107 protein-coding genes (1 of these 107 cut by a window edge) are annotated in these 112,162 nt (G+C 76.0%); 50 read left to right on the top strand and 57 right to left on the bottom strand.

Features of this window, described 5'->3' with window-relative positions; genetic code table 11:
* Positions 1 to 523: the beginning of a globin domain-containing protein gene (locus G339_RS0122750; protein ID WP_019633373.1), read on the bottom strand. 626 nt of this gene lie to the left of the window's left edge; the window shows 523 of its 1,149 coding nt (coding positions 1-523); the start codon lies at positions 521 to 523; its stop codon lies off the left edge, out of view.
* 484 nt (positions 524 to 1,007) lie between these two features.
* Between G339_RS0122750 and G339_RS0122745 the strand changes: the two genes are divergently transcribed.
* On the top strand, positions 1,008 to 1,949 hold the full coding sequence (locus G339_RS0122745; RefSeq protein WP_019633372.1) for an alpha/beta hydrolase: 942 nt from the start codon (positions 1,008 to 1,010) through the stop codon (positions 1,947 to 1,949).
* 6 nt (positions 1,950 to 1,955) lie between these two features.
* On the opposite strand, the gene G339_RS0122740 is transcribed toward G339_RS0122745, so the two are convergent.
* From G339_RS0122740 to G339_RS0122720, 5 genes are all read right to left on the bottom strand, one after another.
* Positions 1,956 to 2,384, bottom strand: coding sequence for an SRPBCC family protein (locus tag G339_RS0122740; RefSeq protein ID WP_019633371.1), 429 nt, complete (start codon positions 2,382 to 2,384; stop codon positions 1,956 to 1,958).
* A 92-nt stretch (positions 2,385 to 2,476) separates the two neighbouring features.
* Positions 2,477 to 3,658 (bottom strand): acyl-CoA dehydrogenase family protein, encoded by a 1,182-nt coding sequence (locus tag G339_RS0122735; RefSeq protein WP_019633370.1) that lies wholly within the window; start codon positions 3,656 to 3,658, stop codon positions 2,477 to 2,479.
* Positions 3,659 to 3,712: 54 nt separating this feature from the next.
* Positions 3,713 to 4,294: a TetR/AcrR family transcriptional regulator gene (locus G339_RS0122730; RefSeq protein ID WP_019633369.1), complete on the bottom strand. Its 582-nt coding sequence runs from the start codon at positions 4,292 to 4,294 to the stop codon at positions 3,713 to 3,715.
* 78 nt (positions 4,295 to 4,372) lie between these two features.
* Entirely contained in the window at positions 4,373 to 5,170 is a 798-nt protein-coding gene (locus G339_RS0122725; RefSeq protein WP_019633368.1) for an ATP-binding cassette domain-containing protein, read from the bottom strand.
* Positions 5,157 to 6,026, bottom strand: a complete 870-nt coding sequence (locus tag G339_RS0122720) for a hypothetical protein (protein ID WP_019633367.1) — start codon at positions 6,024 to 6,026, stop codon at positions 5,157 to 5,159. The genes G339_RS0122725 and G339_RS0122720 overlap by 14 nt, the downstream gene beginning before the upstream one ends.
* A gap of 159 nt (positions 6,027 to 6,185) precedes the next feature.
* Between G339_RS0122720 and G339_RS0122715 the strand changes: the two genes are divergently transcribed.
* From G339_RS0122715 to G339_RS0122700, 4 genes are all read left to right on the top strand, one after another.
* Entirely contained in the window at positions 6,186 to 8,264 is a 2,079-nt protein-coding gene (locus G339_RS0122715; RefSeq protein WP_019633366.1) for a HelD family protein, read from the top strand.
* A 73-nt stretch (positions 8,265 to 8,337) separates the two neighbouring features.
* Complete coding sequence (locus tag G339_RS0122710) at positions 8,338 to 9,555, top strand: acyl-CoA dehydrogenase family protein (protein ID WP_205625614.1); 1,218 nt, start codon at positions 8,338 to 8,340, stop codon at positions 9,553 to 9,555.
* The gene (locus G339_RS0122705; RefSeq protein ID WP_019633364.1) at positions 9,552 to 10,610 is read left to right on the top strand and encodes an acyl-CoA dehydrogenase family protein; all 1,059 of its coding nucleotides are present in this window, start codon (positions 9,552 to 9,554) and stop codon (positions 10,608 to 10,610) included. The genes G339_RS0122710 and G339_RS0122705 overlap by 4 nt, the downstream gene beginning before the upstream one ends.
* Before the next feature lie 124 nt (positions 10,611 to 10,734).
* Positions 10,735 to 12,069, top strand: a complete 1,335-nt coding sequence (locus G339_RS0122700; protein WP_019633363.1) for an amidohydrolase family protein — start codon at positions 10,735 to 10,737, stop codon at positions 12,067 to 12,069.
* A gap of 35 nt (positions 12,070 to 12,104) precedes the next feature.
* Here G339_RS0122700 and G339_RS37045 read toward each other — a convergent pair whose 3' ends face one another.
* Positions 12,105 to 12,635, bottom strand: a complete 531-nt coding sequence (locus tag G339_RS37045) for a universal stress protein (RefSeq protein WP_169514774.1) — start codon at positions 12,633 to 12,635, stop codon at positions 12,105 to 12,107.
* Between the two features lie 203 nt (positions 12,636 to 12,838).
* On the opposite strand from G339_RS37045, the gene G339_RS0122690 reads away from it, so the two are divergent.
* The 5 genes from G339_RS0122690 (at position 12,839) to G339_RS0122670 (ending at position 19,303) form a co-directional block, all read left to right on the top strand.
* Complete coding sequence (locus G339_RS0122690) at positions 12,839 to 13,843, top strand: sigma-70 family RNA polymerase sigma factor (protein WP_019633361.1); 1,005 nt, start codon at positions 12,839 to 12,841, stop codon at positions 13,841 to 13,843.
* A 73-nt stretch (positions 13,844 to 13,916) separates the two neighbouring features.
* A complete protein-coding gene (locus G339_RS0122685) occupies positions 13,917 to 14,543 on the top strand; it encodes an acyl-CoA-like ligand-binding transcription factor (protein WP_019633360.1) in 627 nt (208 codons plus the stop codon).
* Positions 14,544 to 14,724: 181 nt separating this feature from the next.
* Complete coding sequence (locus G339_RS0122680; protein ID WP_019633359.1) at positions 14,725 to 16,944, top strand: MMPL family transporter; 2,220 nt, start codon at positions 14,725 to 14,727, stop codon at positions 16,942 to 16,944.
* 113 nt (positions 16,945 to 17,057) lie between these two features.
* Entirely contained in the window at positions 17,058 to 17,924 is an 867-nt protein-coding gene (locus G339_RS34905; protein WP_019633358.1) for a phosphatase PAP2 family protein, read from the top strand.
* 44 nt (positions 17,925 to 17,968) lie between these two features.
* Positions 17,969 to 19,303, top strand: coding sequence for an AarF/UbiB family protein (locus G339_RS0122670; RefSeq protein ID WP_019633357.1), 1,335 nt, complete (start codon positions 17,969 to 17,971; stop codon positions 19,301 to 19,303).
* Positions 19,304 to 19,325: 22 nt separating this feature from the next.
* Here G339_RS0122670 and G339_RS0122665 read toward each other — a convergent pair whose 3' ends face one another.
* Positions 19,326 to 20,171, bottom strand: a complete 846-nt coding sequence (locus G339_RS0122665) for a siderophore-interacting protein (protein ID WP_019633356.1) — start codon at positions 20,169 to 20,171, stop codon at positions 19,326 to 19,328.
* 127 nt (positions 20,172 to 20,298) lie between these two features.
* Here G339_RS0122665 and G339_RS0122660 point away from each other — a divergent pair, with 127 nt between their 5' ends.
* Genes G339_RS0122660 through narI form a run of 4 tightly spaced genes read left to right on the top strand, consistent with a single transcriptional unit; the run spans position 20,299 to position 26,883 of the window.
* On the top strand, positions 20,299 to 23,907 hold the full coding sequence (locus tag G339_RS0122660; RefSeq protein ID WP_019633355.1) for a nitrate reductase subunit alpha: 3,609 nt from the start codon (positions 20,299 to 20,301) through the stop codon (positions 23,905 to 23,907).
* Entirely contained in the window at positions 23,907 to 25,565 is a 1,659-nt protein-coding gene (gene narH, locus G339_RS0122655; protein WP_019633354.1) for a nitrate reductase subunit beta, read from the top strand. The genes G339_RS0122660 and narH overlap by 1 nt, the downstream gene beginning before the upstream one ends.
* Complete coding sequence (narJ, locus tag G339_RS0122650; protein ID WP_019633353.1) at positions 25,562 to 26,167, top strand: nitrate reductase molybdenum cofactor assembly chaperone; 606 nt, start codon at positions 25,562 to 25,564, stop codon at positions 26,165 to 26,167. Before narH ends, narJ begins: the two co-directional genes overlap by 4 nt.
* The gene (gene narI / locus G339_RS0122645; RefSeq protein ID WP_026341692.1) at positions 26,164 to 26,883 is read left to right on the top strand and encodes a respiratory nitrate reductase subunit gamma; all 720 of its coding nucleotides are present in this window, start codon (positions 26,164 to 26,166) and stop codon (positions 26,881 to 26,883) included. The genes narJ and narI overlap by 4 nt, the downstream gene beginning before the upstream one ends.
* Before the next feature lie 7 nt (positions 26,884 to 26,890).
* On the opposite strand, the gene G339_RS0122640 is transcribed toward narI, so the two are convergent.
* On the bottom strand, positions 26,891 to 27,832 hold the full coding sequence (locus tag G339_RS0122640; protein WP_019633351.1) for a tellurite resistance/C4-dicarboxylate transporter family protein: 942 nt from the start codon (positions 27,830 to 27,832) through the stop codon (positions 26,891 to 26,893).
* A gap of 134 nt (positions 27,833 to 27,966) precedes the next feature.
* Here G339_RS0122640 and glpK (G339_RS0122635) point away from each other — a divergent pair, with 134 nt between their 5' ends.
* Positions 27,967 to 29,478: a glycerol kinase GlpK gene (gene glpK, locus G339_RS0122635; protein WP_019633350.1), complete on the top strand. Its 1,512-nt coding sequence runs from the start codon at positions 27,967 to 27,969 to the stop codon at positions 29,476 to 29,478.
* A gap of 112 nt (positions 29,479 to 29,590) precedes the next feature.
* The gene (locus G339_RS0122630; RefSeq protein WP_019633349.1) at positions 29,591 to 30,736 is read left to right on the top strand and encodes an alpha/beta hydrolase; all 1,146 of its coding nucleotides are present in this window, start codon (positions 29,591 to 29,593) and stop codon (positions 30,734 to 30,736) included.
* A gap of 40 nt (positions 30,737 to 30,776) precedes the next feature.
* Here G339_RS0122630 and G339_RS0122625 read toward each other — a convergent pair whose 3' ends face one another.
* Complete coding sequence (locus G339_RS0122625) at positions 30,777 to 31,610, bottom strand: patatin-like phospholipase family protein (RefSeq protein ID WP_019633348.1); 834 nt, start codon at positions 31,608 to 31,610, stop codon at positions 30,777 to 30,779.
* A 62-nt stretch (positions 31,611 to 31,672) separates the two neighbouring features.
* Positions 31,673 to 32,086: a pyridoxamine 5'-phosphate oxidase family protein gene (locus G339_RS0122620; RefSeq protein WP_019633347.1), complete on the bottom strand. Its 414-nt coding sequence runs from the start codon at positions 32,084 to 32,086 to the stop codon at positions 31,673 to 31,675.
* Between the two features lie 169 nt (positions 32,087 to 32,255).
* Here G339_RS0122620 and G339_RS0122615 point away from each other — a divergent pair, with 169 nt between their 5' ends.
* Positions 32,256 to 33,251: an Acg family FMN-binding oxidoreductase gene (locus tag G339_RS0122615; protein ID WP_019633346.1), complete on the top strand. Its 996-nt coding sequence runs from the start codon at positions 32,256 to 32,258 to the stop codon at positions 33,249 to 33,251.
* Here the strand turns inward: G339_RS0122615 and G339_RS34900 are convergent.
* Complete coding sequence (locus G339_RS34900; RefSeq protein ID WP_019633345.1) at positions 33,235 to 34,941, bottom strand: CoA-binding protein; 1,707 nt, start codon at positions 34,939 to 34,941, stop codon at positions 33,235 to 33,237. The two genes, G339_RS0122615 and G339_RS34900, sit on opposite strands and share 17 nt — an antisense overlap.
* Positions 34,942 to 35,040: 99 nt before the next feature.
* Positions 35,041 to 36,738, bottom strand: coding sequence for a GAF domain-containing sensor histidine kinase (locus G339_RS0122605; protein WP_019633344.1), 1,698 nt, complete (start codon positions 36,736 to 36,738; stop codon positions 35,041 to 35,043).
* 151 nt (positions 36,739 to 36,889) lie between these two features.
* On the opposite strand from G339_RS0122605, the gene G339_RS0122600 reads away from it, so the two are divergent.
* Complete coding sequence (locus G339_RS0122600; RefSeq protein ID WP_019633343.1) at positions 36,890 to 37,558, top strand: response regulator transcription factor; 669 nt, start codon at positions 36,890 to 36,892, stop codon at positions 37,556 to 37,558.
* Positions 37,559 to 37,607: 49 nt separating this feature from the next.
* Here the strand turns inward: G339_RS0122600 and G339_RS0122595 are convergent, their stop codons facing one another.
* The gene (locus G339_RS0122595) at positions 37,608 to 38,150 is read right to left on the bottom strand and encodes a DoxX family membrane protein (RefSeq protein WP_051107933.1); all 543 of its coding nucleotides are present in this window, start codon (positions 38,148 to 38,150) and stop codon (positions 37,608 to 37,610) included.
* A 137-nt stretch (positions 38,151 to 38,287) separates the two neighbouring features.
* Between G339_RS0122595 and G339_RS39070 the strand changes: the two genes are divergently transcribed.
* The 3 genes from G339_RS39070 (at position 38,288) to G339_RS0122585 (ending at position 39,890) form a co-directional block, all read left to right on the top strand.
* Positions 38,288 to 38,515, top strand: a complete 228-nt coding sequence (locus G339_RS39070) for a hypothetical protein (RefSeq protein ID WP_157407951.1) — start codon at positions 38,288 to 38,290, stop codon at positions 38,513 to 38,515.
* A 62-nt stretch (positions 38,516 to 38,577) separates the two neighbouring features.
* Positions 38,578 to 39,237 carry a hypothetical protein gene (locus tag G339_RS0122590; protein ID WP_157407950.1) on the top strand — a complete coding sequence of 220 codons (660 nt, stop codon included), beginning with the start codon at positions 38,578 to 38,580 and terminating at the stop codon, positions 39,235 to 39,237.
* Positions 39,238 to 39,422: 185 nt separating this feature from the next.
* Positions 39,423 to 39,890: a nitroreductase family deazaflavin-dependent oxidoreductase gene (locus G339_RS0122585; RefSeq protein ID WP_019633340.1), complete on the top strand. Its 468-nt coding sequence runs from the start codon at positions 39,423 to 39,425 to the stop codon at positions 39,888 to 39,890.
* A gap of 17 nt (positions 39,891 to 39,907) precedes the next feature.
* Here the strand turns inward: G339_RS0122585 and G339_RS0122580 are convergent, their stop codons facing one another.
* From G339_RS0122580 to G339_RS0122545, 8 genes are all read right to left on the bottom strand, one after another.
* A complete protein-coding gene (locus G339_RS0122580) occupies positions 39,908 to 40,756 on the bottom strand; it encodes a class I SAM-dependent methyltransferase (protein ID WP_019633339.1) in 849 nt (282 codons plus the stop codon).
* Positions 40,757 to 40,844: 88 nt separating this feature from the next.
* On the bottom strand, positions 40,845 to 41,504 hold the full coding sequence (locus G339_RS0122575; RefSeq protein ID WP_019633338.1) for an SGNH/GDSL hydrolase family protein: 660 nt from the start codon (positions 41,502 to 41,504) through the stop codon (positions 40,845 to 40,847).
* 86 nt (positions 41,505 to 41,590) lie between these two features.
* Positions 41,591 to 42,496, bottom strand: coding sequence for an alpha/beta hydrolase family protein (locus G339_RS0122570; protein ID WP_019633337.1), 906 nt, complete (start codon positions 42,494 to 42,496; stop codon positions 41,591 to 41,593).
* 114 nt (positions 42,497 to 42,610) lie between these two features.
* A complete protein-coding gene (locus G339_RS0122565; protein WP_033323996.1) occupies positions 42,611 to 43,348 on the bottom strand; it encodes an ABC transporter ATP-binding protein in 738 nt (245 codons plus the stop codon).
* 1 nt (position 43,349) lies between these two features.
* Positions 43,350 to 44,063 (bottom strand): ABC transporter ATP-binding protein, encoded by a 714-nt coding sequence (locus G339_RS0122560; protein WP_019633335.1) that lies wholly within the window; start codon positions 44,061 to 44,063, stop codon positions 43,350 to 43,352.
* Complete coding sequence (locus G339_RS0122555; RefSeq protein WP_019633334.1) at positions 44,060 to 45,052, bottom strand: branched-chain amino acid ABC transporter permease; 993 nt, start codon at positions 45,050 to 45,052, stop codon at positions 44,060 to 44,062. Before G339_RS0122555 ends, G339_RS0122560 begins: the two co-directional genes overlap by 4 nt.
* Before the next feature lies 1 nt (position 45,053).
* On the bottom strand, positions 45,054 to 45,914 hold the full coding sequence (locus tag G339_RS0122550; protein WP_019633333.1) for a branched-chain amino acid ABC transporter permease: 861 nt from the start codon (positions 45,912 to 45,914) through the stop codon (positions 45,054 to 45,056).
* Positions 45,911 to 47,155: an ABC transporter substrate-binding protein gene (locus tag G339_RS0122545; protein WP_019633332.1), complete on the bottom strand. Its 1,245-nt coding sequence runs from the start codon at positions 47,153 to 47,155 to the stop codon at positions 45,911 to 45,913. Before G339_RS0122545 ends, G339_RS0122550 begins: the two co-directional genes overlap by 4 nt.
* 114 nt (positions 47,156 to 47,269) lie before the next feature.
* On the opposite strand from G339_RS0122545, the gene G339_RS0122540 reads away from it, so the two are divergent.
* The 4 genes from G339_RS0122540 (at position 47,270) to G339_RS0122525 (ending at position 52,038) form a co-directional block, all read left to right on the top strand.
* The gene (locus G339_RS0122540) at positions 47,270 to 48,034 is read left to right on the top strand and encodes an IclR family transcriptional regulator (protein WP_019633331.1); all 765 of its coding nucleotides are present in this window, start codon (positions 47,270 to 47,272) and stop codon (positions 48,032 to 48,034) included.
* A 96-nt stretch (positions 48,035 to 48,130) separates the two neighbouring features.
* Positions 48,131 to 49,663 carry a glycerol kinase GlpK gene (glpK, locus tag G339_RS0122535; RefSeq protein WP_019633330.1) on the top strand — a complete coding sequence of 511 codons (1,533 nt, stop codon included), beginning with the start codon at positions 48,131 to 48,133 and terminating at the stop codon, positions 49,661 to 49,663.
* Complete coding sequence (locus G339_RS0122530; protein WP_019633329.1) at positions 49,660 to 51,165, top strand: glycerol-3-phosphate dehydrogenase/oxidase; 1,506 nt, start codon at positions 49,660 to 49,662, stop codon at positions 51,163 to 51,165. The genes glpK (G339_RS0122535) and G339_RS0122530 overlap by 4 nt, the downstream gene beginning before the upstream one ends.
* Positions 51,166 to 51,177: 12 nt before the next feature.
* Positions 51,178 to 52,038 (top strand): alpha/beta fold hydrolase, encoded by an 861-nt coding sequence (locus tag G339_RS0122525; RefSeq protein WP_019633328.1) that lies wholly within the window; start codon positions 51,178 to 51,180, stop codon positions 52,036 to 52,038.
* A 72-nt stretch (positions 52,039 to 52,110) separates the two neighbouring features.
* On the opposite strand, the gene G339_RS0122520 is transcribed toward G339_RS0122525, so the two are convergent.
* Both G339_RS0122520 and G339_RS0122515 read right to left on the bottom strand, forming a co-directional pair.
* Complete coding sequence (locus tag G339_RS0122520) at positions 52,111 to 53,613, bottom strand: MFS transporter (RefSeq protein WP_019633327.1); 1,503 nt, start codon at positions 53,611 to 53,613, stop codon at positions 52,111 to 52,113.
* 85 nt (positions 53,614 to 53,698) lie between these two features.
* A complete protein-coding gene (locus tag G339_RS0122515; RefSeq protein ID WP_019633326.1) occupies positions 53,699 to 55,033 on the bottom strand; it encodes a helix-turn-helix domain-containing protein in 1,335 nt (444 codons plus the stop codon).
* A 118-nt stretch (positions 55,034 to 55,151) separates the two neighbouring features.
* Between G339_RS0122515 and G339_RS0122510 the strand changes: the two genes are divergently transcribed.
* The 10 genes from G339_RS0122510 (at position 55,152) to G339_RS0122465 (ending at position 67,396) form a co-directional block, all read left to right on the top strand.
* Positions 55,152 to 56,048, top strand: a complete 897-nt coding sequence (locus tag G339_RS0122510) for an SGNH/GDSL hydrolase family protein (RefSeq protein WP_019633325.1) — start codon at positions 55,152 to 55,154, stop codon at positions 56,046 to 56,048.
* Between the two features lie 24 nt (positions 56,049 to 56,072).
* Positions 56,073 to 56,597 carry a tyrosine-protein phosphatase gene (locus G339_RS40575; RefSeq protein ID WP_019633324.1) on the top strand — a complete coding sequence of 175 codons (525 nt, stop codon included), beginning with the start codon at positions 56,073 to 56,075 and terminating at the stop codon, positions 56,595 to 56,597.
* The gene (locus G339_RS40570; protein ID WP_240489876.1) at positions 56,489 to 56,806 is read left to right on the top strand and encodes a tyrosine-protein phosphatase; all 318 of its coding nucleotides are present in this window, start codon (positions 56,489 to 56,491) and stop codon (positions 56,804 to 56,806) included. Before G339_RS40575 ends, G339_RS40570 begins: the two co-directional genes overlap by 109 nt.
* Positions 56,807 to 57,170: 364 nt before the next feature.
* On the top strand, positions 57,171 to 57,260 hold the full coding sequence (gene kdpF, locus G339_RS39065) for a K(+)-transporting ATPase subunit F (RefSeq protein ID WP_019633322.1): 90 nt from the start codon (positions 57,171 to 57,173) through the stop codon (positions 57,258 to 57,260).
* Position 57,261: 1 nt separating this feature from the next.
* Entirely contained in the window at positions 57,262 to 58,929 is a 1,668-nt protein-coding gene (kdpA, locus tag G339_RS0122490; RefSeq protein ID WP_019633321.1) for a potassium-transporting ATPase subunit KdpA, read from the top strand.
* On the top strand, positions 58,929 to 61,100 hold the full coding sequence (kdpB, locus tag G339_RS0122485; protein WP_019633320.1) for a potassium-transporting ATPase subunit KdpB: 2,172 nt from the start codon (positions 58,929 to 58,931) through the stop codon (positions 61,098 to 61,100). The genes kdpA and kdpB overlap by 1 nt, the downstream gene beginning before the upstream one ends.
* 1 nt (position 61,101) lies before the next feature.
* On the top strand, positions 61,102 to 62,025 hold the full coding sequence (locus G339_RS0122480; RefSeq protein ID WP_026341688.1) for a potassium-transporting ATPase subunit C: 924 nt from the start codon (positions 61,102 to 61,104) through the stop codon (positions 62,023 to 62,025).
* 28 nt (positions 62,026 to 62,053) lie between these two features.
* Complete coding sequence (locus tag G339_RS0122475; protein ID WP_019633318.1) at positions 62,054 to 64,627, top strand: sensor histidine kinase; 2,574 nt, start codon at positions 62,054 to 62,056, stop codon at positions 64,625 to 64,627.
* 106 nt (positions 64,628 to 64,733) lie between these two features.
* Positions 64,734 to 66,701: a DUF4118 domain-containing protein gene (locus G339_RS34885; protein WP_019633317.1), complete on the top strand. Its 1,968-nt coding sequence runs from the start codon at positions 64,734 to 64,736 to the stop codon at positions 66,699 to 66,701.
* Entirely contained in the window at positions 66,698 to 67,396 is a 699-nt protein-coding gene (locus G339_RS0122465; protein ID WP_019633316.1) for a response regulator, read from the top strand. Before G339_RS34885 ends, G339_RS0122465 begins: the two co-directional genes overlap by 4 nt.
* Before the next feature lie 10 nt (positions 67,397 to 67,406).
* Here the strand turns inward: G339_RS0122465 and nhaA are convergent, their stop codons facing one another.
* The 7 genes from nhaA to G339_RS0122430 form a co-directional block, all read right to left on the bottom strand.
* A complete protein-coding gene (nhaA, locus tag G339_RS0122460) occupies positions 67,407 to 68,729 on the bottom strand; it encodes a Na+/H+ antiporter NhaA (RefSeq protein ID WP_019633315.1) in 1,323 nt (440 codons plus the stop codon).
* A gap of 81 nt (positions 68,730 to 68,810) precedes the next feature.
* Positions 68,811 to 69,152 carry a DUF190 domain-containing protein gene (locus G339_RS0122455; protein ID WP_019633314.1) on the bottom strand — a complete coding sequence of 114 codons (342 nt, stop codon included), beginning with the start codon at positions 69,150 to 69,152 and terminating at the stop codon, positions 68,811 to 68,813.
* Positions 69,153 to 69,368: 216 nt separating this feature from the next.
* Positions 69,369 to 70,025 carry a TMEM175 family protein gene (locus G339_RS0122450; RefSeq protein ID WP_019633313.1) on the bottom strand — a complete coding sequence of 219 codons (657 nt, stop codon included), beginning with the start codon at positions 70,023 to 70,025 and terminating at the stop codon, positions 69,369 to 69,371.
* 51 nt (positions 70,026 to 70,076) lie between these two features.
* On the bottom strand, positions 70,077 to 71,285 hold the full coding sequence (locus G339_RS0122445) for an acyl-CoA dehydrogenase family protein (RefSeq protein WP_019633312.1): 1,209 nt from the start codon (positions 71,283 to 71,285) through the stop codon (positions 70,077 to 70,079).
* Between the two features lie 75 nt (positions 71,286 to 71,360).
* The gene (locus G339_RS0122440; RefSeq protein ID WP_019633311.1) at positions 71,361 to 72,434 is read right to left on the bottom strand and encodes a DUF3616 domain-containing protein; all 1,074 of its coding nucleotides are present in this window, start codon (positions 72,432 to 72,434) and stop codon (positions 71,361 to 71,363) included.
* Positions 72,435 to 72,578: 144 nt separating this feature from the next.
* Positions 72,579 to 73,316: an iron-containing redox enzyme family protein gene (locus G339_RS0122435; RefSeq protein ID WP_019633310.1), complete on the bottom strand. Its 738-nt coding sequence runs from the start codon at positions 73,314 to 73,316 to the stop codon at positions 72,579 to 72,581.
* Positions 73,317 to 73,436: 120 nt separating this feature from the next.
* Positions 73,437 to 74,645, bottom strand: coding sequence for a cytochrome P450 (locus G339_RS0122430; RefSeq protein WP_019633309.1), 1,209 nt, complete (start codon positions 74,643 to 74,645; stop codon positions 73,437 to 73,439).
* A gap of 180 nt (positions 74,646 to 74,825) precedes the next feature.
* Here G339_RS0122430 and G339_RS0122425 point away from each other — a divergent pair, with 180 nt between their 5' ends.
* A complete protein-coding gene (locus tag G339_RS0122425) occupies positions 74,826 to 76,157 on the top strand; it encodes a DUF2252 domain-containing protein (protein WP_019633308.1) in 1,332 nt (443 codons plus the stop codon).
* Positions 76,158 to 76,196: 39 nt separating this feature from the next.
* On the opposite strand, the gene G339_RS39990 is transcribed toward G339_RS0122425, so the two are convergent.
* Together G339_RS39990 and G339_RS0122415 are read right to left on the bottom strand one after the other, a co-directional pair.
* The gene (locus tag G339_RS39990) at positions 76,197 to 76,898 is read right to left on the bottom strand and encodes a hypothetical protein (protein WP_051107928.1); all 702 of its coding nucleotides are present in this window, start codon (positions 76,896 to 76,898) and stop codon (positions 76,197 to 76,199) included.
* Positions 76,899 to 76,902: 4 nt separating this feature from the next.
* Positions 76,903 to 77,670, bottom strand: coding sequence for a bestrophin-like domain (locus G339_RS0122415; RefSeq protein ID WP_019633307.1), 768 nt, complete (start codon positions 77,668 to 77,670; stop codon positions 76,903 to 76,905).
* A gap of 617 nt (positions 77,671 to 78,287) precedes the next feature.
* Here G339_RS0122415 and lnt point away from each other — a divergent pair.
* The 3 genes from lnt (at position 78,288) to G339_RS0122400 (ending at position 81,351) form a co-directional block, all read left to right on the top strand.
* Positions 78,288 to 79,934: an apolipoprotein N-acyltransferase gene (gene lnt / locus G339_RS0122410; RefSeq protein ID WP_019633306.1), complete on the top strand. Its 1,647-nt coding sequence runs from the start codon at positions 78,288 to 78,290 to the stop codon at positions 79,932 to 79,934.
* 5 nt (positions 79,935 to 79,939) lie between these two features.
* Entirely contained in the window at positions 79,940 to 80,692 is a 753-nt protein-coding gene (locus tag G339_RS0122405; protein ID WP_019633305.1) for a polyprenol monophosphomannose synthase, read from the top strand.
* A gap of 119 nt (positions 80,693 to 80,811) precedes the next feature.
* On the top strand, positions 80,812 to 81,351 hold the full coding sequence (locus G339_RS0122400; protein ID WP_019633304.1) for an FxsA family protein: 540 nt from the start codon (positions 80,812 to 80,814) through the stop codon (positions 81,349 to 81,351).
* A gap of 194 nt (positions 81,352 to 81,545) precedes the next feature.
* On the opposite strand, the gene G339_RS0122395 is transcribed toward G339_RS0122400, so the two are convergent.
* The 3 genes from G339_RS0122395 to G339_RS0122385 all read right to left on the bottom strand — a co-directional run bounded on the left by G339_RS0122395 (position 81,546) and on the right by G339_RS0122385 (position 83,345).
* Positions 81,546 to 81,890, bottom strand: coding sequence for an RNA polymerase-binding protein RbpA (locus G339_RS0122395; protein WP_026341685.1), 345 nt, complete (start codon positions 81,888 to 81,890; stop codon positions 81,546 to 81,548).
* 178 nt (positions 81,891 to 82,068) lie between these two features.
* On the bottom strand, positions 82,069 to 82,689 hold the full coding sequence (locus G339_RS0122390; protein ID WP_019633302.1) for an ATP-dependent Clp protease proteolytic subunit: 621 nt from the start codon (positions 82,687 to 82,689) through the stop codon (positions 82,069 to 82,071).
* Positions 82,686 to 83,345, bottom strand: coding sequence for a ClpP family protease (locus G339_RS0122385; RefSeq protein WP_019633301.1), 660 nt, complete (start codon positions 83,343 to 83,345; stop codon positions 82,686 to 82,688). Before G339_RS0122385 ends, G339_RS0122390 begins: the two co-directional genes overlap by 4 nt.
* 102 nt (positions 83,346 to 83,447) lie before the next feature.
* On the opposite strand from G339_RS0122385, the gene G339_RS0122380 reads away from it, so the two are divergent.
* On the top strand, positions 83,448 to 83,753 hold the full coding sequence (locus G339_RS0122380; RefSeq protein ID WP_019633300.1) for a type II toxin-antitoxin system Phd/YefM family antitoxin: 306 nt from the start codon (positions 83,448 to 83,450) through the stop codon (positions 83,751 to 83,753).
* Positions 83,754 to 83,907: 154 nt separating this feature from the next.
* Here G339_RS0122380 and G339_RS0122375 read toward each other — a convergent pair whose 3' ends face one another.
* The 3 genes from G339_RS0122375 to G339_RS0122365 all read right to left on the bottom strand — a co-directional run bounded on the left by G339_RS0122375 (position 83,908) and on the right by G339_RS0122365 (position 86,532).
* Positions 83,908 to 84,759: a glycerophosphodiester phosphodiesterase family protein gene (locus tag G339_RS0122375; protein ID WP_019633299.1), complete on the bottom strand. Its 852-nt coding sequence runs from the start codon at positions 84,757 to 84,759 to the stop codon at positions 83,908 to 83,910.
* Between the two features lie 79 nt (positions 84,760 to 84,838).
* On the bottom strand, positions 84,839 to 85,447 hold the full coding sequence (locus G339_RS0122370; RefSeq protein ID WP_019633298.1) for an isochorismatase family protein: 609 nt from the start codon (positions 85,445 to 85,447) through the stop codon (positions 84,839 to 84,841).
* Between the two features lie 92 nt (positions 85,448 to 85,539).
* Positions 85,540 to 86,532 (bottom strand): GlxA family transcriptional regulator, encoded by a 993-nt coding sequence (locus tag G339_RS0122365; RefSeq protein ID WP_019633297.1) that lies wholly within the window; start codon positions 86,530 to 86,532, stop codon positions 85,540 to 85,542.
* Positions 86,533 to 86,634: 102 nt separating this feature from the next.
* On the opposite strand from G339_RS0122365, the gene G339_RS0122360 reads away from it, so the two are divergent.
* Positions 86,635 to 86,874, top strand: a complete 240-nt coding sequence (locus G339_RS0122360) for an EF-hand domain-containing protein (RefSeq protein ID WP_019633296.1) — start codon at positions 86,635 to 86,637, stop codon at positions 86,872 to 86,874.
* A gap of 10 nt (positions 86,875 to 86,884) precedes the next feature.
* Here the strand turns inward: G339_RS0122360 and G339_RS34875 are convergent, their stop codons facing one another.
* Together G339_RS34875 and G339_RS0122350 are read right to left on the bottom strand one after the other, a co-directional pair.
* On the bottom strand, positions 86,885 to 87,475 hold the full coding sequence (locus G339_RS34875; protein ID WP_019633295.1) for a TrmH family RNA methyltransferase: 591 nt from the start codon (positions 87,473 to 87,475) through the stop codon (positions 86,885 to 86,887).
* Positions 87,472 to 88,095 (bottom strand): class I SAM-dependent methyltransferase, encoded by a 624-nt coding sequence (locus G339_RS0122350; RefSeq protein WP_019633294.1) that lies wholly within the window; start codon positions 88,093 to 88,095, stop codon positions 87,472 to 87,474. The genes G339_RS34875 and G339_RS0122350 overlap by 4 nt, the downstream gene beginning before the upstream one ends.
* A 128-nt stretch (positions 88,096 to 88,223) precedes the next feature.
* Between G339_RS0122350 and G339_RS0122345 the strand changes: the two genes are divergently transcribed.
* Positions 88,224 to 89,027: a rhomboid-like protein gene (locus G339_RS0122345; RefSeq protein WP_033324037.1), complete on the top strand. Its 804-nt coding sequence runs from the start codon at positions 88,224 to 88,226 to the stop codon at positions 89,025 to 89,027.
* 21 nt (positions 89,028 to 89,048) lie between these two features.
* On the opposite strand, the gene G339_RS0122340 is transcribed toward G339_RS0122345, so the two are convergent.
* From G339_RS0122340 to G339_RS0122330, 3 genes are read right to left on the bottom strand one after another with little or no spacing between them, the layout of a single operon-like run.
* Complete coding sequence (locus G339_RS0122340) at positions 89,049 to 89,996, bottom strand: VWA domain-containing protein (RefSeq protein WP_019633292.1); 948 nt, start codon at positions 89,994 to 89,996, stop codon at positions 89,049 to 89,051.
* Positions 89,993 to 90,976 (bottom strand): DUF58 domain-containing protein, encoded by a 984-nt coding sequence (locus G339_RS0122335; protein ID WP_019633291.1) that lies wholly within the window; start codon positions 90,974 to 90,976, stop codon positions 89,993 to 89,995. The genes G339_RS0122340 and G339_RS0122335 overlap by 4 nt, the downstream gene beginning before the upstream one ends.
* Complete coding sequence (locus G339_RS0122330; protein ID WP_019633290.1) at positions 90,973 to 91,986, bottom strand: AAA family ATPase; 1,014 nt, start codon at positions 91,984 to 91,986, stop codon at positions 90,973 to 90,975. Before G339_RS0122330 ends, G339_RS0122335 begins: the two co-directional genes overlap by 4 nt.
* Before the next feature lie 137 nt (positions 91,987 to 92,123).
* Here G339_RS0122330 and G339_RS0122325 point away from each other — a divergent pair, with 137 nt between their 5' ends.
* A complete protein-coding gene (locus tag G339_RS0122325) occupies positions 92,124 to 92,846 on the top strand; it encodes a hypothetical protein (protein WP_033323990.1) in 723 nt (240 codons plus the stop codon).
* A gap of 3 nt (positions 92,847 to 92,849) precedes the next feature.
* On the opposite strand, the gene G339_RS34870 is transcribed toward G339_RS0122325, so the two are convergent.
* Together G339_RS34870 and G339_RS0122315 are read right to left on the bottom strand one after the other, a co-directional pair.
* On the bottom strand, positions 92,850 to 93,758 hold the full coding sequence (locus tag G339_RS34870; protein WP_019633288.1) for an alpha/beta hydrolase: 909 nt from the start codon (positions 93,756 to 93,758) through the stop codon (positions 92,850 to 92,852).
* Entirely contained in the window at positions 93,755 to 94,390 is a 636-nt protein-coding gene (locus tag G339_RS0122315; protein WP_019633287.1) for an alpha/beta hydrolase, read from the bottom strand. The genes G339_RS34870 and G339_RS0122315 overlap by 4 nt, the downstream gene beginning before the upstream one ends.
* A 158-nt stretch (positions 94,391 to 94,548) precedes the next feature.
* Here G339_RS0122315 and G339_RS0122310 point away from each other — a divergent pair, with 158 nt between their 5' ends.
* Positions 94,549 to 95,022: a hypothetical protein gene (locus G339_RS0122310; protein ID WP_019633286.1), complete on the top strand. Its 474-nt coding sequence runs from the start codon at positions 94,549 to 94,551 to the stop codon at positions 95,020 to 95,022.
* Positions 95,023 to 95,264: 242 nt separating this feature from the next.
* Here G339_RS0122310 and G339_RS0122305 read toward each other — a convergent pair whose 3' ends face one another.
* A complete protein-coding gene (locus tag G339_RS0122305) occupies positions 95,265 to 95,849 on the bottom strand; it encodes a TetR/AcrR family transcriptional regulator (protein ID WP_019633285.1) in 585 nt (194 codons plus the stop codon).
* 472 nt (positions 95,850 to 96,321) lie between these two features.
* Here G339_RS0122305 and G339_RS0122300 point away from each other — a divergent pair, with 472 nt between their 5' ends.
* From G339_RS0122300 to G339_RS34865, 3 genes are all read left to right on the top strand, one after another.
* Entirely contained in the window at positions 96,322 to 96,540 is a 219-nt protein-coding gene (locus G339_RS0122300) for a hypothetical protein (protein ID WP_019633284.1), read from the top strand.
* A gap of 118 nt (positions 96,541 to 96,658) precedes the next feature.
* On the top strand, positions 96,659 to 97,735 hold the full coding sequence (locus tag G339_RS0122295) for a tyrosine-type recombinase/integrase (protein ID WP_019633283.1): 1,077 nt from the start codon (positions 96,659 to 96,661) through the stop codon (positions 97,733 to 97,735).
* 379 nt (positions 97,736 to 98,114) lie between these two features.
* Entirely contained in the window at positions 98,115 to 98,900 is a 786-nt protein-coding gene (locus tag G339_RS34865; RefSeq protein WP_019633282.1) for a phosphatase PAP2 family protein, read from the top strand.
* Positions 98,901 to 99,021: 121 nt separating this feature from the next.
* Here the strand turns inward: G339_RS34865 and G339_RS0122285 are convergent, their stop codons facing one another.
* Positions 99,022 to 99,342, bottom strand: a complete 321-nt coding sequence (locus G339_RS0122285; protein WP_019633281.1) for a TraR/DksA family transcriptional regulator — start codon at positions 99,340 to 99,342, stop codon at positions 99,022 to 99,024.
* A 59-nt stretch (positions 99,343 to 99,401) separates the two neighbouring features.
* A complete protein-coding gene (locus tag G339_RS0122280; RefSeq protein ID WP_019633280.1) occupies positions 99,402 to 100,019 on the bottom strand; it encodes an IMPACT family protein in 618 nt (205 codons plus the stop codon).
* 78 nt (positions 100,020 to 100,097) lie between these two features.
* On the opposite strand from G339_RS0122280, the gene G339_RS0122275 reads away from it, so the two are divergent.
* A complete protein-coding gene (locus G339_RS0122275) occupies positions 100,098 to 100,736 on the top strand; it encodes a TetR/AcrR family transcriptional regulator (RefSeq protein ID WP_019633279.1) in 639 nt (212 codons plus the stop codon).
* On the opposite strand, the gene G339_RS38090 is transcribed toward G339_RS0122275, so the two are convergent.
* The 5 genes from G339_RS38090 to G339_RS0122250 all read right to left on the bottom strand — a co-directional run bounded on the left by G339_RS38090 (position 100,687) and on the right by G339_RS0122250 (position 106,557).
* On the bottom strand, positions 100,687 to 101,745 hold the full coding sequence (locus G339_RS38090; RefSeq protein ID WP_084693375.1) for a DUF3152 domain-containing protein: 1,059 nt from the start codon (positions 101,743 to 101,745) through the stop codon (positions 100,687 to 100,689). The genes G339_RS0122275 and G339_RS38090 overlap by 50 nt on opposite strands.
* A gap of 273 nt (positions 101,746 to 102,018) precedes the next feature.
* A complete protein-coding gene (locus tag G339_RS0122265) occupies positions 102,019 to 102,831 on the bottom strand; it encodes an HAD-IIA family hydrolase (protein ID WP_019633276.1) in 813 nt (270 codons plus the stop codon).
* A 104-nt stretch (positions 102,832 to 102,935) separates the two neighbouring features.
* A complete protein-coding gene (locus G339_RS0122260; protein ID WP_019633275.1) occupies positions 102,936 to 103,511 on the bottom strand; it encodes a TerD family protein in 576 nt (191 codons plus the stop codon).
* Positions 103,512 to 103,605: 94 nt separating this feature from the next.
* A complete protein-coding gene (locus G339_RS0122255; RefSeq protein WP_019633274.1) occupies positions 103,606 to 105,489 on the bottom strand; it encodes an acyl-CoA dehydrogenase in 1,884 nt (627 codons plus the stop codon).
* A gap of 51 nt (positions 105,490 to 105,540) precedes the next feature.
* The gene (locus tag G339_RS0122250) at positions 105,541 to 106,557 is read right to left on the bottom strand and encodes an acyltransferase domain-containing protein (RefSeq protein WP_019633273.1); all 1,017 of its coding nucleotides are present in this window, start codon (positions 106,555 to 106,557) and stop codon (positions 105,541 to 105,543) included.
* A gap of 213 nt (positions 106,558 to 106,770) precedes the next feature.
* On the opposite strand from G339_RS0122250, the gene G339_RS0122245 reads away from it, so the two are divergent.
* Together G339_RS0122245 and G339_RS0122240 are read left to right on the top strand one after the other, a co-directional pair.
* The gene (locus G339_RS0122245; RefSeq protein ID WP_019633272.1) at positions 106,771 to 107,790 is read left to right on the top strand and encodes a 3-oxoacyl-ACP synthase III family protein; all 1,020 of its coding nucleotides are present in this window, start codon (positions 106,771 to 106,773) and stop codon (positions 107,788 to 107,790) included.
* 88 nt (positions 107,791 to 107,878) lie between these two features.
* A complete protein-coding gene (locus tag G339_RS0122240) occupies positions 107,879 to 109,018 on the top strand; it encodes an LLM class flavin-dependent oxidoreductase (protein ID WP_019633271.1) in 1,140 nt (379 codons plus the stop codon).
* A 4-nt stretch (positions 109,019 to 109,022) separates the two neighbouring features.
* Here the strand turns inward: G339_RS0122240 and G339_RS0122235 are convergent, their stop codons facing one another.
* The 3 genes from G339_RS0122235 to G339_RS0122225 form a co-directional block, all read right to left on the bottom strand.
* Positions 109,023 to 110,396 carry a PucR family transcriptional regulator gene (locus tag G339_RS0122235; protein ID WP_240489873.1) on the bottom strand — a complete coding sequence of 458 codons (1,374 nt, stop codon included), beginning with the start codon at positions 110,394 to 110,396 and terminating at the stop codon, positions 109,023 to 109,025.
* Positions 110,397 to 110,619: 223 nt separating this feature from the next.
* Complete coding sequence (locus G339_RS0122230; RefSeq protein WP_019633269.1) at positions 110,620 to 111,723, bottom strand: aminotransferase class V-fold PLP-dependent enzyme; 1,104 nt, start codon at positions 111,721 to 111,723, stop codon at positions 110,620 to 110,622.
* A 99-nt stretch (positions 111,724 to 111,822) separates the two neighbouring features.
* The gene (locus G339_RS0122225; RefSeq protein WP_019633268.1) at positions 111,823 to 112,122 is read right to left on the bottom strand and encodes a 4a-hydroxytetrahydrobiopterin dehydratase; all 300 of its coding nucleotides are present in this window, start codon (positions 112,120 to 112,122) and stop codon (positions 111,823 to 111,825) included.
* Positions 112,123 to 112,162 lie beyond the last annotated feature (40 nt).

Below are 112,162 nucleotides of genomic sequence, written 5' to 3'. Positions count from 1 at the left end.
GCTGTCCGGCGGCGAAGGGGTAGGGGCGCTCGGGCGCGAGGGTGAGGACGGCGAGGTCGGCGCGGCGGCGGTCGTGGGCGACGACCTCGGCGACCCACCAGGGCGGGCTGGTGCGGGCGTCCTCGGCGGCGGCCTCGATCATGGTCTCGGCGGCGCGGGCGTAGGCGGCGGTCCAGGCGGCCTCGGCGGCGGGGCTCCAGGCGGGGCCGGCGAAGCGGCGCAGGGTGGCGACGAGCGCGGCGCCGAACGCGGGGTAGTGCTCGGGCAGGACGCCGTACTTGCGGTGGGCGCGGCCGAGCGGGGCGAGGCGGTCGGTGAGCGCCGCGGGGTCGTCGGCGTGGAAGACGATCTGGGTGAGGGTGCGGAAGAGGCGGTCGCGCGTGACGTCCATCGCGGGCGGGAACAGCGTGCGCAGGCGCGGTTCCGCGGCGAAGAGGCGGCCGTAGAAATATGCGGCGGCCTTGTCCTCCGACTCGTCGCCGGGCAGGAATGTCGCTTTGAGTATTTCGGGTTCCACGGACATTTACCGGTCACGCCCCCCAAGGCTTCGTCCACGGCCGATCGGTGTTCCCCGGCACCCCTTGTGCCCCCGGTCGTCCGACTCGGTGAGATTCTCGCACCGATCGTCGCAGGTACTCAACCGATTCCCGGCAAGACACGCAGGCCGCTTCGAAGAGTAATCGGATCAGGATTTCCAGTAATGGGAGCATTGCTGGCCGGGAGGAAGGATACTGATCGGTATTTGTCGAGTCGGTGCGGGTTGCGGTAAATGTGATCACATGATCTTGCTGGGCGATCCTTCGGGAAAGTGGTGGAAGATCCTTGTTCCGGGTGGTGATTCCTCCACCGGGGCCGCGGCGCGGCGCGGCGTGTCCCGCGTCACGGCGCGCGGGCCGGTGGCACGGCAGGATGCGCGGGGAGTCACCGGGATGTCGGGCGGGCCACGATTGGACGCGGCCACGCGGGGAACCGCACCGGTGCCCGAGCCCTAGCCGAGGAGGACGTCGATGGCGTTGCACCCCCAGACCGCGCGCTTCCTGGAGCAGTTGGCGGGGATGCGGGCGCTCGCCGCGGAGCCGCCCTCGATCGAGGAGTCCCGGCGCGTCCTGAACCTGGAGTACCCGGTCGAGCGCCGCCCGCTGCCGCGCGTCGCCGACCTCGCGGTGGACGGTCCGGACGGGCCGGTGCCCGTCCGGCTGTACCGGCCGGAGCCCGCGGGCGCGCCGCTGCCCGCGCTGGTGTACCTGCACGGCGGCGGCTGGGTGCTCGGGGGACTGGAGAACGTGGACGTCTCGTGCCGCGACCTGGCGGCGGAGGCGGGCTGCGCGGTGCTGTCGGTCGACTACCGGCTCGCGCCCGAGCACCCGTTCCCGGCGGCGGTGCGGGACGCGTGGGCGGTGACCGAGGCGGTCGCCGCCGACCCGGGCCGGTTCGGGGCCGACCCGGCGCGGCTGGCGGTCGGCGGGGACAGCGCGGGCGGGAACCTGGCGGCCGTCGTCGCGCTGCTCGCCCGCGACCGGGGCGTGGACCTGGCGCACCAGCTCCTCGTCTACCCGGTGACCGACACCGCGCGCGACACGCCGAGCTGGCGGGACTACGGGTCCGGGTACGGGCTGGACGGCGAGGAGATGGCGCGGTTCATGGAGCTGTACCGGGCGGGCGCGGACCCGGCCGACCCGCTGCTCGCGCCGCTGCGCGCCCCGGACCTGTCGGGCGTCGCGCCCGCGACGGTCGTCACCGCCGAGTACGACATCCTGCGCGACGAGGGCGACGCCTACGCGCGGCGGCTCGCGGCGGCCGGGGTGCCGGTCGCGCACCGCTGCTTCCCGGGCGTCGTCCACTCGTTCTTCCTGCTGCCGGAGCTGTTCGACACCGGCGCGGCGGCGCGGGAGTGGGCCGTGGGGCGGCTGCGCGCGGCGTTCGGGACGCGGGACGTCGCGCCGGCCTGAGCGGCGTCAGGCGAAGCGGCGGGCGAGGGATTCCAGGCCGCCGCCGTAGAGGCCGCCCGCGAACGTCTTCTCCATCGCCTCCTCGTCGGCGGGGTCGGCGGTGATGACGCCCTGCCACTCGACGAACGCCTGCCCGGTCCCGGTGACGGGCGCGACGCGCAGCCGCGCGCGGCCGGCGCGGATCGGCAGCGGGCACTCCAGGATCTCGTAGGACAGGGAGCGGGCGGCGTCGTCGAGGGCGGTGAGGCGCTCGCGGAACACCGAGCCGGGGCCGATGAGCCGCCGGACGCAGCCGACGCGGTCGGCGGGGCCGCCGTCCTCGATGACGCCGGTGTCCAGGCCGGGCAGCCATTCGGCGTTGCCGAAGTCGCGGACGTAGGCCCACACCTCGTCGGCGGTGGCGTTGAGGACGGCGCTGGCGTACGGCGTCGGCATCGGGGGCTCCTCGGCGCGGGCGGGGATTTCTCCCATGCTGCGCCGTGGATGTGATCCGGGCAACACCCCGATGCCGACGTTTCGGCGGCGGTTCAGTACGAGCGGGGGAGGTTCAGCTCGTGCTGGGCGATGTGCGCGAGGACGAGTTCCTCGGCGACCGGGATGTTCTTGGCGATGCGGGCGTCCCGGAACATGCGGGCGATCGGGTACTCCAGGGAGTAGGCCATGCCGCCGAAGGTCTGGAAGGCGCGGTCGGCGGCCTGCCAGCCCGCGTCGGCGGCGGTGAGCTTGGCGATGTTGGCCTCCGAGCCGCAGGGCCGTCCCCGGTCCCACAGCCAGGCGGCCTTGTACGCCATGAGCCGGGCGAGTTCGACCTGCGCCTTGATCTTGGCGAGGGGGAACGCGACGGCCTGGTTCGCGCCGATGGGGGTGCCGAAGGGGGCGCGCTCGCGGGCGTAGGCGGCGGCGATCTCCAGGATCAGCTCGGCGGAGCCGACGCCGCCCGCGGCGGCGAGGACGCGTTCGGGGTTGAGGATGTCCCACAGGACGGCGAAGCCCCGGTCGGGTTCGCCGAGGACGCGGTCGGCGGGGACGCGGACGTCGTCGAGGAACACCATGTTCGACGCGACGGTGTTGGTGCCGAGCTTGGGGATGGGCCGGTAGCTGAGCGTCCCGGCGGCGACGGCCTCCCTGACGTCCACGAGCAGCACCGTGAAGCCGTTGGTGCGGGGGCGGGCCTCGGCGGCGGGGATCGTCCGGGCGACCAGGACGAGGAAGTCGGCGCGCTCGACGCCGGAGATCCAGATCTTCTGCCCGCTGACCAGGTAGTCGCCGCCGTCGCGCCGGGCGTGGGTGGTGATGTTCATGGCGTTGCTGCCCGCGTCGGGCTCGGTGACGGCGAAGCACGTCTCCAGCTCGCCCGCCGCGATGGCGGGCAGGAACTCGCGCTTCTGCGCGTCGGTGCCGTGCCGGGCGACGGTCAGGCCGCCGAACGCGGGCGTCAGCAGGTAGAGGAAGGACGCGGCCCCGCCCGCGCCGCCCGCCGCCAGGCTCTCCAGCGCGACGGCCAGCTCCAGCAGGCCCTGGCCCGCGCCGCCGTGCTCCTCGGGGATCGCCAGGCTGTGCCAGCCGCCCGCGACGAGCTCGGCCCAGACCTCCTCGGGCCAGCGCTTGTCGGCGTCGCAGCGGTCCCAGTACGCCTGGTCGTACTTCGCGGCGATGGCGCGGACGCCCTCGCGGACCGCGAGCGCGCTCTCCGGCAGGTCGAAGTCCACCCGAAACCTCCTCCGAACGTCGTTCGGTCCACCGTAGCGCACGGCGGTAAGTGGTCACTGACCCGGCGGGGCGGGCAGGTCCAGGTAGCGGACGACCAGGCGCGCGATCAGCCGCGCGGTGCGGTCCGGCGGCGACGACGGCAGCACGATGTGGCTCATCACCAGCCGGACGGCCGCGTCGGCCGCGTCGGCGAACCCCGGCCGGTCCAGCTCCGGCCAGCGCGCCAGCGCGTGCTCCACGATGCGGGCGCGCGCGGCGAACAGCACCGGCTCGGCGCGCGTCGTCAGCAGCGGCAGCAGCTCGTCGCCGCCCGCGCCGGTCAGCACGACCTTCTTGATGGGGTCGTCCGCCGACAGCTCCAGCGTGAACTCCACCGCCGCGACGACCGCCGCGTACAGGTCGCCGTGCTCGGCCAGGATGCGGTCGATGCCGTCGAGGTAGCGGTCATTGTCGCGCATCACCACGGCGCTCGCCAGGCCCCACTTGTCGCCGAACTCGTTGTAGACGGTCTGCCGGCTGACGCCCGCCGCGGCCGCCACGTCCTGCATGCGCACCCCCCGGTACCCGCGCCGGACGAGCAGGTCGGCGGCGGCGTCCAGCAGCGCGTCGCGCACCGGGCGCGGCGGGGAACCCATGTGAAACCTCCGGAGGACGACTGCGGAAACCGTGCCCGCGTCCCGATTATCGCCCGCGGGCGGACCCGTGCGGGCTGGTCAGCCGGGCATGGCGAGCGCGGCGCGGGCCGCCGGGTCCGCGCGGACGCGCGCGGGCGGGCCCGCCGCCACGACCCGGCCCCGGTCCAGGACGTACAGGGTGTCGCAGACGCCGAGGACGCGCTCCAGCTCCCGGTCGGCCAGCACGACCGCGAGGCCGTCGGCGGCCAGGTCGCGCAGCAGCACCTCCAGCGCCCGCGCCCCGGCGGCGGGCAGCCCCGCCGACGGGTCGTCCAGCAGCAGCACGCGCGGCCGCGTCGCGAGGGCGCGGGCGATGTCCAGCAGCCGCGCCGCGTCGGCCGGGACGGCGGCGGCGCGGACGCCCGCCCACGCGGCGATCCCGGCGCGGTCCAGCAGCGCGTCGGCGGTCGCGGCCGCCGCGCGGCGCAGCGCGCGCCGCCGGGCGCGCCGGTCCGCCGGGCCCCGCCCGGCGACCGGCCGGGTCCGGGCGTGGATCTCCACCGCGGCGCGCACGTTGTCGCGGACGGTCAGCGACCCGAACGGCGCGGGCTCGGCGAACGTGCGGGCCAGGCCGCGCCGCGCCCGCGCGCGGGGCGGGGCGGCGGTGACGTCGGCCCCGGCGAGGCGGACGGTCCCCGCGGCGGGGCGCAGCAGGCCGGTGAGGGCGTCCGACAGCGCGGTCTTGCCCGCGCCGGGCGCGCCGACCAGGCCGGTCACCTCGCCGGGGTGGGCGACCAGGTCGACGGCGTCGACGGCGGTGACCGCGCCGAACCGGACCGTCAGGCCGTCCGCGCGCAGTTCCGCGGACTCCGCGGGTTCTGGGTCAGCGCCGCGCATCGGCCGCCGTCCGGAGCCGGGGCGCGCGGCGCGCCGCGACGAGCGCGACGCCCGCGCCGAGCGCCAGCGCGACCGCGCCCGGCAGCGCGCCGGGCGGCACGCCGGGCAGGGCCGGGCCGGTGCGGGCGGCGGCGGCCAGCGGCGGCCCGGCCGCCCCGGCGATCCCCGCCGAGCACGCGCCGAGCGCGGCGCGGACCGCGCCCGCGCGGACGCCGAGCAGCGCCGCCGCGTCCGCGCGGTCCAGCACGGCCACCGCCAGCCGTCCGCGCCCGCCCGCGCGCGCGACGCCGACGAGCGCCGCGACCGCGGCCGCCAGCGCGACGGCGGCCGCCGCGAGCCCGCCGGACGGCGGCCGCGGCGCGGCGGGCAGCGCGAACACGGCGCCGACCAGCACGGCACTCATCACCACGGGACTCATCGGCCCGGGGCTCATCCCCACCGGCCTCATCCCCACGGGACTCGGGTTTACGGGTCTCATCCCCAAAGGGCTCATCTGAACGGGACTCGTCCCCGCGTTGCGGCGTGCCCGGGGTCCGCGCGGGACGCGTGCGAGCAGCGCCCCGGCGGCGGCCGCGCCGGGCCCGGCGGTCCACCAGGTCGCGGGGGAGGCCCCGCACGCCCCGCACACCGCCGCGCTCGCCCCGGCGACCGCGAGCGGCGCGAAGGTGACCGGCCCGTCCGGCCCGGTGAGCGGGACGAGCGCCAGCAGCGCGAGCGCCGCGCCCGCCGCGCCCGTCGCCAGGCCCGGCAGGACCTCGGCGCGGGGGAGTCCGGCGGCGGCCAGGAGCGCGAGGGCGGCGAGCGCGGCCGCGAGCAGCGCGGGGACGGCGGGCGGCGGACGGTGTCGGGCACGCACGGGTCGCATCGCACCTCCGGGAGCCGCCGGTCATGTGATGTGGGTCACTGCGGACTCCCACGATAGTGACGCCGCCGCGACCGGGCAACGCCCTGCGCCGACTCCGCTAGGCTGGTCCGTTCCGCCTTCTTCCACACCCTCGTCCGGAGGTCCGTCCGCATGCCCGGGGAGAAACCCGACGAACCCGACCCCGCCCGTCCCACCGACAACCCGGCCGGGGAAACGGCGGTGCTCGAGGCCGAGCGCGCCTACCTCGCCGAGGCCCGCGCCGCGCTGCGCGCGATGCGCGAGAGCGCCGCGTCCCTGACGGCCGACACCGCCGCCGACTGGGTGTCGCGCCAGTTCCTGGAGTCGCTGCTGGACCAGCGCGTCGCCGCCCTCGCCGACCACCCCGACACCCCGCTGTTCTTCGGCCGCCTCGACCGCGCCCCCGCCACGGCGGACGCGGCGCCGGGGGCGGACGACGACCTGCCCGCCGCCCTCCACATCGGCCGCCGCCACGTCCACGACGGCGACGCCGGCCGCCCCCTCGTGCTGGACTGGCGCGCCCCCGTCTCCCGCGCCTTCTACCAGGCGGGCCCCGCCGACCCGATGGGCTGGGCGCGCCGCCGCCGCTTCGGGTTCCGGGGCGGGGCGCTGACCGCGTTCGAGGACGAGCCGCTGGACGGCCGCGCGCTCGGCACGTCCGCGCTGCTCACCGCCGAGATCGAGCGCCCGCGCACCGGCCCGATGCGCGACATCGTCGCCACGATCCAGCCCGAGCAGGACGTCCTGGTCCGCGCCGAGCTGCCGACCACGCTGTGCGTCCAGGGCGCGCCGGGCACCGGCAAGACCGCCGTCGGCCTGCACCGCGCCGCGTACCTGCTGTTCACCCACCGCGAGCGGCTGGCCCGGTCCGGCGTGCTGATCGTCGGGCCGAACCGGGCGTTCCTGGCCTACATCGCGGCGGTGCTGCCCGCGCTCGGCGAGGTCCGCGTCGAGCAGGCCACCGTGGACGACCTGCTCGGCGCGCCGACCGCCGAGGAAGCCGCGCCGGTCGCCGCGCTCAAGGGCGACGCGCGGCTGGCCGGCGTGCTGCGCCGCGCGCTGTGGCTGCACATCGCCAAGCCGACCGAGGGCCTGCTGGTCACCCGGGGCATCGCCCGGTACCGGCTGGACGAGCACGAGGTCCGCGAGACGGCCGCCGCGCTGCGCGGCACCGTCCGCTACGCGGCCGGGCGGGCGATGTTCGCGCAGCGCCTCGCCCACCAGATCCTGGTCCGGATGGAGCGGCGCGGCGAGGCCCCCGACGACCGCGTCCAGGACCAGGTCGCCCGGTCCAAGCCCGTCAAGGAACTGCTGGAACGCGTCTGGCCGAAGCTGACGCCCGAGCAGGTGCTGTACCGGCTCTGGTCGGACGCGGAGTTCCTGCGCACCGCCGCGCGCGGCGCGCTCGACGACGACGAGCGGGCCGCCCTGCTGTGGGCCAAGCCCTACCGGTCGCACCGGTCGGCGCGCTGGACCCGCGCCGACCGCGCCCTGCTGGACGAGCTGGCCGACCTCATGGAGCGCACCCCCGCGCTCGGCCACCTGGTCGCCGACGAGGCGCAGGACCTGTCCCCGATGCAGCTCCGCGCCCTCGGCCGCCGCTGCGCGGGCGGGTCCGCGACCGTCCTCGGGGACCTGGCGCAGGGCACGACGCCGTGGTCGGCGCGGTCGTGGCGGGAGGTCCTGGAGCACCTGGGCCTGGACGGCGAAGTCACCGAGCTGGCCACCGGGTTCCGGGTGCCGGGGGAGGTGCTGGACTTCGCCGCGCGGCTGCTGCCGGGCATCGCGCCGGGGCTGGCCGCGCCGCGCTCGCTGCGGCCCGGCGCGGGGTCGCTGGCGGTGCGGCGCGTCCCCGACCCGGTCGGCGCGGTCCCGGACGCGGCGCGCGCGGCGCTGGAGCGGCCCGGCTCGGTCGCGGTGATCGCGCCGGACGCGGCGGTGGCGGCCTGCGCGGCGGCGCTCGAAGACGCGGGCGTCCCGCACGGGACGCTGGGCGCGGACGGGACCGCGACGCCCGGCGACGAGCGGCTGTGGGTCGTCCCCGCGACCGTCGCCAAGGGCCTGGAGTACGACCACGTCGTCGTCGCCGACCCCGCCGGGATCGCCGCCGCCGAGGAGCGCGGCGCGGCGCGGCTGTACGTGGTGCTGACCAGGGCCGTCACGTCCCTGACCGTCCTGCACGCGGGCGACCTCCCGGCCGGGCTGGCCTGACGCCGCCCGACCCGGAGCGTTGACGGGCCCCCGCCCCGGTTCCTAGGGTGGAGGCACATACCGACCGGTTGGTATGTCCTGTTCTGGAGGTCCGTCCGTGAGCACAGCACCGCCCGATGCCGCCGAGCTCGACCGGCGCGTCGCAGCGTTCCTGGCCGGCCACGACCCCGCCGAGACCGAGCCGCGCGAGTTCCTGCGCGCCCGGTTCGACGCGGGGCTGGCCTGGGTCCACTACCCCGAGGGGCTGGGCGGGCTCGGCGCGCCCCGCGCGCTGCAGCCCGCCGTGGACCGGCGGTTCGCCGAGGCGGGCGCGCCGACGAACCACCCCGAGCGCAACGGCATCGGCCTCGGCATGGCCGCCCCGACGATCCTGGCGTTCGGCACGCCCGAGCAGCGCGCCCGGTTCCTGCGCCCGCTGTGGACCGGCGAGGAGATCTGGTGCCAGCTCTTCTCCGAGCCCGGCGCGGGCTCGGACCTGGCCGCGCTCGGCACCCGCGCCGTCCGCGACGGCGACGGCTGGGTCGTGGACGGCCAGAAGGTCTGGACGTCGATGGCGCACGAGGCCCGCTACGCCATCCTCGTCGCCCGCACCGACCCCGGCGTCCCCAAGCACCGCGGCATGACCTACTTCGTCTGCGACATGACCGCGCCCGGCGTCGAGGTCCGCCCGCTGCGGCAGCTCACCGGCGAGGCCGAGTTCAACGAGGTGTTCCTCACCGGCGTCCGCGTCCCCGACGAGCACCGCCTCGGCGAGGTCGGGGACGGCTGGCGCGTCGCCACCACCACCCTGATGAACGAGCGCGTCGCGATCGGCGGCCAGGCCGCCCCGCGCGAGGGCGGCATGATCGGGGTCGTCGCCAAGCTGTGGCGGGACCGGCCGGACCTGCGCACCCCCGGCCTGCACGAGACGCTGCTGCGGCTGTGGGCGGAGGCGGAGGCCGCGCGGCTCACCGGCGAGCGGCTGCGCCGCCAGCTCGCCGCGGGCGGCCCCGGCCCCGAGGGGTCGGCCGCCAAGCTCGCGTTCGCCCGCCTCAACCAGGAGATCTCCGGCCTGGAGCTGGAGCTGCTCGGCGAGGACGGCCTGCGCCACGACGACTGGACGATGCGCCGTCCCGCCGAGGTCGACTTCACCCGCCGCTCGCCCGGCTACCGCTACCTGCGGGCCAAGGGCAACTCCATCGAGGGCGGCACCTCGGAGATCCTGCGCAACATCATCGCCGAACGGGTCCTCGGGCTGCCCGCCGAGATCCGCGTCGACAAGGACGTGCCCTGGAAGGACCTGCCCAAGTGAGCGACCTGCTGTACTCCGAGATCGAGGACGACCTGCGCGCCGGGGTCCGCTCGCTGCTCGACGACACCTGCCCCTGGACCGACGTCCTCGCCGGGACCGAGCGGGACGCCCCCTACGACGCCGCGCTGTGGAAGCGCCTCGGCGACATGGGCGTCACCGCGCTGCCCGTGCCCGAGGCGGCCGGGGGAGCGGGCGCGTCCTGGCGGGAGACCTCGGTGGTGCTGGAGGAACTGGGCCGCGCCGTCGCGCCCGTCCCGTTCCTCGGCTCCGCCGTCCTCGGCACCGCCGCGCTGCTCGCGGCGGGCGCGCCCGACCTCGCCGCCGACGCCGCCGCCGTGCTTGCCGTGCCGCTCAGCACCGCGCCCGGCGCGCGCCCCGGCGGCGTCCGCGCCGACGGCGGCGCGCTGACCGGCGTCGTCACCGCCGTCGCGGACGCGGCGGTCGCGACCGCGTTCGTCGTCCCCGCCGACGACGGCGGCCTCTACACGGTGGACGCGTCCGCGCCCGGCGTCCGCGCCACCGAGGTCACCGCGCTGGACATGACGCGGCGGCTGTCGGACGTCGCGTTCTCCGGCGCGCCCGCCGTCCGCGTCGGCGGCGCGGACGCGCTGGACGCCGCCCTCACCACCGGCGCGGCGCTGCTGGCCGCCGAGCAGCTCGGCGTCGCCGAACGCTGCCTGGCGATGACCGTCGAGTACGTCAGGACCCGCTACCAGTTCGGCCGCCCGGTCGGGTCCTACCAGGCGCTCAAACACCGGCTCGCGGACCTGTGGGCGTCGGTCACCCAGGGCCGCGCCGTCGTCCGGTACGCCGCCGGGTGCGCGGCGCGCGGCGACGCCGACCTCCCGGTCGCCGCCGCCGTCGCGCAGGCGCACTGCTCGCCGCTGGCCGTCCGCGCCGCCGAGGAATGCGTCCAGATGCACGGCGGCATCGGGTTCACCTGGGAGCACCCCGCGCACCTGTACCTCAAGCGCGCCAAGGCCGCGTCCATCGCGCTCGGCACCGCCGACCGCCACCGGGCCGCCCTCGCCGGGCTGGTGGACCTGCCCGCCTGACGGGCGGGACGATCCGACGAATCCGGGCCGCCGAGCGCGCCCGGATTCGTCGGGACGTCCGTTGGCCGCCCGCGCGCCGCCCGCTTGACTGGGCCGGACCCCGCAGAGAGGACCGCCCGTGAGCATGCCCGACGTGATCAGCGACGTGACCGTGTGGTCGCAGGGCCGGTGGCTCGCCGGGCAGGACGTCCGGCTGCGCGGCGGCCGCGTCGCCGCCGTCGAGCCGCACGGGCTGCGGCCCGCCGCCGGGACCGTCCTGCCCGGCGCGGGCGGCCACCTCGTCCCCGGCCTGGTCAACACCCACACCCACCTGCACCAGGCCGTCATGCGGGGCCTCGCCGAGGGCGAACCGCTCATCCGCTGGCTCCGGCACGTCGCCGAGGGCACCGTCGCGCTCACCCCCGAGCAGGCGTACGCGGCGGCCGCCGCCGCGTCCGTCGAGGCGCTGCGCAGCGGCACGACCGCGCTGGTCGAGCACATGTGGCCGCACCCGTCGCGCGCCGTCCACGACGCGGTCCTCGCCGCGCTCGCCGACACCGGCGTCCGCGCGCTCGTCTGCCGGGGCGTCGCGGACCGACCCGACGCCACACGCCGCTGGGGCTTCGAACCCCGCCTCATGGAACCCCTCGACGACGCCTTCGGCCACATCGACGACCTCGCCGCCGCCGTCCGCGGCACCCGCGTGGGGATCGGCGTCGCGCTGCCCAACCCGCGCTCGGTCACCGCCGACGGGCTGCGCGCCGTCCGCGCGTTCGCCGAGGAACGCGGCATGACCGCCACCCTGCACCTGCTGGAGACGCCCACCGACGACGAGATGTGCCGCGAGCACGCGGGCGTCGGCGCCGTCCGCTACCTGGCCGACGCCGGGTTCCTGTGGGACCGGCTGCTGGCCGTCCACTGCGTCGCGCTGGACGCCGAGGGGCGGCGCGTCCTGGCCGAGCACCGCGTCGGCGTCTCCTACAACCCGCTCAGCAACATGCGGCTCGGCAGCGGCGTCGCGCCCGTCCCGGAGATGCTGGCGGCGGGACTGCGCGTCGGCCTCGGCGTGGACGGCGCCGCCAGCAACGACACCCAGGACGCGCTGGAGACGCTGCGGATCGGCGCGTACCTGCAGCGCGCCGCGCACCGCCGCTCCGACCTGCTCGGGTTCGCGCAGATGATGGGGCTGGCGACGAACGGCGCGAACGCCGTCCTCGGCATGGAGGAGCGGCCCGAGGGCGTCGTCCCCGGCATCCAGGCCGACCTCGTGCTCCTGCGGTTCGACCGGGACCTGGCGTGCGTGCCCGTCCACGACCCCGGCGCGACGCTGCTCACCACCGGCAGCGCGCGGGCCGTCGACACCGTCCTGGTCGGCGGCGAGACGGTGATCAGCGGCGGCTACAGCACCCGCGTGGACGAACGCGACCTCGTCGCCCGCGCCGTCGCCGCCGCCCCCGAGTTCACCGCCCCCGCCCGCTGAGCCCGCCCGTGGAGCCCGCGCGGCCGAAGCGGGGGTCAGCCCGCCGTGCGCCGCCCGAACCGGCGGCCCCGCGACCGCCCCGCCGGACGGTCCCCGGCCGTCAGCGACTCCAGCAGCGCGTCCAGCGCGGGCGGCCGCACGCACACCAGCGTCGCGCGGGCCCGCCGCGCGCAGTGCAGCCGCACCGAGGGCCGCAGCAGCCGCGACAGCGCGCCCCGGTCGCCGCGCCCGACGACCAGGATGTCGTCCTCGCGCGTCAGCCGGACCAGCACCGAGCCCGGCTCCCCGACGAGCGCCAGCGCGTCGTGCCGGACGTCCTCGGCCGCGACCTCCGCCAGCAGCCGGTCGATCAGCTCCGCGCCCGCCGCCCGCAGCGCCTCGGTCACGCCCCCGCCGAGCTGGCCCGCCGCCGACACGTGCGGCGGCAGCGGCGCGGCGTGGACCACCAGCAGCGGCAGCCGCCGCAGCCGAGCCTCGCCCACCGCCCACGCCAGGGCGCAGCGCGCCCCCGCGGAGTCGTCCACGCCCACGACCACCCGCGGTCCGCCCTCGGGCCTCACGATCACCTTTCCTCCCGGACGACGGCGCTCCGGCCTGCCTCGCTCGACGCGGCTTCCAGGGTGCAGCCTGGACCGCCCGCGCGAAAGGGTTTTCCGTTTCCCGGCCGAGGTTTTACCGCGTCCCGGCCCGGCGCGCCGCCCCGGCCGGTCCTGTCGGTGGCCGCGCGTAGCGTCGGGGGCGAACCCGCCGCCGAGCGAGAGCGACCGCCATGCCCACCACCGCGACCCGTCCCGACGGCGCGCAGTCCGACTTCGAGCGGGCCGCCGCGCCGTACCGCCGCGAGCTCCTCGCGCACTGCTACCGGATGCTGGGCTCCCTGCACGACGCCGAGGACCAGGTGCAGGAGACCTACCTGCGGGCCTGGCGGTCCTACGGCGCGTTCGAGGGCCGCTCGTCGCTGCGGTCCTGGCTGTACCGGATCGCCACGAACGCGTGCCTGACCGCGCTGGAGCAGCGCGCCCGCCGCCCGCTCCCAGCCGACTTCGGCGACCCCGCCGACCCCGAGCGGCCCGTCGTCGCCGCGCGCGAGGTGCCGTGGCTGGAGCCCGCGCCCGACGCGCTGCTCGCCCCGGCCCCCGGCGCGGACCCGGCCGCCGTCGTCGCGTCCCGCGAGGCCAGCCGGCTCGCGTTCGTCGCGGCGCTGCAGCACCTGCCGCCCCGGCAGCGGGCCGTGCTGCTGCTGCGCGACGTCCTGCGCTGGCGCGCCGCCGAGGTCGCGGAGCTGATCGGCGCGTCCACGGCCGCCGTCAACAGCGCCCTGCAGCGCGCCCGCGCCCGGCTCGCGGAGGTCGCGCCCGACCGCGACGCCCTCGCCGAGCCCGGCGACCCCGCCGCCCGCGCGCTGCTGGACCGCTACGCCCGCGCCTTCGAGGACGCCGACGTCGCCGCGCTCGTCGAGCTGTTCCGGCGCGACGCCGTCTGGGACATGCCGCCCTACCCCGAGTGGTTCGCCGGGCCGGAGGCCATCGGACGGCTCGTCGCCGCGCAGTGCGCGCCCGAGCCGGGGGAGCTGCGGCCCGTCGCGACCGCCGCCAACGGGCAGCCCGCCGTCGCCCTGTACCGGCGGGGCGCGGACGGCGTCCACCGGGCGTTCCAGCTCCAGGTGGTGAGCGTCACAGCGGGCGGGATCAGCCGGGTCACCGCGTTCTTCGACCCGGCCCTGTTCGACGCCTTCGGGCTTCCCGCGCACCTCGCACCGGGTGTTCCCGGATGACGTGAGACACACGTCACAATCTGGCAGTGTCTGTAATTTTGCGTATTGCGCAACTTCATCCTACGGTGAGGGCATGACCGTGGAGCTGGGACTGCGCGAGCGCAAGAAGGCCGCGACGCGGGCCGCGCTGGGCCGCGCCGCGGCGCTGCTCGCCGTCCGGCACGGCACCGAGGGCGTCACCGTCGAGGCCGTCGCGGCCGAGGCGGGCGTCTCGCCGCGCACCTTCCACAACTACTTCGCCGGGAAGGAGGAGGCGATCGTCTCCGTCCTGACCGACGGGGCCCGGGCGATCGTCGACGGCCTGCGCGCGCGGCCCGCCGGGGAGGACGTCCGGGAGTCGCTGCGGCAGGCCGTCCGCGGCGTCCTGCTCCCCGCGGGGCGGGAACCCGACGACCTGGCCCTCACCCTCGCGCTGCTGCGCGTGGTGAAGGCCGACCCCGCGCTCGTGGCCGGCCAGCTCGGCGGCCTCGTGCAGACCCAGCGGGAGATCGCCGAGATCATCGCGGCGCGGACCGGCACCGACGCCGCCCGAGATCCGTACCCGCACCTGCTCGGCGGCGCCGCGGCGCTCGCCATGCGCACCGTCGTCGACCTGTGGTCCGACCGGCCGCACCGCGACCTGGGCGGACTGCTCGACGAGGCGTTCGCGCTGCTGTGGGCGGGGCTCCCCGCGCCCGCGGCGCCCCCGCCCGAACCCTGACCGCACCTCCGCAGCACCCGAGCAGCACCCGAACCGCGCCCCGACCGCGGCCGGGGAGAGCCCACCCCCTCCCCGGACCGCACCCCGCGGCGCGCCGGCAGGCCCCGGCGCGCCGCCCCCGACCGATCCACGCGACCCCCGGACCGCCGACCGCGGCCCGGCGACGATGGGACTCCCTCTCTTGGCCACCTTCCTCTACCGGCTCGGCCGGTTCTCCTTCCGGCGCAGGGGGCTCGTGACCCTCCTGTGGGTCGCGCTGCTCGTCCTGTGCGGGGTGGGCGCGGCGACGCTGAAGGGACCGACCTCCGACGACTTCTCGATGCCCGGCACCGAGTCCCAGCAGGCCCTCGACCTGCTGAAGGACAAGATGCCGCAGGCCAACGCCGACGGCGCGACCGCCCAGATGGTGTTCGCCGCACCGGACGGCGGCAACCTCAACGAGGCCAGGGCGAAGGCGGCCGTGGAGCGCGCCGTCGCCGAACTGCGCGCCGCGCCGCAGATCGCCTCCGTCGCCGACCCCTACCAGGCCAAGGCCGTGTCGCCGGGCGACGCGCGCGTCGCCTACGCCCAGGCCACCTACAAGGTCCCGCCGATCGACGTCGAGGACGCCTCCCGCGACGCGCTCACCGACATCGCCGGGCACGCCCGCGACGCCGGGCTCACCGTCGAGCTGCGCGGCACCGCCACCCAGGCGATGCCCGAGCAGAGCGCGACGGAGGTCATCGGCATCGCCATCGCCGCGGTCGTCCTGCTCATCACCTTCGGGTCGCTCGTCGCGGCGGGCCTGCCGCTGCTCAACGCCATCCTCGGCGTCGCCATCGCCATGTCGCTGATCACCGCCGCGACCGGCCTGATCGACATGAGCTCGATGACGTCCACGCTGGCGCTGATGCTCGGCCTGGCCGTCGCCATCGACTACGCCCTGTTCATCGTCTCCCGGTACCGGCACGAGATCGCCGAGGGCCGCGACGGGCCCGAGGCGGCGGGCCGCGCGGTCGGCACCGCGGGCTCGGCCGTGGTGTTCGCCGGGCTCACCGTCGTCATCGCGCTCGCCGGGCTGTCGGTCGTCGGCATCCCGATCCTCACCGAGATGGGCCTGGCCGCCGCGCTCGCCGTCGTCGTCGCCGTGCTCATCGCGCTCAGCCTGCTGCCCGCCCTGCTCGGCTTCGCGGGCCGCCGCGTCCTCGGCGGCCGCCGCCGCTGGCTGCGCGGCGGACCGAAGGCCGGGAAGACGGCGATGGGGGAGAAGTGGGCGCGGTTCGTGCTGCGCCGCCCGCTGCCGGTGCTGCTGCTGGCCGTCGTCGGCCTCGGCGTCGTCGCCGCGCCCGCCCTCGACCTGCGGCTCGGCATGCCCGGCGACGAGGTCGCCTCGCCCAGCACCACCCAGCGCAAGGCCTACGACCTGCTCAGCGACGGGTTCGGGCCCGGCTTCAACGGGCCGCTCATGGTCGTCGTCGAGGGCGGCGCGGCCGGGGCCAAGGCGGACGCCCAGGCGTTCGCGGCCGACCTGGCCAAGATGCCGGACGTCAAGGCCGTCACCCCGCCCGTCGCCAACCCGGCGGGCGACACCGCCCTGCTGACCGTCGTGCCCAAGAGCGGGCCGAGCAGCGAGGCCACCCAGGACCTCGTCAACGACATCCGCGACCAGGCCGGAGCGCTGCACGACCGGTCCGGCGCGAGCGCGATGGTCACCGGGCAGACCGGCATGCTGATCGACATCTCCGACAAGATGGCCAAGGCGCTCGCGCCCTACCTCGCCATCGTCGTCGGGCTCGCGTTCGTGCTGCTCATGCTGGTGTTCCGGTCCCTGCTCGTCCCGCTGAAGGCGACGCTGGGGTTCCTGCTCACCGTCCTGGCCACCTTCGGCGCGGTCGTCGCGGTGTTCCAGTGGGGCTGGCTCGCGGGCCTGCTCGGCGTGGACACCACCGGGCCCATCATGAGCCTCATGCCGATCTTCATGATCGGGGTGGTGTTCGGGCTCGCGATGGACTACCAGGTCTTCCTGGTCACCCGGATGCGCGAGGAGTTCGTCCACGGGGCGTCGCCCGACGAGGCGGTCGCGATCGGGTTCCGGCACGGGGCGCGCGTCGTCACCGCCGCGGCGATCATCATGATCGGCGTCTTCGCCGGGTTCCTCACCTCCGGCGAGTCCATGATCAAGATGATGGGCTTCGCGCTGGCCGTGGGCGTGCTGTTCGACGCGTTCGTCGTCCGCATGACGATCGTCCCGGCGGTCATGGCCCTGGCGGGCCGCGCCGCGTGGTGGCTCCCGCGCTGGCTCGACCGCGTCCTGCCCAACGTCGACGTCGAGGGCGAGAGACTGCGGCACCGGCTCGCCGCGGGCGCCGCCGGCGGCGCGGACGCCGCGGACGATCGCGACCGGGCCTTCACCGGCTCGTAACACCGGCTCGCCGCGGGCGCGGGGCCGCCCCCTCCCGAGGGCGGCCCCGCGCCCGGTCCCGCCGAGCCGCGCCACGCACGACCCGGCGGCCCCACCCCCTCGAGGACCGCCCCATGAGACTCCTGTCGCCCAAACCCCCCGCCCCCGCCCCCGTGCCGGCTTCGCGCCGCTGGATCGTTCCCGGACCGCGCCCCCGCCCGGTCCGCGAGCTGATCCTGATCGCGGTGCTGTTCACCGTCTACAAGATCGGCCGCGTCGCCGCCGACGACCGCGTCCCCGAGGCGTTCCGCAACGCCCACGACGTCTGGCGGTTCGAGCGCGACGTGCGGCTGCCGCACGAGAACGCGATCCAGGACGCGCTGCTGCACAGCGTCCCGCTGATCCACCTCGCGGACTCGTACTACGCCTACGTCCACTTCCCCGTCATGGGCCTGTTCCTGCTGTGGACGTACCTGCGGCGGCCCGCGTTCTACCGGTGGATCCGCTGGGTCGTGGTGGGCCTGACGGCGCTCGCGCTCGTCCTGCACTTCGCCGTCCCGCTCGCCCCGCCCCGCATGCTCGCGACGACCGGCCTGGTCGACACCGGCGCGCGGTTCGGCCCGGCGGTGTACGGGTCCCCGCAGACCGACACCGTCGCCAACCAGTACGCCGCGATGCCGTCCCTGCACATCGGCTGGGCGATCATCATCGCGGTCGGCCTCATCGCCGCGACCCGCACCCGCTGGCGCTGGCTCTGGCTCGCCCATCCCATCGCCACGACGCTCGTGGTCGTCGGCACCGCGAACCACTACTGGCTGGACGGCATCATCGCGACGCTGCTGCTCACCGCCGTCCTCATCGCCCTCGAACCCCTCCGCAGGAAGGCCGTCCAGGAGACCGCGGCCCCGGCGGCCCCGCCCGCGCGGGATCTGGGGGAGGGGCCCGCCGGGGTTATAGAGTCGGTGCCAAAGACGCAGATCCCACGGACACCACGCGCCTGACCGGTGTCGCGGGGGTCGCCCCCCTGGGAGTCATCTTGAACGACATGCCCCGCCGCGCGGTGACGCGGACCGCCAAGCTCGCCACGCTGCCCCTGGGCTTCGCGGGCCGCACCGCGCTCGGGTTCGGCAAGCGGACCGTGGGCCGCCCGGCCGAGGCGGTCGCCGCCGAGGTGCAGCGCCGCACGGCCGAGCAGCTCTTCTCGGTGCTGGGGGAGCTCAAGGGCGGCGCGATGAAGGTCGGCCAACTGCTGTCGATCTTCGAGGCGGGGCTGCCGGAGGAGGTCGCCGCGCCGTTCCGCGCGAGCCTCACCAAGCTCCAGGAGGCCGCGCCGCCGCTGCCCGCCGAGACCACGCACCGCGTGCTGGCCGAGGGCCTCGGGCCGGGCTGGCGCAACCTGTTCGCCGAGTTCGACGACCGGCCCGCGGCGGCCGCGTCGATCGGGCAGGTCCACCGGGCGGTGTGGCACGACGGCCGCGAGGTGGCCGTCAAGGTGCAGTACCCCGGCGCGGACGAGGCGCTGATGAACGACTTCAAGCAGCTCTCCCGGCTGAGCCGCGTGGTGTCGCCGCTGTTCCCCGGGATGGACATGAAGGCGGTCGTCTCCGACCTGCGGCGGCGGCTGGAGAAGGAACTCGACTACGTCGACGAGGCGCGGGCGCAGAAGGCGTTCCACGCCGCGTACGACGGCGATCCGGACTTCGTCGTGCCCGGCGTCGTCGCGCAGTCGGGGAACGTGCTGGTCACCGAGTGGATCGAGGGCAAGCCGCTGGCCCGCGTCATCGCCGGGGACGACCAGGCCGAGCGGGACCGGGCCGGGCTGCTGCTGTTCCGGTTCATCCTGTCGGGGCCCGTCCGCTGCGAGCGCATCCACATCGACCCGCACCCGGGCAACTTCCGGCTGCTGCCGGACGGGCGGCTCGGCGTGCTGGACTTCGGCGGCGCGGCGCGCGTCCCCGCGCGGCTCCAGGAGTCGCTGGGACGGCTGCTGCGGATCGGGACGCTCGGCGACGCCGAGGAGGTCGCCGCGTGGCTGCGCGCGGAGGGGTTCCTGGACGCCGACGCCGAGGTGGACGCCGAGGAGGTCGCCGCGCTCGTCGCCCCGCACGTCGAGCCGTTCCAGGAGGAGACGTTCCGGTACACGCGCGCGTGGATGCGCGAGCAGACCGCGCGCGGGCTCGGCATGGCCGGGCAGCTCCGGCCGGGCGGCCTGGCCCGGCACCTGCGGCTGCCGCCGGAGTACCTGGCGGTGAGCCGGGCGCTCGCGGCGTGCGGCGGCGTGCTGTGCCAGCTCGAGACCGAGGGAGCGTTCCGCGCGGAGGCGCTGCGCTGGCTGCCGGGGTTCGCCGACGGGCCGGACGCCGCCGCGGCCACCGCCTGAGCGGGGCCGCGCCGGGCCGGGCTCAGCCGAGCGCGCGGGCCTCCTCTTCCTCGACCTCGCGGTTCCACTCGCGCTTGGCGGACTGCCAGCCGTCCTCGTCGCGGCCGACCCGCCAGTAGCCGGAGATCGACAGCCGCTCCAGCGGAATCCCCTTCTCCACGCGCAGGTACCGGCGCAGGTCGCGGACGAACCCGGCCTCGCCGTGGACGAACGCGTGGATCTCGCCGGGCGGGAACTCCAGCGCGCGGACCGCCTCGGTCAGCGCCTCCCCGACGCGCCGCCCGCCGCGCTCCAGCCAGACGACCTCCGCGCCGCCGGGGACCTTGAGGTCCTGCCGCTCTGCCGCGTCGGCGACCTCGACGAACGCGCGGACGGGCACGCCGTCGCCGATCCGCTCCAGGGCGGCGGCGATGGCCGGCAGGGCGCTCTCGTCGCCCGCGAGCAGGTGCCAGCCCGCGTCCGGGTCGGGCGCGTACGCGCCGCCGGGGCCGAGGAACCGGATCTCGTCGCCCGGCCTGGCGGCCTCGGCCCACGGCCCGGCGAGGCCGGTGTCGCCGTGGTACACGAAGTCCAGGGTCAGCTCGCCCGCGTCGGCGTCCCACGCGCGGACGGTGTAGGTCCGCGTGACGGGCCACTGGTCGCGCGGGTACTCCGCGCGGACGGCCGCCATGTCGAACGGCTCGGGGTAGCTCACGCCGGGCCGCGGGAACAGCAGCTTGACGTAGTGGTCGGTGAACTCGCCCGCGGGGAAGCCGGTGAGTCCCGGCCCGCCGAGGACGACGCGGATCATGTGCGGGGTGATCCGTTCGGTGCGGACCACCGTCCCGGTGCTGAGGGCGGGGCCTTTTCGGGCCTGCTCCTTCGCCATGCGTCCTCCGATCGGAAGGAATTGCTTAGGTAAGCCTAACGTGCCCGCCGGGGTGAGGCGCGGGTCCGGCCGGTTGATCATCCGGGACGGGGGAATACCGCACTGGATGATCTTGTCGGGGGGCGGGATGAGCGACGCGCTGCTGCGCACCGGGCGGTTCTTCGCCGAGACCTTCGCGCGGGCCGACGTCGCGCCCGACCTGCGCGCCGTCCACCTCCGGGGCGGCCGCGAGGGCGACGTCTTCTACCGGGACCGCTGGAGCCACGACAAGGTCGTCCGGTCCACGCACGGCGTAAACTGCACCGGCTCGTGCTCCTGGAAGGTGTACGTCAAGGACGGCGTCATCACCTGGGAGGCGCAGGAGACCGACTACCCCTCCGCCGGACCCGACCGGCCCGCCTACGAGCCGCGCGGCTGCCCGCGCGGCGCGGCGTTCTCCTGGTACACCTACTCGCCCACGCGGGTGCGGTTCCCGTACGCGCGCGGCGTCCTGGTCGAGATGTACCGGGAGGCGCGCGGGCGGCTGGGCGACCCGGTCGCGGCGTGGGCGGAGATCGTCGGGGACCCCGAGCGGCGCCGCCGGTACCAGGAGGCGCGCGGCAAGGGCGGCCTGGTGCGCGTCTCGTGGGACGAGGCGCTGGAGATCGCGGCGGCCGCGCACGTCCACACCATCGCCGAGCACGGCCCCGACCGGATCGCCGGGTTCTCCCCGATCCCGGCGATGTCGATGGTGTCGCACGCCGCCGGATCGCGGTTCGTGTCGCTGCTCGGCGGGACGATGCTGTCGTTCTACGACTGGTACGCCGATCTGCCGATCGCCTCGCCTCAGGTGTTCGGCGACCAGACCGACGTCCCCGAGTCCGCCGACTGGTGGGACGCGGCGTACCTGCTGCTGTGGGGCTCCAACGTCCCGGTGACCCGCACCCCCGACGCGCACTGGATGGCCGAGGCCCGCTACCGGGGGCAGAAGGTCGTCGTCCTGTCGCCGGACTACTCCGACGCGACCAAGTTCGCCGACGAGTGGCTGCACCCGCACCCCGGCACCGACGGCGCGCTGGCGATGGCGATGGGCCACGTGATCCTGCGCGAATGCTTCGTCGAGCGCCGCGTCCCCGCGTTCGCCGAGTACGTCGCCCGGTTCACCGACCTGCCGTTCCTGGTCACGCTGGAGGAACGCGACGGCGCGTACGTGCCGGGCCGGTTCCTCACCGCCGCCGACCTCGGCGACACCGGGGAGGACGCGGCGTGGAAGACCGTCCTGCTCGGCGCGGACGGCGCGCCCGTCGTACCGGGCGGGTCGCTCGGCTTCCGGTGGAGCGAGAGCGGCAAGGGCCGCTGGAACCTCGACCTCGACGGCATCGAACCGCTGCTGTCCGTCGAGAACGGGGACGGCGGCGCCGAGGTGCTGCTGCCGCGCTTCGACACCCCGGACGGGTCCGGCGAAATCCTGCGCCGGGGCGTCCCCGTCCGCACGGTCGCCGGGCGCAGGGTCACGACCGTGTTCGACCTGATGCTCGCCCAGTACGGCGTGGCCCGCCCCGGACTTCCCGGCGACTGGCCCGCGTCCTACGACGACGCGTCGCGGCCGTACACGCCCGCGTGGCAGGAGGAGATCACCTCCGTCCCCGCCGCGACCGCCGTCCGGATCGCCCGCGAGTTCGCCGCGACCGCCGAGAAGACCGGCGGCCGCTGCATGATCATCCTCGGCGCGGGCGCGAACCAGTGGTTCCACGGCGACACGATCTACCGCGCGATCCTCGCGCCGCTCCTGCTCACCGGCTGCCAGGGCCGCAACGGCGGCGGCTGGGCGCACTACGTCGGACAGGAGAAGATCCGCCCGTTCACCGGCTGGGCGCAGCTCGCGTTCGGCCTGGACTGGGTCCGCCCCGCCCGGCAGATCCCGGCGACGCCGTACTTCTACCTGCACACCGACCAGTGGCGCTACGACGCCTACCGGACGGACGCGCTGGCGTCCCCGCTCGCCGCCGGGCTGCTGCGCGGCGCGCACACCGCCGACCTGGTCGCCCGCGCCGCCGCGACGGGCTGGACGCCGTTCGCGCCGTTCTTCGACCGCAACCCGCTCGACCTCGCCGACGACGCCGACGCGAGCGGCGCGGACCCGGCGGAGTTCGTCGCCGCCGAACTCGCCGCCGGACGGCTCCGCCACGCCACCGCCGACCCCGACGCCCCGGAGAACTGGCCGCGCGTCCTGCTGGTGTGGCGCGCGAACCTGCTCGGCTCGTCCGCCAAGGGCGACGAGTACTTCCTGCGGCACCTGCTCGGCACCCACGGCGCCTTCGACGCCGACGAGGCGCCGCCCCGCCGCCGCCCCGCCGACGTCGCGTGGCGCGCCGAGGCCCCGCGCGGCAAGCTCGACCTGCTGCTGTCGATCGACTTCCGGATGACGTCCACGACGCTGCTGTCCGACCTCGTCCTGCCCGCCGCGACCTGGTACGAGAAGCACGATCTGTCCTCGACCGACATGCACCCGTTCGTCCACGCGTTCAACCCGGCCGTGGACCCGCCGTGGGAGGCCCGCAGCGACCTGGACGCCTTCCAGGCCCTCGCGGACCGGTTCAGCGGCCTGGCCCGCGACCGGCTCGGCGTCCGCCGCGACCTGGTCGCCCAGCCGCTCCAGCACGACACGCCGGGGGAGCGGGGCGCGCCGTTCGGCTCCCCGGACGGCACCGCCCCCGCGTTCACCGTCGTGGAGCGCGACTATCCGGCCGTCGCCGCCCGGATGGCCGCGCTCGGCCCGAAGGCCGAGACCGCCGGGCTGCCCGTCAAGGGCGTCGTGTTCCACCCCGACCGGGAGGTCGGGTGGCTCGCCGAGCGCGCCGGGACCACCGACGACGGGCGGCCCCGCCTCGCCACCGCCGCCGACTGGTGCGAGGCGATCCTGGCGCTGTCGGGCACCAGCAACGGGCGGCTCGCCGCGCAGGGCTTCGCGCAGCTCGCCGAACGCACCGGGAAGTCCTTCGACGCCCTCGCCGAGGAGGGGCTGCGGCGGCGCGTCACGTTCGCCGACGCCCGCGAGCACCCCGTCGAGGTCGGGCCGTCCCCGGAGTGGTCCGGGATCGAGGCCCCCGACCGCCGCTACGCGCCGTTCACCGTCAACACCGAGTACGGCAAGCCGTGGCACACCCTCACCGGCCGCATGCACTTCTTCCTCGACCACGCCTGGATCGCCGAACTCGGCGAACAGCTCCCGGTGTTCCGCCCGCCCCTGGACCTGCACGGCCTGCTCGGCGAACCCGTGCCCGGCGAGGACGGCGCGGCGGGGCTCGCCGTCCGCTACCTGACCCCGCACTCCAAGTGGTCGATCCACTCCGAGTACCAGGACAACCTGCTCATGCTCACCCTGTCGCGGGGCGGCCCGACCGTGTGGATCAGCGTCGCGGACGCGCGGCGGATCGGCGTCGCCGACAACGACTGGGTCGAGATGGAGAACCGCAACGGGACCGTCGTCGCGCGGGCGGTCGTGTCGCACCGGATGCCCGCCGGGACCGTCTACTACCACCACGCCCAGGAACGCGTCATCGACATGCCGCTCGCCGAGCGCACCGGGCGGCGCGGCGGCATCCACAACTCCCTGACCCGGCTGCTCGTCAAACCCACCCACCTCGTCGGCGGGTACGCGCAGCTCTCCTACGCCTTCAACTACCACGGCCCGACGGGCAACCAGCGCGACGAGATCACCGTCATCCGCCGCCGCTCCCAGGAGGTGACGTACTGATGCGCGTCATGGCGCAGCTCGCGATGGTCATGAACCTCGACAAGTGCATCGGGTGCCACACCTGCTCGGTGACGTGCAAGCAGGCGTGGACGAACCGGTCCGGCACCGAGTACGTGTGGTTCAACAACGTCGAGACCCGGCCCGGCCAGGGCTACCCGCGCCGCTACGAGGACCAGGACCGCTGGCGCGGCGGCTGGGAGCTGGACCGGCGCGGGCGGCTGCGGCCCCGCTCGGGCGGCCGCGCCCGCCGCCTGCTGACGATCTTCTCCAACCCGCTCATGCCGTCCATCGGCGACTACTACGAGCCGTGGACCTACGACTACGCGAGCCTCACCACCGCGCCGCTCGGCGACGACTTCCCCGTCGCGCGGCCCCACTCGCTCGTCAGCGGCGAGCGGATGAAGGTCGAGTGGAGCGCGAACTGGGACGACGACCTCGGCGGCGGGCCCGCGCTGGCCGCCGCCGACCCCGTCGTGGAGAAGATCGCGCAGGACGTCCGGCTCGACTACGAGCGCGTGTTCATGTTCTACCTGCCGCGCATCTGCGAGCACTGCCTGAACCCGTCGTGCATGGCCGCGTGCCCGTCCGGCGCGATCTACAAGCGCGAGGAGGACGGGATCGTCCTGGTCGACCAGGACCGCTGCCGGGGCTGGCGGATGTGCGTCACCGGCTGCCCCTACAAGAAGGTGTACTTCAACCACCGCACCGGCAAGGCCGAGAAATGCACGTTCTGCTACCCGCGCGTGGAGGTCGGCCTGCCCACCGTCTGTTCCGAGACGTGCGTGGGGCGGCTGCGCTACCTCGGCGTCCTGCTCTACGACGCCGACCGCGTCGCCGAGGCCGCCGAGACCGAGGACGACACCGCCCTGTACGAGGCGCAGCTCGGCGTGTTCCTCGACCCCGAGGACCCGGACGTGCGGGCGGCAGCGCGCCGCGACGGCGTCCCCGACGCGTGGGTGCGCGCCGCCCGCGACTCGCCCGTCCACGCGCTGGTCAACCGGTTCCGCGTCGCGCTGCCGCTGCACCCGGAGTACCGGACGATGCCGATGGTCTGGTACATCCCGCCGCTGTCGCCCGTCGTGGACGCGCTGCGCGGCACCGGCCACGACGCCGAGGACGCGGGGAACCTGTTCGGCGCGATCGAGACGCTGCGCATCCCCGTCTCCTACCTGGCGGAGCTGTTCAGCGCGGGCGACCCCGAGCCGGTGACGCGCGTTCTGCGCCGCCTCGCCGCGCTCCGCTCGTACATGCGCGACCGCAACCTCGGCGACCCCGCCGACCCCGCCAAGGCCGAGGCCGTCGGGATGACCGGACGCGACATGGACGACCTGTACCGGCTGCTGGCCCTCGCCCGCTACGAGGAGCGGTACGTCATCCCCACCCAGGCCGAGGCGGAGGCCGCCGCCCTGGAGGAGTCGGTCTGCCCGGTCGGGGAGGACGCGGGCGCGCGGCCCGGCCCGTTCGGCGAGGCGTCCGGACGGCCCGAGCGCGCGTCGGTGGAGAGCTTCCACGCGCTGCGCGACCGGCAGACCGGCGGCGCGCTCGTCCACCCGGCCGACCGCAAGGGCCGCGTCAACCTGCTCAACTGGGACGGCCAGGGACGGCCCGGCGGGCTCTTCCCGCACCGCCCGAAGAAGAAGAAGGAGGGCGAGGAGTGAACGCCGTCGTCTGGCAGGCCGCGTCCCTGCTGCTGGAGTACCCGACCGACGAGCTGTACGCGCGCCGCCCGCTGCTGCGCGCCGCCGTCGCGGACCTGCCCGCCGGGGAGCCCGCCGCGCGGCTCGCCGCGTTCCTGGACCACCTGGACGCCGTCCCGCTCGGCGCGCTCGCCCGCGACTACGTCGCCACCTTCGACCTGCGCCGCCGCTGCTGCCTGTACCTCACCTACTACCGCGACGGCGACACCCGGCGGCGCGGCGCGTCGCTCGTCGCGCTCAAGGAGCGGTACCGCGCGGCGGGCGTCGAGCCCGCCACCCGCGAGCTGCCCGACTTCCTGCCCGTCGTGCTGGAGTTCGCCGCGCTGCACGGCGGCGCGGACCTGCTCGCCGAGCACCGGGCGGGCCTGGAGCTGCTGCGGCTGGCGCTGCGCGACCGGTCCTCGCCGTACGCCGCGCCCGTCGAGGCGGTGTGCGCGACGCTGCCCGGGCCCGCACCGCGCGACCGCGCCGAGGCGCTGCGGCTCGCCCGGACCGGGCCGCCCGGCGAACTCGTCGGCCTGGAACTCGGGCTGCGGCCCTTCGGGCCGGGGGGCACCGCGTGAGGGTGCTGCTGTGGGCCGTGCTGCCGTACGTGTCCGTCGTCCTGCTCGTCGGCGGGACGGTGTGGCGCTGGCGCTACGACCGGTTCGGGTGGACGACGCGGTCGTCGGAGCTGTACGAGAAGCGGCTGCTGCGGATCGCCAGCCCGCTGTTCCACTACGGGCTGATCTTCGTGATCCTCGGGCACGTCGCCGGACTGGTCGTCCCCGAGGGCTGGATGTCGGCGCTCGGCGTCCGCGAGAGCGTCTACCACGCGGTGTCGCTGTACGCCGGGTCGCTCGCCGGGGCCGCCGCCGTCGCGGGGCTGGCGATGCTGGTCTACCGGCGGCGGACGCGCGGGCCGGTGTTCTCCGCGACGACCCGCAACGACAAGCTCATGTACGTCCTGCTCGGCGCGTCGCTGCTGCTCGGCCTCGCCGTCACCGTCGTCGAGAACGGAATCCTCGGCGGCTACGACTACCGGACGACGGTCGGGCCGTGGTTCCGCGGCCTGTTCGCGCTGCGGCCCGACATCACGCTGATGGAAGGCATCCCGCTCCTGTACGCCTTCCACACCGTCATCGGAATGGTGCTGACCGCGCTGTTCCCGTTCACCCGCCTGATCCACGCGTTCGCCGCGCCGTGGCGGTACCCGTTCCGGCCCTACCTCGTCTACCGGAGCCGGACGTCCGGGCCGCGCACGCGCGCCGAGCGGCGCGGGTGGGAGCCGATCCGCTGAGCGCGGGTCACGGCGTGATGCGGCGCAGCGCGCCGATCCCGACGACGGCCCACACCGCGACGGCGGGCCACAGCAGGACCTCGCCGAGCGTGTGGAGCCAGGGGACGCCGCAGACGGTCCCGGCCGTCATCGTGCTCACCGCCGTCATGCCGAGCGGGAACACCGTCGACCAGCGCCGGACGTCGTAGCGGAGGCGCGGCCAGCGGACCTCGCAGCCGACCAGGACGGCGTACCAGCCGAGCGCCGCCGCCAGCAGCGCCAGCGTCGCCCACCGCAGCGGGCGGGGCGGCTCGGCGGCGTGCGGCGCGGCGGCCGCAGTCACCTTTCCGCAGGCCAGCGCCGAGATCGACAGCGCGCCCGCGACGACCCAGTGGTCCCCGGCCCCGGCGCGGAGCTGCCCGAAGTCGAAGCGGGTCAGCACCAGCGCGTACAGCGCGACGCCGAGGACGAGCAGGACCCCGGCGGGCCACACCAGCCAGTGCGCGGGGAACAGCACCGCCAGCGTCGCCGACAGCACCGCCACCGACTGCGTCCCGACCGTCACCAGGTACGCCGCGCCCGGCACCCGGCGCTGGAGGTTGCGCAGCACGCGGGGGAGCAGCACGACCCACACCAGCGCGGCCGCCGCGAGCAGCGCCGCCGCGGCGGTCGTCCGGCCGAGCAGCGCCACCCCGACGCCGAGCACGCCGGTGCCCGCCACCGCCGTCAGCGCGGCGGGCGTCGCCGCCTCGCGCCGCCACTCGGGCCGGTCGGCGCCGAGCCGGGCGAAGAACACCACGGCCAGCACGACCCACACCAGGCCCGCGACGGCCAGCACGATCCGGGACGGGCCGGTCCGGCCCGCCAGGTGCAGGCCGACCGCGACGATGCCGGTGCCCATGACCTCCGCGCCCCACGCGGGCGTGACGTCGGCGCACCGCCGCCGCCGGACACTCGATTCGGGCGTCATACCGCGTTCCTCCCCCTCCCGCCGGGCCCGCACCCCTGCGCGCGACGGACCGCCCCGCCGGGCCTGACGCGCCGCCCGGCCGCGTATATCGTCCTTTCGGGCGCGACCGGCGCGCACCCGGAAGGAGCCGCCCCGTGGCCGACCTCGTCGGAGCACTGGACCAGGGAACCACCAGCACCCGATTCATGGTCTTCGACCGGGGCGGCGCCGAGGTCGCCCGCCACCAGCTCGAGCACGACCAGATCCTCCCGCGCGACGGCTGGGTCGAGCACGACCCCGTCCAGATCTGGGACCGGGCCCGCGCCGTCGTCGAGGGCGCGCTGGCCGGGGCGGGCCTGACCGCCGCCGACCTCGCCGCCGTGGGGATCGCCAACCAGCGCGAGACCACCGTCGTGTGGGACCGGCGGACCGGGCGGCCGTACGGCAACGCGATCGTCTGGCAGGACACCCGCACCGACCGCATCGCCGCCGCGCTGGAGCGCGACGGGCGCGGCGACGTCGTCCGCCGCCGCGCCGGGCTGCCGCCCGCCACCTACTTCGCGGCGGGCAAGGCGCAGTGGATCCTGGAGAACACCGGCGGCGTCCGCGCCGCCGCCGAGCGCGGCGACGCCCTGTTCGGGACGATCGACACCTGGCTGCTGTGGAACCTCACCGGCGGCCCGGACGGCGGCGTCCACGTCACCGACGTCACCAACGCCAGCCGCACCATGCTCATGGACCTGGAGACCCTGGACTGGGACGACGAGCTGCTGTCGTTCTTCGGCGTCCCGCGCGCGATGCTGCCCGAGATCCGCTCCTCGTCCTCGCCCGAGCCGTACGGCACGACGCGCCGCGACGGCCCGTTCGGCGCGGAGGTCGCGCTGACCGCCGCGCTCGGCGACCAGCAGGCCGCGATGGTCGGGCAGGTGTGCTTCGCGCCCGGCGAGGCCAAGAACACCTATGGCACCGGCAACTTCCTGCTGCTCAACACCGGTACCGAGCCCGTCCGGTCCGAGGCGGGCATGATCACCACCGTCTGCCACCGGTTCGGCGACGAGCCCGCCGTGTACGCGCTGGAGGGCTCGATCGCCGTCACCGGGTCGGCCGTGCAGTGGCTGCGCGACCAGCTCGGGATCATCTCCGGCGCGGCGCAGAGCGAGGCGCTGGCCGCGCAGGTCCCCGACAGCGGCGGCGTGTACTTCGTGCCCGCGTTCTCCGGGCTGTTCGCGCCGTACTGGCGCGGCGACGCGCGCGGCGCGATCGTCGGGCTGTCGCGCTACCACACCGCGGCGCACCTGGCGCGGGCCACGCTGGAGGCGATCTGCTACCAGTCCCGCGACGTCGTGGACGCGATGCGCGCCGACTCCGGCGTCGCCCTGGACGTCCTGCGCGTGGACGGCGGCATCACCGCCAACGAGCTGTGCATGCAGATGCAGGCCGACATCCTCGGCGTCCCGGTGTCGCGGCCCGTCGTCGCCGAGACCACCGCGCTCGGCGCGGCCTACGCCGCCGGGCTCGCCACCGGGTTCTGGAGCGGCCCGGACGAGCTGCGCGGCAACTGGGCCGAGGACCGCCGCTGGGAGCCGACATGGGACGACGACCGCCGCGCGGCGGGCCTGGCGGGCTGGCACAAGGCCGTCGAACGCTCCCTCGGCTGGGCGGGGTGAGCCACCGCGCCGCCGCGCGAATGTGACGCAGCCGTCGCGCTTCCACCTTCAAAAGAACATTGATGTCTGCTTGGATGGCGGTCGGTGATCATCCCCGGACGAAAGGGACGCGATGCCCACCACCCCGATCCTTGCCCCCCGCAGGCGCGGCACGGCGCTCGCCGCCGCCGTCGCGGCGCTGCTCGCCGTCCTGGCCGCGCTCGTCGCGCCGCCCGCGCGCGCCGACGCGCCCGCCCCGCCGACCCTGCCGGACGGCTTCGGCCTCACGCAGGTCCCGACCGAACCGGAGATCGCCGCGCGCAACACCGCGAACGACTTCGTCATCACCGTCACGACGCCGCAGGTCGCCGGACGGCACCACATCCGGATCATCCTCCCGGACGGGTACGCCGCCGACACCGCCAAGCGCTACCCGGTGATGTACCTGCTGCACGGCTCGCCCGGCGACCCCGCGAACTACTTCAACGGCTACCGCGCCCTCAACGGCCAGGCCGGGATGATCTTCGTGCTCCCCGACGGCGGCAACCGCGGCTGGTACTCCAACTGGCGCGACCAGAACACCCCCGCCGGGGCGCAGAACTGGGAGAACTTCCACATCGACCAGCTCGTCCCGTACATCGACGCGAACCTGCGGACCGTCGCGGACAAGCAGCACCGCGCCATCGCGGGCATCTCGATGGGCGGATTCGGAGCGCTCCACTACGCCCAACTCCACCCCGACCTGTTCTCCGACGTCGCGACGATGTCCGGCGACAACGACCTGTCGGTCAACTCGATGGACCTGCGGCTGACCGTCGTCGGCTCCCTCATCGACGCGACGGGCGCGCTGTGCGCCGCGAGCACCCTGTCGGACCCGACCGCCGACTGCGCGGTGAACGACGCCTACGCGCCCGCCGTGGACAGCGACGCCCTGTTCGGCTCGCCGTACCCGGTGCTCAACGCCGACCACCTGTGGAACGAGGCGGACCCGGGCGCGAACGCCGCCAAGCTCGCCGGCCTCGGCGTCTCCATCTACATCGGCAACGGGGGCGGCGGCGTGTTCCAGGCCCCGATCGGCCCGAAGGGCCTGGAGTGGTGGCTGGAGGGCGCGTCCAAGCACTTCAAGGACAAGCTCGACGCCGCCGGAGTCCCCTACTACTGGAAGGACTACGGCGACGGCACCGGCTGGGGCCAGTGCGACGGCGGCCACGACGCCCTGTGCTGGGACCAGGACCTCGTCGACTACGTCCCGCGCCTGGCGGCCAAGTTCGGCGTCTGAGCGGAACCGCGCCGACCGCCGTCCGGTTTCCGGGCGGCGGTCAGCCGTTCCAGACGCGCGCGACGGCGTCGGCCTCGGCCTCGGCCTGCCGCACGCCCGCCTGGAACGCCGACCGGCTCGCCGCCGCGTCGAAGATGTCCAGCGGGAACATCCGCATCGTCTCCACGCCCGGCCCGACGACGGCCGTCGCCGCGGGGCGGACCGCGGCCAGTTCCGCGTCGAGCACGGCGGTCGGCAGCCGCAGATGGCCCAGCGAGTCCAGGACGACGACGCGGTCGTGCCCGGCGGTGAGGTCGGCGTGGGTGGTGGACGCGACCAGGCCGTCCACGCAGCGGCGGCCGCCCGCCTCGACCGGGGCGAAGATCGTCGGCGTCGCGCACGCCGCGCGGAGCGCGTCGCCCAGCGGCGCCGCGCCGCCCCGCCGCCACACCACGCGCTCCCCGGTGTCGGCGTCCACGGCGACCAGCAGCAGCGGGTAGTCCGGCCACTCCTCGGACGGCAGGCGGCCGACGACCAGGTCCACCCGGCGCGCCGCGGCGCCGGCGTCCGGCACGGGGGACAGGCGCGCGGCCCGCGTCCGCCGCTCCTCGGCGGGGACGGCGGTGTCGGCCAGGATCTCGAACAGGGTCAGGAAGCGGTCGGCGGACGGCCGGGCCGGGGGAGCCGCGTCGGCCGCGTCCAGGAGCCCGTCGATCGCGGGCTCCAGATCCGCGCCGAACGCCAGCAGCGCCCCCGCGAAGGCCCCCGCGGACGTGGCGACGATCAGGTCGGCGGACCCGAGGTCGGTCCCCGCGCGGCGCAGGCCCTCGATCAGCCCGGCCTGCCACGGCAGGCCCGGCGAGATGCCCGCGCCCAGCACCAGCGCTCGCGTCACGGCCCCTCCTTCCCCGCGGACCGCCCTACCCCGGCGCGCCGGAGCCGACACGGAAGCCCGGTTCAGGGCCCGCCGGGCAGGCGGCGGCCCGACAGCAGGTCGGGGCGGATGCGCAGGAACCGGTCCGGGCCGCCGCGCACCCACGGGCGCAGCGGGACGGCGCGCAGCGCGGCCAGCTCCGCCGCGTCCACGACGGCGCGGGCGCGGCCGATCACCACCACCGACCAGCCCGTGCCGGTCCGCGCGTCGTAGTCGTCGGCCTCGAACGCGACGACCGCGTCGCGGACCGCCGCCGCGAGCCGCGAGTCCGACGACGTCCGCACGACCACGTCGCCGTCCACCAGCGTGAAGTTCACCGGCTGCACGGCGGGCAGCGCCCGGTCGGTGAACACGATCCGGCCGATCGGGACGGCCGCGAGCAGGGCGCGGCACGCGCCGTCGTCCAGGATCTGCAGCCCGCCCCGGTCCAGCGTCATGCCCCGAGCATGGCGCGCGGGGCGCGCGCCGGTCAGGGCCGAAGGTCCCGCGCGCGGGCGGCGGGGTCCCCCGGGCCGGGGCCCAACGGCCCTGCGGGACGGGCGGCCGCGCGCGGTCCACTGGAGACGGCGCACGAGGACGTGCGGCGGCCGAGCGAGGGGAGCCCCGATGGACACCGCGGAGACCGGCACCGCCCTGGCGCGGCGGATCGCGGCGGCGGCCCTGTGGGCGCCGTCCGTCCACAACACGCAGCCGTGGACGTTCGGCCTGGCCGACGACCGGGTCGTGCTGCGCGCCGACGCGGCCCGGCGGCTGTCGGCGGCCGACCCGGTCGGCCGCGAGCTGGTGATCAGCTGCGGCGCGGCGCTGTTCACCGCCGAGACCGCGCTGCGCGTCCACGGCCGCGACCCGCGCACGGCCCTGCTGCCCGATCCCGACCGGCCCAACCTGCTCGCCGAGGTCGTGTTCGGCGGCGCGGTCGCGGCGGGGGAGGCGGCGGCCGCCGCGCGGCTGCTGGCCAAGGTGCCGCGGCGGCGCGCGCACCGGACGGCGTTCCGCGCCGTGCCCGTCCCGCCGCGGGCCGTGGAACGGCTGCGCGCCGAGGCCGGGCGCGAGGGCGTCCGGCTCGCGCCGGTGACGGACGAGCACGCGGTGGCGGCGCTCGCCGCGCTGACCCGCGCCGCCGAGCACGTCCAGCACCTCGACGCGGCGCACGCCGCCGAGACCGCCCGCTGGGCGTCCCGCCCCGGCGCCGACCGCCGCGACGGCGTCCCGGCCGCCGCCTACCCGCGCGAGGCGCCCCGCACCGACCCCGACTTCGCGGCCCGCGACTTCGCCCGCGGCCGCGGCTGGGGCACCGGCGCGTCCGCCGGGGAGTCCGCGGTCGGGACGGTGCTGACGCTCAGCACCCCCGGCGACGACCGCGCGGACTGGCTGCGCGCCGGACGCGCGCTCCAGCGCGTCCTGCTGCACGCCGCCGAGGCGGGCCTGGCCGCCGCGTTCCACACGCAGGCGCTGGAGGTCCCGGAGCTGCGCGCGTTCATCCGGACGCGGTTCTGCGACGGCGAGTACCCGCAACTCGTCCTGCGCCTGGGCGTGCCGGACGGGACCGGGCCGGCCGGCGTCCGCCGCCCCGTCGAGGACGTCGTCATCCCCGAGCCCTGACGGGCGCGACCTCCGCGCGGGCGTTGACGATCGCCAGTTCCGCCCGGTCCACCACCGCGTCCACGTCCAGGCGGGCGACCTCCGGCAGGTCGGCGGCCAGCCGGGCGAGCTGCGCCACCGGCCCGGCCAGGACGGGCGGCAGGCCCGCCGCGCGCACCAGCCCGGCCGCGCCGCCGCCGGTCAGCGGGCAGGCCGCGGCGGCCGGGACCGCGCCGCCCTCGACGGCGAGCACGACGACGGGGCCGAACAGCTCGTCCCGGAACGTCCCGCACCGGACCCGCGCGCCCCGCCCGCCCGGGGCCGCGTTCCGCGCGACGACCCCGTAGGCCGCCAGCAGCCGCAGCGTCGCCGCGCGGGGGAGGCGCGCGCCGCCGGGGCGGACGCCGACCAGCGCGCGGGCGGCGGCCGGACCGCCGGGCGGGACCTCCACGGGCGTCCCGGGCTCGTCCGCGCGGTGGAGGGACGCCGCGTGCGCCAGGGCGCGGGCCGCGCGCGCCGGGGACGCGTACGACGGAACGCCGTCCGCCGTGACGCGAACGCCCTCGACCTGCCCCGGCCGCACCGCGACGACGGGCACGCCCGCCGGGCCGGGCGGCGGCGCGGGGGAGACGACCAGCACCGCGTCCACCGTCGCGTCCCGGCCGAGGACGGCGGCGGCCGGTCCCGGCTCCGCGGCGACGACCGCGCCCGGCACGGGACCGGGCGGCAGGGCGCGGCGGGTCGCCGCCGTCAGCGGCGCGGCGGCCAGCCCGGCGGCGGCGCACGCGGCGGCCGCCGCCGCGCCCGCCTCGGCCCCGGCGGCGAGCACCGCGACGCGCCGCCCGCGCGGCGCGGGCCCCGGCGCCAGCACGGCCGCCGCCTCGACCAGTTCCGCGAGCGTCCGCGCCACGACGACGCCCGACCGCGCGAACAGCGCCCGCCGGACCGCGCCGAGCGGCCCGTCCAGCGGGCCGCGACCGCCGCCCGCCGAAGCGGGCGCGAGCGCCAGCACCGGGGTGCCCCGCCCGGCCGCCCGCGCGAGGACCCGCAGGTCCTCCGGCGTGGTCGCGTCCAGGACGCCGAGCCGCACCGCCGGGTCCGCCGCCCACCGGCGCAGCAGGTCGTCGCGGACGTCGGTCGCCCCGCCCGTGGCCACATAGGACGCGACGCCGATGTTCAGCCGCGCCAGGCGCCCGAGCAGCGCACCGCCGACGCCGCCCGACCGCACCGCCACCGCGACGTCCCCCGCCGCCGGACGCCGCACCGCGACCGTGGCGTGCAGTCCCAGCGCGGGCACCGCGACCCCCGCCGAACCGGGCCCGACCAGCACCATGCCCCACGCGCGGCACGCGGCGCGCAGCGCGTCCTCCTGCGCCGCCGACAGCCCCGACGTCAGCACCACCGCCGCCCGCGCCCCGCGCCGCCCGCACGCGGCCGCCGCGTCCGCGACCGACGCGGCGGGCACCGCGAGGACCACCAGGTCGGGCCGCTCGGGCAGGTCCGCGGGCGACGCGACGCACGCCGCGCCGTGGACCGCCTCGCCCGCCGCGTGCGGGTTCACCGCGAGCACCGTCCCGCCGAAGCCGCCCGCCGCGAGGCCGCGCAGGACGCCGGGGGCCGACCCGACGACCGCGACCGCCCGGGGCCGCAGCAGCGGGTCCAGGCGCGTCCCGGCGGAGTCCGTCGCCGACTCGGTCGCGGATTCGGTCATGGACGCAAGCCTCGCGCCCGCGCCGCGCGGGCGGCAGGCGCGGACGTCCGCCGCGCGCCGGGACCTTGGTCCCCTCCCGGGCGGGCCGCTGGTCCCCGGCTAGTCCTCGTCGCCGGGGAGCGGGACGCGCCACAGCAGTTCGGTCCCGCCGTCCGGGCCCGGCCGGACCGCGAACGAGCCGCCGAGCGCCTTCGCGCGGTCGCGCAGGTTCGCCAGCCCGCTGCGCCGCCCGCCGGGCGTGATGCCGACGCCGTCGTCCACGACCCGCAGCACCAGCTCGTCGCCCACCGACACCGCGACGGTGACGCGCGTCGCGCCGGCGTGCCGGGCGACGTTCGACAGCGCCTCCCGCGCCACCGCCAGCAACTGCTCGCCCACCTCGTCGGGGACCGCCGTGTCCAGCAGCCCGTCCAGCCGCACCGACGGCGCGAACCCGAGGTGCTCGGCGGCGGCGTCCAGCAGCGCGTGGAAGCGGCTGCGCAGCGCGTCGGCGTCCGGCGCGGTCTGCAGCGCGAAGATCGTCGAGCGGATCTGCCGGATGGTGTCGTCCAGGTCGTCCACGGCGCGCTGGACGCGGTTCGACACCTCCGCGCTCTCGGCGATCTTGATGGCGCTGAGCAGCGTCATCGCGGTCGCGAACAGCCGCTGGATGACGGTGTCGTGCAGGTCCTTGGCGATGCGGTCGCGGTCCTCCAGCAGGGCCAGCCGCTCGGCGTCGCGGCGGCGGTCGGCCAGCTCCAGCGCCACCGCCGCCTGCGTCCCGAACGCCTCCAGCAGCCGCTGCGTCGCCTCGCCGAACGTCGCGCCCCCGGACCGGTTGGCGACCGCGACGACGCCGCGCGCCGACCGGCCCGTCCCGAGCGGGACGGCCAGCAGCGGGCCGCCGCCCCCCGGCCGCGCGGCGTCCTCGACGCGCAGCGGCGCGCCCGTGCGGAACACCGGCGCGGTGACCGCCTCGTCCATCGGGACGCGCCGGCCGCGCAGCGCGGCGGCGTCCGCGCCGTCGGCGGCGTCCACGACGAACTCCCCGGCGGCGCGGTCCGCCAGCGACACCACCGCCAGGTCGGCGTCCGCGATGCGCCGGGCCCGTTCGGCGACGAGCGAGGTCACCTCCCGCGTCCCAGTGCCCGACAGCAGCCGGGTCGCGACCTCCGCGGACGCCTCCAGCCACTGCTCGCGGCGGCGGCCCTCCTCGTACAGGCGCGCGTTCTCGATCGCGACGCCCGCCGCGGTGGCCAGCGCCCCGACGACGACCTCGTCGTCGGCGTCGAACTCCCCGCCCCCGGCCTTCTCGGTGAGGTACAGGTTCCCGAACACCTCGTCGCGGACGCGGATCGGGACGCCGAGGAACGTGCCCATCGGCGGATGGTCGGCGGGGAACCCGTAGGACTCGGGGTGCTCGGACAGGTTCGGCAGCCGCAGCGGGTGCGGCTCGCGGATGAGCAGGCCGAGGATGCCGCGCCCGTGCGGCCAGTGCCCGATCGCGTCGATCTCCGCCTGCCCGACGCCGACCGTGACGAACTCCACCAGCCGCTCGCCCTCCTCGGCGATCACGCCGAGCGCGCCGTAGCGGGCGTCGACCAGCGTCGTCGCGGCCTCGATGATGCGGCGCAGCACCGAGGCGAGGTCCAGCTCGCCGCCGATGGAGACCACCGCCTCCAGCAGCGCGTGGACGCGGTCGCGGGTGGACCGCGCCGTCTCCAGCCGCGCCTGCAGCTCGGCGAGGAGGTCGTCGAGCTGGAGCTGCGGCAGGACGAGCTTGGCCCGTTCCTCGCCGGGCGACCGGTCGCCGGTCATGGGCTCACGTTCCGGGCTCCGGGGGAAAATCGCGGCTGATGACACATGCGAGGATCTTCGCACCAGTTCGGCACTTCGGACCCGGTGATCGCGGACGTCCGATGGCTAGGGTCGGGGCGACCGCCCGGTTCCGCGAGGGGAGCGATGCCCGATGACCGGCGAGAATCCGATCCGCGTGTTCCTGGTCGACGACCACGAGGTCGTCCGCCGGGGCGTCGCGGCGCTGCTGTCGGCCGAGGACGGCCTGGACGTCGTCGGCGAGGCGGGCTCGGTGGAGCAGGCGCTCGCCCGCGTCCCCGCCGCCCGGCCCGACGTCGCCGTCCTGGACGTCCGGCTGCCCGACGGCGACGGCGTCGCGCTCTGCCGCGAGCTGCGGTCGCGGCTGCCCGGCCTGGCCTGCCTGATGCTCACCTCCTTCGACGACGAGGAGGCGCTGTTCGACGCGGTGATGGCGGGCGCGTCCGGCTACGTCCTCAAGCAGATCCACGGCTCGGACCTGGTCGGGGCCATCCGCACCGTCGCGTCCGGGCAGTCGCTGCTCGACCCGCGCAGCACGGCGCGGATGCTCGCCCGCATCCGCGACCGGCAGGAGCGCGGCGACCCGCTCGGCGCGCTCACCGACCGCGAGCGAGCGATCTTCGACCTGATCGGGGAGGGGCTGACGAACCGGCAGATCGGGGAGCGGATGTTCCTGGCGGAGAAGACCGTCAAGAACTACACCTCCCACCTGTTCGCCAAGCTCGGGATGACGCGCCGCACGCAGGCCGCCGCGTACGCGGCCCGGCTCAAGGCCGACCGCGGCCGCGACCGCGACGCCTGACCGCGCGGCGGGGCCGTCGCCCCGCCGCGCCCGGTCATTCCGAACACGGTCACTTCAGGAACGGCAGCCTGCGGACCAGCGCCGTCCGCCCCCAGACGCCGCCGAGGCCGAGGACGTCGCCCGCGTCCGTCAGCGCCAGCCCGACCAGGACGACCGCGTACACCAGGTGGTCGTCCATGAACACGTTGTCGGCGGGCGGCAGGACGGCGCTCCACATCATCACCAGCAGCACGGCCCCGGCCGCCGCCGCGACCCGCGTCCCGATCCCGAGCAGCAGCGCCGCGCCGATCCCCGCCAGCCCGGCCATGAACAGCCAGTCGGCGGCGGCCGACCCCGCGAGCCCGTGGTAGAAGTCCGCGAGCGGGCCCTGCGGCGTGTGCTTCAGGAACCCCTCGGTGGGGCTGCCGCCCTCGATCCACGCGCGGGCCCTCGGCGTCGCGTGGCCGAGGCCGAACGTCTTGTCCAGGAACGCCCAGAGGAACACCCAGCCGAGCGCGAGCCGCGCGACGGCCCACACGTACCGGGCGGCGGCCGCGTCCCGCGCGGCGGGCCGCTGTCGGGGGGTCTCGGGCCTGCGGGTGGGGACGGCCATCGTGCTCTCCTCTTCGATCGCCGGAGCGGACGCCTCCACTCCACCGCGCCGCGGCCGGGCGCGGCAGGCGCGAAGGGCTCCGGCCCGCGGGGACGTTGGTCCCGCCGCTCCCGGGCCGCCCGGCCCCACGGGTCGCCGTGCGGCCCGCCGCGCGCAGCGGCACGCCGCCGCACCGGCAGCCGCATTCCGTGAATTGCGGGTCGGGCGACCCGCTCACCCCTGCCGGAACGCCTTTCACCGGCGGGCTGAATTCCGCCGCGAAATTCGTACTTCGGGAACTGTTGACGAAATCTCTTTCACGTTTCATCATCGGCAGTGAGCAGTTGCTGCCGATCAATTCCGCGGGCGGAACGGGCCGGTCGTGATCACCCCGTGCGCCACCGCCTCCCGCATCCGGAACCACCCCCCGATCGACAGGAGCACGTCGATGAGAGCACTCACCAGGATCTGCCTGCCCGCCGTCGCGGCGGGCGCGGCGGTCGGGCTGCTGGCCGGCGGCGCGTCGGCCGCGGGCACGGTCGTCCGCGACTCCGCCGGGCCGTACTCGGGCAACTTCCAGTTCCAGAACCTGTCCCCGATCAGCGTCCAGGCCACGATCCTCGGCCAGACGGTCACCGCGAGCTGCACCAGCGCGACGCTCGGCGGCACCCTGCAGTCGTCCGGCGCGACCACGCTGACCAGCGCCTCGATCAGCGGCTGCTCCGGCGCGACCGTCGAGTTCCAGAACCTCCCCTACACCGCGGGCACCGTCGCCTACGACCCGCAGAGCCCCGGCCACAGCGCGGGCCTGGTGTTCACCGACTCCGCGCTCACCGTCAAGGTCTCGCTCAGCGGCACCACCTGCTACTACGGCTTCGGCTCCTCGGTCCACCAGCTCCTGATCGACCTCTACAACCCCGACAACGCGTCGCGGCCGGACGCCTCGGTCGCCGAACTGCAGGGCGCGCTGAACAGCGTGACGCTGCAGAAGAAGTCCGGCAGCGGGTTCCTGTGCCCGTCCACGGGCGTCGCGAGCGGCTTCGGGACGATCAAGGGCGAGTCCGCGCCGGGCGTCTTCGACGACACCCTGCACGTCGCGGACTCCTGATCCGGTCCGGGGTGCGCGCCCTCCCCGCGCGCGCCCCGGGCATTTCCAACGGTCCACATTAATTCGCGCCGAACACAATTCCAACGACGGTTGTGCGCCATGAATATTGGCGCGCTCCAGGGCGACCGTTGCACAGTGCAAAGGATGGTCTAGGCTGGTCCCGTCAACGACGGAGGGAATCCCCGATGGGACTTGCCGACCGGACCGCGGCGCTCGGCGCACGCGCCCTCACCACCCGTCGGCTCGTGCGCGCCCCGATCCCGCTCTACCGCGCCGGGCTCGGCTTCCTGCTCGGCACCCGCACGCTCCTGCTGGAGCACCGGGGACGCGTCTCGGGCGCCCGCCGGTTCGTCGTGCTGGAGGTCGTCGAGCGGCCCTCCCGCGACGTGTACGTCGTCGCGGCCGGGTTCGGGGAGCGCGCGCAGTGGTACCGCAACATCCTCGCCTGCCCGGACGTCCGCGTGTCGTGCGGCCCGCGCCGGAGCGCCCCGGCGGCGGCCGAGCCGCTGCCGCCCGACGAGTCCGCCGCCGTCCTGCGGCGCTACGCCGTCGAGCGGCCCCGCGCGTGGGCGGGCCTGCGCGCGGTGATCGAGGCGGCGGTCGGCCGGCCCGTCGAGGACGTCCCGATGGTGCGGCTGACCGTCAAGCGGTGACCGCTCACACCACGGGCTCAAACCACGGGCCGCCGCGCCACCCACGCCGTGCGCCGGCCCCGGGCCGCCAGGTCGTCGCGGCGGCGGACGTCGTGCGGGCCGCCGGGCGTCAGCAGCGCGTCCAGCGCCGCGAGGTCGTCGGCGTCGAGCCGGTCGGCCAGGTGGGCGCGCAGCCGGTCCAGCGTCACCCGCGCGTAGCGGCCGGCGGCCTCGGTCAGCGGCGGCGCCAGTTCGATCGCCAGGACGCGCTCGCCCTCGACGGCGAACCCGGCGTCGCGCAGCGGCGGCCCCCAGTCCGCGCCGAGGTTCGGCAGCTCCGCGCCGTGCCGGTCCGCGAGCGCCGCGTGGCAGCGGTCCTCCAGGCCCGGCCGCCCGAACCCGAGGTCGTGCGGCAGGAAGCGCGGGAAGCCGTCCAGCTCCAGCACCGCGAACAGCCCGCCCGGCCGCAGCGCGCCGCGCACGTCGCGCAGCACCCGCGCCGGGTCGGCCACGTGGTGCAGCGACGCCGACGCCCAGACCAGGTCGAACGCGCCGACCGGCGGCCATCCGGCGTCCAGGTCCGCCGCGACGGCGGTGACCCGGTCGGCGACGCCGCGCGCGCGGGCGGCCCCGGTGAGGCGGTCCAGCATTCCGGGGGCGGCGTCCACCGCGACCGCCTCGGCCGCCGGGAACCGGTCGAGCAGCGCGAACGTGCCCGCGCCCGGCCCGCTGCCGAGGTCGAGGACCCGCGCGGGCGGCGGGTCCCCGGCCAGCTCCGCGAGCCAGGCGGTCGTCTCGGTGAGGACGGGCCGCAGCACCTCGGCGTCCAGGTCCAGCATCTTCGCGAGGGCGGCGTCGTCTCCGTGCGCATGGTGTTCGTGGGCCATGCCTCCGACCCTACGAGCCACTTGCGCAAGTCATCGACATCTTCGACTGCGACGGTCGGCGCACCCATCTGCGTTGACCGGGCGCGGGTCAGAGCAGGGCCGCCGCCACCGGCTCGGCCAGCGCGCGCCCGAGCGCGGCGCTCGTCCGTCCCGTCAGGTGGATGCCGTCCACGCCGTCCGTCGCGACGGCCGTGCCCGCGTCGAAGAACGCCGCGCCCGCGAACCCCGCCAGCGCCCGGTACAGCCGCGGCAGCTCCGCGATCTTCTCGGCCGCGCCCCGGAACACCTCCGCGAACCACGGGTCGGGGATCGCGCCGAGCGGCGGCGGCGCGACGACGAGCGCGCGCGGCGCGGGGTACACCGTCCCCGCGCCGCCGCCGGAGCGGGCGACCTGGTCCACCAGCGTGAACATCCCGGTGGCGATGTCGAAGGGCGTCCGGCCGAACGCCGCCTTGGCGTCGTTGGTCCCGAGCATGATCACCACGAGGTCGAGCGGGAAGTGGGACGCCAGCGCGGCGGGCAGATAGGCGCCGCCGTTCAGCCTCGGGTCGACCGGGTCGTCGGCGGTGGTGGTGCGGCCGCTCAGCCCCTCCTCGACGACCTCGTGGCCGGGGCCGAGCGCGGCCTCCAGCGCGCGCGGCCAGCGCTGCGCGGTCGCGTGCCGCCGGGTCGGGACGGCCTCGGCGACGGGCTCCCACCCCCAGGTCAGGGAGTCGCCGAAACACAGGATGCGCTTGGTGTCGGACATCGCGGGTCGCTCCGTTCGTCGGATGGTCGCGGACCGGCGGCCCGCCCCGGGCTCGGGACGGGCCGCCGACCATCGTGCTCCTGCCGTCAGGAGGTGGGGCAGGAATCCCGGTACTCCGTCAGACCGGGGTCGGTCGGGGCGGGGCACAGGAACTGGTCGTAGCGGGCGTCATCGTCCACGAACCGCTTCATCCACGCGACCTCCAGCCCGCCGATCAGCGGGTTCTCGGCCGTGAAGGTGAGATGGTTCGCGCCCGCGACCTCCGCGTACGCGCGCTCGCTCGCGCCGGTGAGGCTCTGGTAGATCGGCTCGGCGAACGTGCCGACCGGCGTGACGGTGTCCGCCGTCCCGGCCTCGATCAGCGTCGGCACCGTGATCGCCGACCAGTTCTTGATCGTGTGGTACGGCGCCAGCGGCACGGCCGCCTTCAGCGACGGCCGCGACCACACCGCGTACAGCGCCCCGCCGCCGCCCATCGAGTGGCCGCTCACCGCGAGCCGCTGCGGGTCGAGGCGCTGCCGGACGGCGGCGGGCGAGTACGTCTTCAGGTAGTCGAGCGCGGCCAGGAGCTGCTGCCCGCGCGCGGTCGGCTGGTCGTAGAGGCTCTTGGTCGCGATCGTGATGACGACGAAGCCCTGCGAGGCCAGGCGCGGGCCGAGCCACGCGATGGACCCCTCGGTGCCGGTGTAGCCGGGGGTCACGGCGATGCCGCCGAACGTCCCCTGGCTGGTGTCGTCGGGGTAGTAGACGGTGCCGCCGCCGAAGGTGTACCCGGTGGCGGCGGCGCTGACGGACGCGGTGGAGTAGGAGAACGGGCCGAGCGCGGCGCGGACGCCGCTGAGGGTCGGGGCGGGCCCGCGCTGGTAGGCGGTCGTCGCGAGGGCGGCGACCCGGGCGGGCGGCGCGGCGGCGGCCGGGACGGCGACCGCCGCGGCGGCCAGCGTGAGGGCGGCGGGCAGGACGGCGAGCGATCGTCGGACGATCGTCCTCATGGGGGGAACTCCTCGGCTGTGTCTTCGCGAAACGGTGATTCGGCAACGGATCAGGGGGGGTGGACCGATGCGGTGGTGCGTCCTCCTCTCCTCGCGGGGGCCGGGGGCGGGCCGTCAGCCCGCCTTCCCGAGGTAGGCGTCGGAGACGGCGTCGTCGCGGAGCAGGTCGGCCACCGGGCCGGACGCGGTGACCCGGCCGTGCGACAGGACGTACGCCGTCGAGCACAGCCGCTGGACGAGCTTGACGTTCTGCTCGACCAGCAGCATCGCGGTGCCGTCGGCGGCGATCCCGGCCAGCAGCTCCCCGATCTCGTCGACCGCGACGGGCGACAGGCCGCTGGACGGCTCGTCCAGCAGCACCAGCCGCGGCTCCGACATCAGCGCGCGGGCGATGGCGACGGCCTGCTGCTGGCCGCCGCTGAGCCGCCCGGCGGGCTCGGCGGCGCGGTCGCGCAGCCACGCGAACCGCTCGTAGGTGCGGTCCAGCCGCGCCCGCCGCACCTTGCGCCCGTGCCCGTACGCGCCGAGCAGCAGGTTGTCCTCGATCGACATGCTCGGGAACAGGCGGCGGTTCTCCGGGCACAGCGCGATGCCCGCGCGGACGAGCGCGCCGGTCTCCAGGGCGGTGACGTCCCGGCCGTCGAACGCGACCGTCCCGGCGCGGCGCGGCACCAGCCCGAGGACGCCGAGCAGGGTGGTGGTCTTCCCGGCGCCGTTCGCGCCGAGGATGCCGGTGACGGTCCCGGCGGCGGCGGTCAGCGAGACCTCGCGGACGGCGGTCGTCGCGCCGAACGCGACGGTCAGCCCCGACACTTCCAGCACGGGCTTCAGCACGGGTGACGTTTCGGGCATGTCAGGCTCCCCCGAGGTAGGAGGCGATGACGGCCTCGTTCGAGCGGATCTCCTCCGGCGTGCCGGTCGCCAGCACGGCCCCGGCCGCCATGACCAGGACGGTGTCGGCGAGCGGCATGAGGAAGTGCATGTTGTGGTCCACGACGACGACCGCGACGCCCAGCTCGTCGGCGACGCGTCGGACGGCGGCGGCCAGCGCCGCGGACTCGGCGGTGTCCATCCCGACCGCGGGCTCGTCCAGCAGCAGGACGCGCGGTCCGGTCGCCAGCGCCAGCGCGATCATCGCCAGCCGCTGCGCGGCGCTGGTCAGCGACCCGCAGGGCCGGTCCAGCAGGCCGTCCAGCGACAGCAGCCCGGCGATCGTCTCGTCCGACGCCGCGCCGGACCGGCCGCGCGCCTCGCCGCGCGCGAGCCGCAGCGCGTCGCGCAGCGTCCAGCTCCCGAACAGCCGGGTGGTCTGGAACGTGCGGGCGATCCCGGCGCGGACGGCGCGGTGCGCGCCCCGCCCGGACGCGACGCGCCCGTCGATCGCGACGGACCCGGCGGTGGGCTCGTGGGTTCCGGCCAGGACGCCGAGCAGGGTCGTCTTCCCCGATCCGTTGGGTCCGATGAGGCCGAGCACCCCGCCCGCGTTCAGGGTGAACGACACCCCGTCCACGGCCGCGAGCCCGCCGTAGCGCTTGACGACCCCGTCGACGGTGAGCAGCGCGGTCATGACGCGACCTCCTCCTTGGCGCGGACGCGCGGCGGTTCGGCGGCGGGACCGCCCGCCCGGCCCGGCCGCACCCGCCGCCACAGCCCGGTGATCCCGCCGAGCACCCCGTTGGGGACGAGCAGCGTGACCAGGATGAACAGCACGCCGAGGGCGATCTGGCTGATCCCCGGCCCGAGCTTGATGAGCTGGGTGAACCCGATGACGATCGCGCTGCCGACGAGCGGGGCCAGCAGCCGCCCGGACCCGCCGAGCCCGATCGCGACGAGCATGAGGAAGCTCTGCACGAACGTGAACTGCGACGGCGCGATGACGCCGTTGTACTGGGCGAACAGCACGCCCGCCCACGCCCCGAACGCCGAGGACGCGACCATCGCGACGAGCTTGACGCGCGCGGTCGGGACGCCGACGTGCTGCGCCAGGTCCTCGTCCTCGCGGACGGCGCGCAGCCGGTCCCCGAAACGGGTCCGCGCGAGGACGTGGAACGCGCCGAGGCTCAGCCCGAGCGACGCGGCCAGCAGCACCAGCGTCGCGTCGAGGGAGAACCCGAGGTCCACCGGCCGCCCGTTGGGCCCGCCGGTGACGCCCGCCGCGTTGGTGAGCACCAGGTTCACGACGGCGGTGAAGAACATCGTGCCGATCGCGAAGTACTGCCCGCGCGTCCGGCTGAACACCAGCGCGACGACGAGCCCGGCGAGCATGGTGCCGCCGACGGCGAGCGCCGCGCACACCGCCATCGGCAGCCCCTTGCCGAGCAGGTACGCCGACAGGTACGCGCCGCCCGCGAAGAACGAGACGTGCGCGAGGCTCGGGTAGCCGCCCAGGCCCTGGATGAGGTTGAGCCCGGTGAGGGCGATCGTCCAGACGACGATGAGCAGGACCACCTGGCCCCGGTCGCCCTGCACGTTCTTCAGCAGGACGTAGGCGAGGACGCTGAGGGCCGCGAGTCCGGCCGCGGTCCCGGCGTGCCGCGCGGCGGCGGGGAGGCGCATGTCAGGCCACCCTTCGGGCGTCGGTCGTGCGCAGCCCGCCGGGCCGCAGCACGAGGATGAGCACGAGCATGAGGAAGCCGAACGCGCTCTGGTACGCGGAGCTGACGTACGCCGCGCCCAGGCCCTCGACGACGCCGAGGACCAGGCCGCCGGCGACCGCGCCCCACACGCTGCCGAGGCCGCCGAGGACGACCACGACGAACGCGCTGAGCAGCACGTCGTCGGCCATGTACGGGGAGACCTGGAACGTCGGCGCGTAGGCGACGGCGGCGACGCCGCCGAGCATCCCGGCGATGAGGAACGCCAGCGCGTACTGGCGGCGCATGGGGATGCCGAGCATCGCGGCGGCGTCGCGGTCCTGGGCGACCGCGCGCATGGCGCGGCCGAGCGAGGTCCGCGACAGCAGCAGGTGCAGCGCGCCGAGCGACAGGACGGCCAGCACGATCAGCGCGGCCTTCACGCCGGGCAGCGACACCCCGCCCGCCTTGAGCAGGACGGTGTCGTAGGGCGTGTCGAGGGACCGGCCCTCGCCGCCGTACAGCCGCAGCGCGACGTTCTGCAGGATCAGCAGCAGGCCGAGCGCGACGGCGGGCGCGGCGGCGGGCTTGGTGATGATCCACCGGTAGGCCAGCACCTCGGTGAGGACCGACACGGCGCCGCCGCAGGCGATCCCGGCGAGGGCGGCGACGACGAACGGCGCGCCCGCGTGCTCCACCGACCAGGTGGTGTACGCGGCGAGGACGATGACGCCCGCGTGCGCGAAGTTCGGCACCTCCATGACCCCGTAGACCAGGGTCAGCCCCACCGCGACCACCGCGAACAGGCAGCCGAGGAAGACGCCGTTGACGAGGACCTGGATCACTTGCAGACGTCCTTCTTGAGCACGGGGTCCACGACCGCGCCGTTCTTGACGTCGAACGTCATCACGCTGGCGAGGGTCTGCCCGGTGCTGCACCAGGTGGTGACCTCCGAGGCGGTGCGGGCCATGCGCTCGGTGAACAGCCGCTGCCCGTCGCCGGGGAGCCAGCCGCTGACGGTGCCCTGCGGGACGGTGATCTCGCCGAGCGCCTTCTCGATCTTCGCCGAGTCGGCGGTGGTGCCCGCCTTGGCCATCGCGGCGGCGACGATGAACGGGAAGTCGTGCGCCCACATCGTCAGGTCCTGCGGGTACTCGTTGTACCGGGCCTGGTAGGCGGCGGCGAACGCCTTGGCGGTCGGGTTGTCCGACGTCGTCGGGAGCGTTCCAGCGCAGTCGTAGTTGTCCTTCATGATCGTGTTGAACTGCGCGCCGAGGATGTCCTTGGCCTGGTTCGGGTTGACGCCCGCGCTGTGGATGACGGGGCCGGTGTACCCGGACTGCCGGAGCTGCTTGAGGACGGGCAGGATCACGGCGGTGACGCTGGACAGGTAGATCGCGTCCGGCTTGGCGCCCACGGCCGCGCGGATGGCGTTGCTGTAGTCGGTCGAGCCGAGCGGGAACTGGCTGCTGGCCGCGACCCGCACGCCCTCGGCCTTGGCGGACTGGTCGACGAGCTGCGTCAGCCCCTCGCCGTACCCCTCGCCCTTGGCGGTGATGACGGAGATGCTCTTCACCCCGAGCTGGCGCTTGGCGTAGTAGAGGCACCCGGGGACGTAGGTGGGGGAGTCGCCGCGCACCCGCCAGAAGTGCGGGCTGAGCCGCAGGATGCTCGGGTACACCGAGTCGATCAGGTTCAGCATCGCGACGGGCTTGCGCTTGAGCTGCGGGACGTAGGTGTCCGAGCCGTTGCCGTAGGCGATGACCGGGAGCTTCTGGGCCTGCGCGAGCTCGCGGAGCTGGGTGACGCCGGTCGTGGCGGCGTCGGACTTGTCGTCGGCGTACTCGATCGCGAGCGTGTGCTTCTTGCCCGCGACGGTGAAACCCTGCTTGTTCAGTTCCTCGACGCCCATCTGGAGCGCCTTCTTCTGGGGCGCGCCGAGCGTGGAGTAGATGCCCGACATGGACAGGATGGCCCCGACCTTGACGGTCGAGCCGTCCCCGCCGGACGATCCGCTCCCGCACGCGGCGAGGGGGACGAGCAGGGCCGACGCCGAGAGGGCGGTGACGAGAGTTCTGGGGCGCATGGGGTGGATTCCTCCGCAAACCGGGGTGAGGTGCCGCACACTCTAGGCGGAAAACTTTCCGCATTCAAGAAGGTTGTTCGATAATGTCGAACGACAGTCGTCAAGGGAGGCCAGATGCCGGGAACCATCCAGTCGCTCGAACGCGCCGCCGCGATCCTGCGGCTGCTCGCGGGCGGGCAGCGCAAACTCGCGCTGTCGGACGTGGCCGTGACCCTCGGGCTCGCCAAGGGGACCGTCCACGGCATCCTGCGGACGCTCCAGCAGGAGGGGTTCGTGGAGCAGGACCCGCAGACCGGCCGCTACCAACTGGGGGCCGAGCTGCTGCGCCTCGGCAACAGCTATCTGGACGTCCACGAACTGCGCGCGAGATCCCTGATGTGGGCGGACGACCTGGCGCGCGTCACGGGGGAGAGCGTGCGGATCGGCGTGCTCCACCAGGGCGGCGTCCTGGTCGTCCACCACGTGTTCCGTCCCGACGAGAGCCGCCAGGTCCTGGAGGTCGGCTCCATGCTGCCGCTGCACGCGACGGCCTGGGGCAAGGTGCTGCTGGCCTTCGACCCGGCCGCGCCCGGCGAGCTGGACGAGGAGCTGAAGGTCTTCACCCGCAGCACCCTGGCCGACCGCCCCGCGCTGGACGCCGAGTGCGCCCGCATCCGCGAGCAGGGCTGGGCCGGCGACCGCGAGGAGGCGGTCGAGGGCGTGGCCGGGCTGGCGGCGCCCATCCGCGACCACCGGGGCAGCCCGCTCGGCGCGGTCGGCATCGGCGGCGCGGTCGAGCGGCTGACCGAGGGCGGCGAGTTCCCGCCCGCCCTGGTCGCGGCCGTGCGCGACGCGTCCCGGTCGATCAGCCGGGACCTCGGCGCCGAGCTGTTCTCCTGATCAACTGTTGTTCGACATAGTCGAATCGGCTACTGTGCTCCAAACCAGCCTTGAACCACCCTCAACCACCCCGACTCATCAGACCGGAGGGGCCGTATGGCGGACCGTTTCGTGGCGGCGATCGACCAGGGAACGACGTCGAGCCGGTGCATCATCTTCGACGAGAGCAGCCACATCATCGCCGTCGACCAGCGCGAGCACCGGCAGATCTTCCCCCGGCCCGGCTGGGTCGAGCACGACGCGACGCAGATCTGGGCGCGCGTGCAGGAGGTCGTCGCGGGCGCGCTCGGCAAGGCCGGGCTGCGGCCGTCGGACCTGGCCGCCGTCGGCATCACCAACCAGCGCGAGACGACCGTGATCTGGGACCGGGCCACCGGCCGCCCCGTCCACCACGCGCTCGTCTGGCAGGACACCCGCACCGAGGCGCTGTGCGCCGAGCTGTCCGGCGGGCCGAACGGCCCCGGCCGGGACCGGTTCGCCGCGACGACCGGCCTGCCGCTGGCGTCCTACTTCTCCGGACCCAAGATCCGCTGGCTCCTCGACCACGTGCCCGGCGTCCGGGAGCGCGCCGAGCGCGGCGAGCTGCTGTTCGGCACGATGGACACCTGGGTCGTCTGGAACCTCACCGGCGGCGCGGTCCACGTCACCGACGTCACCAACGCCAGCCGCACCATGCTGATGGACCTGCGGACCCTGGACTGGGACGAGTCGATCCTCGCCGAACTCGGCATCCCCCGCTCGCTGCTGCCGGAGATCCGCTCGTCCGCCGAGGTGTACGGCACCGGCCGCGGCGTCCTGGAGGGCGTGCCGATCGCGGCGGCCCTCGGCGACCAGCAGGCCGCCCTGTTCGGGCAGACGTGCTTCTCGGTCGGCGACGCCAAGTCCACCTACGGCACCGGCAGCTTCCTGCTGCTCAACACCGGCGCGGAGCCCGTCCGCTCCAAGCACGGCCTGCTCACCACGATCGGGTACCGGCTCGGCGGCGAGGCCCCCGTCTACGCGCTCGAAGGGTCCATCGCCAACACCGGCTCCCTCACCCAGTGGCTCCGCGACCGCATCGGCCTGATCAGCACCGCCGCCGAGATCGAGACGCTGGCCCTGTCGGTGGAGGACAACGGCGGCCTGTACCTGGTGCCCGCGTTCTCCGGGCTGTTCGCCCCGCACTGGCGGCCCGACGCGCGCGGCGTCATCGTCGGGCTCACCGGCTTCGCGGGCAAGGGCCACCTGGCCCGCTGCGTGCTGGAGGCCACCGCCTTCCAGACCCGCGACGTGGTGGACGCGATGGTGCTGGACTCCGGCGTCGAGCTGAAGTCCCTCAAGGTCGACGGCGGCATGACCGCCAACAACCTGCTCATGCAGACCATCGCGGACATGCTCGACGCGCCCGTCACCCGGCCGTTCGTCTCCGAGACCACGTGCCTGGGGGCCGCGCACGCCGCCGGGCTCGTCGCCGGGGTCTGGCCGGACACCGACGCGCTGCGCGCCGAGTGGCGGCGCGCCGCCGAGTGGACGCCCCGGCTCGACGACGCCGTCCGCAACCGGATGCTGCGCAAGTACCGCAAGGCCGTCGAACTGGCCAAGGGCTGGATCGACCAGGACGACCTGCAGGACGAGACGGAGGAGCGATGAGCGCCATGACGACGGCGGCGACGGACCGGGCGGCGGTCCGCGCCGAACTCGGCCGCGGGACGTTCGACCTGCTAGTGATCGGCGGCGGCATCGTCGGGATCGCCGCCGCGTGGACCGCCGCGCAGGCGGGCCTGCGGGTCGCGCTGGTGGACGCCGGGGACTTCGCGGGCGCGACGTCCAGCGCGTCGACCAAGCTCGTCCACGGCGGGCTGCGCTACCTGCAGACCGGCAACGTCCGGCTGGTCGCCGAGAACCACCGCGAGCGCCGTAGCCTGGCCGCCGACGTCGCGCCGCACCTGGTGTCGCCGCGCCGGTTCATCGTGCCGGTGTACGCCGACGGGCCGCACGGCGCGGCCAAGCTCGGCGCGGGCGTCTTCCTGTACTCGGCGCTGTCGGCGTTCGGCGACGGCCTCGGCCGGGTGATCTCCAGGGCGCACGCGCTGGAGCAGGTCCCGGCGCTGCGCACCGAGGGCCTGAAGTCCGCGGCCGTCTACACCGACCACCAGATGAACGACAGCCGCGTCGCGATCATGACGGTGCGCGCCGCCGTCGAGGCCGGGGCCGTCGTGCTGAACCACGCGGCGGTGCGGGGCCTGCGGATCTCCGCCGGCCGCGTCGTCGGCGCGGACCTGCGCGACGCGCTGGACGGCGCCGAGTTCGGCGTCGCCGCCCGCCTGGTCCTGAACGCGACCGGCCCGTGGGTGGACCGGCTGCGCGCGATGGAGGACCCCGCCGCCGCGCCCAGCATCCGGCTGTCCAAGGGCGCGCACGTCGTCCTGCGCCGGCACCGGCCGTGGAAGTCGGCGGCGACGATCCCGATCGACAAGTACCGCGTCTCGTTCGCGATCCCGTGGGAGGACCACCTCCTGCTCGGCACCACCGACGAGGCGTACGAGGGCGAGCCCGGCGACGTCCGCGCCACCGACGCCGACATCGCCCAGATCCTCGACGAGGCCGGGACCGCGCTGGACGGCCTGCGCCGCGAGGACGTCGCCTACGCGTTCGCGGGCCTGCGCGTCCTGCCCGGCGGCCCCGGCGACGTCGCCACCGCCAAGCGCGAGACCGTCATCACCGAGGGCCCCGGCGGGATGCTGTCCATCGCGGGCGGCAAGTGGACGACCTACCGGCACATCGGCCGCGTCGTGCTGGACCGGCTCGGCGTCGGCGCGGAGGTGCTGAAGGTCGTGCCGCTGCCCGGCCTGGCCGCGCCCGCCGCCGTCGCGCAGCGGCTGACCGCCGCGCCGATGGCCCCGGCCGTCGCCGCGCACCTGGCCACGCACTACGGCGCGCTCGCGCTCGACCTGGCCGACCTCGTCCGCGACGACCCCGCGCTCGGGGAGCCGATCCATCCCGACGGCCCCGACATCTGGGCGCAGGTCGTCTACGCGCGCGACCGCGAGTGGGCCGCCACGACCGACGACGTCCTCCGCCGCCGCACCACCCTGACGCTGCGCGGTCTCGACACCCCCGAGATCCGGTCCCGCGTCGCCGAGATGCTCTAGGAGCCCCCCGCCATGTCCACCGGCATGTTCACCTTCACCAGCGACGACGGCCTGACGGTCCACGTCGGGGCGTGGCCCGCGCCCGGCGCGCCGCGCGGCGTCGTCCAGATCGCCCACGGCATGGGCGAGCACGGCGCCCGGTACGGGCGGTTCGCCCGGACGCTGAACGGCCGCGGCTACGCCGTGTACGCGGCCGACCACCGGGGCCACGGCCGGACGGCCAAGGAGGGGCCGGGCACGCTCGGCGACGACGGCTGGAACCGGCTCGTCGGCGACCAGGTCCGGCTGACCGAGCTGCTGCGGGCGCGGCATCCCGGCGTCCCGGTGGTCCTGGTCGGGCACAGCATGGGGTCGTTCGCGGCGCAGCAGTACGTCCTGGACCACGCCGACCTGGTCGACGGCCTGGTCCTGACGGGCACGACCGCGCTCGACGCCCTGCTCGCCGCCGCCGAGGCGGCGGGCGGGTCCGACGACCGGTTCGCCGCGTTCAACGCCGCGTTCGAGCCCGCGCGGACCCCGTTCGACTGGCTGAGCCGCGACGAGGCCGAGGTCGACGCCTACCTGGCCGACCCGTTCTGCGGCTTCGCCCTCGACCCGCGGGGGATGCGGGACCTGGACGCGTCCGCGCCCCGGCTGGCCGACGCGACCGGCGTCCCGGCGGACCTGCCGCTGTACGTGGCGGTCGGGGACCGCGACCCGCTCAACGGCGGGCTCGCGCTGTCGGACCTGCTGGTCCGGCGGTACCGGGAGGCGGGGCTGACCGACGTCACCTACCGCGCCTACGCGGGCGCGCGCCACGAGATCCTGAACGAGACCAACCGCGACGAGGTCGAGTCCGACCTGGTCGCGTGGATCGACCGGGTCACGGGCTGACGGCGGGAGCGGCGGCGCGGGCGGCGGCACGGGCGGCAGCACGGGCGGGGGCCGCGCCGCCGCCCCCGCTTTTCAGTGCGTCTCGTCGCTGATCCGGAAGTCCCGCGGGATGAGCCGCCATCCGACGAGCCCCGACGCGACCAGCAGCACCGCGGACGCCAGGCACGCCCACCCGAGCGCCGAGGTGAACGCGTCCGCCGCCGCGGCCGTGACCCGGGCCGCGACCGGCCGCGCGAGCCCGTCCGCGACGACGGCGGCCTCGCCGATCGAGTCGTGGACGCGCGACGCCAGATGCGGCGGCAGCCCCAGCGGCGGGATCGCGCGGCTGTAGAGGACGTGCGCGAGGCTGCCGATCGCGGCGACGCCCATCGCCCCGCCCAGCTCGTAGGAGATCTCCTCGACGGCGGCGGCGCCGCCCGCCTCCTCCTGCGGCGAGGACGACAGCAGCGCGACCGACGCGGCGGTCGCGGCGACGCCGAACCCCGCGCCGAGCCCGACGAGCGCGACGGCCACCTCGACGTACCGCAGGTCGCCGCTGAGCTGCGCCGCCCACGGCGCGGCCATGCCGAGCGCGGCGAGCAGCATCCCGCCCCCGAGCACGGTCCGGACGCCGAAGCGCCGCATCAGGCGCGGCGTGAACAGCGGCGCGATGATCAGCGACACCGGTGCGGGCAGCAGCCGCACCCCGGCCGTGAACGGCTCCAGCCCGTGCGCGTACTGGAACCACTGGCTGAGCAGGAACAGCATCGCGCCGAGCGCGACCATCCCGAGGAAGATCGACAGCGCCGACACGGTGAACGCCCGGTTGGCGAACAGCCGCACCTGCAGCAGCGGGTTGCCGATCCGCAGCTCGCGCCGGACGAACACCGTCAGCGCGACCGCCGCGACGGCCAGCAGCGCGATCCCCGACACGACCTCGCCGCCGCCGAGCAGTTTGATGCCGCCCGCCAGCGACACCATCCCGACGACGGACTGCCCGACGCCCGGCCAGTCCCAGCGCCCGGCGCGGGGATGGGACGACTCGGGCACCAGCCACAGCGCCAGCGCCCCGAACACGGCCGCGACCGGGACGTTGAGCAGGAACGCCGCCTCCCACGAGTACGCCTGCACGATGAGCCCGCCGACGAGCGGCCCGAGCGCCATGCCCGCGCCGATCACGGCCGTCCACACGCTGTAGGCCAGCGCCCGCTCGTGCGGGTCGGTGAACACCACGCGCAGGATCGAGATCGTCGCGGGCATGATCGCCGCGCCGCCGACGCCGAGCAGCGCCCGCGCCGCGATCACCACCCACGGCTGCGTCGCGGTCGCCGCGACGAGCGACGCGACGACGAACACCGCGAACCCGACGAGCAGCAGCCGCCGCCGCCCCCAGCGGTCGCCGAGCGCGCCCGCGGTGATGAGCAGGCCGGACAGCACCAGCGCGTACGCGTCGACGATCCAGAGCTGCTCGATCGAACTCGGGCGCAGCTCCTCCACCAGCGACGGGAACGCGACGTTCAGGATCGTCGTGTCCATCGCGATGATCAGCAGGCTGCCCGACAGCACCGCCAGCACGGCCCAGCGCCGACCGCCCATGCGCTCACCCCTCGGTTCGGCGGGGCGGCCGCCCGGCCCCCCTCACCGATCATGATGGGTGGCGCGGCGGGCGGCGCGGGCGGGGTCAGCGTCCGGCGCGCCGCCGCGGCCCCGGCGCGGGGTGCCGGGGGCCGGGCCGCACCAGCGCGCGGGCGACCAGCGCCGCCGACAGGTGGGTGACGTCGGCGTGCCGGGCGGGGGACAGGCCGGTCAGCTCGTCGATGCGCCGCACCCGGTAGTCGACGGTGTTGGGGTGGACGTGCAGGGCGGCGGCGGTCGCGCGCCGGTCCAGGCCGTGCCGCAGGTAGGTCTCCAGCGTCCGCAGCAGCTCGGGCTTGCGCTCCAGCGGCAGCAGCACGCCCGCCAGGCCCGGCAGCGCGGCGCTCGGCCGGCTGAGCTGGTACTCCAGCAGGACGTCCCCGAGCCGGTACAGGCCGGGCGGCCGCCCGGTGCGGCCGACCAGGTCGGCGATCTCGCCGTTCTGGACGACGGCGTCGGGGATCGCCGCCGGTTCGGCGACGCTCGCGGCGGCGGTGACGGGGACGCCCGCGGACTCGGCGGTCCGCGCGACCAGGCCGCGCAGGTCGTCCCAGTCGGGCGGCGCGGCGACGGGCAGCAGCGCGGTGCCGCCCGCGCCGTCGAGTTCGGCCAGGGCGGGGCCGGTGCCGAAGCGGTCCAGCACCGCGCGCGCCCGGCGGATCTTGCGGCGCGCGGCGATCCCCGCGCGGGTGCTCGCGCGTCCGGCGGACCCGTGGTCGGTGGGCCCGTGGTCGGTGGGCCCGTGGTCGGCGGTCTCGTCGGGGTGCGGCGCGAACAGCAGCGTCAGGACGACGTACAGTTCGGCCTCGCCGGGCCGGGCGCGGTCGGCGGGCTCGCCGTTCAGCAGCGCGACCAGCGCGGCGTGGCGGCCCTCGCGGTCCTGGCCGTCCAGCAGCGTCCGGGCCTCCATGTACGCGCCGGTGACCGCGACGACCATCTGCCGCTGCACCTCGAAGACGTGGCCGAGCAGTTCCTGGAGCGCGGGCACGTCGCCGGGCCCGGCGTCCGCCGACAGCAGCTCCCAGCACATCGCGGTGCCGAGCTGGTAGGCCGACACGATCGCCTCCAGCGGCACGCCCTCGTCGGCCCGCTGCGCCGCCGACTCGCGGAGCCGGGCGAACGCGCCGGGCGCCGCCGCGCCGCGCCGCTCCAGGACGTCGGCGGTGAGCCGCACGCAGTGCTGGACGATGCCGGCGATGTCCCCGGCGATCTCCTCGCGCGGCAGCGCGGAGTAGGCCGGTATCTCCGCCAGCATTCGCCCGACGATGCCCCGCGACAGCTCCGGGGCGGCGGCGCGGAGCCGGACGGCGACGGGACGTTCGGCGATCGTTAACGGTTCACCGCGCGTCGGCCCGCGGTGCGCCTGGTTGTGTCCGGTCACAAGCCTCGCCGCCGAAATCTACGACCTGTACCAGTGAATCAAGCATGTCCGAATTTGCAGTATTTGTCACGACTGGCCGCGCGCCGCCAGCACCCGCCCCCCGGCTCCAGGAGTCACCATGCACCTCAGGCCGCTCTCCGCCCTTTCCCCGGTCCTGCGCCGCTCCGCCACCGCCGCCGTCGCGGCCGCCGCCGCGACGGCCGCGCTCGCCGTCCCCGCCCGCGCCGACGCGCCGCCCGCCTACGTCGCGCTCGGCGACTCGATGGCGTCCGGACCGCTCGTCCCCGACATCACCGGCCCGCTGGCCTGCGGCCGCTCCACCCGCAACTACGCGCACCTGCTCGCCGCCCGCTTCTCCGCCGCGCCGTTCACCGACGTGACGTGCAGCGGCGCGGACACCGGCGACCTGGTGAACCCCCAGCACCTGTCGCTGGCGGGCGTGGACGCCGGGACCGCCCCCGCCCAGTTCGACGCGCTGTCGGCGTCGACCACGCTGGTGACGCTGACGATCGGCGGCAACGACGCGGGCCTGGTCGGCGTCGCGCAGAAGTGCGTCCAGCTCAACCCGTTCGCCGCGCCCTGCAAGGACGCCTACACGGCGGGCGGCGTGGACCAGGTGTCGCAGCGCGTCCAGGCGTTCGGCCCCGAGCTCGCGACGTCGCTGGAGACGCTGCACGCGCGCGCCCCGCACGCCCGCGTCGTCGTCACCGGCTACGGCCTCTACATCAAGGCGGGCGGGTGCTGGCCGACGCAGCCGTGGCTCGCGCCCGACGCCGACTACCTCCAGGCCAAGGTGAACGAGCTGAACGGCGTCATCGCCGCGCAGGCCGCCGCGCACGGCGCCGAGTACGTCGACCTGGTGGCGCCGAGCGCGGGCCACGACGCCTGCCAGTCGGCGTCCAGGCGGTGGGTGGAGGGCCTGGTGCCGGGCAACTGGGCGGCGCCGCTGCACCCGAACGCGAACGGCGAGGCCGCCTACGCGCGGATCATCGGCGACGTGATCGCGGACGTCTGAAACCCCGATCCGAGGAGAACCCCGATGCCCGGTTCCGTCCTGGCCCGCCCCCGCCCCCGCCCCCGCACGGTGCTGGCGGCGCTGGCCGCGCCGCTGCTGCTCACCGTCCTGCCCGCCGTCCCCGCGCACGCCGCGACGGACGTCTTCACCGCCGCCTCCGTCACGCGGACCGCGTCCGGCTACCACGTGAGCTGGGCGGCGTCCGCGCCGGTCGACGTCGCCGCGACGACCGACCCGTCCGGCGGGGGGACGTCCACCCCGGTCGGGTCGGGCGGGGCCGCCGGTTCGGTGGACGTCGCGGGCCTGCCCGCCGCGCCCCGCTGGTACTTCAAGCTGACCCCGGCGGCGGGTTCGCCGCTGGTGGTCGCGGACCGGTCCCTGCACCTGCCGAACGCCCGCAACTTCCGCGACGCGGGCGGCTACCGCACTGCCGACGGCCACTGGATCAGGATGGGCGTCGTCTACCGGACGAACAAGCTGAGCGCGCGACCCTGTTCCACTGCACGGCCGGGAAGGACCGGACGGGCTGGGGCGCGGCGGTCCTGCTGACGATCCTCGGCGCGGACCGCGCGACCGTGACCGCCGATTTCCTGGCCAGCAACACCTACTACGGCGACGACAGCGTCCGGAAGAACTGGCTGGACGCCGCGTTCTCGGAGGTCGCCCTGAAGTACGGGACGTTCGACCGGTACGTCCGCGACGGCCTCGGCCTGTCGGCGGACACGGTCGCGCGCCTGCGCGCCCGCCTGCTCACCTGACCGCCCCCCGCACCGCGCGCCCGCCCCGGGGATGACCCGGCGGCGGGCGCGCGCCGTTCTTCCGGACGCGCTTCGCGTTTCCGGTGTTCGTCCGATTCCCGCGTGATCTGCGCTCTCGGCCGGGCGTTAAGACGCCGTTAGGCCGCTGTTCGCGCGCGCTAAGAACGCGCCAAGACGCGATGTGTCGCCCGAATGCGGCGGTTAACTCCAGTGGTGTCCCAAACGTCGCATTGCGATTCCGGTCCCGAACGGATCGCCGGAAGTCCATCGAAGGAAACCAACCCATGAGTGACGTGGTCTTCGTCCTGCTGACGGTGGCGGTCTTCGCGCTCCTCGGCCTGCTGGTGAAGGGCGTGGAGAAGCTGTGACCGCCGAGAACGCCGTCGGGCTGGTCCTGGCCGCCGGCCTGATCGTCTTCCTGATCGCGGCCCTGCTGTACCCGGAGCGCTTCTGACATGGGCCCGACACTGGCGGGAGTCCTGTTCATCGGCTCCCTCGTCGCCGTCCTGGCGCTGGTGTACCGGCCGTTCGGCGACTACATGCACCGCGTCTACGACGGAACCCGGAGCAACCGCGTCGAGCGCGGGATCTACCGGCTGATCGGCGTCGACCCCGCGAAGGAGCAGACGTGGGGCGTGTACGCCCGTAGCGTGCTCGCCTTCTCGGTCGTCGGAATCCTGGTCCTGTACGGGCTGCAGAGGTTGCAGGACCGGCTCCTGCTGTCGCTGGGGTTCGCGCCCGTCAAGCCCGACGGCGCGTGGAACACCGCCGTCAGCTTCGTGACGAACACCAACTGGCAGTCCTACTCCGGCGAGTCCACGATGGGCCATCTGACGCAGATGGCGGGCCTGGCGGTGCAGAACTTCGTGTCCGCCGCCGTGGGCATGGCCGTCGCGGTCGCGCTGGTGCGGGGCTTCGCCCGCAGGCGCACCGACCGGCTCGGCAACTTCTGGGTCGACCTGGTGCGCGGAACGCTCCGCATCCTGCTGCCCGTCGCGTTCGTCGCGGCGGTCGCGCTGGTCGCGGGCGGCCTGGTGGAGAACTTCTGGGACGCGCGCGACCACGTCGTGACGACTGTCGCGGGCGGCCGCCAGGCGATCACCGGCGGCCCCGTCGCCAGCCAGGAGGCCATCAAGGAGCTGGGCACCAACGGCGGCGGCTTCTACAACGCCAACTCCGCGCACCCGTTCGAGAACGGCACGCCCTGGACCAACTGGATCGAGATCTTCCTGATCCTGGTGATCCCCTTCAGCCTGCCCCGCATGTTCGGCCGGATGGTCGGCCAGAAGCGGCAGGGCCTGGCGATCGTGTCGGTGATGGCGGTCCTGGCGGTCGCCAGTGTCGTGCTGACGCAGGTGTTCCAGCTCATGCACCACGGCACCGTCCCGACCGCGATCGGCGCGTCGATGGAGGGCTTGGAGACCCGGTTCGGGGTCTCCAACTCCGGGGCGTTCGCGTCGGCGACGACGCTGACGTCCACCGGCGCCGTGGACTCCTTCCACGACTCCTACACCAGCCTCGGCGGCATGATGACGCTGTTCAACATGATGCTGGGCGAGGTCGCGCCGGGCGGCGTCGGGTCGGGCCTGTACGGGATGCTGGTCCTCGCCGTGATCACGGTGTTCGTCGCGGGCCTCATGGTCGGCCGGACCCCCGAGTACCTGGGCAAGAAGATCGGGTCGCGCGAGATCAAGTTCGCGTCGATGTACTTCCTGATCACCCCGATCCTCGTGCTCACCGGGTCGGCGGTCGCGGTGGCCTCCGGCTGGGGCCGCGACGGGATGCTGAACGGCGGCCCGCACGGGCTGAGCGAGATCCTCTACGCCTACACGTCGGCGTCCAACAACAACGGGTCGGCGTTCGCGGGCCTGGCGGTCGGCTCCGTCCCGTACAACGTCTCGCTCGGGCTGTGCATGGCGCTCGGCCGCTTCCTGCCGATCGTCTTCGTCCTCGCGCTGGCCGGGTCGCTGGCCCGCCAGGGCGCCGTCCCGGAGTCGGACGGCACGCTGCCCACCCACCGGCCGCAGTTCGTCGGCCTCGTCGTGGGCGTCACGTTCGTGCTCGTCGCCCTCACGTTCCTCCCCGCGCTCGCGCTCGGACCGTTGGCCGAAGGAATCCACTGATGCCCACCCAGACCACGCGCGCGCCGCGTCCGGCGCCGCGCCCGCCCGCCCGAACCGGCGGCCCCGCCGGGGGCGGGCTGCTGGACCCGCGCCAGGTCGCGCGGTCCCTGCCCGGCGCGTTCCGCAAGCTCGACCCGCGCACGCTGTGGCGCAACCCCGTCATGCTGATCGTGGAGATCGGCGCGGTCTGGACGACGGTCCTGGCCGCCGTCCGCCCCTCGGTCTTCGCCTGGCTCATCGTGGCGTGGCTGTGGCTGACCGTCCTGTTCGCCAACCTCGCCGAGGCGGTCGCCGAGGGGCGCGGCAGGGCGCAGGCCGACTCGCTGCGCCGCGCCAGGACCGACGCGGTCGCGCGGCGGCTGCCGGACTGGTCGCCCGGCGCGGCGGACCCGCGCGAGGAGCGGGTCGGCGCGCCCGAGCTGCGGCCCGGCGACCACGTCGTGGTGACGGCGGGCGAGGTCGTCCCCGGCGACGGCGACGTCGTCGAGGGCATCGCCAGCGTGGACGAGTCGGCGATCACCGGGGAGTCCGCGCCCGTCATCCGCGAGTCCGGCGGCGACCGGTGCGCCGTCACCGGCGGCACCCGCGTGCTGTCCGACCGGATCGTCGTGAAGATCACGCAGAAGCCGGGGGAGTCGTTCATCGACCGGATGATCGCCCTGGTCGAGGGGTCCAGCCGCCGGCGGACCCCGAACGAGATCGCGCTGAACATCCTGCTCGCCGCGCTGACGATCATCTTCCTGCTCTCGGTCGCGACGCTCCAGCCGATGGCGGTCTACTCCAAGCAGGGCGACCCGGGCGTCCCGGACTCCCTCGCGCTGGACGGCCACGGCATCACCGGCGTCGTGCTGGTGTCGCTGCTGGTCTGCCTCATCCCGACGACGATCGGGGCGCTGCTCAGCGCCATCGGCATCGCGGGCATGGACCGGCTCGTGCAGCGCAACGTGCTGGCGATGAGCGGCCGGGCCGTCGAGGCGGCGGGCGACGTCGACACGCTGCTGCTGGACAAGACCGGCACGATCACCCTCGGCGACCGGCAGGCCGCCGAGTTCCTGCCGGTGCCCGGCGTCGCCGGGGCCGAGCTGGCCGACGCCGCGCAGCTCGCCAGCCTCGCCGACGAGACGCCCGAGGGCCGCTCGGTCGTCGTGCTCGCCAAGCGCGCGCACGGCCTGCGCGAGCGCGCGCCCGGCGAGCTGGAGAACGCCGAGTGGGTGCCGTTCAGCGCCCAGACCCGCATGTCGGGCGTGGACCTGGCCGCGTCCGGCGGCGCGGGGCCGCGCGGCCTGCGCAAGGGCGCCGCGTCGGCGGTGGCCGACTGGGTCCGCGCGCGGGGCGGGACCGTCCCGGCGGAGCTGGGCGCGATCGTGGACGGCGTCTCGGCGTCCGGCGGCACGCCGCTGGTCGTCGGGGAGGACGCGGGCGGGACCGTGCGGGTCCTGGGCGTCGTCCACCTCAAGGACGTCGTCAAGCCGGGCATGCGCGAGCGGTTCGACCAGATGCGCCGGATGGGCATCCGCACCGTGATGATCACCGGCGACAACCCGCTGACCGCCCGCGCCATCGCCGAGGAGGCGGGCGTGGACGACTTCCTCGCCGAGGCCCGCCCCGAGGACAAGCTCGCGCTGATCCGCCGGGAGCAGGAGGGCGGGCGGCTGGTCGCGATGACCGGGGACGGCACCAACGACGCGCCCGCGCTCGCGCAGGCCGACGTCGGCGTCGCCATGAACACCGGCACGTCCGCCGCCAAGGAGGCGGGCAACATGGTGGACCTGGACTCCGACCCGACCAAGCTCATCGAGATCGTCGGGATCGGCAAGCAGCTCCTCATCACCCGGGGCGCGCTCACCACGTTCTCCATCGCCAACGACATCGCCAAGTACTTCGCGATCATCCCGGCGCTGTTCGTGTCGCTGTTCCCCGGCCTGGACGCCCTCAACGTCATGCGCCTGCACAGCCCGCAGTCGGCGATCCTGTCGGCGGTGGTGTTCAACGCGCTGGTCATCGTCGCGCTGATCCCGCTGGCGCTGCGCGGCGTCCGGTACCGGCCGAGCAGCGCCTCCAGGCTGCTGGGCCGCAACCTGCTCGTCTACGGCCTCGGCGGCGTCGTCGCCCCGTTCGCCGGCATCAAACTCATCGACCTACTGGTCCAGTTCCTTCCGGGGATGTCCTGACATGCGTGTTCCCACCTGGATTCGGCAGCACGTGGCCGCGCTCCGCGCGCTGCTCGTCCTCACCGCCGTCACCGGCGTGCTCTACCCGCTCGCGGTGTTCGGCGTCGCCCGGCTGCCCGGCCTGCGCGACCAGGCCGACGGCTCGCTCGTCTCCGCGCACGGCCGGACGGTCGGCAGCACCTCGATCGGCCAGTCCTTCACCGACGCCGACGGGAACCCGCTGCGGCAGTACTTCCAGAGCCGCCCCTCGGCGGCGGGCGACGGCTACGACCCCACCGCCACCTCGGCGAGCAACCTCGGCCCCGAAGACGTCGTCGACACCCTCCCCGACCCGGCGCTGACCGCCGCCGGCGAGGACGACGACAACGCCCGCCGGTCCCTGCTCACCCAGGTCTGCGCCCGCAGCAGGGCGGTCGGGGAGCTGGAGGGCGTCGACGGGGCCCGCCCGTTCTGCACGACCGGCGGCGTCGGCGCGGTCCTGGCGGTGTTCGGGACACGCGCCCCCGACGGGACCGTCCCGCACCCGACCCGCGTCGTCAGCGTCAACGAGCAGCGCGGCGCCGTCGCCGCCCCGTTCCTGCGCGAGTACCGGGGCGTGCGGGTCGAACTCGCCGTCCACGGCGCGGACTACGCGCGCGGCCTCGTCGTCCCGGTGCGCGGCGCCGCGCCCGCCGACCCGGCCGTCCCCGCCGACGCGGTCACCGCGTCCGGCTCCGGCCTCGATCCCGACATCTCCCCGGCCTACGCGGCGCTGCAGGTCCCGCGCGTCGCCCGCGAACGCGGCGTCCCCGCCGCGCGGGTCCGCGCGCTCGTCGCGGACGCGACGTCGGGCCGGTCCCTCGGCTTCATGGGCGAGCCCCGCGTCAACGTCCTGAAGCTGAACCTGGCCCTGGACGCCCGGTACCCCTACCGCGGCCGGCCCTGACCCGGCCCCGTCGAAAGGAGCGCGCGACATGGCCCGGGGGCGGTTGCGGATCTACCTCGGCGCGGCGCCCGGCGTCGGCAAGACCTACGCCATGCTCGCCGAGGGCCGCCGCCGGGCCGCGCGCGGCACCGACGTCGTCGCCGGGCTCGTGGAGACCCACGGCCGCCCCCGCACCGCCGAACTGCTCGACGGGCTGGAGGTCGTGCCGCGCCGCGTCCTGACCCACCGCGGCGCCGAGTTCGCCGAACTCGACCTGGACGCGCTACTGGCCCGCCGCCCCCGCGTCGCGCTCGTCGACGAACTCGCCCACACCAACGTCCCCGGCTCCCGCAACGCCAAGCGCTGGCAGGACGTCGAAGAACTCCTCGCCGCGGGCGTCGACGTCATCAGCACCGTCAACGTCCAGCACCTGGAATCGGTCAACGACGTCGTCGAGGGCATCACCGGCGTCCGGCAGCGCGAGACCGTCCCCGACGCCGTCGTGCGCCGCGCCGACCAGATCGAACTGGTCGACATGGCCCCCGAGGCGCTGCGCCGCCGCCTCGCCCACGGCAACGTCTACGCCCCCGAGAAGATCGACGCCGCGCTCGGCAACTACTTCCGCGTCGGGAACCTCACCGCGCTGCGGGAGCTGGCGCTGCTGTGGCTCGCCGACCGCGTCGACGACCAGCTCGACCGCTACCGCGCCGACCACGGCATCGACCGGCCGTGGGAGGCCCGCGAACGCGTCGTCGTCGCCCTCACCGGCGGCCCCGAGGGCGACACCCTGGTCCGCCGCGCCGCGCGCATCGCCGACCGCGTCAAGGGCGCCGACCTGCTCGCCGTCCACGTCGCCCGCGACGACGGCCTCACCGGCGCCGACCCCGCCCACCTGGCCCGCCAGCGCGCCCTGGTGGAGAGCCTGGGCGGCAGCTACCACCAGGTCGTCGGCGCCGACGTGCCCGCCGCGCTGCTGGACTTCGCGCGGGCCGTCAACGCCACCCAGCTCGTCCTCGGCGCGTCCCGCCGGGGACGGCTCGCGCAGGTCCTGTCGCGCGGCGTCGGCGTCACCACCGTCGCCCGGTCCGGCGCGATCGACGTCCACCTGGTCACCCACGAGGAGACCCACCGGGGCCGCCGCCGCACCGCCCGCCGCGCCGCGCGCGGCGTCCCCGCCCGCCGCCGCGCCGCCGGATCCGCCGCCGCCGTCCTCGCGCCGCTGCTGCTGACCGCGGTCCTCACCCGGTTCCGCGGCTCGGTGCCGCAGGCCAGCGACATCCTGCTGTTCCAGGTCGCCGTCGTCGGCGTCGCGCTGCTCGGCGGCCTCTACCCGGCGCTGGCCGCCGCCGTCGCCGGGACCCTGCTGCTGGACTTCTTCTTCGCCGAACCCCTCCACACCTTCACCGTCGGGAACCCCGACCGGGTGTTCCAGCTCGCGGTGTTCGTCGTCGTCGGCGTGACCGTCAGCACCGTCGTGGACCGCGCCGCGCGCCGCGCCCGCGAGGCCGCCCGCGCCCGCGCCGACGCCGAGACGCTGTCCACCCTCGCCGGGGACGTCCTGCGCGGCGGGGGCGCGCCCGGCGCGCTCACCGCCATCCTGGAACGGCTCCGCGAGACCTACGGGCTGGCGTCGGTGACGTTCCTGGAACGCGACCCGCACGGCGGCCCGGCCGCCTGGCGCGCCGTCGCCGCGGCCCGCGGCGGGGACGCCGAGCCGTGCGCCCGCCCGCAGGACGGCGAGGCCGCCCTCGCCGTCGGCGACGACCTGGTGCTGGCGCTGCGCGGCCGGGTCCTGCCCGCCGCCGACCGCCGCGTGCTGGAGGCGTTCGCCGCGCAGGCCGCGGTCGCGCTGCGGCAGGCCCGGCTCGCCGAGACCGCCGGGCGGGTGCCGCCGCTGGCCGCCGCCGACCGGATGCGCACCGCGCTGCTCGACGCCGTCAGCCACGAGCTGCGCACCCCGCTGGCGTCCGCGCGCGCCGCCGTGGAGAGCCTGCGCAGCCCCGACGTCGCCTGGAACGAGCGGGACCGCGACGAGCTGACCGCCACCGCCGCCGAGTCGCTGCGCCGCCTGGACCGGCTCGTCGCCAACCTCCTGGACATGAGCCGCCTGCAGGCCGGGACGCTCGCCGCGCTGCCGCGCGCGGTCGCCGCCGAGGACGCCGTCCCGCGCGCGCTCGGCGACGCCCCGCCCGGCGCGGTGCGCGTCCGCGTCCCCGACGGGCTCCCCGAGCTGGCCGCCGACCCGGCCCTGCTGGAGCGCGTCCTGGCGAACCTGGTGTCCAACGCGCTGCGCCACACCCCGCCCGGGGAGGCCGTCACCGTCACCGCCAGCGCCCACGCGGGCCGCGTCGAACTGCGCGTCATCGACCGCGGCCCCGGCATCGCGCCCCGCGACCGCGACCGCCTGTTCGAGCCGTTCCGGCGGCTGGCGGACGGGTCCGGGGACGGCGACCGCGACGGACGACCCGGCGTCGGCCTCGGCCTGGCGCTGTCGCGGGGCCTGGCCGAGGCGATGGGCGGGTCCCTCGAACCCGAGGAGACCCCCGGCGGCGGGCTGACGATGGTCCTGTCCCTGCCCGCCTGGCGGACCGGTCCGGCGGACGCCTCCGCCGGACCCCGGTGAACCGGGCCGCGCGGCCCGTGCTTGGGTAGCAGATGTCCGGCGACCAGGCGTTCGAGGGGGACGCGGCGCGGCGCGCGGCGGCGGCCGGCGGGGGAGGTGCGTGCGCGTGACGACGCAGGACGGCCCGCGCGCGCCCGCCGACCGGGAGCCCGGCGGCGAGCGGCGTGAGCGGATCGTCGTCGCCCTGTCCGGCGGCCCCGCCGACGCGGCGCTCGTCGCGCGCGCCGCCCGGCTCGCCCGGACCGGCCCCGCCGAGCTCCTCGCCGTCCACGTCGCCTCCCGCGCGCGCCCGCCCGGCGCGGCGCGGGCGGGCGGGCCGCCGCGCCTGCGGCGGCTCGCCGAGGACGCGGGCGGCGTCTACCACCAGGTCGCCGGGGAGGACGTCGCGGGCGCGCTGCTGGAGTTCGCCGCGGCGGTCGGCGCGACGCAGCTCGTCCTCGGCGCGGACCGGCGCCCGCCGGCGCTGCTTGGCCCGGCGCTGTTTGGCCCGGCGCTGTTTGGCCCGGTGCTGGGTGGCCGCAGGGGCCCGGTGCTGCGCGGCGGCGTCGCGGACCGGGTCGCGCGCGCCGCCGGGGACGTCGACGTCCACCTCGTCGCGCGCGCCGACGGCGGGCGGCGCGGCCCGCTGCCCGCGCGCGGCGGCCCGCCCGGCCCCCGCAGTCCGCGCAGTCCGCTGAGTCCGCTCAGCCGGCGGCGCCGCGAGTGCGGGTGGGCGCTGGCCGTCGCGGGGCCGGCCGCGCTCGCCGCGCTGCTGCGCCTGGCCGGGCACGGCCCCGGCCTGACCGCCGACGTCCTGCTGTTCCTGGCGGTGACGGTCGCCGTCGCGCTCGTCGGCGGGCTGTGGCCCGCGCTCGTCGCCGCCGTCACCGGATTCCTGCTGGCGAACTGGTTCTTCACCCCGCCGCTGCACACCCTGACCGTCGCCGAGCCCGGCAACGCCGCCGGGCTCGCGGTGTCGGTGGCGGTCGCGGTCGTGGTGTCGTCGCTGGTGGACCGCGCGGCGCGGCGCACCCGGCAGGCGGCGCGCAGCGCGGCCGAAGCCGAGACGCTGAGCCTGCTGGCCACCAGCGTGCTGCGCGGCGAGCAGGCGATCCCCGCGCTGCTGGACCGCGTCGCGGAGACGTTCGCGGTGTCGTCGGTGGAGCTGCTGGAGCGCACGGACGGCGGCTGGCGGGCCGTGGCCCGCACCGGCGACCCGGCGCCCGCCGAGCCCGGCTCGGCCGACGCGGTCGCGCCCGCCGGGGAGGCGCACGTCCTGGCGCTGCGCGGCCGGCCGCTCCCGGCGGGCGGCCAGCGGGTCCTGCGGGCGTTCGCGTCGCAGGCCGGCGCGGCGCTGGAGTGGCGGCGGCTCGCCGAGGAGGCCGAGCGGGCGCGCCGCGAGGCCGAGGGCAACCGCATCCGCACCGCGCTGCTGGCGGCGGTGTCGCACGACCTGCGGACGCCGCTGGCGTCGATCAAGGCGGGGGTGAGCAGCCTGCGCGCCGCCGACGTGTCCTTCGACCCCGCCGACGAGGCCGACCTGCTGGCGGGCATCGAGGAGTCCGCGGACCGCCTCGACGGGCTGATCGGCGACCTGCTGGACATGACGCGGCTGCGGACCGGCGGCGTCACCCCGCTGCTCCGGCCCGTCGCGCTGGAGGAGGTCCTGCCGAGCGCGCTGCTCGGCGCGCCCGCCGACCGCGTCGAGGTGGACGTCCCCGGGACGCTCGGCCCCGTCCTGGCCGACCCGGGCCTGCTGGAGCGCGCCCTGGCCAACGTCGTGGAGAACGGCGTCCGGCACGGCGGCCCCCGCCCGGTGCGGGTCACGGCGCGCGCCGCGCCCGGCCGGGTGGAGCTGCGGGTCGCCGACCGCGGCCCCGGCGTCCCCGACGACGCCAAGGAGGGCATGTTCGCCCCGTTCCAGCGGCTCGGCGACGCGCCCGCGGGCACCGGCGTGGGCCTGGGCCTGGCCGTCGCGCGCGGGTTCGTCGCGGCGATGGGCGGGACGCTGCGCGCCGAGGACACGCCCGGCGGCGGGCTGACGATGGTGTTCGCGCTGCCGCCCGCCGACGATCCCCCGGGAGGGACCCCGTGACCGACGACCGCCCCGCCGCGCGCGTGCTCATCGTGGACGACGAGCCGCAGATCGTCCGCGCGCTGCGGATCAACCTGCGCGCCCGCGGCTACGAGGTGGACGTCGCCGCCGACGGCCGGACGGCGCTGGCGGCCGCGGCGCGCCGCCACCCCGACGTCGTCGTCCTGGACCTCGGCCTGCCCGACATGGACGGCGCGGAGGTGATCGGCGGGCTGCGCGGCTGGCTGAGCGTCCCCGTCATCGTGCTGTCGGCGCGGCATTCCTCGGCGGAGAAGGTGAAGGTCCTGGACGCGGGCGCCGACGACTACGTGACCAAGCCGTTCGGGATGGACGAGCTGCTGGCGCGGCTGCGCGCCGCCGTGCGCCGCGCCGCCCCGGCGGCGGGGGAGAGCGCCGTGGTGGCCACCGCCGCGTTCACCGTGGACCTGGCGGCCAAGAAGGTGACGCGCGACGGCTCCGACGTCCGCCTGACGCCGACCGAGTGGCACATCCTGGAGGTCCTCGTGCGCGACGCCGGGCGCCTGGTGGGCCAGGCGCAGCTCCTGCGCGAGGTGTGGGGCCCGACGTACGAGAAGGAGACCAACTACCTGCGCGTCTACCTGGCGCAACTGCGGCGCAAACTCGAACCCGACCCCGCCCGCCCCCGCTACCTGATCACCGAACCGGGAATGGGCTACCGCTTCGAGAAGGACTGAGCCGACGGGGTCAGCGGTCCTCGACCTGGTACACGTCGGGGACGCCGTCGTGGTCCAGGTCGCGGGTCTCGGCCTCGTGGACGCGCCGGTGGACGCGGTTCCGGGCGCGCAGCACGACGGCGGCCAGCGCCGTGGCGGTCAGCGACCCGGTCAGCACGGCGATCTTGACGTGCCCGTCGGCGGCCGACGCGCCGCCGAACGCCAGTTCCCCGAGCAGCAGCGACACGGTGAACCCGATCCCGCCGAGCAGCGCGAGCCCGAACAGGTCGATCCACGCCAGTCCCTCGCCCGGCTCGGCGCGGGTGAACCGCCCGACGAGCCACGTCGCCGCCATGATGCCCGCGGGCTTGCCGACGACGAGCCCGGCGACGACGCCGAGCGCGACCGGGTCGGCCAGCGCGTCCCCGAGCCCGGCCGCGCCGCCGACCGCGACGCCCGCCGACGCGAACGCGAACAGCGGCACCGCCACGCCCGCCGACAGCGGCCGGAACCGGTGCTCGAAGTGCTCGGCGAGCCCCGGCCCGTCCCCGCGCCCGCGCACCACGGGAACGGCGAACCCGAGAAGCACGCCCGCGACGGTCGCGTGGACGCCCGAGGCGTGGACCAGCGCCCACGTCAGCACCGCCAAAGGCAGCAGCAGCCACCACGCCCGGACGCGCCGCTGCACCAGCACCGCGAACACCGCCAGCGACGCCAGCGCCCCGAGCAGCGGCAGCGGCGACAGGTGCGCGGTGTAGAACACGGCGATGATGACGATCGCGATGAGGTCGTCCACCACGGCGAGGGTCAGCAGGAACGTCCGCAGCGCGGCGGGCAGGAACCGGCCGATGACGGCGAGCGCGGCGAGCGCGAACGCGATGTCGGTCGCGGTGGGGATCGCCCAGCCGCGCGCCGCGCCCGGCGTCCCGAGCGTGACGAGCGCGTACAGGACGGCGGGCGTCACGACCCCGCCGACCGCCGCCGCGACGGGCACCGCCGCGCGGCGCGGGTCGCGCAGGTCGCCCGCGACGAACTCGCGTTTCAGTTCCAGTCCGGCGACGAAGAAGAACACCGCGAGCAGCCCGTCCGCGGCCCATCCGCCGAGCGGCAGGTGCAGGTGCAGCGACGAGGGCCCGACCTGGGCGTCGCGGACGCGGAAGTAGGCGTCCGCCCACGGCGAGTTCGCCCACACCAGCGCGGCGACGGCGGCGGCCAGCAGCAGCGCGCCGCCGACCGTCTCCTGCCGCAGGACGTCCCCGACGCGGGCGGTCTCGGGCCAGGAGCCGCGGCGCAGCAGCGCGGGGCGGCGGTCGGTGTCGGTCACGAGGTCCCCCCCGGGGTCGGCGAAGTCCATCGCCGACCAGACTTCCCGGCACACCGCGCTCAACAGTACGCGATCATCGCGAACTGTCCGAAATCGCCCCGGTCGCCGCCGTCAGTCGCCGGGGCCGCCGCTGTAGCGGACCGCGTGGACGGGCTCGGTGAGCACCAGCCCGTCGGTGACCAGTTCGTCGAGTTCGGGGAGGAACGCGCGGATCTTGTCCTCGGCGTCCACGAGCACGATCATCAGCGGCAGGTCCTCCGACAGCGACAGGATGCGCGCGGTCTGGACGTGCCCGGACGCGCCGTACCCCTCGATGCCGCGCACGACGGTCGCCCCGGCCAGGCCCGCGTGCTGGGCGCGGTGGACGATCTCGCGGTACAGCGGCCGGTGGTGGACGGTGTCGTTCTCGCCGATGAGGATCGTCAGGCGGAGCGCCGCCCCCTCCCGCCTCACCGGCGTCCCGTCCGGGCGGCGCGGTCGGTGTGCGGGCGCGATGCGGTCATGGGGCCTCTCCCTACCGGAAACGGCGACGTCGTCGGCAGGGACTGTCGGCGCCCGCCCCGGCCGGGAACGGGACGCGGTTGCCCCGCCCGGGAGGGCGGGGGCGGTGAGCCCCACCACCGCGCTCCCCGCCGCGCGGGCGGGGAACGCCTCCCAGCATAGGACGCCTCATCCGGCGGCCCGCAGGAAGCCCTCGCTGGTGGCGAAGTAGAAGAACGGCACGACGGCGAACACCGCGAGCCCGGCGAGCGGGGTGACGAAGTACCCGAGCAGCCCGACGGCCGCGTACGCGGCGATCCCGGCGGCGGACCGGATGCTGCCCTGCCGCACGTACCCGGGTTCGACGCCGGGGTCGAGGTGGTCGGGGCGCCGCCGCAGGTACTCGTAGAACACCAGCCACGCCCCGCACATCGCGGCGGCGACGGCCGCGTACAGCACGACGGCGGCGCGCGCGTCGGCCCCGGTCGTCTCCTCGCGCAGCGTGTCCGACACCACCGAGGTGGGGAACGCCAGCAGCGAGGTGGTGGCGAGGATGAGGAAGTTCACCGAGTGCAGGCCGCGGTCGACGGTGCGAATCCGCGCGAACGCCTGGTGGTGGTTGAGCCAGATCACGGCGATGTAGGTGAACGACGCGGCGTAGCCGAGGTAGGCGGGCCACTGCTCCAGCAGCGCGCGGCCGAGCGCGCCGGGGCGGTGGCCGGGGTCGGCGATGCCGAGGACGAGGATGGTGATCGCGATGGCGAAGACGCCGTCGCTGAACGCCTCGACGCGTCCGGTGTCGGCGCGGGTGAACCGCGCGCTGGGCCGCCGCCCCCGCGTCCTCATGGGGGCGGCGTGCCCGGCGCGCCCGGACCGCAAACGGCCGGGCGCGGAGCGTCAGGACCCGCGCTGGAGCAGGTCGCGGGCGATATGGGTCACCTGGATCTCGTCAGTGCCGGCGTAGATCTGGAACGACTTGGCGTCGCGGGCGAGCTGCTCGACGCGGTACTCGCTCATGTAGCCGTTGCCGCCGAAGAGCTGCACGGCCTCCTGCGCGACCTCGGAGGCGGCCTGCGCGGCGTACAGCTTCATCGCCGACGCCTCGGCGAGGGTGGGGGTGCGCCCGGCGCGCTGCGTCTCCAGGTGCCGGAACACCAGGTTCTGCACGTTGAGGCGGGCGACCTCCATCTTGGCGAGCTTGAGCTGGATGAGCTGGAAGTCCCCGATGGGCTTGCCCCACAGCTCGCGGGAGCGCGCGTAGTCGACCGACAGGCGCAGGCACTCCTCGATGACGCCGAGGGCCATCGCGGCGACGCCCGCCCGCTCGGTGACGAAGTTCTGCCGCGCCGACTCGCGGCCGCCGCCCGCGCCCGCCGCCAGCAGCCGGTCCGGGCCGACGCGCACGTCGGACAGGAACAGCTCGCCGGTCGGGGAGGAGTGCAGGCCCATCTTGCGCAGCGGGCGGCTCTGCTCCAGGCCGGGCATGCCGCGGTCCAGGACGAACGTCAGGATCTCGCGGTCGCGGGGCGGGCGGCCGTCGTCGAGCTTGCAGTAGAAGACGATCGTGTCGGCGTGGGGGCCGTTGGTGATGAACGTCTTGCCGCCGTTGACGATGTAGTCGTCGCCGTCGCGGCGGGCGGTGGACTGCATCCCGCCGAACGCGTCGGACCCGGAGTTGGGCTCGGTGATCGCCCACGCCCCGACCTTGTCGAGGGTGAGCAGGTCCAGGCCCCAGCGCTCCTTCTGCTCGACGGTGCCGCGCTTCATGATCGTCCCGGCGGCGAGGCCGAGGCTGACGCCCAGCGCCGACACCAGGCCGGGCGCGACCTTGCACAGCTCGATGATCGGCAGCATCGTCATCGACGCGCTGCCGCGCCCGCCGCCGTCCTCCTTCGGGGCCTCGCCGGCCTTCTCCCGCGCGATCCTGGACGCGAAGGAGGACCGCGCCATCTCGTCCATGCCGAACGTCCGGTACAGGTCGCGCAGCAGGTCGTAGGGGGGCAGGTCGCCGGAGTCCAGCTCGTCCAGGCTGGGGCGGACCTTGGCGTCGATCCAGTCGCGGACGGCGTCCCGGATCATGAGGTCTTCGTCGGACCACTCGATCATGCTCGCGTCACCTCTCGTTGCGCGGACGGCGGACCCCATCCAAGCAGATCGCGCAAGCGAGCACTTACCCGCGGGTCAGGGGACGACGACGTCGGCCAGCACGCCGGCCCCGGTGAGCCGCGCGGCCGCGGGGCTGTCGTAGACGACCAGCAGCCGCGCGCCGTCCTCCCCGTCGCCGGGGCCGAGGACGGCGATGCCCTCGGCGTGGTCCTCGCCGTCGCCGTGCGGGAGCTCCCCGAGGACGGCCAGGTCGGCGGCGTGCAGCACGCCCGGCGCGTCGGCGGTCGCCGCGCCCGCCCACCGCACGACCTGCACCGGGCCCGACAGCGCCATGCTCGGCCCGGCCAGGACCAGCAGGTCGTCGCCGTCGGGGCACAGGTCCCGGACGCCGAGCCCGCCGAGGTCCAGGAAGTGGGTGCGGTACCGCTCGCCGTCGTCGCCGAACCGCCGCGCGACCAGCCGCCCGGGGTCGTCGGGGTCGGCGGCGGGGCGGATCTCCACGAGCACCGCCCAGCCGCGCAGGACGGGGCCGCGCAGCCCGATGTAGACGCGGTCGCCGTGGACGGCGATGCCCTCGACGTCCAGGCCGTTGTCCTTGCTCGGGATCGAGAGGAACGGTCCGAGGTGCGGGTCGTCCGCGATGAGGTCGGCGATCGAGTCGCCGTCCAGGCCGAGGACGGCGGCGCGGCGGTCGCCGTCGCGGCGGACCGGCTCGGGCAGCCCGTCCGGCCCGGCGGCCAGCGGCAGCCGCGCCAGCACGAACCGGTTGTCCTCGCGCACGACCGCGGCCAGCCGCCGCCGCGCCTTGCGGTCGGACTGGCCGGGCTTGACGCGCTTGCGCTTCAGGCTGTGCGACCCGACCGCCCACAGCCAGCCGTCCGCGCGCGCCAGGCCCTCGATGTCGGCCTCCTCGTCGGGACCGGCGGGCAGCTCCACCAGGTCCGCGAGGCGGACGGTGCGGTGGCCGGCGTAGGCGGTGACGCGCCCGGCCGCGTCCGCGACGGCCGTCAGCCGCTCCACGGTGGCGGTCTCGTCGCCCGCGACCCACAGGCAGGGGCCGTCGCGGCGGACGGCGGACAGGTTGGTGTGCGTCTCGGCGGCGCGGCTGTCGTCCGCGAAGCGCAGTTCGACCCGGCGTTCCACGATCATGGCGGAATCGTCCCACAGCGCCGGGGGCGCGGACGGCGCGCGCGGCGGACCGGTCCCGGCCGCGCGCGGAGGGGAACGCCCCGGCCGCCGCGCGCGTCCGATCCGGCGGCCCGGCGCGCGCCGTGCGCCGGGTGCTCGGGGGCGTCAGACGGCGCGCATCGCGCGGTGGACGGCGGCCCAGTACGCGGCGGTGAGGTCCAGGACGCCGTCGAAGCCGCGGCGGACCTGCGCCAGGTCGACCTCGTCGTGGCAGACGGCCGCGGCGGCGGCGACCAGCTCGGCCCGGTCGGTCTTGGCGGCCTCGCAGATGTGGACGTAGAAGTACTCGCAGGCGGAGTGGAACTCCTCTTCCTCGTACAGGTGCTTGTAGTTGCGCATCCCCTCGTACATCCGGACGGTCGTGGCGTGCGCGAGGGCGTCCTGGGCGAGCAGCGCGCCCTGCACGACGCGGGCGTCGGGGTCGGTGAACAGCGCGCGGCGGGCGTCGCCGAACGCGCGGGTCTCGGGCCGGGCGGTGCCCGACCGCAGCTCCTGGACGGTGTAGCGGCCGTCGCGCAGGCGGCCGAGCAGCCCGGTCAGCATCCGCTCCAGCAGCAGCAGGTGGGCCTTGTCGGGGTCGCCGTTGCCGTACTCGGTGTAGAGGTGCTTCACGCGTTCCACGCGGGCGGCCAGGTCGTCGGTGTGCAGCACCGACAGCGCGATCATGGCGGTGGTGTCGATGGTGCGGGCGTAGAACTCGCGCGCGAACACCTCGACCTGCCGGTAGGGGAGAGGCCCCGACAGCCAGTGCCGGTAGAAGTCGTTCTCCAGCGCGGGGTGGCGGCGGACCGAACCGGCCAGTTCCCGGATGGATTCGGTGACGGCGGCGTGCTGGACGGGCAATGGAGCTCCCTCGACGGAACGAAGACAACCTTCGGTCGTGACCAGATGTCGGAAACTATGTTGCGTTCTGTCCGGGTCGCCCGAACAGTCCTGATCATGACCGAAGGTGGTCAGCGCCCCCTATTCCCCGGGCGCGTCCCACCGCACGGGAACCGCGTTCGGCTTGCGGAACACCAGGCCGCGCGCGGGCGCGGGCCCGTCCGCGCGCAGCCCCGGCAGCCGGTCCAGCAGCGCCTCCAGCACCGCGACGGTCTCCAGTCGCGCCAGGTGCGCGCCGAAGCAGAAGTGCGGCCCGCGCGCGAACGCCAGGTGCGCGCCCGCGTCGCCGCGCCCGACGTCGAACCGGTCGGGGTCGGCGAACACCGCCGGGTCGCGGCCCGCCGCCGTCACCGACACCCGCACCGGGTCGCCCGCCGCGATCCGCGCGCCGCCGAGGACGGTGCCGGCGGTGGCGTACCGGTCCAGCACGGCGGCGGCGGGCTCGAACCGCAGCGACTCCTCGACGGCGGCGGGCAGCAGCGACCGGTCGGCGCGGACCCGCGCGAGCTGGTCGGGGCGGGCCAGCAGCGCGGCGGCCGCGTTGGCGATCATGCCCTCGGTGGTGTCGATGCCGCCGAACATCAGCACGGCGGCGTCGGCGACGACCTCGGCGGTCGTCAGGCCCGCGCCGGCCGCGGCCTCCCGCAGCAGCGTGTCCCCGTCGCCGGCCAGCGACGCCTCGACAGCGGCGCGCAGCCGCGCGCGGGCGCCGGCCGCGGCGGCGGGCGGCTCGTCCCCGGCCGTCAGCGCCGACACCGCGCCGACGAACGCCCCGTACCAGGACCGGACGGTCGCGGCGTCCACCCCGGCCAGCCCGAGGGCCCGCGCGACGACGGCGACCGACAGCGGCCCGGCGACGTCGCGGCGCAGCTCGGCGCGGCCGCGCGGGGCGAGCGCGCCGACGAGCCGCCCGGCCTCGGCGGCGACGAACGCGGTGAACCGCTCGCGGGTGCGGGCGGGCCGGAACGGGCGCGCGAACGGGTCGCGGTGGCGGGCGTGCTCGGGCCCGTCCAGCGACAGCATGCTCGGCCCGACGACGCGGGCGGTGGAGAAGCGCGGGTCGTCGACGGTGAACAGCGCGGGGTCGCGCAGGACCCGGACGGCCAGGTCGTGCCGGGTGACCAGCCAGCAGCCCAGGGCGGGCGCCCACGACACCGGTTCGCGGTCGCGCAGCCGCGCCAGGACGGGGTGGGGGTCGGCGGCGAGCGCGTCGGCGGTGACGGCCGCGCCGAGCGGGAACGCCGCCGCTGACGCCCCCTGGGCGGGCATGGGCGGTTCGGTGGTGGTCATCCCCGTCAGGGTAACCGCATGCCTGTTCGTCCCACGGGGTCCGGTTGGCGGCGGTCGCGGTGCGCGAGCGTCCCCGCGCGTTCGCGTGGTCTTCCCCGCCGCGCCACGCCCGTTTCGGGACAATGACCGCGATCCGCCGGTGGAGCGGAGTACCTGTCCTGTGCCCGAGGAGCCCTATTCATGGCGACCGTCACCCAGACGCTGCGCGACGCCGACCCGGTCGAGCGGCGCGCGCGGATCATCGAGGTCCTGGTCGAGGCGTTCGCGCCGCTGATGGACCGCGCGCCCGCGGAGTTCCGCCGCCGGTTCCGCCGGATGGCCGCCGACCCGTTCGCGTTCTACCGGGGCAGCGCGTGCCTGTTCTACGCCGACATGGCCCGCGACGAGGACCCGTGGGCGGACGAGCGGACGGGCCGCGTCTGGATCCAGGGCGACCTGCACGCGCAGAACTTCGGCACCTACATGAACGACGACGGCGTGTTCGTCTTCGACGTCAACGACTTCGACGAGGCCTACCTCGGGCACTTCACCTGGGACGTCAAGCGCCTCGTGGCGAGCGTGGCGCTGCTGGCGTGGAGCAAGGCGATCTCCGACGCCGACATCCGCCGCCTCATCGAGGCCTACGTGCGCGCCTACGTCGACCAGGTCCGCCGGTTCGCCGAGCACGGCGACGACGACGCGTTCGCGCTGACCCTGGACACCGCCGACGGGTACATCCGCGACGTGCTGGTCGCCGCGCTCACCTCCACGCGCATCGGCCTGCTGGACCGCCTCACCGCGGTCGAGGGCGGGGATCGCCGGTTCCGCGAGCACCCCGGCCACCGCCGCCTGGACGCGGCCGAGCGCGGCCGGGTGGAGGCCGCCTACCGCGAGTACCTGGCGACGATCCCGGAGGACAAGCGGTTCGGCGGCCTCACCTACGGGGTGAAGGACGTCGTCGGGTCGTCGGGGTTCGGGATCGGGTCGGCCGGCCTGTCGGCGTACACGATCCTGGTGGAGGGCCGCAGCCAGGCGCTGGAGAACGACGTGATCCTGTCGATGAAGCAGGGGAACGTCGCCGCGCCGTCCCGCGTCGTCGACGATCCGGCGATCCGCGGGTACTTCCGCCACCACGGGCACCGCACGGCGGTGTCGCGGCGCGCGCTGCAGGCCAACACCGACCCGTGGCTGGGCCACACCGAGCTGGACGGGATCGGGTACGTGGTGCAGGAGCTGTCGCCCTACGAGGAGGACCTGGACTGGTCGGCGCTCACCGAGCCGGAGGAGATGCTGCCGGTGCTGGACGACCTGGGCCGCGCCACCGCCAAGATCCACTGCGTGTCCGACACCGATTCCGACCACACCCTGGTCGGGTTCCAGGTCGAGGACGCGATCAGCGCGGTGATCGGCCCCGACGAGACCGCGTTCGTCGAGGCGATGGTCGCGTTCGGGACCGAGTACGCGGCGGTGGTCCGCGACGACCATCGGCTGTTCGTGGACGCGTTCCGCAACCACGAGATCCCCGGCCTGTGACCGGCCGCCCGGCCCCGCGCCGGCGGGGCCGGGGGCGGGTCAGCGGCCGAACGCCAGCGCGGTCCCGGCGCTGATCACGACGACGAGCACGACGATCACCACGGGCGAGCGCAGCGGATTCGGCCGCCGCGCCGTCGCGGCGGTGACCGCGGGCGGGACGTGCCGCAGCGTCGGCGCGGGCGGGTGCGGCCGGGCGCGCGGCGGCGCGGGCGGCCGCGCGGCGGGCCGGGCCGCCGCCCGCCGCGGCGTCGGCTTCGGGGCCGGGGCGCTCGGGGCGGGCGCGGCCGCCGGGGGCCGCGGACGCGGTTTCGGCGGCGCGGGCTTCGGCGGATGCGTCACGGGCGGCCGGTGCGGCCGGGGGTGCGGGTCGGGGCGGGGCGCGGGCGGGTGCGGGTGCGGGTGGCAGCGGACGCCGCCGCCCACGACGACGTGGACGTCGTCGCCGACGCTGACCGACGCGCCGCCGTCCACGCACGCCCGCACGGTCGGCCACGCCCGCGCCTCGACGTGCGCGCCCGCGTGGGCCCCGCCGCGCGGCCCGTCCGGCACACCCGCGTGAACCCCCGCGTGAACACCGGCGTGGGCGTCGGCGCGCGGCGTCCGGTCGGCGCTCTCGGCGGCGGTGTGCGCGGCGACGCGGGCGGCGACGGTACGCGGCGGGTCGGGCCGCGCGGCGGACGCGGTGAGCGGCGCGAACGGCGCGACGGCGAGCAGCGCGACGGCGGTCACGGCGCGGCGCATCCCCTTAACCGCCCGTCCCGATGCGGCCGATCTCGGCGATGGCGCCGGTGAACGCGTCCGGCCCGACCGCGAGGGCGCCGGAGAACACGTGCGAGATGTCGATGGCCAGCCACACGCCGACGCCGAGCAGCCCCGCCATGATCCCGAGCGGGACCAGCGCCCAGCCGCGCGGCCGCGCCCCCGACAGGAACGGCAGCAGCAGCACCACGATCCCGGTGACGACGGTGATGGCCAGCAGCCAGCCGGGCGGCGCGGTCCGCACGTCCATCGACCGCTGGTGCCGGGCGGCGGCGATCTGCGCGATCTGGTCCAGCAGCGCCGACCGCGCGTCCTTCAGCTCGTCGTTGCCGGTGGGGACGGCGATCACGGCGCGCCGCAGCCGGTCCAGCGCGGCGTCCCCGGCGGCGTCCATCCGGCCGTGCTCCATGCGCGGCCACTCGCGGTCCCGGACGAACCGGGCGTAGGCCAGCAGTTCGCCGCGGAGCCGGTCGCGCTCGGGCGCGGGCAGCCGCTGGGTGGACCAGGTCGCCTCGACGATCGCCTGGCCCTCGGCGTAGGTGTTGAGGCGCGCGGCGTCCGCCGACGTCCACGGCAGCACGATCGCGATGGCGAACGCCGCGAGGAACAGCGCGGACAGCATCGCCCCGGCGTGGGCGTTGGTGGGGCCGTCGGCGGCGGCGTCCTCGCTGCCGAGCCGCAGGCGGCGGGCGACGCGCCCGGCGAGGAACACCACCGCGACGGCGCAGGCCGCGGCGAGCAGATAGACGGGCATGACCCTCTTTTCGGGGGGACACGCCGGGGACGACCCGGCGTGGGCACTACCGGCACGGACACTACCGACGGTCACTATAGATTCACGAACCGTCGCCGCGCGGTCTTTTCGGGCGACGGACCGCCCGAGATCGCCGGGACACGGATTTCGCGGCCCCCGATCCGCGCGCCGACCTGCGCGGACGGGGGGTCGGCGCAGGGAACCGGGTGGTTGACAAGACCGGTGAACCGGATAGTTTTGCTCGGGTCCAGCACGGACTCACCGATCGGCCGCTCTCGACGCCGCCCACCCCGCGCCACGACGGGCCGGCCCGCCGAGCCAGGCGCGGGCGTACGGCCCGCCGGAGCGGAGCCGCCCGATCGCGCGGGGGTTGGACCCGGGAAGGGCCCGGGCATCCAGTAGAAAACGGAGTCCCGTTCTCACCGCCTGTGAGGCGTCTCCGGCCCGACGGATGTCACGGGCCCTCTTCCGCGCCCGCCCTTCCCCCGGCGCGCCCTGCGCCCGCCCGCCGCCCTGGTTCGTCTCGAACGTCCGCGTTTCCGTGCCGTGCCCCGTTCGTGGTCGTCGCGTGCCCCGGCGCCCGGTAGCGTTCCCCGCAGGACGAAGGGAGGCCCGGGGTGGCCCAGGACACGCTCGCCGGCCGCCCGGCCGACCCCGCGCCCGGCGCGCCGCCCCGCCCCGGCCGCTGGTCGCGAACACTCGCCGGGTTTCGGCACGGGGGCCGCGCGGGCTGGCCGCGCACGCTCGCGGCGCTGGCGGGCGGCCTCGCGCTGTTCACGGCGTTCCCGCCGCTGGACGCGGTCGCCGCCGCGCCGCCCGCCGTCGCGGTCCTGGCGCTGGCGGTGCGCGGGGTCCGCGCCCGCACGGCCGCCTGGCTCGGGTTCGTGTTCGGCGCGGCGTTCTTCCTGCCCGTCCTGACGGGCATCGTGAAGATCGGCGCGGACGGGTGGGTGCTGCTGAGCCTGGTCGAGGCGCTGTACTTCGCGCCGATGGCGGCGGCGATGGCGGCCGTGGCGCGGCTGCGCGGCTGGCCGGTGTGGACGGCGGCGCTGTGGGTGGCGCAGGAGCTGGTGCGCGGCGGCGTCCCGTTCGGCGGGTTCCCGTGGGCGCGGCTGGCGTTCGCCGAGACCGCGACGCCGCTGACCCCGTACGCGGCGCTGGGCGGCGCGCCGCTGGTGACGTTCGCGACGGCGCTGCTGGGCGCGCTGCTGGCGGCGGCGGCGCTGGCGGCGGTCCGCGCGGTCCGGCCGGGCGCGCAGGACGCGCGGCGCGTGCGGCGCGGTGCGGTCGGCGTCGCGGTGGGCGCGGTCGCGGTGATGGCGGCGGTGGTGTGCGGCGGCCTGGCGGTGCCCGTCCCCACGGGCGGGAAGCCGGTGACGGTCGCGGTGGTGCAGGGCAACGTCCCGCGCCTCGGGCTGGACTTCGAGGGGCAGCGCAAGGCCGTCCTGACCAACCACGTGAACCGCACCCACGAGCTGGCGGCCGAGATCCGGGCGGGCACGGTGCCGCGCCCGCAGCTCGTGGTGTGGCCGGAGAACGCCAGCGACCTGGACCCCTACGCCGAGACCGACGCGTACGCGGCGATCGACGAGGCCGTCAAGGACGTCGGGGTGCCGGTGCTGGTCGGCGCGCTCGTCGACAGCTCCGACGGCACCAGGGTGGAGAACCGGGGCATCGTGTGGGACCCGGTGACCGGTCCGGGCGCGTACTACGTCAAGCGGCACCCGGTGCCGTTCGGGGAGTACCTGCCGTTCCGGACGGTCCTGACCAAGCTGATCAAGCGGTTCGAGCGGATTCCCCGCGACTTCGCCAAGGGGAAGCGGCCCGGGCTGCTGAGGCTCGGCCCGATCACGGTCGGCGACGTGATCTGCTTCGAGGTCGCCTACGACCGCGAGGTCCGCGACGTGGCGTCCGGCCGGATGCTCGTCGTGCAGACCAACAACGCCACCTACGGCCGCACCAGCCTCCCGCCGCAGCAGATCGCCATGTCGCGACTGCGGGCGGTCGAGCATGGCCGTACGATCTTGGTGGCGGCGACCAGCGGCATCAGCGCCATCGTCGCGCCGGACGGGCGGATCGTCTCGCGGTCCCGGGAGTTCACGCCCGACCTGCAGGTGGCGACGATGCCCGCGCGCACCGAGCGCACGGTCGCCGACCGCGTCGGCGCGTGGCCGGAGCGGGCGCTGGCGGCGCTCGCGGTGCTGGCGGCGGCCGTCGCCGCCGCCGGGGCGCGCCGGCGGCCGGTCGAGGACGAGGGGAACTGACAGCGATGGACACAGCGGCGCACGGAACGCCGGATCTGGGCAGGGTCGTGGTGGTCATCCCGACCTATGACGAGCGCGAGAACATCGAGGCGATCGTCGCCCGGGTCCGGGCCGCCGTGCCGGACGCCTCGGTGCTGGTCGTGGACGACAACAGCCCCGACGGCACCGGCGAGCTCGCCGACGCCCTCGCGGCCGCCGACGACCACGTCCACGTCCTGCACCGCACCGCCAAGAACGGGCTCGGCGCCGCCTACATCGCCGGGTTCGGCTGGGCGCGCGAGCACGGCTTCGACGTCGTCGTCGAGATGGACGCCGACGGCTCCCACCAGCCCGAGGAGCTGCCGCTGCTGCTGGCCGCCCTGCGCGACGCCGACCTGGTCATCGGGTCGCGGTGGGTGCCGGGCGGCAAGGTCGTGAACTGGCCGCGCAGCCGCGAGGCGCTGTCGCGCGGCGCGAACGTGTACGCGCGGATCGTGCTGAACGTCCCCGTCCACGACGCGACGGGCGGGTTCCGGGCGTTCCGGGCCGCGACGCTGGAGAAGATCGGCCTGGACGGCGTCGCGTCGCGCGGCTACTGCTTCCAGATCGACCTGGCGCTGCGGACGCTGCGGCAGGGGTTGCGGGTGGTGGAGGTGCCGATCACCTTCCACGAGCGCGTCCACGGGCAGAGCAAGATGAGCCGCGACGTGATCGCCGAGGCGGCGTGGCGGGTGGCGCGCTGGGGCGTGGAGGCCCGCACGGCCCGCTTCCGGCGCTGACCCGGACGCGGGTCCACAGCACGGGCACACGGCAACGGGCCGCCGGGCGGAAACGTTCCGGCGGCCCGCCGCGTTGAACCGGACGTAGACGTTTTTCCCGACCCCGCGAAACCGGAGCCATGCCCTCTCGTCCCTTCATCGCCGCGTTCCTGCTGCTGCCCGTCCTGGAGATCCTCGCCGTCCTCGGCGTCGTCCACCTGCTCGGCGGCTGGCCGACCCTCGCGCTGCTGCTCGCGGGCAGCGCCCTGGGCGGCTGGATCGTGCGCCGGGAGGGCCGCCGGGCGTGGCGGACGCTGCAGGACGCGGCGCGCGGCGTGCCCCCGGCGGTGCCCGGCAAGCGGGCGGGCGACGCGCCGCTGGTGATGGCGGGCGGGCTGCTGCTGCTCCTGCCCGGGTTCGTCAGCGACGTGGCGGGCGCGTTCACGCTGCTGCCCCCGACGCGTCCGCTGGTCCGCCGCGCTTTCGCCCGGTTCACGGCGCGCCGTGCGGCGGCGGCCCCGGGCCTGGGCGACGTGCTGGGCGGCGGGTTCCCGCCGGAGTTCGGCTTCCCCGGCGCGCCGCGCGCGGACGGGGACGCCCCGCGGGGGCCGGTGGTGCGCGGCGAGGTCCTGCGCGACGAGCCCGGCGACGGCTCCGGCGACCTGCGCGCCCGCCCCTGATCGGCTCCAGTCCCGTCCCTGCGACGTTTTCCGGCCCCGGGCGTTTCCAGCGCAACTGCGTTCCCAGCACGGGGAACGCACGGCGGCCCGTCGTCGCCTCGGGCGCGGGGTTTTCGGGTCGTGGAACGCGTCAGGGGCCGCACCGGTGGTCGGTGCGGCCCCTGGACGGACGTCGTTGTCGGGGGTGCTGCGGGTCAGGCGCTCTTGCGGCGTCCCGCCCGCAGGATCGCCAGGCGTTCGGCGAGGACCTCCTCCAGGTCCTCCACGGTCCTGCGTTCCATGAGCATGTCCCAGTGGGTGCGGGCGGGCTTGCCCTTCTTGGCCTGGGGCAGTTCTCCGTCTACCCGGAGCGCGGTGATCCCGCAGCTCCGGCATTCCCACGTCATCGGCACCTCGGCCTCGGCGGCGAGCGTCACGGTGAACCGGTGGCCCTTGCCGCAGGTGTAGTCCACCTCCTGGCGGGGGGCCAGGTCGGTGTTGCGATCGTTCTCGTAGCTCGTCGCTCCGAGTCGGGTGCCGCGAAGTGCGCGCTCGGCCATCGTCACGTGCCTCCCAGACGACTTGCGGTGTTGTCCATGCCAACGCTGGATCCGGTCACAAGATTCCCGCCCGGGGGCCGTTCCAACCCTGCGGTTTGCGGACCCGGCGACGAGCCCGGGCCCGCCGGGCGCCGCGCGCGGGGCGGCCGGACGGGGTCGCCGCCCGGCCGCCGGGCGCTCAGCCGCGCGGGGCCAGGACGACGTCGACGAGGCCGTAGTCGAGGGCCTCGGCGGCGGTGAAGTACCGGTCGCGGCGCAGGTCGCGGCGGACGTCGGCGGGGTCGCGGCCGGTGGCGGCGGCGATGGTCTCCTCGGCGCGGTCGCGCAGCCGCAGGATCTCGGCGGCCTGGATCGCCAGGTCGCTGGAGGACCCGCGGACGGGTTCGACGGCGGGTTCGCGCAGCAGGACGCGGGCGCCGGGGAGCGCGGCGCGGGTGCCGGGCGCGCCCGCGGCGAGCACGACGGCGGCGGCGGACGCGGCCTGCCCGACGCAGGTGGTCTCCACGCGGGGCCGGATGTAGGCCATCGTGTCCAGGACGGCGGTCATGGCGGTGAGCGAGCCGCCGGGCGAGTTGATGTAGAGGCTGACGGGCCGGTCGGGGTCCATGCCCTCCAGGGCCAGGAGCTGCGCGGTGACGTCGTTGGCGGCGGTGTCGTCCAGCGGCGACCCGAGGAAGACGATCCGCTCCTCGAACAGCTTGTTGTAGGGCGTCATCTCCTTCACGCCGTAGGAGGTGCGCTCGACGTAGGACGGGACGATGTGGCGGCTCTCGCCGCGGGGCAGGGGCGCGCCGGTCACGATCCGACCCGGTCGGTGGAGTCGATGACGTGGTCCACCAGGCCGTACTCGCGGGCCTGCTCGGCGGTGAACCAGCGGTCGCGGTCCCCGTCGGCGTCGATGCGCTCGACGGGCTGGCCGGTGTGGAAGGCGGTGCGCTCGGCCAGGACGCGCTTGAGGTAGCGGGACTGCTCGGCCTGGATCTTGATGTCGGAGGCGGTGCCGCCGATGCCGCCGTGGGGCTGGTGCATCATCACGCGGGTGTGGGGGAGCGCGTACCGCTTGCCGGGCGCGCCCGCGCACAGCAGCGTCTGGCCCATCGAGGCGGCCAGGCCGAGGCCGACGGTGGCGATGTCGTTGGGGACGAACTGCATCATGTCGTAGATCGCCATGCCGGCGTCCACGACGCCGCCGGGGGAGTTGATGTAGAGGGTGATGTCGCGCTCGGCGTCGTCGGCGGCCAGCAGCAGGAGCTGCCCGCCGACGCGGTTGGCGACGCGGTCGTCGATCTCCTCGCCGAGGAACACGATGCGGCGGCGCAGCAGCCGCTCGTAGATCTGGGCGTCGGCGAGCGCGGGCGCCTCGGCGGCGGCCGAGGACCGGCCGGTGTAGGTGAGCGGGCTCGGCGCGTGCCCCCGCTCGGGCGCGGGCAGTCCCGGGTATCCGTGTCGCAGCATGAACGCCTCCCTTGAACTGTACGTTCCGTACAGATAGTCGCTGTACGAAACGTACAGTTGGCGGCTCGGGTCGGCCAAGCGGGTTCGCTATACGATGAATCCGTGGAAATCCCGGTCACCGAAGCGCGCGCCCAGTTCGCCGATCTGGTCAACCGGGTCGCCTACACCGGCGACCCCGTCCTGCTGACGCGGCGCGGCCGGCCGATGGCCGCGCTGGTGTCGGCGGAGGACCTGGAACTGCTGCGCGCCGTCCATGAACTGCAGCGCGAGCAGCACATCGACCTGACCCGCACCACCGCGCCGGGCGCGCCGGACGAGCGGCCCGCCGCGCGGCCGCTGCGGATCGCCGCCGAGCTGCGCCCGGCGGCGGGCCCCAAGCCGGGCCGCCCGCCGGGGTTCGGCCGCTAGGCGGTGTTTCCAAGTCCCGGCCCACGGCCCTCGCCTGGCGGCTCGGGCCTCACCGGGCCTGTGCGAGCGCGGCATCGCTTCGCGACCTGGGCGGCGAAGCTCGCCTCCGGCGTCGCTTCACCGCCCAGGTAACGCACTCGCGCTGCGGCGCGCTCTAGCCCCGGCGCTCGGGAGCCGCCGGGGGAGCGGGGCGCGGGGCGGGCGGGTCGTGCCGCCAGAGCCCGCGCGCGGACATGACGTGGCGGAGCGCGACGAGCTGGTCGGTCATGATCCCGTCGACGCCGAGGTCCAGGAGGCGCTGCATCGCGGCCTCGTCGTTGACGGTCCAGACGTGGACCTTCAGGCCGAGGGCGTGGCACTGGGCGACGAACGGCGCGGTGACGACGCGCAGCGGGCCGAGGGCGTCGGGGACCTGGGCGCAGGCGACGCCGGCGGCGGCGAGCGCGGCCAGCCGCTCGCGGCGCGCCTCGGCGCGGCCGGCCAGCGACAGGGTCCGCAGGGTGACCAGGTCGCGGGGGCCGAGGGCGGTGCAGACGTCGCCGCCGGTGTAGAGGGGGAGGCGGGCGCGGAACTGCGCGAGGCGCCGGGTGGAGAACGAGGTGACGCAGACCCGGTCGAACGCGCGGGCGCGGTGCAGGACCTCGGTGAGGGGGCCGATGACGGCGGCGTCCTTGAGGTCGATGTTGACGCGCGCGTCGGGGAACTCCTCCAGGATCTCCTCGATGCGCGGGACGCGCTCGACGCCCCGGACGCGGGCGCGGGCGACCTCGGCGTAGGGGAGCCGCGCCAGGGGGCCGGTGCGGTCGGTGACGCGGTCCAGGGTGCGGTCGTGGAACGCGACGGCGACGCCGTCGGCGGTGGCGCGCGCGTCGGTCTCCAGGTACCGGTAGCCGAGGTCGGCGGCGCGGCGGAACGCGGCCAGGGTGTTCTCGGGGCGGCCGGCTCCGCCGCGGTGGGCGAAGGGGATGGGGCCGGGGTGGTCGAGGAAGGCGTAGCTGCGCGGCACGCCCCGATTATCGCCCGCCCCGACCCCACCCCGGACCTTACTGTGTAAAGCCCCTGGCTGGGATCGATGTCCCAACTCGTCAGGCGGTGAGCGCGTCAACGCTGGGGACGACGATCCCGTAGAGGTCTCCGATGGCGGTGAGGGCGGCGCGGTGCAGGTCGCCGGCGGGCAGCGAGGCGCCGTCCGGGCCGGGGAGGGACCGGGTGGTGCAGGCGTCGGCGACGACGGTGGGCCGGTAGCCGCGGTTGAACGCGCCCTGCGCGGTGGACGCGACGCACATGTGGGTCATGAACCCGGCCAGGACCAGGTCGGGGCCCGCGCCGAGCCCGGTGAGGACGTCCTGCAGGTCGGTCTGGTGGAACGAGTCGGGGAACGTCTTGACGACGACCGGTTCGCCGTCGCGGGGCGCGACCTCGGCGCTGATCGCCCCGCTCGCGGCGCGGACGTCGTAGGCGGACCCGGGCCCGCCGTCGTGCGCGACGTGGACGATCCGCGCGCCGGCGTCGCGGGCGGCGGCCAGCAGCCGCGCCCCGGCGGCCAGGGCGGGTTCCGCGCCGGGCAGCGCCATGACGCCGGACCGGTAGGTGTCCTGGTAGTCGATCAGGACGAGCGTGGCTTCGGCGAGCCGGGCCGGCCGGGCGGGCAGGCCGGAGACGTCGCGGAGGGTGGCGGAGACGGTGGTGCTCATGGCAGGGGTTTCCTTCCGGTTCGCGCGCACGCTCGCGCCGCCGCGGGTGCGGCGTTGCGGATGCGCGGGGATCAGTGGTTGGGGAATCAGGGTCAGGCGAGGGTGCGGAACCTCCGCCGGTAGGTGCCGGGCCCGGTGCCCAGCCGCCGCCGGAACGCCCGGTGCAGCGTCTCGACGGACCCGAGCCCGCTGTCGGCGGCGACGCGCGGCAGCGGCAGGTCGGTGGTCTCCAGGAGCCGCCGCGCGGCCTCGACGCGGGCCTGCTCGACGTACGCGGCGGGCGTGGTGCCGGTCTGCCGCCGGAACACGCGGCCGAACTGCCGCTCGCTGAGGCCCATGCGGGCGGCCATCTCGGCGGCGGTCAGTTCTTCGGCGAGGTGCTCGGCGATCCACAGGCGCAGGTCGTCGATGTCGCGGCGGGCGGACCCGGCGTGGGCGAGGGGGACGCTGAACTGGCTCTGCCCGCCCTGCCGTTTGAGGTACATGACCAGGGAGCGGGCGACGGCGAGGGCGGCGGCCTCGCCGTGGTCGTCGGCGACGAGCGCCAGGGACAGGTCCAGGCAGGCGCTGATGCCGGCGCCGGTCCACACGCGGCCGCTGGACCGCACGAAGATCGGGTCGGGGTCGACGGTGACGGCGGGGTGCTCGGCGGCGAGCTGGGCGGCGGTGGACCAGTGGGTGGTGGCGGTGAGGCCGTCCAGGAGTCCGGCGGCGGCCAGGACGTGCGCGCCGACGCACACCGACGCGACGCGGCCCGCGCGGGGCGCGGTGCGCCGTACCCAGTCCACGACGGCGGGGTCGACGACGGCGCGCGGCCGGTGGGGGTCGCCGTCGCTGGCGCCGGGGACCAGGAGGGTGTCGACGCGGTCGAGGGCGTCGACGTCGTCGAAGGCGAGGTCGGCGGCGATCCGGACGCCGGCGGCGGTGGTGACGGTGCCGCCGCCGGGCGCGGCGAGCAGGACCTCGTAGGGCTGCCGTCCGGCGGCGCGGGAGGCGAGGGAGAACACTTCGGCGGGGCCGGTGACGTCGAGGAGGTCGACGCCGGGGAAGACGGCGGTGACGACGCGGTGGGGTGCCGGGCTCATGAGGGAATTGTCGCGGGAGACGGGCGGTGTCTGCAACGACAGTTGTCTGTCACATCCGGACATCGGGTCGGGCGCTGCTACGGTCGGCGGGCGGAGAACCCGATGACGAAGGAGGAGCCCCTGATGGCGGATGTGGAGCGGTACCGGGCGACGTTCGAGCTGGTGGACGTCGACGGGGACGGGCGGATCTCCCCGGCGGAGCTGAAGGGCCTGATGGCGGCGCTGGGCCAGGAGATCAGCGACACGCGGGCGGTGGAGGTGGTGGTGCAGGCCGACGGGGACCGCGACGGCCGCATCTCGCTGGAGGAGTTCGCGGCGCTGATGGAGGCCGGCCGCGCGTGACCCCGTCCGGTCAGTCCCCGGCCCATTCGCGGCGGCGGACCTCGGCGAGGGCGACGGCGGTCGCGACGGCGACGTTGAGGGACCCGACGCGGCCGACCTGGGGGATGTAGGCGACGGCGTCGGCGGCGGCGAGCAGGGCGGGGGACACCCCGTGGTCCTCGCCGCCGACGGCCAGGCACACGTCGCCGTCCAGGGGCGCGTCGTGCAGCGGGACGGCGTCGGAGGTCAGCTCGACGGCGACGAGGCGGAACCCGGCGGCGCGGATCTCGGCGGCGGCGTCGGCGGGGGACCCGGCGTGGCTCCAGGGGACCAGGCGCTCGGTGCCGAGGGCGGTCTTGGCGGCGTTGCGGTGGGTGGGCGGGGTGGTGTTCCCGGCGAGCCACAGGTGCTCGACGCCGAACACCGCGGCGCTGCGCAGGATCGACCCGACGTTGAACGGCTGGGTGACCGACTCGGCGAGCAGGCCGAGGCGCCCGGTGGTGCGGCGCCGCCAGTCGCGGTTGAGGCGCTTGACGTCGGTGGGGCGGAGCTGCCGCCGCGCCGGCCGCGCCCCCTCGCCCGGGCCGGCGGTGTCGTCGGTGCGGCGGGCGGTGCTGCTCATCGGGGTCCTTCGGCGGGGTCGGGGGAGGGGCGGGTGACGGCCAGGACGCGGTAGGCGGAGCGGGACGCGACGCGCTCGGTGGGGTAGCCCCGCGCGTCGAGCCAGCGGTGCAGGGAGTCCGAGCCGAGGTGCTTCTGGACGACGAGGTGGGCGGTGGCGCCGGGGGAGAGGCGGGGCAGCCAGGTGAGCAGCAGCTCGTGGAGGGCGGGCTTGCCGATGCGGATCGGGGGGTTGGACCACAGCGCGTCGTAGCGCAGGCCCGGGTCGGCCTCCCCCGGCCGAATGAACCTTACGTTGTCAAGCCCGGCGGTGGAGGCATTCTGCCTCGCGACTTCGAGCGCTCGCTCGTTCACATCCACGCCCCACACGCTCGCCTGCGGCGAGCGGGCCGCCAGGGTGAGGGCGATGGGGCCGTATCCGGAGCCGAGGTCCAGGAGATTCCCGGTGGGGGGCGGCGGGGGGACGGTGTCCAGGAGCACGCGCGTCCCGGCGTCCACCCGGTCGGGGGAGAACATGCCGCGGTCGGTCGCCAGCCGCAGGTGCAGATCCGGCAGGACGAGGTCGACGGACCCGGGCCGGGCGGGCAGGCCGGGCCGCGGCGCGAAGTAGTGATCCCCCACGTCGGCCGACCGTATCAGCCCCCGGACCGTCCCCCGGCCACCCGCGGGGCGCGCGGGGAGTGTCGGTGCGGGCGGCCCGCACCGCCGGGTGGCACGCTGCAGATCGGGTCGGGCATCGGGGGGTGCGGATGATCGTCGGTGTGCTGGCGGCGCTGCTCGCGTGGTACGCGCTGCGGGGCCTGGGAGCGGTGTGGGAGCCGGCGGGCCGGGTCGTGGCGCGGTGCGCGCCGTGGACCCGCGCCGCGCACGCGTGGATCCTGGAAGCCCCGGCGACGTTCGGGTACGTGGCGGTGTTCACCGCGTCGACGCTGGTGCAGGTGTCGGCGCCGCCGAAGCTCATCGACCTGCTGACGACGCTGCAGTCCACGAACCTGCGGAACCTGCACCGCGAGCCGCTGCACGCGCTGGTGAACAGCGCGCTGTGGGTCGCCGACAAGGGCAACGGCCTGGTGTTCTACGTGATCGTGTTCGTGACGGTGGTGGCGTGGGGGGAGCGCAGGTGGGGGACACCGCGGTCCGTGGTGATCGGACTGACCGCGCACGTGGTGGGGACGCTGCTGACGGCACTGGCGGAGACGAGCGCGCTGGAGTCGGGACGGGCCCCGCAGTGGCTGGCGGTGTCCACCGACGTCGGCGTCAGCTACATCATGGTCGGACAGCTCGCCGGCGCCATCCTGCTGATGCGCGGCCGCGTCCGGATCGCCGCCGCGTCGGTCCTGACGCTCGCGCTGGCGCTGCCGCTGGTGTTCGGGCGGACGGTCTGGGACGTCGGGCACGTCCTGGCCGCGCTGGTGGGCCTCGGCGTCGCGGTGGGGCTGCTGTGGTGGGCGCCGCCGCGCCGCCCGCCGCGGCTCGCGCGGTGCCTGCCGTGTCCGCAGCCGTGCCGGTGGCGGACGGGTTCGGCGGCCGCGCCGGGCGCGGGCGGCGACTGACCCGGAGACGGCCGACCGGGGTCAGGGGAGGCGGGAGAACCAGAACAGGGACGCGCCCGCCGCGCCGAGCGCCAGCAGCAGCGCCAGGCCGGTGAAGCGGGCGGCGATGTCGCGGTGCTCGGTGGTGTAGCCGAGGGACGAGCCGATGTGGGAGTACACGTCGGTGAGCTGCCCGGCGTCGGCGGCCTCGTAGGCGCGTCCCTCGGTGTTGTCGGCCAGGGCGCGCAGGGTGTCCTTGTTGACGGACACGCTGGTGGTCTCGCCCTCGATGTCGACGGTGCCGTAGGGGGTGCCGAACGCGATGGTGGAGACCGGGACGTGCGCGGCGCGGGCGGCGTCGACGGCCTCCTGCACGGACCGTCCGGTGGTGTTGTCGCCGTCGGACAGCAGGACGATGTGGGCGGGCGGGGGGTCCTGGCGGGCCTGGGCGTCGAAGGAGGTGATGCCCTGCAGGCAGGTGAACACGGCCTCGCCGATGGCGGTGCGCTTGGCGAGGGAGAGGCGGTCCAGGGACGCGATGGCGGCGGCGCGGTCGGTGGTGGGGGAGGCGATGAGGTTGGCGTTCCCGGCGAACGCGACGACGCCGACGTTGAAGCGGACGGGGAGGTCCTGGAGGAACTTCTTGGCGGCCGAGCGGGCGGCGTCCAGCCGGGAGGGGGCCACGTCGCGGGCCATCATCGACAGCGACACGTCGACCGCCACCATGATCGTCGCACGGTCGCGGGGGACCTTGACGTTCGCGGCGGGCCGCGCGAACCCGACCGTCATCAACGCGATCATCCCGAGGAACAGCACCGCGGCGACGTGCCGCCGCCACCCCGGCGTGCGCGGCGCGACGTTCCGCAGCAGCGCCAGGTTCGTGAACCGCACCGCGTAGGAGCGGCGCCGGAACTGCACCAGCACGTACGCGGCGACCAGCAGCGGCACCAGCGCCAGCAGCCACAGCCGCTCCGGCGACAGGAAGGTCATGGGCGGGCCCCCGGTGCGGCGATGGCGCGGCCGGCGGCGCGGCGCTGGCGGAGCGCGAAGCGGGCGAGGTCGGCGATCCAGTCCCGGTCGGTGCGCAGGACCAGGTGGTGGGCGCCGGCGCGGCGCAGCGCGGTCCGCGTCGCGGCGCGCTGCCGCGCGGCGGCGTCGGCGTAGCGGGCGCGGGTGCGGCGGTCGACGGTGATTTCGTGGGTGTGGCCGGTCTCGGGGTCGGTGAGGGTGAGGGGTCCGAGGTCGGGCAGGTCGAGTTCGCGGGGGTCGAGGATTTCGACGGCGAGGACCTGGTGGCGTGCGGCGAGGCGGCGCAGGGGGTGTTCCCACGGGGGGTGTTCGGGGTCGTCGCCGTCGGCGGGGAGGAAGTCGGAGATGACGACGCGCAGGCCGCGGCGGGTCTGGCCGCGGGCGAGGGCGGTGACGGCGGCGGCGAGCCCGACGCCGGCGCCCTCGGGGCCGGCGGGGGCGGCGGGGGTGTCCAGGACGGTCTGCAGGAGCGAGTAGAGGGCGGGGCGGCCGGTGCGGGCGGGCCAGCGGCGCAGGCCGTCCGCGGTGTGCAGGTACGCGCCGACGCGGTCGCCGAGGCGGACGGTGAGGAACCCGACGGCGGCGAGCGCGGCGGCGGCCAGGTCGCGTTTGAGGAGGTCGGCGGTGCCGAAGTCCATGCTGGCGGTGAGGTCGATGAGCGCCCACGCCTCCAGTTCGTGGTCGGCGACCAGGTCCCGGACGTGGGGGGTGGTGGTGCGGGCGGTGACGGCCCAGTCCATGTGGCGGACGTCGTCCTCGCCGGGCTGGTACACGCGCGCCTCCGCCAGCTCCGTCCCCGGGCCGGGCAGGAGGCCGAGGTGCTCGCCGTTCAGCAGCCCGTCCAGCCTGCGCGTCACCGAGAGCTGCAGCCGCCGCAGGCCGGGGCCCGGCGCGAGCCGCCGCGCCCCGTCCCGCCGCCCCGCGGCCCGCTCCGCCGTCACGCGCGGCCCTCCCCGGCGCCGTGGTTCCACACCACGCGCGGCGGGGGGACCGCGGCCAGCACCTGCCCGACGACGTCGCGGGTGTCGACGCCGTCGGCGAGCGCGTCGAACGTCAGCACGATCCGGTGCGACATCACGTCGCGGGCGACGGCGCGCACGTCGTCGGGCAGCACGTAGTCGCGGCCCGACACCAGCGCCAGCGCCCGCGACGCCGCGACCAGCCCGAGCGTCGCGCGGGGGCTGACGCCGATGTCGACGACGTCGCGGAGCTCGGGCAGGTGGTACTGCTCGGGTTCGCGGGTCGCCATCACCAGCCGCACGATGTAGTCCGCGACGAGTTCGTGGACGGCGACCGCGTCCGCCGCGCGCTGCAGGCCCGCGAGCCGGTCGGGGTCCAGGACCCGGTCGGGCGCGGGCGGGTCGACGCTCATGCGCCGCAGGATCTGCAGTTCGTCGTGCGCCCCCGGATACCCCACGTCGATCTTCATCAGGAACCGGTCGCGCTGCGCCTCCGGCAGCGGGTACACGCCCTCGGACTCGATCGGGTTCTGCGTCGCCAGGACGATGAACGGCCGCGGCAGCGGATACGTGGCGCCGCCCAGCGACACCTGCCGCTCGGCCATCACCTCCAGCAGCGCCGACTGCACCTTCGCCGGGGCCCGGTTGATCTCGTCGGCCAGCACGAAGTTCACGAACACCGGGCCGAGCTCCACGTCGAACTGCTCGGTGGAGGGATGGTAGATCCGCGTCCCCACGATGTCGGACGGCACCAGGTCCGGCGTGAACTGCAGCCGCGCGAACGTCCCGCCCACCACCCGCGCCAGCGACCCCACCGCGAGGGTCTTGGCGACCCCCGGCACGCCCTCGATCAGGCAGTGGCCGCGCGCCAGCAGCGCCACGACGAGGCGTTCGACCATGTGGTCCTGCCCGACGATGACCTTCTTGACCTCGGCCAGCGTCGTCTGCAGGAGCGCGGCGGCCCGGTCGGCGTCGTGGGCGGCGACGGTCATCGGCGGTTCCCTCACTGGTCCTCGCGAGCTGGTCGCGGGTGATCGCGGGTGTGCGGCGCAAGCGTGTCTCCGACCCTACGCGATCTAGGTCGGGCGGGCGCCGGACGGGGTCGGGGCAGGTTGTTAGTGTGGCGGCCATGTCGACGCCGCCTGCACCCCCGCCGCCGGGGGAGGACCCGGGGACGCTCGGGCCGTTCCGCCTCACCGCGCGGCTGTCGGAGTCCGCCGCCGGGACCGTGTTCGTCGGGGTGGACGCCGAGGGCCGCCGCGCGGCGGTGGCGGTGCTGAACAGCGGGGCCGCGGGGGACGCGGCGGCGCGGGACCGGTTCCGGTCGGCGATCCTGGCGGCGCTGCCGGGCGGTCCGGGTTCGGGCGGGCCCGACGCGGCGCCGGTGGTGGCGGCGCAGCCGGAGGGTCCGGCGCCGTGGGTGGCGACGGAGTTCGATCCCGAGCGGGCGGGTGCGGAGCGGTTCCTGCGGCCGGTGCTGCTGGACGGGGTGTTCGAGGAGGGGGTGCGGCACGGGCCTCGGTTCCGTCCGCACTGGGAGGGGTCGCGGCCGGTGCTGGACCGGCCCGCGCCGCCGCCGGTCGTTTCGGCGCCCGCGTCGGGGCGGCCGCCGGAGCGGGGGCTGGTCGCGGCGGTGCTGACGCTCGTCGGGATTCTGGTGGTGCTGGGGGTGCTGCTGGTGGTGCTGTTCGCGTGCCAGCCGGAGACGTCGCCGCCGCCGCGGCAGCCTCCGGAGCCGACGATGACGCAGCCGCAACCGCAGCAGCCGTCGCCGTCGCAGACGCCGATGTCCCCGTCCCCGTCGCCTTCCACGACGGGGACGGTGCCGCCCGGCGACGGCGGGCCCCTCTAGCGTCTAGCGCGCCGGTTCGGCGAGCAGGGCGCGGGCGGCGCGGCCGACGCGGGTGACGCCGTCGGCGGCGGCGCGGGCCCGCGAACCCCAGCCGAGGAACCCGTGGTCCAGGCCGTCCCCGGCCACCAGGTCCACCGCGACGCCGGCGGCGCGCAGCCGCGCCGCGTACGCCTCGGCCTGGGGGCGCAGCCGGTCGTGCTCGGCGGTCGCGACCACGGCGGGCGGCAGGACGGACGGGTCGGGGACCAGCAGCGGCGACGCCCGCGGATCGGCGGGGTCGGCGCCGCCCAGGTACAGGTCCAGGACGCGGTCCAGGTCCGAGGGCGGGAACGGCAGCCCGTCCGGGTCGGGCGGGGCGGGCGGGACGGACCGCAGATCCAGCGCGGGGTACACCAGCACCTGGCCGGCGGGGGCGGGGCCTTCGCCGGTCGCGAGCCGGTACGCCGCCGCCGCGGCGATCTGCGCGCCCGCGCTGTCCCCGCCGATTCCCGTGCGCGCCGCGAGCTTCGACGCGGCCGTGAACGCGGCGACGGCGTCGTCGACCGCCGCCGGGTACCGGTGCTCGGGGGGCCGCCGGTACTCCACCGACAGCACCGCCAGCCCGCAGGCCGCCGCCAGCGCCCGCACCACCGGATCGTAGGATTCGACGTCGCCGAGGACCCAGCCGCCGCCGTGGAACCACACCAGCAGCGCGTCGGTCCCGCCCGGCTCGTACAGGCGGGCCGGGACACCGCCGACCGTCACGTCCCGGACCCGCCGCACCGGGACGCGGGGGAGACCCGCCAGTTCCGCCGCATGCACGGCCCGCGCCGCCGCGAGTCCCCGCAGGCCCTCGCGCCGCACCCGCGCGCCATGCTCCGCCGACTGTTGCAGGAACTCCCGCAGGAACGCCAGGTACTCCCGGTCCCTCACGACGCCCCGCCCACACAGCCCAGCACGAAACCCGTCACCGCGCGATGCCACACCCCCGGACGCCGCAGCATCGCATGACCCTCACCCGGCACCGGCACGTACACCGCACCCACCCCCGCCGCGCGCGCCCGCCGCACGAACGCCCGCGACGCCGCCGGGGGAGTCGTCCCGTCCTCCTCGCCGTGCAGCACCAGCACCCGCCGCCCCGCGAGCTGCTCCACCGGCTCACCGCGCGGCACCCACGGCGCCAGCGCCGCGACCCCCACCACCGCCGGATCGCCCGCGACGCGCAGCGCCGTGCGCCCGCCCATCGAATGCCCGACGAGCACGACGGGGGTGCCGGGGCCGCACGCGGCGCGGACGCGGTCCAGCGCCCAGCGGGCGTCGGGGACGGGGGAGGCGTCGTCGCCGTTCCAGCCCCGCATCCGGTATCCCAGCGTCCACACCGCCAGGCCCCGGCGGCGTCCCGCGCGTTCCAGCTCCCACCCGAACGGGACCATCCGCAGCGGCGCGGGCTGCCGCGGGTGGGTCGGTTCGCGGCCGTGCTCGCGGCCGCCGTGGAGCAGGAGCGCGACGGCGCGGGGTCGGGCGGGGCCGCGTGCCGACAGGCGCGGCAGGGGAGTGTCCGGCATGTCGGCACCCTACTCGGACCGTCCCGCGCGGCGGGGATCGGTGAATCCTGACGGTGGGCGATGGTCCGGTCACGTAGCGCGCGGTTTCCCTTTCCGGCTCGGCAAGCTCTGTGTCATCATTGCGTCACCCAGCGTCATTTTCTTGGAAAGGATGACCCATGCGCCTGAACCGCATCACCGCGGTCGCCGCCGCCGCCCTGTCGGCCGCTCTCTCGACCGCGCTCGTGGCCGCGCCCGCCCGCGCCGACGCCCAGCCGCTGCCCGGCCGGTACCTCATCGGCGCCGAGCACGGCGGCTGCCTGCGCAACGGCGGCGGCTTCAACGAGAAGACCTTCGTCGGGCCGTGCGACACCACCTGGGCGCTGACCCGCGAGCACCGCGGCTACAGCATCCGCCACGAGGGCACCGACCACTGCCTCGGCGTCGCGCTGGAGCGGATCTACCCGCCGCGCACCGCGACCCTGCCGTGCGGGCACGCCGGCACGGGCGAGTGGCACTTCGTCGAGCGCGGCCCGCACCTGGAGCTGATCCTCGGCGACGACGCGCTCACCGAGGCCGAGCGGGGCGCGCCGACCCTCCTGCTGCCCGCGGGCCGGGCGCAGGGACAGCACTGGTACCTGCGCCGCGTCTGACGGCGTCCCGGATTCTTCTGCGGCCCCGTGGCCCGGCACCGCGCCGGGTGCGGGGCCGATCGCATGCCCGGAGAGGGGGTTCGCCGCCGCCCGCGTGGATCTGCCGCGGGGGGGCACCCCCGATCCGATCTACTTAACATAATGTGCATTATCGAGCGTTCGCGGGAGGGGTTGGAGAGGGGCCGTCCGGCCTGGTCGGCGGCGTCTGAGCGGCGTCTCGGCGTTCCCGGCGGTGCGGCGCGTCAGGTGAGCGCCGGGGCGAGCGACGCCGCCGCGATCCGGCGGACCTCGGCGTCGCCGGGACGGTCGTCGCGGCCCGCGTACAGCAGATGCGCCGCGCCGACGAGCGTCAGCGCGAGCACGTCCACGTCGGTGTCCGCGGCGATCCGGCCCGCGTCGCGTTCCGCCGCCAGGTATCCGGCGATCACCTCGGCGGCCTCGGCGAGCACCGGGACGCCGAACGGCCGCGCCGCGCGCAGCCGCGCCCGCAGCCCGTCCCGGGACGCCGTCAGCGCGACGACCGACAGCGCCACCGGCCCGAACACCTCCGCGAGCACCGCCGCGACGTTCCCCGGCACGTCCCCCGCCCCCGCGCGGGCCGCCAGCTCGTCGCCGCGCGCCGCGACCCGCGCGGCGCGGTCGGTGACCAGGTCGGCCAGGAACGCGTCGAAGTCGGTGAAGTGCCGGTGGACGACGCCCTTGGCGACGCCCGCCTCGGCGGCCACGGCGCGGCTGGTCAGCGCGTTCGGGCCGTCGCGCAGCAGGACGCGTTCGGCGGCGGCGAACAACTGCTCGCGGGCGTCCCGCAGCGCGACTCCGGTGGGCATGGCTCTCCCCCTCGACGGACCTCGACGGACCCGTGCGGGTCACCGAGGGTGGGCGGACGCCCACTCTACCCGGAACCACGATCCCCGCCCCCGCCGGGACATACACCCCAGACATGGACAAATATGTCGAAACCAGACAGAAGCCATATTCTGTTCGGTCCGGTCAGGAAACCGAGAAACACGTCTTGACCTGCGGAAACGTCCGCCGGTGCGGGCTCGGTGCGGCCGCCGGACGCCCGCCTCCCCGACCGCCCCGGCCCCGGCGGCGGCCGCGACGGACGCCCCCGCGCGGCCACCGCTCCCCCTGGCCCGGCACGGGAAACCGTGCCGTCCGCTCCCCCGGTTCCGGGAAAAATCGGTGCGGGTTGCGGCGTTTCCGGTCGGTTGCGTCCCCCGAGCGGGTACCTTTTCCGGATACGAAAGCGCGCCGCGCGGCGGCGCCCCCGGAAACCGGTACGTGATGAGTGATCGAATGGCTGCGACGACCCTGCATCCCGCCCCGACGTGGGTGGACACCTTCCTCGCCGACCTCGCCGAGCACGGCTACGTAGCCCGTGCCGCCAGGACCGCGGGGGTGAGCTGCACCGTCGTAGCCCGCCACGGCCGCCGCGACCCGGGGTTCGCCGAGGCGCTGCACGCCGCGCAGGACCACGCGCCGCAGAGCCCCGCCCGCGAGTTCGTGTTCCCCTGACCGGAACGCCCCGGACTCCAACATCCCGGACTCCCCGGAGGCCCCCCGCCGCGACCGCGGCCGGGGGCCTCCGCCGTTCCGCCGTGGACTGTCGGTGGCGGCCGGTAGGTTCTGCGGCGTGCGTCCTCCCCGAGTCCACCGCCTCACGGTCGCCGACGCGGCCGACCGCTACGCCGACATGGTCCGCGCGAAGGCCGCGACGGGCGCGCTCGCACCCGGCACCGCCGAGGTGTACGTGCGGGACGTGCTGACGTTCGCGGCGCTGGCGGGCGCCGAACGCGTCCTGGACGACCTGGACGGCGCCGACGTCGACGGGGTCCTGGTGCGGTTCGCCCGCAAACCCGACGGCCGCCGCGCGGGCGGCCCCGCCCACACCGGCACCGGCGCCCGTACCGGTGCCCGGGCGGGTGTGCAGAGCGCGGCGTCGCAGGCGCGGTTCCGGCGGTCGGTGTCGGCGTTCTTCCGGTACGCGGCGACGGCCGGGTGGGTGCAGCTCGACCCGATGGCGTCGGTGACGCTGCGGCCCCGGGAGCGCGGCGGGCTGCGCGCGGAGCGGCGGGCGCTGACCGCCGAGCAGGCGGGCGGGCTGCTGGACGCCGCGCGGGAGCTGGCGGCCGCCGCGCCGCGCGGCCGCGCGGACCAGCGGACGCAGTTGCGGGACGGGCTGATCGTGCTGCTGCTGGTGTCGGTGGGGCCGCGGGTGTCGGAGCTGACGCGCGCGAACGTGGAGGACTTCTTCGTCAACGCCGGGGTGCGGTACTGGCGGATCTTCGGCAAGGGCGGGCGGACGCGGGACGTGCCGCTGCCGGGCGCGGTCGCCGAGGTGCTGGACGCGTATCTGGCGTCGGGGCGGCGGGAGCTGGACCGGGGTGTGGAGGGCAAGGCGCTGCTGCTGTCGTGGCGGGGCCGGCGGCTGGCGCGCGGGGACGTGCAGGGCGTCATCGACCGGGTGCTGGAGCGGGTCGAGCCGGGCCGGCGGCGCGGTGTGACGCCGCACGGGCTGCGGCACACCACCGCGACGCACCTGCTGGCGGCGGCGACGGACATGGACGCCGTGCGGCGCGTGCTGGGCCACGCGGACCTGTCGACGCTCGGCCGGTACCGCGACGAGCTCCCCGGCGAGCTGGAGGCCGCGATGCGCGTCCACCCGCTGCTGACGGGCCGCCGCACCGGGAACGGCGGCACGCGCGACTGACCCCCCGCGCCGCGCCGCCGCGTTGTCGGGGCGCCGCGCACCGTGCCGTGCTGGGTCGTGGCGCTGGGCTGGTCGTGCGCTGGGGTGTCGGGCCGTGTTGGGCTGCGCGGTGCTGTGCTGGGCTGGGCTGGGCCATGCGGTCGAGCCCAGCCCGGCGTGGCCGTGCCGCGTCGTTTGGGTGCGTCGGGACGTGCCGGGTGCATCTCGCGGGCGGGGTCCGGGGGTGGTGGTGTGGGTTGTGGCGGGTTGGGGGTTTGTGGCCGTCCGGGCGGGTCGGACGTGACATTCTCGACGGATCGGTGAACGTTGGTGGAACGTTCGCGGTCCGTCCGGTGTCGAAGGGGCCGGGCGGGTCGTTGGTGAGTGTGTGAGGGAGAACATGCGAGCGCCTGAGTTCAGCGCCGACTGGTACCGCGCGGTGACGGAGTTCGCGCACGGGACGCCGGGGTGGGTGCAGAAGGCCGCCGACGTGGGGACCAACGCGGGGCTGCTGCTGTTCGCGGTGCTGTTCGTGGCGGGCTGGTGGCGGGCCCGCCGGGACGAGGAGCGGGCGATGGCGCTGGCGCTGCTGGCGCCGTGCGCGGTGTTCGGGGCGTACCTGGTGAGCGAGGTGTCCAAGTCCTATCTGCGGGAGCCGCGGCCGTGCCGGACGGTGCCGGGGGCGCTGCACATCGCGGCGTGCCCGCCGCCGTCGGACTGGTCGTTCCCGAGCAACCACGCGACGATCGCGGCGGCGTCGGCGGCGGCGATCGTGGTGGCGTGGCGGGCGATGGCGCCGCTGGTGCTGCCGCTGGCGGCGCTGATGGCGTTCTCGCGGGTGTTCGTGGGCGTCCACTACCCGCATGACGTCGCGGCCGGGTTCCTGGTGGGCTGCGCGGTGGCGACGCTGCTGGCGCTGCTGCTGGTGAAGGTGGTCGCGCCGCTGGTGGTGCGGGTGCGGGCGTGGCCGGTCGGCGCGGTGCTGCTGGGCGCCGCGCCGGGCGCGGCGGCGTCGCTCGCCGCGCCCGCCGGGACGCCCGCCGCGGCGGGGCGCGCACCGGTCGGCACGCCGGTGGGCACGCCGGTGGGTGGGGTGTCGCCGCTGGACGATCCCGCGCCGACGCTCCCGGACGTGCTGGGCGCGGACGTCCTGCGCGCCCCGGGCCGGCACCGCCGCCCCGAATAGGCGTCACCGGGCGGCAGTGGCGGCCCCGCGAGCGCGGGCCGTCGCGCGTCGTCGCGGCGTCGGCCCCGGGCACTCCCCCGGCCGCGGCTCAGCCTCAGCCTCAGCCTCGGTCCCGGGGCGGTCAGCGGCGGGCGGCGCAGGTGAGGCAGTGGCGGGTCTCGGGGCGGGCGGTGAGGCGTCCGGCGGGGATGGGGGCGCCGCAGGCGGTGCAGGTGCCGTAGTGTCCGGCGTCCAGGCGGGCGAGGGCGGCGTCGAGTTCGTCGAGGCGGTCCAGGGCGGCGGTCAGGAGCGCGTCGACGTGGGCGCGTTCGTAGCCGACGGTGGCGCCTTCGGGGTCGTGCTCGTCGTCGACGGCGACGAGCGCGGCGGCGCTGACGATGCCGTCGCGGTCGCGGCGCAGCGCGGTGATGCGGTCGCGGCGTTCGGTGAGCGCGTCACGCACCGTAGAAGAACCCATACAGCAACAAACCGGTCGGAATGTCGCGGGCATTCCCGGCGGGGTCAGACCTCGCCGTAGCGGGTCGCGCCGCGTTCCAGGGCGGCGCGGCCGGCGGTGGCGGCGGCCGCGCGGGCGCGGACGTCCTCGACGTCGTCGTCGGGGACGGTGAGGGTGATGCGGACGGCGTCGGGGTCGTAGCGGACGGCGTCGGGCGCGGTGCCGCGGGCGTGCAGGCCGGTGAGCAGGCGGGCGGCGTCGGCGTGCCCGGCGGTGAGGGTGAGGGCGGTTAGGGGCCGCAGTTCGACGGCGCCGACGAGGTCGAGGGTCTCGGTGACGGCGCGGGCGTAGGCGCGGGCGAGTCCGGCGGCGCCGAGTTTGGCGCCGCCGAAGTAGCGGGTGACGACGGCGGCGGTGCGGGTGAGGTCGCGGCGCAGCAGGACCTCCAGCATGGGGGTTCCGGCGGTTCCGGCGGGTTCGCCGTCGTCGTTGCTCTTGGCGGTCTCGCCGCGGTCGCCGACGACGTAGGCGGTGCAGTTGTGGGTGGCGTCGCGGTGGGCGCGGCGGTGCGCGGTGAGGAACGCGACGGCGGCGGTCTCGTCGTCGGCGCGGGCCAGGGTACACACGAACCGGGACCTGCGGATCTCGACGGTGTGGGTGCCGGGCCGGCGGATGGTGCGCATGACGGCCTCGAGTCTAGGTAAAGGGGGCGGGTGCAGGGCGGGTGGGGTTGCGCGGGGAGGCATGCCACACTTCTGTGCGTGAGCGACCACGGCCCGCCCGGTAACCGGTTGACGCGCGAGGACATCGTCGACGCGGCGTTGGACATCGTGACGCGCGAGGGGAGCACGGCGCTGTCGATGCGGCGGGTCGCGACCGCCGTCGGGAGCGCGCCGATGAGCATCTACCGGCACGTGCGGGGGAAAGACGAGCTGCTGACCCTGCTGATGGACCGGGTGTTCGGCGGCCTGCCGCGTCCCGCGCTGCCCGCCGCGCCGCGCGACCGGGTGGTGGCGCTGCTGCTGTGGCAGCACGGGGAGCTGGCGCGGCGGCCGTGGGTGACGGAGGTGCTGAGCCGCAGCGATTCGGCGGCGCCCGCGCTGCTGTGGCTGCTGGAGGACCTGTACGCGGCGTGGACGGCGTGCGGGCTGACGCTGCCGGAGGCGGCGCGGGCGCACCGGATCGCGTGGGTGTTCAGCTTCGGGGACCTGGTGCAGCGCGTCTACCCCAGCTACACGGGCAAGCGGCCGGAGGTGACCGGGGACGTCGACCCCGCCGAGCATCCCACCCTGGACGCGCTCGGGGACGCCTGGAACCCGCACGGGCGCCACGAGCACTTCGCGGCGGACCTCACCGCTCTGGTGGACGCGCTGCTGCGCCGGGGAACGGCCAGGGGTTGATCCGGCACCCGTACAGCGACTTGGTCTGCTGCACCATCACCGGGGCGCGCCTACCGGCGCCGGGGCACGTCTGGTGGCCGTGGCCGAGGGCGTGCCCGACCTCGTGGTTGATGACGTACTCGCGGTAGGTGGCCAGGTCCCGCCCGTAGGTGGGGGCGCCCTCGCCCCAGCGGCGGGCGTTGATGACCGACCGCAGGCCCGCCCGGCAGGAGAGCTGCCCGCCGGTGACCAGCGGCGCGCACAGCCGGTCGGTGAACGACGGGCTGGCCAGCGACACCCGGAACCGCACCGGGCCGTGGTCGACGCGCACGAACCGCATCCGGCCGCCCGCGCCCCAGCTCCGCGGGTCGTTGAGGACGCGGTGGACGTCGGCGGCGAACGCGGCCGCCGGGAACGGCAGGCCCCGCTCGACGTCGACCGCGTACCGGACCACCGGGCCGCCGGCGCCCGGGCGGGCGGGCGCGGTGCCCGGCGCCGTCGCGAACCGGCCGCCCGCCGACACCGGGACCGCCACCCGCGTCGGCTGGCGGCGGCCGTTCACCACCGTCCCGGGCGGCGCCGCGCGCCGCGACGCCGAACCCCTCCGCGGCGTCTTCGACGTCGTGGAAGGGTCGGTGGACGGTTCGGCGGACGCGGCGGTGGCGGGGCGGGCGTGCGCGGGACCGGGTGCGTCGCCGGGCCGCAGCGCCAGCGCCGCCGCCGTCCCCCCGGCCGCGAGCACCGCCACCGCGCCGACCGCCGCCCACACCCGGCCCGGACCGCCGCCGGGCGCCCTGCGGGGGCGTCCCGCCGCGCGCCCGCCCGGCCGCGCTCTCCGCGACGCCGGCCCGGCGTCCGACTTCGGGTCCTGTCCCGGGTCCGGAGCCGCGCCGAGGTCCGCGTTCACGCCAGCGTTCGAGGCGGCGTCCGTGCCCGCGTCCGGCCGCGCGTCGGGGTGGGCGGTGGGGTGGGCGTCGGGCAGGGTGGTGCGCGACGGGTGCGGTCGCGGTGCGGGTCGCGGGTCGCGCATGGCGGGCTCCGGGAGCCACGCCGGCGGCCGCGGGTGCCGGCGTGGGGCGGTCGGGACGGCGGGTCGCCGGGCCGGTGAACGGCCCGCGCCCCCGCCCGTTCCGGCCCCGATGATCTGATTGGCGATCATTGACGATCATTGGTGATCGTCGTCAGGGTATCGACGGGCGCGGGCGGACGAACCGGCGGGGTTCCCCCGGACCCGGGAACCCCTCCCCTACCGGACATCCCGCGCCCCCGGAACGAGCACGGGCGGGCGCGGGCGGGCGGCGGGTCAGTCGTTGGCGCGTTCCAGCAGGGACGGGTCGTCGATCGCGGCGGTGACGTCGGCGATGGACGCCAGCACCGCCGTGGGCCGGAACGGGAACCGCTCGACCTCGCCGCGCGCGGTGACGCCGGTGAGGACCAGCACGGTGCGCATCCCGGCCTCCAGGCCGGCGACGACGTCGGTGTCCATGCGGTCGCCGATCATGACGGTGGACTCGCTGTGGCCGCCGACGCGGTTGAGGGCGGTGCGCATCATGAGCGGGTTGGGTTTGCCGACGAAGTAGGGTTCGACGCCGGTCGCGCGGGTGATCATCGCGGCGACCGAGCCGGTGGCGGGCAGGGAGCCCTCGGCGGACGGGCCGATCGGGTCGGGGTTGGTCGCGACGAACCGGGCCCCGGCCTCGATGAGGCGGACGGCCTGGGTGATCTGGGAGAAGCTGTAGGTGCGGGTCTCGCCGAGGACGACGTAGTCGGGGCGCAGGTCGGTCAGGACGTATCCGGCCTCGTGCAGGGCGGTGGTGAGGCCGGCCTCGCCGATGACGTACGCCGATCCGCCGGGCCGCTGGTCGGACAGGAACGACGCGGTGGCCAGCGCGGAGGTGAAGATCGCGTCGGCGGGGACGGGGAGGCCGGCGGCGGCCAGCCGCGCCGACAGGTCCCGGCGGGTGTAGATGGAGTTGTTGGTCAGGACCAGGAACGGCCGCCCCGACGCCTGGAGCGCGCCGAGGAACTCGGCGGCGCCGGGGATCGGGTGTCCCTCGTGGACGAGTACGCCGTCCATGTCCGACAGCCATGCGTGGATGGGGGCGCCTTCGTTCATGTCCTCATTGTCGCAGGTCGTGCCCGGGCGTCCGCGACGCGCCCGTGGGGGTGGGCGGGGGTCCGCCGCCGGGGCGGGGCGGCGCGGCGGCGGACCCGGGGGCGTCAGATGTTGACGCCGAAGTCGGACGCGATGCCCGCCAGGCCCGAGGCGTAGCCCTGCCCGACGGCGCGGAACTTCCACTCGGCGCCGTTGCGGTACAGCTCGCCGAACACCATCGCGGTCTCGGTGGAGGCGTCCTCGCTGAGGTCGTAGCGGGCGATCTCGGCGCCGTCGGCCTGGTTGACGACGCGGATGAACGCGTTGCGGACCTGCCCGAAGCTCTGCTGGCGGGCGTCGGCGTCGTAGATCGACACCGGGAACACGATCGTGGCGACCTCGGCGGGGACGCCCGCGAGGTTCACCTTGATCTGCTCGTCGTCGCCCTCGCCCTCGCCGGTGAGGTTGTCGCCGGTGTGCTGGACGGACCCGTCGGGGCTGGCCAGGTTGTTGAAGAACACGAAGTGCGCGTCGGACGCGACCTTGCGGTCCGCCGCGCACAGCAGGGCGGAGGCGTCCAGGTCGAAGTCCGCGCCGGTCGTGGACCGCACGTCCCAGCCCAGGCCCACCACGACCGCGGTGAGCCCGGGGGCCTCCTTGGTCAGCGACACGTTGCCGCCCTTGCTCAGGCTGACGCCCACTTGCCACCTCCGTTGCCCGGCGCGCGGACGACGGTCGTCCGGGCGCGGTATCGAGCGCTGTAACGAGCAACGGAGTCCCCCGCCTGCGGGTTCCCTACTCCCCCGCGCCGGTGATGAAGTCGGCGGGCGCGGTGAGGGCGGCGGGGAGGTCGAGGGCGGCGGTGAGGGCGTCGGCGTCGGCGGGGGTGAGGGCGTCGGTGACGGCGCGGCGCGCCTCCCACACCCGGTCGAGCAGGCCGGGGCCGGCGGCTCCCTCGTTGAGCAGGACGCCGGCGCGGTCCTCGATCCAGTCCAGCGCGAACAGCCGCATCAGGGGGCGCAGGCGGGGCGGGCCGGTCTCCGCCGCGTCGGCGGCGATCCGCAGGACGGCGCGGTCGGCGTGGGCGGTCGCGGCGCGCGTCGCCAGCGCCAGTTCGCCGTTCCAGGCGGTGAAGGGGTCGGCGCCGGCGCGGGCCGCGGCGGCGGTGCGGGCGGTGAGGCGTTCGGCGAGGGCCCGTTCGGCGCGGGCGGCCAGGTGCAGCCAGGTGGCGGGGTCGCGGACGTCACCGCCCGCGGGTCCGGGGTCGGGCGGGGTGTAGCGGTCGCCGGCGGCCATCGCGCGGGCGGTGTCGAACAGGATGAGGTCGTTGTCGCCGCCCGCGCTGCGGTAGGCGTGGGCCAGGCCCCGGTAGGCGTTGAGGCGGTCGGTGGCGGTGAAGCCGGGGGCGCCGCTGTGCAGGCGGCAGCGGTCCACGGCGGTCTCGGCGCGGACGGTCGCGGCGGTCTTCAGCAGCGGCAGGTCCCGGTCCACCGCCGACCACGGCGCCCACGCCGCCCCACCGTCCCCCCCACCGTCCGGTGGGGCGGGCTGCGCGGGGCCTTCGGCGGTGGTGCGGCGGGACTTGGCGTGCGCGGCGACGGCCGTCAGCGCGTACGCCGACGCCAGCGCCGACCACACCGCCTCGCCCTGGTTGCGGTAGTCGGTCAGGGGCCGCTGCGGGGCCAGGCGGCCGAGGGTGACGCGGCCCGCCGAGTGCGCGGCCAGCAGGCCCGCGGACGCGCGGGTGACCGCCGCGCACGCCGACACCGCCGCCCGCCACACCGCCGGGCCGATCGCCATCGACCGCGTCAGGCGGGCCGCCGCGCCGCCCAGCGGATCGTGGAACGCCCCGTCGGCCGACAGTGACGCGCCGTCGCTCAGCCACGCCCCGAACGGGACGCGCAGGCCGTCGAGGCGGACGGCCGCGTAGTCGACGTTCAGGCCGCTGCTGTCGGGGGCGTCGATGATCCGGACGCCCGCCGGGACCGTTCCGTCGGCGGCGCGCAGCGGGACCACGAACACGAACACGCCGTGCTCGGCGCCGCCGTGGACGAGGGTGGCGTAGACGGCGGCGGTCTTGGCGACGCCGGGGTGGGCGGTGTTGGTGGGGAACTTCGCGGCGCGCGCGTCGGGGCTGGTGAGGACGAACTCGCGGGTCGCGGGGTCGTAGCGGGCGGTGGTGCGGGGCGACAGGTGGCTGTTGCTGCGGCCGACCTCGGTCATCAGCAGCGTCCCGCAGTCCTCGAACGACTCCAGGCGCGCCCGCGCCGCCGCCAGCGCCTGCGGCACGTCGGGTCCGGCGGGGGCGAAGCGCAGGATGGGGGCCAGGGCGAGGGTGTAGTGCAGCAGCAGGACGTGGAACAGCGCGGGGTCGGCGATCGCGGCGCGTTCCAGGAGCCCGCACAGCGCCGCTGGGTCGTCGAGGAGGCCGGCGGCGGGCGGCGCGGCGCGGCCCGCCGCCGCCATCCGCCGGTAGGTCAGGGCCTGGCGGCGGCGGGCGGTGAGGCCGGACGGCAGGACGTGCGCGCCCGGCGGCACCGCCGCGTCCAGGCGGGTGCGCAGCGCGGCGTCCAGCGGCCCGTGGACGAACGCCGCCAGCTCCCCCGCGTCGTCCGGGGCGTCGTCCGGGGCGTCGCCGGGGGCGCGGGTCGCGGGGGCCGGGGTGGGGGTGTCGGGCATGCGCCGCTCCAGTCACGGGAGGAACACGGGGATCGGGGGTGTCAGGGGGTGTCAGGGGGTGGGGCGGGGGCGGGTCATGGGCGCGAAGGTGCGGGCGCCGGGCACCGACAGCCGCGCCGCGTGGCACAGCGCGTCGCCCGGTCCGGCCTGGACGAACACCGTCGCGCCCGCGCGGCGGGCGGCGCGCAGGATCTCCGGGAGGCGCAGGGGCCGCACGATGCAGTCGGCCAGGGCGCGGTGCGGGTCGTCGGCGGGGGTGTAGGCGCGGCCGCGGACCGGGGACAGGACGGGCAGTTCGGCGGGGCGGGCGGGGATCGCGCGGATGAGGTCGTACCATTCGGCGTCCGCGCCGGCCATCGCGGGATGGTGCGACAGGTAGGGGACGGCGAGGCGGACGGCGCGGCGTCCGGCGTCGCGGGCGGCGGCCAGGGCGGTGTCCAGGGGGCCGTCGGGTCCGGCGACGACGGTGAGGGCGGGCGCGGTCGTGCAGGCCACGACGACCGAGGGGTCGGCGGCGCGGCGCAGCAGCGCGCGGGTGTCGGCCTCGGGCGCGGCGATCAGGCCCAGGCCGCCGCCCGCGCCGCGCCGCGTCAGGACCTGCACCAGGGACACGGCCATGCGGGCGCCGTCGGTGATCGTGAAGACCCCGGCGCTGACCATCGCGGCGATCTCCCCGAAGCTCTGCCCGACGGCGAACGCGGGGGCGACGCCGCCGGCGCGCAGGACCCGGTCGGCGGCGACGGCGCACGCGTAGTCCGCCGCCTGCGCGACGCCGGGGCGGGTCGCGGCGGCCGGGTAGGCGGCGGGGTCGTCCAGCAGGACGGTCCGCAGGTCCGGCCATCCGGGGGGCAGGCCCTCGGTGACGGCGTCCAGGACGTCGGCGACGATCCGCGTCGCGGGCCCGGCCGCGCCCTCGGGCGCGGCGGTGCGGGCGGGCTGGCCGGAAGCGGCCAGCCCGGTCAGATCGGGGGTTCCGCCCGCCCCCGTGCCGGGGAAGAGGAAGGCGCAGGCGTCGTCGGGTCTCAGATCGGGGCCGGGGCGGTGCGCCACGGTGGAAGCGACGGACACGGCGGTCTCCTTACCTCAAGGGAAGACTCACTTTGCTTCGTGGATAAGCGACGCTCAAGGCCAAGAGATAGAACAAAAGTTACAAACGGGATTATCTCGTCCAGGGATGGTCCTGACAACCACCCCGACCGTGACACGGCCCTATCCGGCCGCGCGCGGTGCCGCGACGACGGCTCCGGCGCGCCCCCGCGCGCCCGGCGCGAGAGGCGACCGATGACCCCACCACCCGCCCGGCACCCCTACGCCGTCCACGGCACCGGCGCCTACCTCCCCGACCGCCGCGTCACCAGCGCCGAACTCGCCCGCGACCTCGGCCTGGACCCCGCCTGGATCGCCGAGCGCACCGGCATCCGCGCCCGCCACACCGCCGCCCCCGGCCAGGCCGCCTCCGACCTGGCCGCCCGCGCCGCCCGCGCCGCCCTGGACGACGCCGGACTCGACGTCGCCGACATCGGCCTCATCGTCGTCGGGACCTCCACCCCCGACGAGCTCGGCCCCTCCACCGCCTGCCGCGTCCAGGCGCTGCTGGGCGCCCGCGGCGCCGCCGCGTTCGACGTCGCCGCCGCCTGCACCGGCTTCGTGTACGGGCTGCAGGCCGCCGTGGGATGGCTGGCCACCCAGCGCGGCGCGCCGCCCCGCGCCCTGGTCGTCGGCGTCGAGGTGTACTCCCGGTTCCTGGACCCCCGCGACCGCGCCACCGCCGTGCTGTTCGGCGACGGCGCCGCCGCCGCCGTCCTCGGCCCCGCCGACCCCCCGCACGGCATCGTGTCCCTCGTCCTCGGCTCCGACGGGACCCGCGCCGACGACGTCCTCATCCCCGCCGGGGGCAGCCGCGCCCCCGCCAGCGCCAGGACCCTGGACGCCCGCGGCCACACCATCCACATGGACGGCCGCGCCGTCCGCGACTTCATCACCGGAACGTTCCCGCGGCTGGTCACCGCCGCGATCACCGGCGCCGGGATCGCCCCCGGCGAGCTGGACCTGGTCGTCCCCCACCAGCCCAACCCGCGCCTCACCGCCACCCTCGGGCCCGCCGCGGGCCTGGACCCCGACCGCATCGCCATCGTCGGCCACGACGTCGGCAACATCGGCGCCGCCAGCCTCCCCTACGCCCTGCACCGCGCCCTGACCGCCCGCGCCGTCCCCGCCGGGGGCCTGGTCCTGCTCGCCGGGTTCGGCGCGGGCCTCACCTGGGGCCACGCCCTGCTGCGCTGGCCCCCGCCCCGCACCTGACCCCGGCGCCGTCCCGCCGTCCCGCGCGGGCGGCGGGACGGCCCTGCTACATTTTCCTACTGAAACGGTCGATTTGAAAGGGTTAGTCGTGGCGCTGCGCTTCCACTGGTTCCTGCCCACCACCGGCGACGGCCGCGACGTCCGCACCGCCATCACCGACCGCGGCGTCGGCCGCGCCGCCGGACGGCCCGCCACCCCCCGCTACCTCGCCCAGGTCGCCCGCGCCGCCGAGGACGCCGGGTTCGAGGCCGTCCTGACCCCCGTCGGCGCGGGCTGCCCCGACCCCTGGATCGTCTGCTCGGCGCTGCTGACCGCCACCGACCGGCTGAAGGCCCTGGTCGCGTTCCGGCCCGGGTTCGCGCTGCCGACCCTGGTCGCCCAGCAGGCCCAGACGTTCCAGGAGATGTCCGGCGGGCGGCTGGCGCTCAACGCCGTCACCGGCGGCGACCCCGCCGAGCAGCGCGCCTACGGCGACCCCCTCGGCCACGACGCCCGCTACGACCGCACCGAGGAGTTCCTGGACGTCCTGGCCCGCTGCTACACCGGCGCCCCCTTCGACCACCGCGGAACCCACTACCAGGTCGAGGGCGGCGGGCTGGCCCGGCCCCTGCCCGACCCGCCGCGCCTCTACTTCGGCGGCGCCTCGCCCGCCGCCGAACGCGTCGCCGCGCGCCACGCCGACACCGTCCTGATGTGGGGCGAGCCCCCGCACGCCCTCGCGCCCCGCGTCGAACGGCTCCGCGCCGCCGCCGCCCGCCACGGCCGCGCCCCGGCGTTCGGGGTGCGGCTGCACGTCATCGCCCGCGACACCGCCGACGCCGCGTGGGCCGAGGCCGAACGGCTCCTGGCGGGCATGGACCCCGCCCGCGTCGCCGACGTCCAGGACCGGCTCGCGCGCTACGACTCGGTCGGGCAGGCGCGCATGACCGCCCTGCACGGCGGGACGCACGACGGCACCGCCCGGTCGCTGGAGATCGCGCCCGGCCTGTGGGCGGGCGCCGGACTCGTCCGCGAAGGGGCCGCGACCGCGCTCGTCGGCTCCCACGCCGACGTCGCCGAACTCCTGCGCGGCTACGCCGACATCGGCGCCACCGAGTTCGTCCTGTCCGGCTGGCCCCACCTTGAAGAGGCCTACCGGGTCGGGGAGGGCGTCCTGCCCCTCCTCACCCGCCGACCCGGCCCGCGACCCGGCCCGCAGCGCGGCGGGGAACTCGCGGCCGCGCGGTAGGGAGTCACTCGGGCAGGTCGCCGCCGCGGCGGATCCACACCCGCAGCAGCAGCATCAGCTCCAGCCGGATCTCGGGGTCCTCGATGTCGAAGCCCAGCAGGTCGTGCAACTGCCCCAGCCGGTACCGGACGGTCTGCGGATGCACGTGCAGCGCCGCCGCCGCGCCCGTCGCGTTGAACCCGTTCTTCAGGCACTCCAGCAGCGTCACCGCCAGCCGCACCCCGTGCCGCGACCGCGTCCGCGTCAGCGGCTCCAGCCGCCGCGCCGCCACGATCTCCGTCAGCCGCCCGCCCTCCTCCAGCAGCAGGTCCGCGACATGGTCCTCCGCCCGCACCAGCCGCCCCCGCGACCGGCCGCCGCCCTCACCACGGCCCTCCGCGCGGCCCTCCGCGGTCTCGGGGGCGTCGGGGAGGTCCAGGGCGCGGCGCGCCCAGTGCAGCGACACCCGCGCCTCGCCGGGCGGGACCGCCGGGCCGACCGCGCCCGTCCAGCCCGCCAGCATCCCCGCCAGCCGCTCGGCCTGCCGCGGCCCGTCCGGATCGGGCACCACCAGGCACGGCCGGCCCCCGTCCAGCCCCGCCAGCACCTCCGGCGGCAGCCCCGAGGGGCCCTCCCCGCCGCTGCCCGGCCGCGGCCGCAGCACCACCGCCGCCAGCCGCTGCGGCAGCGCCCACCCCGCCATCGCCGCCTGCTCGGCCACCACCCCGTCCGGCACCGGCGTCTCCGACAGCAGCAGCCCCATCAGCCGGTGCCGCCGCTGCTCCCGCTCGCCCGCCGCCTTCTCCCGCGCCCGCCGGTACCCCGACGCCGCCGCCGACGACAACTCGTCCAGATACGCGAAGTTCGCCTCCGCCATCACGCTCAGCAGCGACAGCGGCCGCCCCATCCGCTGGTACTCCGCCGCCAGGTACCGCCACGCCGTCCGCGACGCGATCCGCATCGCGTTCTGCAGGTGCTCCAGGCTCCGCCCCTCCACCGCCTCCCCGTAGCCGACGTCGAAGTACACCTGGTACACCTCCTTCCACGACGTCCCCGGGTCCTCGATCAACCGGACCAGGTGCTCCATCGCGAACGCGACCGCCGCCTCCACCACCTGCCGGTACACCGGATCGCCCGGCCGCGCGTACTCGGGGACCTCCCCCAGCACCCCCGCCACCATCCGCTCCTGCACGGCCGGCAGGTGCTCGCGCATCCACACCGCCTCCTGCACCGGCACCGTGCGCCACGGCTGCGCCGCCGTCCCCTCCCGCACGCCCTCCCGCACGCCCTCCCGGGGACCCCGCGCGGCCCCGCGCGCCCCACCGCGCGCCGGACCGGGCGCGCCGTCGCGCGCGTCCCGGCCCCCGTCCACCGAAGCGTCGTCGTACACCAGCGTCACCGCGAACACCTCCACCCGGCCGCGTCACGAGAACCGGGTCTACGACGGTAGGTTTCTCCCGCCGACGACAACACTCACCCCGCGTACGCGCCGGGGCCCCGCACTTGTCACCTGACTGACAACAGCATCGCCCGGCCCCTTCCCCCGCACCACGTTTCAGGACATTCCACACGAACAACCCGCCCGGGAGCCGTGCCCGGTCCACCGTCGCCGGGCCCGGGGATCAGGCGAGGGAGCCCGACAGCTCCTCCACCGCGCGGTCCACGTCGTCCTCGCCGGTGCTCAGATGGAACGAGCAGCGCAGCAGGCCCGCCCGCTCCGCCGCGACGACCCCGCGTCCGGCCAGGCGCGCCGCCGTGCCCTCCCGCACCCGCAGCGACACGATCGCCGCGTCCCCCGGCGGCAGACCCAGCCCCGCCCGGAACCGGTTCGCCAACCCCACGTCGTGCGCGTGGACCGCCGCCACGCCCACCCGCTCCAGCAGCCGCAGCGCCGGAACCTGCCCGACCCACGCCTGCCACGCCGGGGACAGGTCCAGCCGCCGCGCGTCCGCCGCGAGCCGCATCGGCAGCCCGTACATCGACGACCGCGGGTCCTGCGCCGCGAACCAGCCCGCCGCGATCGGCCCCAACCCCGCCAACGCGTCCGCCGAACCCGTGAAGAAACACGTCCCCCGCGGCCCCATCAGCCACTTGTAGCCCCCGCACACCACGAAATCGCCCAGCGCCGCGTCGAACGGCAGCCACCCCACCGCCTGCGTCGCGTCCAGCAGCACCCGCGCCCCCTGCGCGTCCGCCGCCGCCCGCAGCTCCGCCAGCGGCGCGATCCGCCCGTCACGGGACTGCACCACCGACACCGCCACCAGGTCCGCACCGTCCCCGACCGCCTCCACCAGCCGCGCCGGCGGCGCCTGCCGCACCACCAGATCCGCGCGCGCCGCGAACGGGAACAGCAGCGACGCGAAATCGCCCTCCGCCACCAGCACCCGCGCCCCCCGCGGCAGCGACGCCGCCACCACCCCCGCGAAATACGACGCCTGCGGGCCCACCGCCACCCGCTCCACCGCCGCCCCGCACAGCCGCGCGAACGACGCCCGCGCCACCGGCACCGCCGCCTCCGCGTCCGCCGTCGACATCAGCCCCGCCGCGCGGTCCCGCTCCGCCGCCAGCACCGCCTCGTGCGCCGCGCGCGGCGGCAGCCCGTACGTCGCGGTGTTCAGATACGCCACGCGCGGCGCGAACTGCGCGCGCGCCTCCGCCACCGTCAGCGCCGTCAGCGCCGTCAGCGCGGTCGGCGGGGTCGGCGGGGTGTCCTCGGTGTCGGTCATGCTCCGATCATCGCCGACGCCGCACCGCGCCGCGCCGCCCGCCCGGGCCGGCCACGTCCGAGGCCACGTTCACGGCCACGTTCACGGCCAGGGTGAGGGTCAGGTGGCGTCGTGTTCGGCGGCGAGCTGGTCGACGCGCTCGGCCAGGTCGAAGTCCTTCGCCGTCAACCCGCCCGCGTCGTGCGTGGACAGCGCGAACGTCACCGACCGGTACCGGATGTCGATGTCGGGATGGTGCCCGGCGTTCTCCGCCGCCCGCGCCACCTCGTCGACCAGCGCGACCGCCGTGGGGAACGACGGGGCCGTCACCGTCCGGCGGATCACCCCGCCCGACCGCTCCCACCCCGCGAGCTCCGTCAGCCGCGCCGCGATCACCGCGTCCCCCAGCAGCTCAGCCATGACACCCCTCCCGTGCGTCTACCCCCGTGATCGTCGGGGG

The organism is Actinomadura atramentaria DSM 43919 (genome assembly GCF_000381885.1).
Lineage (GTDB): Bacteria > Actinomycetota > Actinomycetes > Streptosporangiales > Streptosporangiaceae > Spirillospora > Spirillospora atramentaria.
This window is presented reverse-complemented; position numbering and strand designations above follow the sequence as displayed.

Bases quoted from the DNA above. Each gene is read 5' to 3' on its own strand.
- G339_RS0122385 (WP_019633301.1), bottom strand. From the start codon at position 83,345: ATGCTGCGACACGGATACCCGGGACTGCCCGCGCCCGAGCGGGGGCAC.
- G339_RS0122315 (WP_019633287.1), bottom strand. From the start codon at position 94,390: ATGCCGGACACTCCCCTGCCGCGCCTGTCGGCACGCGGCCCCGCCCGA.
- G339_RS34865 (WP_019633282.1), top strand. From the start codon at position 98,115: ATGCGAGCGCCTGAGTTCAGCGCCGACTGGTACCGCGCGGTGACGGAG.
- G339_RS0122310 (WP_019633286.1), top strand. From the start codon at position 94,549: ATGCGCCTGAACCGCATCACCGCGGTCGCCGCCGCCGCCCTGTCGGCC.
- G339_RS0122405 (WP_019633305.1), top strand. From the start codon at position 79,940: ATGGACACAGCGGCGCACGGAACGCCGGATCTGGGCAGGGTCGTGGTG.
- G339_RS0122665 (WP_019633356.1), bottom strand. From the start codon at position 20,171: ATGGCGAAGGAGCAGGCCCGAAAAGGCCCCGCCCTCAGCACCGGGACG.
- G339_RS0122225 (WP_019633268.1), bottom strand. From the start codon at position 112,122: ATGGCTGAGCTGCTGGGGGACGCGGTGATCGCGGCGCGGCTGACGGAG.
- G339_RS0122345 (WP_033324037.1), top strand. From the start codon at position 88,224: ATGATCGTCGGTGTGCTGGCGGCGCTGCTCGCGTGGTACGCGCTGCGG.
- G339_RS0122520 (WP_019633327.1), bottom strand. From the start codon at position 53,613: ATGGGCGGTCGGCGCTGGGCCGTGCTGGCGGTGCTGTCGGGCAGCCTG.
- G339_RS0122620 (WP_019633347.1), bottom strand. From the start codon at position 32,086: ATGACGCTGGACCGGGGCGGGCTGCAGATCCTGGACGACGGCGCGTGC.
- G339_RS0122510 (WP_019633325.1), top strand. From the start codon at position 55,152: ATGCACCTCAGGCCGCTCTCCGCCCTTTCCCCGGTCCTGCGCCGCTCC.
- G339_RS0122585 (WP_019633340.1), top strand. From the start codon at position 39,423: ATGGGACTTGCCGACCGGACCGCGGCGCTCGGCGCACGCGCCCTCACC.
- G339_RS0122300 (WP_019633284.1), top strand. From the start codon at position 96,322: ATGGCTGCGACGACCCTGCATCCCGCCCCGACGTGGGTGGACACCTTC.
- G339_RS0122400 (WP_019633304.1), top strand. From the start codon at position 80,812: ATGCCCTCTCGTCCCTTCATCGCCGCGTTCCTGCTGCTGCCCGTCCTG.
- G339_RS34905 (WP_019633358.1), top strand. From the start codon at position 17,058: ATGAGACTCCTGTCGCCCAAACCCCCCGCCCCCGCCCCCGTGCCGGCT.
- G339_RS0122575 (WP_019633338.1), bottom strand. From the start codon at position 41,504: ATGTCCGACACCAAGCGCATCCTGTGTTTCGGCGACTCCCTGACCTGG.
- G339_RS0122725 (WP_019633368.1), bottom strand. From the start codon at position 5,170: ATGCGCGGCGCTGACCCAGAACCCGCGGAGTCCGCGGAACTGCGCGCG.
- G339_RS0122525 (WP_019633328.1), top strand. From the start codon at position 51,178: ATGTCCACCGGCATGTTCACCTTCACCAGCGACGACGGCCTGACGGTC.
- G339_RS0122715 (WP_019633366.1), top strand. From the start codon at position 6,186: ATGCCCGGGGAGAAACCCGACGAACCCGACCCCGCCCGTCCCACCGAC.
- G339_RS0122445 (WP_019633312.1), bottom strand. From the start codon at position 71,285: ATGATCGAGTGGTCCGACGAAGACCTCATGATCCGGGACGCCGTCCGC.
- kdpB (WP_019633320.1), top strand. From the start codon at position 58,929: ATGCCCACCCAGACCACGCGCGCGCCGCGTCCGGCGCCGCGCCCGCCC.
- G339_RS0122640 (WP_019633351.1), bottom strand. From the start codon at position 27,832: ATGACGCCCGAATCGAGTGTCCGGCGGCGGCGGTGCGCCGACGTCACG.
- G339_RS34900 (WP_019633345.1), bottom strand. From the start codon at position 34,941: ATGACCGAATCCGCGACCGAGTCGGCGACGGACTCCGCCGGGACGCGC.
- G339_RS0122415 (WP_019633307.1), bottom strand. From the start codon at position 77,670: ATGCCCGTCTATCTGCTCGCCGCGGCCTGCGCCGTCGCGGTGGTGTTC.
- G339_RS0122255 (WP_019633274.1), bottom strand. From the start codon at position 105,489: ATGCCCGACACCCCCACCCCGGCCCCCGCGACCCGCGCCCCCGGCGAC.
- G339_RS0122690 (WP_019633361.1), top strand. From the start codon at position 12,839: ATGCCCACCACCGCGACCCGTCCCGACGGCGCGCAGTCCGACTTCGAG.
- narH (WP_019633354.1), top strand. From the start codon at position 23,907: ATGCGCGTCATGGCGCAGCTCGCGATGGTCATGAACCTCGACAAGTGC.
- G339_RS0122395 (WP_026341685.1), bottom strand. From the start codon at position 81,890: ATGGCCGAGCGCGCACTTCGCGGCACCCGACTCGGAGCGACGAGCTAC.
- G339_RS0122325 (WP_033323990.1), top strand. From the start codon at position 92,124: ATGTCGACGCCGCCTGCACCCCCGCCGCCGGGGGAGGACCCGGGGACG.
- G339_RS0122340 (WP_019633292.1), bottom strand. From the start codon at position 89,996: ATGACCTTCCTGTCGCCGGAGCGGCTGTGGCTGCTGGCGCTGGTGCCG.
- G339_RS0122370 (WP_019633298.1), bottom strand. From the start codon at position 85,447: ATGAGCACCACCGTCTCCGCCACCCTCCGCGACGTCTCCGGCCTGCCC.
- G339_RS0122280 (WP_019633280.1), bottom strand. From the start codon at position 100,019: ATGCGCACCATCCGCCGGCCCGGCACCCACACCGTCGAGATCCGCAGG.
- G339_RS0122545 (WP_019633332.1), bottom strand. From the start codon at position 47,155: ATGCGCCCCAGAACTCTCGTCACCGCCCTCTCGGCGTCGGCCCTGCTC.
- G339_RS38090 (WP_084693375.1), bottom strand. From the start codon at position 101,745: ATGCGCGACCCGCGACCCGCACCGCGACCGCACCCGTCGCGCACCACC.
- G339_RS0122360 (WP_019633296.1), top strand. From the start codon at position 86,635: ATGACGAAGGAGGAGCCCCTGATGGCGGATGTGGAGCGGTACCGGGCG.
- nhaA (WP_019633315.1), bottom strand. From the start codon at position 68,729: ATGGACTTCGCCGACCCCGGGGGGGACCTCGTGACCGACACCGACCGC.
- G339_RS0122590 (WP_157407950.1), top strand. From the start codon at position 38,578: ATGAGAGCACTCACCAGGATCTGCCTGCCCGCCGTCGCGGCGGGCGCG.
- G339_RS0122540 (WP_019633331.1), top strand. From the start codon at position 47,270: ATGCCGGGAACCATCCAGTCGCTCGAACGCGCCGCCGCGATCCTGCGG.
- G339_RS40575 (WP_019633324.1), top strand. From the start codon at position 56,073: ATGCCCGGTTCCGTCCTGGCCCGCCCCCGCCCCCGCCCCCGCACGGTG.
- G339_RS0122600 (WP_019633343.1), top strand. From the start codon at position 36,890: ATGACCGGCGAGAATCCGATCCGCGTGTTCCTGGTCGACGACCACGAG.
- G339_RS39990 (WP_051107928.1), bottom strand. From the start codon at position 76,898: ATGCGCCGCGCCGTGACCGCCGTCGCGCTGCTCGCCGTCGCGCCGTTC.
- G339_RS0122480 (WP_026341688.1), top strand. From the start codon at position 61,102: ATGCGTGTTCCCACCTGGATTCGGCAGCACGTGGCCGCGCTCCGCGCG.
- G339_RS0122595 (WP_051107933.1), bottom strand. From the start codon at position 38,150: ATGGCCGTCCCCACCCGCAGGCCCGAGACCCCCCGACAGCGGCCCGCC.
- G339_RS0122660 (WP_019633355.1), top strand. From the start codon at position 20,299: ATGAGCGACGCGCTGCTGCGCACCGGGCGGTTCTTCGCCGAGACCTTC.
- G339_RS0122605 (WP_019633344.1), bottom strand. From the start codon at position 36,738: ATGACCGGCGACCGGTCGCCCGGCGAGGAACGGGCCAAGCTCGTCCTG.
- G339_RS0122365 (WP_019633297.1), bottom strand. From the start codon at position 86,532: ATGAGCCCGGCACCCCACCGCGTCGTCACCGCCGTCTTCCCCGGCGTC.
- kdpA (WP_019633321.1), top strand. From the start codon at position 57,262: ATGGGCCCGACACTGGCGGGAGTCCTGTTCATCGGCTCCCTCGTCGCC.
- G339_RS0122265 (WP_019633276.1), bottom strand. From the start codon at position 102,831: ATGAACGAAGGCGCCCCCATCCACGCATGGCTGTCGGACATGGACGGC.
- G339_RS0122700 (WP_019633363.1), top strand. From the start codon at position 10,735: ATGCCCGACGTGATCAGCGACGTGACCGTGTGGTCGCAGGGCCGGTGG.
- G339_RS0122555 (WP_019633334.1), bottom strand. From the start codon at position 45,052: ATGCGCCTCCCCGCCGCCGCGCGGCACGCCGGGACCGCGGCCGGACTC.
- G339_RS0122530 (WP_019633329.1), top strand. From the start codon at position 49,660: ATGAGCGCCATGACGACGGCGGCGACGGACCGGGCGGCGGTCCGCGCC.
- G339_RS0122670 (WP_019633357.1), top strand. From the start codon at position 17,969: ATGCCCCGCCGCGCGGTGACGCGGACCGCCAAGCTCGCCACGCTGCCC.
- G339_RS0122630 (WP_019633349.1), top strand. From the start codon at position 29,591: ATGCCCACCACCCCGATCCTTGCCCCCCGCAGGCGCGGCACGGCGCTC.
- G339_RS0122440 (WP_019633311.1), bottom strand. From the start codon at position 72,434: ATGATCGTGGAACGCCGGGTCGAACTGCGCTTCGCGGACGACAGCCGC.
- G339_RS0122580 (WP_019633339.1), bottom strand. From the start codon at position 40,756: ATGGCCCACGAACACCATGCGCACGGAGACGACGCCGCCCTCGCGAAG.
- G339_RS0122685 (WP_019633360.1), top strand. From the start codon at position 13,917: ATGACCGTGGAGCTGGGACTGCGCGAGCGCAAGAAGGCCGCGACGCGG.
- G339_RS0122740 (WP_019633371.1), bottom strand. From the start codon at position 2,384: ATGCCGACGCCGTACGCCAGCGCCGTCCTCAACGCCACCGCCGACGAG.
- G339_RS34875 (WP_019633295.1), bottom strand. From the start codon at position 87,475: ATGAGCAGCACCGCCCGCCGCACCGACGACACCGCCGGCCCGGGCGAG.
- G339_RS0122430 (WP_019633309.1), bottom strand. From the start codon at position 74,645: ATGACCACCACCGAACCGCCCATGCCCGCCCAGGGGGCGTCAGCGGCG.
- G339_RS0122565 (WP_033323996.1), bottom strand. From the start codon at position 43,348: ATGCCCGAAACGTCACCCGTGCTGAAGCCCGTGCTGGAAGTGTCGGGG.
- G339_RS0122710 (WP_205625614.1), top strand. From the start codon at position 8,338: ATGTCCTGTTCTGGAGGTCCGTCCGTGAGCACAGCACCGCCCGATGCC.
- G339_RS0122305 (WP_019633285.1), bottom strand. From the start codon at position 95,849: ATGCCCACCGGAGTCGCGCTGCGGGACGCCCGCGAGCAGTTGTTCGCC.
- G339_RS0122475 (WP_019633318.1), top strand. From the start codon at position 62,054: ATGGCCCGGGGGCGGTTGCGGATCTACCTCGGCGCGGCGCCCGGCGTC.
- G339_RS0122450 (WP_019633313.1), bottom strand. From the start codon at position 70,025: ATGAGGACGCGGGGGCGGCGGCCCAGCGCGCGGTTCACCCGCGCCGAC.
- G339_RS0122570 (WP_019633337.1), bottom strand. From the start codon at position 42,496: ATGAGGACGATCGTCCGACGATCGCTCGCCGTCCTGCCCGCCGCCCTC.
- G339_RS0122245 (WP_019633272.1), top strand. From the start codon at position 106,771: ATGACCCCACCACCCGCCCGGCACCCCTACGCCGTCCACGGCACCGGC.
- G339_RS0122745 (WP_019633372.1), top strand. From the start codon at position 1,008: ATGGCGTTGCACCCCCAGACCGCGCGCTTCCTGGAGCAGTTGGCGGGG.
- G339_RS0122330 (WP_019633290.1), bottom strand. From the start codon at position 91,986: ATGACCGTCGCCGCCCACGACGCCGACCGGGCCGCCGCGCTCCTGCAG.
- glpK (WP_019633330.1), top strand. From the start codon at position 48,131: ATGGCGGACCGTTTCGTGGCGGCGATCGACCAGGGAACGACGTCGAGC.
- G339_RS0122730 (WP_019633369.1), bottom strand. From the start codon at position 4,294: ATGGGTTCCCCGCCGCGCCCGGTGCGCGACGCGCTGCTGGACGCCGCC.
- G339_RS0122615 (WP_019633346.1), top strand. From the start codon at position 32,256: ATGGACACCGCGGAGACCGGCACCGCCCTGGCGCGGCGGATCGCGGCG.
- G339_RS0122425 (WP_019633308.1), top strand. From the start codon at position 74,826: ATGGCGACCGTCACCCAGACGCTGCGCGACGCCGACCCGGTCGAGCGG.
- G339_RS0122560 (WP_019633335.1), bottom strand. From the start codon at position 44,063: ATGACCGCGCTGCTCACCGTCGACGGGGTCGTCAAGCGCTACGGCGGG.
- G339_RS0122230 (WP_019633269.1), bottom strand. From the start codon at position 111,723: ATGACCGACACCGAGGACACCCCGCCGACCCCGCCGACCGCGCTGACG.